The following is a 114,563-nucleotide window of genomic DNA, read 5'->3' as shown; positions in this document are numbered from 1 at the left end:
CATGGGCGGCGTCGGGATTGGCCACGTCGTACTGCTTGAGCGCTTCCAGGTATTTGCCCTGCAGCTCGGTGTGGGTGCGGATCGCCTCGTCGACCAGCGGCGTGCGCAATTGCAGCCGGTCCATGATGGTCTTCAGCTTGCCCAGTTCGGCGCGGGTCGCCTCGCTGCTCTTGACGAAGGCCTTGGAATACTTGTCGAAGGCGGCCGGATCGTTGCCGCGCAACAGGGTGTCCTTCCACTCCTGCACCTGGATCTTGAACTGCACCTGCGCGCTGCGGGCCGTGTCGACCGCCTCGCCCAACATGTCCGAGCGGGCCATGGCCTCGGCGCTGCGGGCATTGCTGCTGTTCAAGGCGCGCCAGCCGCCGCCGGCCACCACCAGCAGCGCGACGAAAAAGAACGCGCCCAACAAGCCCAGCCGCAGTCCGATTTTCAAGTTAGCGAGTTGCATGTCGCTCCCCTCATCAAGATGAATCATGGGCGAAATTCGGACCGGCGACGGTTGGCGCGGTCCAGCGAAAATTGCATGTGCAATAGTTACATCATGCGCTTCCGCACGGAAAAATCAAGCTGGGCCGTTGCCGCCGAAGTCCAGACGATACAGATTGGAGGGGACGCCCGGGGTCAGCTCGGTGCAGCGCACGAATTGCAGGCCCAGCTTGCGCAGCAGCGCGTTCGAGGCGATGTTGTCGGGCCCGGTGATGGCCAGCAGCGCGGGCAGGCGCAGCGTGTCGCGCGCGTGGGCCAGCACGGCGCTGGCGGCCTCGAACGCGTAGCCCTGGCCCCAGCAGGCGGGCCGCAGCGCGTAGCCGATGTCGACGCCGGGCAGGCTGTCGCGCTTGATCAGGCCGCACAGGCCCAGCGGCGCGCCGTCGTCCTTGCGCTCGACGAGATAGAGGGAGTGGCCGAGGCGGCGCTGCATGTCGCGCGGCCCCTGCTCGATCGCGGCGCGGGCCGCCTCGATGGTGTGGATGTGCTTGTCGCCGATGTGGCGCAGCCACGATGGCTCGTTGACCAGCGCCAGGTAGAACGGCGCGTCGTCCGCGTCCAGCGTGCGCAGGCGCAGCCGTGGCGTGTCGAGCACGATCATGCGTTCATTCGGGCCAGTGGGCGCGGTCATTGAGCAACTGGTACATCACGTAGGCGTCCACATAGCCCAGTTGCGGATGGCGGTAGGCGCCGGCCAGCGTGCCGGCCACCTGGAAGCCGAGCCGCTTCCACAGCAGCACGGCCGCCACGCTGGCGCTGATCACGAAGTCGAGCTGCACGGCCAGGTAGCCGGCCTGGCGCGCCGCGCGCAGGCAGTCGGCGCCCAGCAGCTTGCCCACGCCGATGCCCTGCGCGGCCGGGCTGACGACGAAGAAGGCGTTGGCCACATGGGCGCCCCGTCCCGGCTGGGCCGGCTGCAGCCGGTACATGCCCAGCAAGCGCTCACCATTCAGGATGGCCACGTGGCTGGCCGCGCCGGGGCCGAACCAGAAGGCCAGGCAGGCCTCGCGCGTGGTGTCTTCGGGGAAATACAAGGTGTCGCCACTGGCGATCAATTCTTCCTGCACCGCCCACATGGCGTCAAAATCAGCCGGCGTGGCGGGACGTATCGCGATTTCTTTCAAGACAGCTCCAACGGGTAGCCCAGCAATTTTTTTGATAGCCGATTGTCATGTATTTTCAGCGTCAAGTCCAGCGCGCGCATGCAAGCGGAAATCGGTGTGCGCGGGCCGGCCCGGCAAGTCCAGCGTGGCCACGGCGCGCGGCGTGCTGCTGATCACCTTGCCGCGCCGCATCACCATGCGCCGCGCCGCGCGCAGGCGGATCGCCTCCACCGGGCTGGCCGCGTCCAGCAGCACCAGGTCGGCATGGCAGCCGGGTTCCAGGCCGTAGCCATGCAAGCCGAGGATGCGGGCCGGCGCGGCCGTGACGGCCTCGAAGCAGGCGCGCATCGCTTGCTGGCCCGTCATCTGGGCCACGTGCAAGCCCATGTGGGCCACCTCCAGCATGTCGCCCGAGCCGAGGCTGTACCACGGGTCCATCACGCAATCGTGGCCGAACGCCACCTCGATCCCGGCCGCCAGCAGTTCCGGCACGCGCGTCATGCCGCGCCGCTTGGGGTAGCTGTCGTGGCGGCCCTGCAGGGTGATGTTGATGAGCGGATTGGCCACGGCCGCCACGCCGGCCTCGCGGATCAGCGGCAACAGCTTGCTCACGTAGTAGTTGTCCATCGAATGCATGGAGGTCAGGTGCGAACCCGCGACCCTCCCCTGCAGGCCCAGCCGGTTGGTCTCGTAGGCCAGCGTCTCGATGTGGCGCGAATGGGGGTCGTCCGACTCGTCGCAATGCATGTCCACCCGCAAGCCCTTGCCGGCCGCGAATTCGCACAGGATGCGCACCGATTCGGCGCCCTCGGCCATCGTGCGCTCGAAATGGGGGATGCCGCCCACCACGTCCACGCCCATGGCGATGGCGCGCTTGAGGTTGGCCAGCGCGGTCGGGCTGCGCAGCAAGCCATCCTGGGGAAACGCCACCAGCTGCAGATCGAGGTAGGGCGCCACCTGGCGCCTCACGTCGAGCAGGGCTTCCACGGCCAGCAGGCGGTCGTCGCAGATGTCGACGTGGCTGCGGATGGCCAGCAAGCCCTTGGCCACGGCCCAGTCGCAATACTGCAACGCGCGCGCCACCAGCGCGTCCTGGGTCAGCTGCGGTTTCAGCTCGCCCCACAGCGCGATACCCTCCAGCAGCGTGCCCGATGCGTTCACGCGCGGCAAACCGTAGCTGAGCGTGGCGTCCATGTGGAAATGGGCGTCCACGAACGGCGGCGTGAGCAGGTCGCCGCCGGCGTCGATCTCGTGCCGTCCGCGCGGCGCCAGGGCCGGGCCGACGGCGGCGATGCGGCCGTCGGCGATGGCCACGTCGATGCCGCGCCGGCCATCGGGCAGACTGGCGTTGCGGATCACGACATCCAAAGGCGCATCCTTAGACGCGGGCAAAGGCAAAGGCATAGGCGGCTCCCGGCCAGCTTACTTCTTCCAGTAGGAAAACTCGGTCTCGTAACAGACCGTCTCGATATCGGCGATGCGCTCCTGCATCGCGCTTTGCGCATCCAGGATGGCCTGATTGTAGACAGAGGGGCCGATTTCACGCAAACAATAATCGAGCAGCAAGCGGGCCTTGAGCTCGCCGACCTCCTCGTCCATGTTCTCGGCGCAATAGCGCTGGATGGAGGCCAGCAGGCGTTGCTCCACATCCTTGTTCAGTTTGATCGTCATGTTGTTTCACCCGGAAAAGATTATTGTTGCAGCGCATTAATTTACCTGCGCATCGTGCCCTGTTGTATCGCATGGTTGGCGGAAAAAATAACTTTCCAAGCCCTGCAATCGCCGCTAGAATGCATTTATTGCAGCGCATCATAAATTCAGCGCCCAGGCCGTCCGGTGCGCCAGGCCAGCATTTTAATCGTCCCAGGAGAAGCCATGTTTTCGATCCCAGAACAGTTTTCCGCAGCTACGAAATCCCAGATTGAAGCGCAGTTGAACATCATCAACAACCTGGCTGCCAAGGCCGTGGAAAGCGCCGAGAAGGTCATCGCCCTCAATATCAGCACCACCAAGGCCTCGGTGGAGAAATCGTCGTCGGCCGCCCGGCAGTTGCTGGAAGCGAAGGATCCGCGCGAATTCTTCAGCCTGGGCACGGGCCAGGCCAACTACCTGGACAACCTGCTGGCCTACAGCCGCCAGTTGTTCAACATCGCCACGGCCGCCCAGGCCGAGCTGATCCAAAGCGCCAAGGAACAGATCAAGGACGTGCAGCCCACGCTGACGCTGGCCGCGCCCGCCAAGCCCGCCGCCCCGAAAGCGGCGGTCAAGGTGGAACCGGAAGCCAAGGTGGAAGTGGCGCACGAAGCCGTGGTGGAAGCGCCGGCCAAACCGGCCGTCGTGGCCGAAGCCCCTGCGCCCGCCAAGGTGGAGGCGGCCGCCGAGCCAGCGCCCGTGGTGACGGAAGCGGCGCCCGCCGTCAAGGCCGTCGCCTCGCCGACCCCGCCAGCGGCCAAGGTCAACGCCAAGTCCAAGAAATAAGGCGCAGCCAACCGGAAGCAAAACCGGGGTCAGGTCATGCCATCGCGCAAAATGCGCAATGGCATGACCTGACCCCGGTTTTTTTGCGCTTGTTGTATCCTAGCGCACACCACGCCAGCGCCCGCCCGCCAGCTTGCACCTGCAAGGACTACAACAGTATGAATTTATTCGGCTTGATCGGCCACTTCGTGCGCCAGCATTACCGCGCCTATGCGGCCGCCGGCGTCATGCTGGCCGGCGTGGCCGCGCTCGGCGTGTGGGTGCCGCGCAAGGTCGGCGCGATGATCGACGGCCTGGCTGCGCACCGGCTGGGCGGCAACGCGCTGCTGCTGGAGATCGCTTCCCTGCTGCTGATCGGCGTGGCCATCTACTTCCTGCGCGTGGGCTGGCGCCAGACCCTGTTCGCGGCCGCCTACCAGCTCGGCGTGTCGCTGCGCACGCGGCTCTACGAGCGGCTGGCGCGCCAGGGACCGGCGTTCTATCAGCAACAGCGCACGGGCGACCTGATGGCGCTGGCCACCAACGATATCGACGCCATCGAACTGGCGGCCGGCGAAGCCATGCTGGCCGGCTTCGACGGCTCGCTGACGCTGGTGATGGTGCTGGGCGTGATGCTGCTGGGCGTGGACTGGCGCCTGGCCGCCGTGGCCCTGCTGCCGTTCCCCTTGATGGGACTGGCGTTCTGGCGCATCTCCAGCCACATCCACAAGGCGTCCACGGACGCGCTGCGCTGCTTTTCCGCCCTCAACGACCACGTGCAGGAAACCCTGGCCGGTGTGCGCACGCTGCGCGCGCTCGGTCTGGAGCAGCGCAGCGCCGGCCAGTTCGCGGCGTTGACCGAGCACGCGGCCAGCGCCAGCCTGCGCGCGCAAGTGTGGGAGGCGGCCTACGAGCCGGCCGTGGGCCTGACGCTGACGGCGGCCAGCGCCCTCACCCTGGGTCTGGGCGGCTACCTCGTGTGGCACGACCAGCTCACCATCGGCGCGCTGACCAGCTTCACCATGTACCTGGGCCAGCTGATCTGGCCCATGTTCGCGGCCGGCTGGGTGCTGTCGCTGATCGAACGGGGCCGCGCCGCGTGGGCCAGGCTGCAGCCGATGCTCGACGCGCCGCTGGCGATCGACGACGAGGGCACGCTGGCGGCGGTGGCGCCCGGCGCGCTGGCATTGCGCGACGTGGGCTACGCCTATCCGGGCCAGACGGCACCGGCCCTGGCCCACCTGACGCTGACGCTGGCGCCGGGCCAGACCCTGGGCCTGGTGGGGCCGACGGGCAGCGGCAAGTCCACGCTGCTGCGCGTGCTGCTGCGCCAGCTCACCCCGCAGTCGGGCAGCGTGCAGTGGTCGGGCCAGCCGATCGCCGCCTACCGCCTGCACGCGCTGCGCGATGCCATCAGCTGGGTGCCGCAGGAGTCGTTCCTGTTCTCGGCCACCATCGCCGACAACATCGCGCTGGCCCGTCCCGACGCCAGCCGCGCCGACGTGGAGCGGGCCGCCACGCTGGCCGCCATCCACGACGACATCCTGCTGTTCCCGGACGGTTACGAGACGCAGGTGGGCGAGCGCGGCATCACGCTGTCGGGCGGCCAGCGCCAGCGCGTGGCCATCGCCCGCGCGCTGCTGGCCGATAACGACCTGCTGCTGCTGGACGACGCGCTGTCGGCCGTGGACACGGGCACCGAGGCGCGCATCCTGCAGCACCTGGAACAGCTGCGCCAGGCGCGCCCCGGACGCAGCGCCATCATCGCCAGCCACCGCCTGAGCGCCGTCGTCAGCGCCGATCTGATCGTGGTGCTGCGCGACGGCCATGTGACCGAATCGGGCAACCACGAACAACTACTCGCGCAGGACGGCTGGTACGCCAGCCAGTGGCGCTATCAACAACTGGAGGCCAGTCTCGATGCAAGCTGACCACGACCTGCAACCGCACGACGCGCGCCGCCAGACCTTGCAAGCGGTGGCGCTGCTGCGGCGTGCCGCGCAGCCGGACCGTCGCCATCTGGGCTGGGCCGTGCTGTGGCTGGTGCTGGCCGCGCTGCTGGAGGTGCTCGGCCCCATCATGGGCAAGGCGCTGATCGACCAGTACCTGCTGCCGCACCGCCTCGACTGGCCGCGCATGGCGGCCCTGCTGGCCGGCGTGCTGCTGACGGGCTGGGTGGCCAGCGGCCTGCGCTACCTGCAACTGGTGCGTCTGTCCGGCCTGGCCATGCGCTCGGTGCGGCGCCTGCGCGAAGAAGTGTACGGCCACGTGCTGCGCCTGCCGATGGCCTTCTTCGACCGCGCCATCACGGGCCAGCTGGTGTCGCGCGTGACCAACGACACCGAGGCCGTCAAGACGCTGTACGTGCAGGTGCTGTTCGTGATGCTCGACAGCTCCATCGTGCTGATCGGCACCGTGTGCGCGATGGCCTGGCTTGACTGGCACCTGATGAGCATCGTGCTGGCGCTGCTGCCGGCCGTGCTGGCCATCATCTGGCTGTACCAGCGCTGGAGCGCGCCGGCCGTCACGCGGGCGCGCGCGCTGCGCAGCGACATCAACGGCCAGATGGCCGAGTCGATCGGCGGCATGAGCGTGCTCCAGGCCAGCAACGCCGAGGCCCGCTTCGCAGCGCGCTTCCGCGCCACCAACGAGCGCCACTACGAGGCCCGCATGGCCGAACTGCGCGCCAACGCCTGGCTGCTGCGGCCCGCGCTCGACCTGCTCAACATCGTGCTGCTGGCCTCCGTCATCTTCGCCTTCGGCCAGCGCGAAATGACGGCCACGGAGGTGGGCGTGCTGTACGCCTTCATCAGCTACATCGCGCGCGTGATCGAACCGCTGATCCAGATCACCATGCAGTTCAGCCAGTTGCAGCAATCGGTGGTGGCCAGCGCCCGCGTGGCGGCCCTGCTCGACGAGGCGGGCGCGCCCGAACACGCCGCGCAGGAACAGGCGGCGCACGAAAACACGGCGCACGGGCGCGCCACAGCGCAGCGCCCCGCGCCGCGCCTGCACGACGCCAACGCGCCGGCCGTGGCGCTACGCCACATCAACTTCGCCTACGTGCCGGGCCAGCCCGTGCTGCACGACCTGTCGCTCGACATCGCCCAGGGCGACTTCGTCGGCATCGTCGGCCACACCGGCAGCGGCAAGTCCACGCTGCTGTCGCTGCTGCTGCGCTACTACCCGGTGCAGCAGGGCGCGATCACCATCCTCGGCGCGCCGCTCGAATCGATCGCCAACGCCCAGTTCCGGGCCGAGGTGGGGCTGGTGCCGCAGGAGCCGTTCCTGCTGGCCGCGTCCGCGCGCGAGAACATCGCCATGGGGCGCGACTTGAGCCAGGCGCAGATCGAGGCGGCCGCCCGCGCGGCCCACGCGCACGACTTCATCATGGCGCTCGAACACGGCTACGACACGGCGCTGGGCGAAGGCGGCTCGCGCCTGTCGGTGGGCCAGAAGCAGCTGATCGCCATCGCCCGCGCGCTGGCCGGCCAGCCGCGCATCCTGCTGCTGGACGAGGCCACGTCCCACATCGACAGCCAGACCGAGCAGATCGTGCAGACGGCGCTCGACGAATTGCGCGGGCGCGTCACCATCATCGCCATCGCGCACCGGCTGTCGACCATCCGCGAGGCCGACCGCATCGTCGTGCTCAACCATGGCCGCATCGCCGAATCGGGGCCGCACGCGCAATTGATGCAGGTCGACGGCGGCCTGTACCAGCGCCTGTACCTGCTCCAGCAACTGGCGGCCTGACCACGGCCGTTTGATATGGATCAAACAATTTATCTTCGCTTAATATTGTCTCAAATACCATTAAAACTGTAGTAAATCACCAACTCCGTTGATAGAACGGCCAGCGATTTGTGCGGATTCGGCCTAATATCAGGCGTGCGCTGGACTTTCTGGACTGCAACACGAATATAATTGTCTAGACACTTTGCGCACCACGGGCGCAGTGCAGGTGGAGGTGACGCGTTGGCAGGATGGATGGCATTTTCGTTACCCGGCGCGCGGCGCCTGATGATCGCGACGGCCTTGCTGGCGCCGGTGGTGACTTGCGCCCAGACGCCGCTCGACCAGCGCATCGCCGAGGTGCGCGAACAAAGCCGCTTCGTGCCCGACAAGGCGCTGGCCCAGCTGCTCAAGCTGCAGACGGAGGCCGACGGCGCGCCGGCGGCCACCCGCGCCGAGATCATGTCCCAGATCAGCCTGGCCCATATGCGGCTGGGCGAGAACGACGCCGCGCTGGCCCAGGCCGAGGCCGTCATCGCCTACGGCAAGGCCCAGCGTAACGACGCCATCGTGGCCAACGGCCTGCTGTCGAAGGCCTATGTGAAGTTCGCCCAGGCCAACGTCAAGCAGGCGCACCAGCTGGCGTTCGAGGCCGAGGCGACGGCCGCCCGCACCGGCGACCTGCCGCTGCGGGTGCAGGCCACCATCACGGCCGGCCAGGCCCACGCGGAACGGGGCGACTTCCCGACGGCGCTGGTCAAGCTGCAGGCGGCCGTGGACCTGGCGCGCCAGATCACGGACCAGCTGCCGCTGGCCACGGCGCTCAACGCCCTGACCCAGTTGTACAACCAGATGCACGAATACGACAAGGGCTTCGCCGTGCTCGACGAACTGCTGCGCGTGACGCGGGCGCTGCATTCGGCCGGCCGCATGGCCGTGGCCAAGGACACGGAATACGGCCTGGCGATCGAAGCCAACCAGCCGGCGCGCGCGCTGCGCGCCTTGCAGGAGGCGCTGGCCCTGGAGCGCCAGCTGGGCGCGCAGCGCATGATCGCCAACACGCTGGTGAACCTGTCGGACAACTTCCTGAAGGCGCGCGATTACGCGCGCGCGCTGCGCTACGGGAACGAGTCGCTGCAGGCCGCGCGCGAGGCCGGCTCGGCCCCGATCGAGGCCACCGCCCTGGTCAACATCGGCGAGGCGTACATGGGCATGGGCCGCATCGCCGACGGCAAGAAGAGCTTCGAGGCCGGCCTGGCGTTCTACGAGAAGGCCAACAGCAAGCCCGATCTGCAAGCCGTGCTGCTCGAATACGGGCAGGCGCTGGAGAAGGCCGGCGATCTGCGCGGCGCCGTGGCGGCCTACCACCGCGAGCGCGCCCTGTCCAACGAACTGTTCGAGAAGCAGCGCCAGCAAGCGGTGCTGGAACTGCAGGAGAAATACGAGGCCGACAAGCGGCAGCGCCAGATCGAGCTGCTCAGCCGCGAGAACCAGGTCAAGGGCGCGGAACTCGACAACCGCCGCCTGCAGCAGCGCGTGTGGTGGCTGCTGGCCCTGGTGTTCGCGCTGGCGGCGGCCGTGGTCGGCCTGCTGTACCGGCGCGTGCGCCACGCCAACGCCCAGCTGGAAGTGAAGAACCTGGAGCTGAAGGCGCAAAGCGCGCTCGACCCCCTCACCTCGCTCTACAACCGGCGCCACTTCCAGGACTACATGCGCGGCCACGCGCCGCCCGAACGGCGCGAGCCGCCGCCCCGCTCCAGCGGCGGCGACGACATCGTGGGCGCCCTGTTCCTGCTGGACGTGGACCACTTCAAGCACGTCAACGACAGCTACGGCCACGCGGCCGGCGACGCCGTGCTGAAGATGATCGCCGAGCACCTGCGCATCGCCCTGCGCGAGACGGACATGATCGTGCGCTGGGGCGGCGAGGAATTCCTCGCCTTCCTGCCCGCCATCCCGCGCCACGGCGTGGACGAGGTGGCGCGCCGCATCCTGGAGACCATCTCGGCCCAGACCGTCGAGTACCAGGACCACCGCATCCAGGTCAACGTGTCGGTCGGTTTCGCGCCGTTCCCGCTGTTCCCGGACGAGCGCGCGCTGTCGTGGGAGCGGGCCGTCAACCTGGTCGACATGGCGCTCTACCTGGCCAAGGCCCACGGCCGCAACCGCGCCTACGGCGTGCGCGGCTTCGCCAATTTCGCCGACACCTCGATGGAGGCGATCGAGCAGGATCTGGAGCGCGCCTGGCGCTCCGGCTTCGTGGACCTGAGCGTGGTGCTGGGGCCGGCCGTGGACGGCCCGCCGCCGGCCGGTTCGGAACCGAGCAATGTGGTGCCGCTCAAGCAGGCGGCCAAGAACGGGCACTAGGAAGGGCGGCCGCACACCTGCCGCGTTGATGCGATAACACGAAGGGGGATGCACCATGAATCTTCGACTGAGCACCATGCTGCTGGCCGCGCTGCTGTGCGCGCACGCGCACGCGGCACCGCCCGCGCCCGCGCCCGCGCCCGCACCTGCGCCCGCCGGCGACGTGATCGGCACCATCCAGAGCCTGCAAGGCACGGTCACCATCGCCCGCGCCGGCGCCACGTTGCCGGCCACGGTCGGCACCACGCTGTACCGGGGCGACCAGGTCCGCACCGGCAAGCCCGGCGCCGTCGGCATCGTGCTGGGCGACGACACCACCATCTCGGCCGGCTCGTCGAGCGAACTGGCGCTGAACGACTACCTGTTCGATCCCAACAACGGCAAGTTCGCGCTGGTGGTGCGCATGCTCAAGGGGACCTTCTCCTACATCACGGGCCAGATCGGCAAGCTGGCGCCGGACACGGTCAAGGTGCGCACGCCCGACGCCACCATCGCCACCCGCGGCACCAAGGTGCTGATCGAAGTGAAGGAATGACCATGCGAGGACCAACCATGCGCTTCCAAACCATGCTCGTCCAACGCATGAAGCTGGCCGCCGCGCCGGCCCTGGCCGTGGCGCTGCTGGCCGGCTGCGCGGGCGGCGCCAGCGTGATCCTGGTGCCTGACCAGCAGGGCAAGGTCGGCAAGGCGGAAGTGAGCACGGAGGGCGGCAAGCAGCTGCTGACCGAGGCCGGCGCCATGACGCGCACGGCCGGCCCGCGCCAGGCGCCGGCCGCCGTCACCAGCGCCGATCCGGCCTACATCGCCAGCACCTTCGCCGAGGCGCTGGCGGTGGAGCCACCGGCCGGCGAGACGTTCACGCTGTACTTCAAGTCCGGTTCCTCCACCCTGGCGGCCGAGGACCAGAAGATCATCGACGACATCGCCGCCGCCGTGAAGCGGCGCGCCGCCATCAGCGTGCGCATCAGCGGCCACACGGACAGCACCGGCTCGGCCGCGCTGGACACGGCGCTGTCGCTGGAACGGGTCAAACAGGTGCAGGCCCTGTTGCTGGAGCGCGGCGTGCCGCCGGCGCGCATCAGCACCTCCTACCACGGCAAGGGCAACCCGGCCGTGCCCACGCCAGACGGCGTGGCCGAGCCGCGCAACCGGCGCGTCTTGGTGATCGTCCACTAAGGCCAGCGGCCCGCCGCCCATGCCAACCGCCGCGCGCCCGCCACTCCTGCGCCGCCTGCTGCCGCTGCGCGAAGGCCAGGCGCCGCTCTACGCGCTGGGCCTGTGCCTGACGCTGGCCGTGGCCCTGCTGTCGATCTTCCAGCCGCCGCCGTTGCAGCAGCTCGACCTGCTGATGTACGACATGATGGTGGCCGGGCGCGCGGTGCCGCCGCCGCCATCGGCGCCGGTGGTGGTCGGCATCGACGAGGACAGCCTGGCCGCCTATGGCCAGTGGCCGTGGCCGCGCTACCGGCTGGCGCAGCTGGTGCGGCAACTGCGCCAGCTGGGCGCCACCGTGGTGGTGCTGGACTTGCTCATGCCCGAGGCGGACCGCACCTCGCCCGAAGTGATCGAACACGAACGGCGGCGCGACCTGGACGCCACGCCAGCGCCGCCGCCGGCGGCCGACAGCAATTCGCAGCGCCTGGCCGACGCGCTGGCCGAGGGCCCCAGCGTGCTGGCCTACTACCTCGACTTCAGCCAGCCGGGCGCGCCCGCCACGAAGATGGCTACGCCAGGCGCCACGGCCACGACTACGCCGACTGTCGCGACTGCCGCGACTGCCGCGACTACCACAACTGTCGCGACGACCACGACTGTCGCGGCGACCACGACCACAGCGACGACTAAGGCGACGGCCACCGCCCCGGCCGCGCCGGACGGCACCGTCGTGCTGCGGGCCGATGGCGGCCATGGCTGGCACATGCCGCAGGCCGGCGCCGTGCTGCGCAGCGTGCCGTCGCTGACGGCCGCCGCCGGCGCCGAGGGCTACACCAACGCGCTGGAAGACCTCGATGGCACGCTGCGCCGCGTGCCACTGCTGCTGCCCGTGGCGGGCAAGGAGCGGCCGTCGCTGGCGCTGTCGGCATTGCTGCTGACGACGCACGAACGGCTGCTGCGGCTGGGCAAGGACGGCGGCGACTTCACGCTGTACTGGGACCGCCACGCCATCCCGCTGGATGCGGCCGGCAACCTGCTGCTCGACTACCGCAACGCCAGCCATGCCTACCTGTCCGCGCGCGCCGTATTGGACGGCAAGGTCGCGCCGGACAGCCTGCGCGGCAAGATCGCCCTGATCGGCACCTGGGCCCGGGGCCTTGGCGACTGGCACCGCACGCCGTCGGGCAAATGGCTCAATGGCCTCGACATCCACGCCACCATCATCGACAACGTGCTCAGCGACACCTTCATCGCCCGCCCCGACTGGGCCAGGGGCGTGGAACTGACGGCCGTGCTGCTGGCCGGCGTGGCCGGCACGCTGATGCTGAGCCAACCCGGTTATGTGCTGTCGCTGCTGGCCGTGCTGGCCGGCACCGGCGGCTTCTACTGGACCGCGCGCCAGCTGCTGCTGGAGGCCGGCGTGCATCTGTCGCCGCTATTCCCCATCATGGCGCTGGTGCTGATCACCACCTGTCTGAGCCTGCTGAAGTACGGCATCGAGGCGCGCAAGCTGCACGCCCGCACCCAGGACTTGTACGAGGCGCAGGACGAGATCATCTTCAGCCTGTCCGTGCTGGCCGAGTCGCGCGACAAGGACACCGGCCAGCACATCCTGCGCACCCAGCGCTACGTGGAAATCCTCGCGCGCGAGCTGGCCAGCACGCCCGCCTACGCCCACCTGACGCCGTCGGACATCGAGCTGTACGCCAAGTCGGCGCCGCTGCACGACATCGGCAAGGTCGGCATCCCCGACAGCATCCTGCAAAAGCCGGGCAAGCTGACGGCGGGCGAATACACGATCATGAAGACCCACCCGCTGATCGGCGCGGCCACGCTGGCGCGCATCATCGTCGGCCACGGCCACCCGGAGAAGCGCCACTTCCTCAACTACGCGCGCGAGATGATCGAGGCCCACCATGAGCGGTGGGACGGCGGCGGCTACCCGCACGGTCTGCGCGGCGCGGCCATCCCGCTGGCGGGCCGGCTGATGGCGCTGGCCGACGTGTACGACGCGCTGATCAGCAAGCGCGTCTACAAGCGCGGCTACACGCACGCCGAAGTGTGCGCCTACATCGCCGAACAATCAGGCACCCAGTTCGATCCCGACCTGGTGGCCGCGTTCCAGCGCCGGCACGAGGAATTCTTCCGCGTGGCGCAGGAATACGCGGACGTTCACGCGGACGACGGCGACGTGACCGCCCCCTGAGCCACGCCCGCCCGCTATCGAAGCGCGCGGCGCGGCCGGATGTGGCCGCCTGATGTGGCCACCTGATGTGGCCGCCTTATGTTGCGGCCTGGTTTTTTTGCGGCCTTATTTGGCGGCCTTCTCGTCCTCTTTCTTCTCGCGCTCCTCGCGGGCCTTCTCCTGGATCTTCTCGCCCGCCTCCTCGATCTTCTTGCCGGCCACCTCGGTCGCCTTGTTGAGCTGCTGGCCGGCCTCGCTGGCGGCCTTTTGCAGCTTCTCGCCGGTGTCCTTGGCCGCCTCCTGCGCCTGCTGCGTGGCCTGGTCCAGCTTGCGGCCCATCTGTTCGGCCGGCCCCGGTTCCTCCTTCTTCTGGCAGCCCGCCAGCACGGCGCCCAGCGCCATCACGGCCAATACGGATTTCGTCGATATCGTCATGGTTTTCTCCTGTCAAAAAATACACAATAATGGACCACAGCATACACCAGCCCGGATTGCGCACGGTGTCACGCGGCGATTGACAGAGGCCCCCTGAATCCCGACAATAGCACGACCGTTCACTTCCCTTGAAAGGCAAGGCCATGACCGAACCGCATGCCGTCGCCCACCGCATCTGCCCCCTGTGCGAGGCCAGTTGCGGCCTTGTGATCGAACGCGAAGGCCAGCAGGTCACGCGCATCCGCGGCGACGAGGACGACGTGTTCAGCGCCGGCTTCCTGTGCCCGAAAGCCGTCAGCCTCAAGGATCTGCACGAAGACGGCGACCGCCTGCGCACCCCGCTCATCAAGCGCGACGGCCGTTTCGTGACCGCCAGCTGGGACGAGGCGTACGCGGAAATCGAACGGCGGCTACCGCCCATCATCGCGGCCCACGGCGCCGACGCCGTGGCCACCGTGCTTGGCAATCCGGTGGCGCACAAAATGAGCCTGATGCTGTACTTTCCGCGCCTGGCGCGCGCGCTGGGCACGCGCAATATGTACTCGGCCTCCAGCGTGGACCAGGTGCCCAAGATGCTGTCGGTGGGCCTCATGTTCGGCAACTGGATGACCGTGCCGGTGCCCGACATCGACCGGTGCGACTACCTGCTGGTGCTGGGCGCCAACCCCATGGTCTCGAACGGCAGCATGTGGACCGTGCCCGACTACCGGGGCAAGGCCAAGGCGCTGCGCGCGCGCGGCGGCAGGATCGTCGTGATCGACCCGCGCCGCACGGAGACGGCGCAGGCGGCCGACGCCCACCACTTCATCCGCCCCGGCGGCGACGTGTTCTTCCTGCTGGGCCTGGCCCACACGCTGTTCGACGAAGACCTGGTGCGCCTGGGCCGGCTGGCGCCGCACGTGGCGGGACTGGACGCGCTGCGCGAAGCCGTGCTGCCCTACCCGCCCGAGCGCATGGCGGCCCGCTGCGGCGTGCCGGCCGACGTGACGCGCGCGCTGGCGCGCGAACTGGCTGCGGCGCGGCGCGGCGCCATCTACGGCCGCATCGGCACCTGCACCCAGCAGTACGGCACGCTGGCCTCGTGGCTGATCGACGCCATCAACGTGCTGACCGGCCACCTGGACACCGAAGGCGGCGCCATGTTCCCCAAAGCCGCCGCCTTCGCCGCCAACACGCGCGGCAAGCCGGGCACCGGGCGCGGCGTGGTCATGGGCCGCTACCGCAGCCGCGTGGCCGGCGCGCCGGAAGTGATGGGCGAGCTGCCCGTCACCTGCCTGGCCGAGGAGATCGACACGCCCGGCCCCGGCCAGGTGCGCGCCTTGATCGCCATCGCCGGCAATCCCGTGCTGTCCGCACCCAACGGCGCGCGGCTGGCCAAGGCGCTCGACCAGCTCGACTTCATGGTCAGCCTCGACATCTACCTCAACGAGACGTCGCGCCATGCGGACGTGATCCTGCCCGGCGTCTCGCCGCTGGAGGACGCGCACTACGACGTCAGCTTCGGACAACTGTCGCACCGCAACCACGCGCGCTACAGCGCCCCCGTGCTGGCGCGCGCCGACGGTCAGCCGGACGAATGGGAAAGCCTGCTGCGGTTGGCCGCCATCGTCAAGGGCATGGGCCGCGACGCCGATCTCGACGCGTTCGACACGGCGCTGCTGGAGGAGGAGGTGCAGAAGTCGGCCGGCCCGGCCACGCCGCACATCATGGCCGCGCTGGCGGGCCGGCGCGGTGTGGAGCGGATGCTGGAACTGGCCCTGCGCAGCGGCCCGTACGGCGACCAGTTCGGCGCGCGGCCCGACGGCCTGACGCTGGCCAAGGTGCAGGCCGCGCCGTCCGGCATCGACCTCGGCCCCATGCAGCCGCGCATTCCCGAAGTGCTGCGCACGCCGTCGGGCAAGATCGAGCTGGCGCCCTCGCCCCTGCTGGCCGACCTGACCCGGGTGGCCGACGCGCTGACCGAGCCGGACCACGTGTCGGAACTGGTCATCATCGGCCGCCGCCAGCTGCGCTCGAACAACAGCTGGATGCACAACCTGCCCGTGCTGGCCAAGGGCCCGTTCCGCTGCACGGCCCTGGTGCACCCGGCCGACGCGGCCCGGCTGGGATTGACGGACGGCGGCCGCGCCCAGCTGCGCAACGGCGCGCGCATGGTGGAAGCGCAGGTGGAACTGAGCGAGGAGATGATGCCGGGCGTGGTCAGCCTGCCGCACGGCTGGGGCCATGACTTGCCGGGCACGCAACTTGGCGTGGCGGCCGAGCGGCCCGGCGCCAACCTCAACGCGCTGCTGGACGAGCAGTTGCGCGACCCGCTGTCGGGCAATGCCGTACTATCGGGTATCGCGATCGAGATGCGGCCCTGCTAATCTTAACGGCCAGAACCCGTCATACCCGCGCAGGCGGGTATGACGGGGTCTTATGCTAAGCGGCGTGTCACGAAAACGGCCATTTTTCGATATACCATACAAGCACGCGATGAAAATGCACTGCGCGGGCAGAATGTTGTCGAACAGACCAGCCACGAGGTACTGCCATGAAACCCAACACCGTCACCCCCGAACTGACGAACAATCGCGAGGACACCGCCCGGCGGAATCGCGAACTGCGCCAATTGTGCGCGGCGATACTGCCTGCCGCGCGCCAGCTGGTTCGGCACGGCGTATCCCAGCGCACCGCGCAGGAGGCCAGCGCCGCGCAGACTGAGGAAGCCGAAACCCTGCTCAAGTCGGTGTTGGCCGAGTTCGAAAAGTACATCGCGGCGCAGCCGGCTGACTCGCGTGAGCAGCTGAACCGCGCGCTTGCAGACGACCTGACCGCCGAGGAGACGGCGGAGGATGAGCGGCAATGGATAGACCAGATGGCCGGCGACTTGGCGATGGCCGTCTCGGCTTTCTGGCTGGAGATGGGCGAGTTAAACAGGCAAGAGGCACTGCTGACCAGCCTGACGACTGGGCAGGAGAGCGAGATGCTGGCCGCCTTTGACCTGATTACCAGCCGGTTTCATGTCGGGCGGGAAGGCCACGCCTTGTTGACCAGGCTGGATCTGCTCACCCGTCCAGTCTATACCACGACGCAAGTGCCCATTGAGATCAGTGCGGCGCTATACGTGTCCGAACTAGCGGGCAGTTACGTGCAAAAATGACCCGAGCGCCGCGTTCCTCCCCCTTCAATATTCCCAGATGACCGACTCAACGCGCTTGGGCAGGCTGCGCGGCAACAGAAATTGAAACTGGCCGCGACTGCGGCGCCCAACGACGCGACGCTCCATCAGCAACTGCCCCCGCTTCGCGCAGCTGGGCGACGAAAAGAACGTGAGAATCTGAAACTGTTGCGGAATAAACTCGTCGTCGGCTAGCTCCCTGCTCTCGGTGTGCGTAGACGACTGCGACAACGACCCGGCGATCAATTGCAGCTGGCCTTCGTATAGCGGCGCGTACTGCTGCCCCGTCGAGGTGGGCGGCAACGCACCAAGGCGCGGATAAGTTTCGTGGGTATGGCCGCTCAACAGCAAGTGGGCAAGCTTGCCCCGTTGATGAATGCTGAAACCGGCCAGCGCTTCAGCAACGGCGCTATCGTTGCGCAAACTCATTTGGAGCGTCGGGCGCGGCGGCGGATAGTGGACCGGATGATGCAGGGCCAGGATGCGGAAATCACGCGTCACGCCGTCCGGGTGGAATGTCTGTTGGGTCTGTTTGGCCAGTTGCTGTAGCTGGTCGTCGCCAAAGGTGTTCCATGGCGGGTCCATGCCCACCTCCCCCAGCGCCAGCGTATTGGTCCAGCGCTCACCCACGGCGCTGTTGACCGCGCTCAAACGCAATTTGGCGTTGGAGTGGGGGATGCCCGTCTGAATCGCTGTTTGCGGCCATGCCTTGCCCAACAAATTGCGCACCGCTTCCTGCTGCGCATCGATTTCCAAAGCGCTGGCGGCCAGAGGAAACTTACCCGGCCACGCATCGTGATTGCCATGCAGGATCAGCGTCTGCGTCGCGTCAAGAATGATGCGGTAATCGTCCACCCACTCCAGCGCGGTCTTCAGCGAGCCCATGTCGCCGAGCGCGCTCAAGTCGCCCGTATCGACCAGCCAGGTTTCCACACCCGCATAATCCTCGTGCTTGACGAAGTCACACAGGAAAGCGCACATGCGCTCATGGGCCGTTGGATCGTGGCCGGCCAGGCCGGCTTGCCAGCGCTGTTCCAGCCGCTCCGCCGACTGCCCCCAGCCAAGCCCTCGCAGCGTGTTGACGATGCGGCGCACCTTCCGCTCCGTCCCGGTGTCAACCACGGCGCCCTGCCCCTTGCAGTGCATATCCGACACATGCACGATATGCAGAAACGCTTCCAGCTCAGGATCCGAATGGATAGCCATGTTCATCGCTCCTCAGGATAAGTCACGCAGCAGCTTGTAAGCATCCTCGCCCAGTTCGCGCTGGATCGCCGCGGCCAGCCGTTTGCGCACGCGATGCAGCCGCTGGCGCTCGGCCGCCGTGAGCGCGTCGCCCTGGCTGGACGCCAGCCCCGTGGCGATCGCCACGGCCATCTGGTCTTGCTCGGAAATAGTGGACAGCTCGGCAACGCACACGCGCAGCATGCTGCGGTACAGCGCCGTGGTGGTCAGGTCGCCGGCGCGCTCGTCGGCCTGCTCTTGCTCCGGCGCGGACGCCGGGGCCGCGCCGGCCGCCAACGCCGGACGGGTTTTTCGGTACAGGTCCGCCGCGCGGCGGTTGAAGATCGCATGGGCGATACGTTGGATCGCATCGGCCTCCAGCGCGGGACCGGTCTCGCGCTGCTGCAGGTATTGCCACAGGTCGGCCACGGTCTGGGCCGCCAGGTCGTCGATGTCCGCGCGCAGCAGCGGAAAGCGCGCATGACCGGCGCGGCGCAAGCTCGCGCGCAGCGTGGTCAACTGCACATCGGACAGGAATTCCGGCATGACGACACCCACGATCTTGCGGAACTGGCATTGTACGCCGCTTGCGCTGCAGCGCGCGCCGGCTAGGCCGGCGGCAATTCGAAGCGGTAGCCCACGCCATACACGGACTGCAGGCAATCCGTGTCCGGCGCGCGCGCGGCCAGCTTGCGGCGGATGTTCTTGATGTGGGAATCGACCGTGCGGTCGTTGATGTCGCGCTGGTCCTCGTGCGCGCAGTCGAGCAGTTGCTGGCGCGAGTAGACCCGGCCCGGATTGGCGATCAGCTCGGCCAGCAGCCGGAATTCCACCGGCGTGAGCGCCAGCGCAGCGCCGCCATGGGTGATGCACATGCGTTCGCGGTCCACCTGGAACAGCGGCGCCGCCGTCACCGCAGCGGGCGCGCCGGCCGCCGGCTGCGCCATGCCGGCCGCGCGCCGCAAGTGGGCGCGCACGCGGGCCACCACTTCGCGCGGGCTGAACGGCTTGCACACGTAATCGTCGGCGCCCGACTCCAGCCCCAGCAGGCGGTCGATCTCGTCCACCCGCGCCGTCAGCATGATGATGGGCAGCGACGAAAACGCGCGCACGGCGCGGCACACGCCGATGCCGTCCAGACTGGGCAGCATCAGGTCCAGCACCATCAGGTCGGGCGCGTGCGCGCGCACCGCTTCCACGGCGGCCACGCCGTCGGCCACGCGCGTCACGCGCAGGCCGGCGGCCACGAAATAGTCGGCCAGCAGCGCGGCGATCTTCACGTCGTCTTCCACGATCAGGATGTGGGCGTTGTTATCCATGGGCTTTACCTTGGGTGGGCGCTTGTATCGGCAGCCTGACCAGCATTTTCACGCCGCCCAGCGGCGAAGGCAAGGCCACGATGCTGCCGCCGTGCGCTTCCACCATGGCCTTGCAGATGGCCAGTCCCAAGCCGCTGCCGCCGCGCCCGCGCGCGCTGTCGCCACGGTACAGGCGGTCGAACAGGCGCGCCAGCAAGCCGGCCGGCACGCCGGGTGCGCTGTCGTCCACCGTCAGTTGGGCCCAGGCGCCGTCAGCGGCCAGCGCGACGGCGATCCTGCCGCCGCTGTCCGTGTAGCGCACGCTGTTCTCCAGCAGGTTCACGCACACTTGGGTCAGGCGGCCGCTGTCGCCCGTCAGCGTCAGCGGTGCGTCGGGCAGCGACGCCGTCAGCGTCAGGCCGGCCTGCTGCGCGCGCAGCCGGTATCGTTCCAGCAGCGGACGCAATAAGGCGGCCAGGTCCAGCTGCTGCCAGTTGTACTGCAGATCGCCGGCGTCGGCCAGCGCCAGCTGGTGCAGGTCGTCCACCAGTTGGTTCAGGTGCAGCACTTCCGCGTGCAGCGAATCGAGCGCGCTGGCGTCGGCCCGGCGGATGCCGTCGAGCAGGGCTTCGATCTCGCCCCGGATCACCGTCAGCGGCGTGCGCAGCTCGTGCGAGATGTCGGCCAGCATGCGGCGCCGCTGCTGCTCGTTTTCCTCCAGCGCCTGCGCCATCGCGTTCACGTGCAGCGCCAGTTCGGCCAGCTCGTCGCGCGACAGCACGGGCGCGCGCGCCGCGAACTCGCCGCGCGCCAGCTTTTCCGTCACGCCGCGCAGCGCTGCCACCGGCCGCAGCAGGTGGCGCGCCAGCCAGATGGCAGCCAGGATGGCCATGCCGATCAGCGCGCACGAGAGCAGCACGATGGTTTGCAGCTGGCCGCGCAGGAAGGTGCTGGCGCTGGCGTCGCCGCCGGCCTGGCGCAGCGGCATCAAGCGCATGCGGCCCACCACCTGGCCATCGACCTTGATGTCGCGCTCTATACCGGGCGGGAAGTCGGGCGGGCCGATCAGCGACCGGCCCTGCGCATCGACGATGGAGATGCGCGAGGCGAAACCGGCGGGGTCGGCGCGGCCGGGACGGCGCGGTGGCGGCAGGCCGGCGCGTGGCGGCGGCAAGTCCGCGCGCGGCGGTGGCAGGTCGGCGCCCGGCGGCGACAAGTCCGCGCCTTGCTGGCCCTGGTCGGCGCGGAGCGGGGGCAGATCGGCAGGCGGTGGGCGCTGCCCGGCGCCGAATGGTAGCCCGACGCGCGGCCGGCCATAGCCGGGCGGGTCATCCTGTCGCGGCGGCGCGTCGCCCCGTTCCGGCGGCGCCCGTTCTTCATCAGGCGGCGCAGTATCGGGCGGCGCGGCACCGGGACCGCGCCGGCGCATGCCGCCCTCGTCCGCCTCGGCCAGCAAGCGCGGTTGCATCTGGTCGAGCAGGGAACGCAGCGCGCGCGGCTGGTGGCGCAGCCATTCGAAATCGCCCTCGGTGCGGTAGCGCGCCTCCAGCAGTTCGCGCAGCTGATCGAGATCCTGCGTCTGCATCTCATTGAGGTAGGTCACGAAGCCGCGCTGCAAACTGATGCTCGTCACCCACGCCATGGTGCCGATGCACAGGATGACGACGGCGATGACGGCCAGCGCGATCTTGCGCGCGATCGTCAGGCGCATGGCGGGTTCCTGTGCTGCTGCATCGTGCTCCTCTCATGCCTCCGGGTCCAGCGCCATCATACCCGCCAATTGTGCAGACAATGTGAACGGCCTGCGCCTGCGGCGGGCGCGCCACATTGCGCCGCCGTCTCCATTTTTCCTGCACATTTGGCCGTCATATTGGTTTCCGCAGATCAATAACGAAGTCCCACCACCCCATCGACGGAGACCATCATGCACCCACGCGCCATTCGCCTGCCCTTGCTGCTGCTGCCCGCCGCCGTGCTGGCCGCTTGCGGCGGCGGCGCCACCGACACCGCCGCCACCGTCGACGCCACCCCGGCCATCACCGCCGCCGTCCTCGTGCAGTCGCCGCCGCCCGTGGTGCTGGCGCCCGTGCCCAACGCCGATGGCGCCTCGCTCACCTTCAGCAGCGCCGGCACGGTCGACACAACCAGTCCCTTCTTCCAGCCGTTCGGCAATGGCCGCAGCTGCGCCAGTTGCCACCAGCCCGACAACGGCTGGAGCGTCACCCCGGCCGGCCTGACTGCGCGCTTCAACAGCAGCGCCGGCCTCGACCCCGTGTTCCGTCCCGTCGATGGCGCCGTCGCGCCCACCGCGCCCGTGGCCACGCTGGACCAGAAACGCCTGGCCTACAGCATGCTGCTCACAAAGGGCCTGATCCGGATCGGCCTGCCCATGCCGGCCAACGCCGAGTTCTCGCTGGTGAAGGTGGACGACCCCTACCACTACGCCAGCGCCACCGAACTGTCGCTGTTCCGCCGTCCCCTGCCCAGCACCAACCTGCCGTTCAACGCCACCGTGATGTGGGACGGACGCGAAACGCTGGCCGATGCCGCATCAAGCATCTGCATCAAGGATGTGCGCCCCGCGCGCTGCTTCGCGCCACTCGACACCGACCTGCGCCACCAGGCCAACAGCGCCGTGCGCGGCCACGCCGAAGCGGCGCAAGACCTGACGGCCGACCAGCAGCGTCAGATCGCCGCCTTCGAACAAACGCTGTTCACGGCCCAATCGAGCACCACGGCGGCCGGCAGCCTGACCGATGCCGGCGCGCTGGGCGGCCCGCAGCCATTGTCGCAACAAGGCTTCTACTTCGGCATCAACGATCCGCAATCGGGCGACTACCGCACCGGCGCGCCGTTCAACCGCAGCGTGATGAACCTGTACGCGGCCTGGCGCAACCTGGCGCAGGCAGCACCACCGGCACCGCCGCCGCCCGCACGCGGCCAGCCGGCGCCCGTGCCGCCGGCCGCCCCCACGCAGAACCAGGCGCGCGCCGCCATCGCGCGCGGTGAGCAGATCTTCAACAACAAGCCGTTCAACGTGGTCGGCGTGGCTGGCTTCAACAACGAACTGCGGCTGCCGTTGCAGCGCGCCAGCTGCGCCACCTGCCACAACGCGCCCAACGTGGGCAGCCACTCCGTGGCCCGCCTGTTCAACACCGGCACCGCCGCCGCCAATCTGCGCACGCCGGACCTGCCGCTCTACACGCTGCGCAACAACGCCACCGGCGAAGTGATCGAGACGAGCGATCCGGGCGGCGCCATGGAGAGCGGCAAATGGGGCGACATCGGCCGCTTCAAGACGCCGGGCCTGCGCGGCCTGGCCGCGCGCGCGCCGTACTTCCACAACGGTTCGCAGCGCCGCATCGAGGACGTGGTGCGCTTCTACGACACGCGCTTCCGCATCGGCTTCACGCCGCAGGAGGCGGCCGACCTGAGCGCGTTCCTCAAGGCGCTGTGACGCGGCGAGCCAGTCCGCATGGCCCGGCGAGCCAAAAGTTAAAGCAGATGAACGGCGCCGCCTGTTTCGGCGCCATTGTTGCGAAATCGTTGCAAAATCATCGCAAAAGATGGGAGAAAACGGCCACTAATTTCTTGTGTACATGACAAAACTGTAGGCATAATCGTTGACACATCAACGATCGCGCCGGAGTCCGCATGCACCGCACAGACCTGCCCGCCCACGCCCTCATCGCCGCCAGCCTTGCCAGCGCGTTCGCCGCGCCGGCCGCGTGGGGGGCGGACGAGATCCAGTCCATCGTCGTCACGGCGCAGGCGCGCAAGCAGCTGGTGCAGGACGTGCCGATCGCCATGCAGGTGATCTCGGCCAAGGACATCAGCAACATCGGCGCCAAGGACCTGGCCGATCTGAACGGCTACATCCCCGGCCTGGTGGTCGACAGCACGGAGCCGACCCAGCCCAGCTTCGGCATCCGCGGCGTGCAGCCGGGCGACTTCGGCATCGCCACCGATGCGCCGGTCGGCGTCTACGTGGACGGCGTCTACACCGGCAAGACCGGCGGCGCGCTGATGAACTTCATCGACGTGCAGCGCATCGAAGTGATCAAGGGCCCGCAGGGCACGCTGTTCGGCCGCAACAGCGCGGCCGGCGCCATCGCCATCAGCACCAACGAGCCGGGCCAGACGAACGACGCGGAAGCCCACCTCAAGCTGGGCAGCTACGGCCGCGCCAACGCCGACGTCATGCTCAACCTGCCCATCTCCGCCACCACGGCCGCGCGCCTGGTGGCCGTGCGGGCCGGCAGCGCGGGCTGGGTCACCAACCAGACCACGGGCCGCAAGATGGGCGGCGACAAGGACTGGGCCACCCGGCTGTCGCTGCGCCAGGACGTGGGCGCGGCCAAGGTGATCGTCGGCTGGGAGCACGAGAACATGGAGCAGTACGGCCGGCCCGCGTTCGCCGTGATCCAGAATCCGGCCCTGCCGCTGGGCGGCTACCGGGGCGTGTACGACGCGGCCTACACGGCCAATTTCGTCGATCCGTTCAGCGCCCCGCTGCACAACGACACCCAGGGCGCCGAGGGCCGCAACTTCGACGGCGCCACGCTGCGCATCGACTCGCCGCTGGCCGGCATGGCGTTCGCGTCCACCACCGCGTGGCGCCGCTTCAGCACCCACAACTACACGGACAACGACGGCAACGCGCGCCAGGACTTGTACCTGGCCACGCTGGACGCCAAGCGCGCGCGCAGCTTCCAGCAGGAGTTCAAACTGTCGGGCAAGACGGCGCAGCTGGACTGGATCGCGGGCCTCAGCTACTTCCACAACAACGAGCACCAGGACGCCGGCGCCTACGTGACCACGGGCACGCTCGACACCCTGAGCCAGTTCGCCGGCGGCGCGGCCAATTTCGGCCAGTTGTTCGGCGGGCTGGCGGCGGCCGGCGTGCCCGTGCCCGAGACCAGCTACCCGTGGCAGGAGACCCACTACAGCGACGTGCGCACCCGCTCCGTGGCCGTGTACGGCGACACCATCTGGCACGTGGCGCCATCGACAAACGTGACGGCCGGCCTGCGCTGGACCCAGGACAAGAAGACCATGACGTGGTACGTGCCGGGCCGCGTGTCGCCGGCGCTCGACCAGTTCCTCACGGCCTACGGCCCGCTGGCCGGCGTGGGCCCGTCCACCTTCCCGTCCAACATCATCTTCGCCACGGCCGGACAACTGGCCGGCGCGCCCGTCACGCGCGACAAGGACTGGACCGATTTCAGCCCCCGCCTCGTGCTCGACCACAAGCTCAACGCCGACACGCTGCTGTTCGCCTCCGTCTCGCGCGGCTACCAGGCCGGTGGCTTCAACATCTTCACGCCGCCCAATCCGGCCTCGCCCACGAGCACCGGGCGCGACCCCAGCTTCGCGCCGGAGAAGATGACCAACTTCGAAGCGGGCGTGAAATGGAATGTGCCGGCCCTGCGCGCCAGCGTGAACGCCTCGCTGTTCGGCTACAAGTTCAAGAATCTGCAGGACATTCAGCTCTACAGCGTGGGCGCCATCCCCACCTACAACGTGATCGCCAGCGACCAGAAGGCGCATGGGCTGGACCTGGACGGGCGCGTGCGCGTCAATCCCAATCTCACCGTGTTCGGCGGCCTCGAATACCTGGACCAGACCTACACGCGCTACCAGCGGCTGGACGCGGCCGGCAACGTGAGCCTCGATCTGTCCGGCCAGCCGGTCGGCACGCCGCGCCTGAACGTGATGGGCGGCGCCAGCATGAGCTGGGAGACGGCCGGCGGGCGCGCCAGCGTCAACCTGCAGGGCAGCCACCAGAGCGCCACCCGCTGCAACAGCGACACGGCGGCCCTGAGCTGCCTGCGCACGGCCACGCTCAAGACCGGCACGGCCACCAGCAAGTTCGACCTGCGCCTGGGCTGGGACAGCCCGTCGCAACGCTACGGCGTGGCGCTGATCGTCAACAACCTGTTCGACCAGCGCTACATCACGTCGCTGGGTGGACAAACGCAGCAGTTCGGCTCGCCCTACGCCTACCTGACGCCGCCGCGCACCATCGGCGTGGAGCTGCGCGCCAGTTTGTGATCCCCCGGCCATGGCGGCAGCGCATGCCGCCGCGCCGACAACGGTAATCTCGCCGCGTTCGCGCGGTTTCGGGCGGCGCCCCCCTCCCCTGGGGCGCCGCCCGTTTTTTTGCCGTCGCCGGCACGGGCAAAAAATCCAATGCTGTTGTTTTTATCATAAATGTGCGCCAGTATCCACATTGTCGAGTTATCATCAGCAGCACTCTTCGAGGAGGAACACAATGAACGCCTGGATCACGTCGTTGAAGTTGTTCGCCTATCTTGTTGTGGTTCTCATCGCGCTGGCGATCGCCTATTCGGCGGTGACGGCGCTGCGTTACTGGCCTGCCATTTCCGTCTAGGAGGCCAGCGTGAACAAGCGACAAGCCCGTCTCTTCGCCATTGTTTCCACCGCCATCGCCTCGGTCGCCTTCCTCGGATTGACGCTGGACAGCCACCGCCAGTTCGGCCAGCTGACCCATGCCAGCACCATCACCGACCAGGTCACGCGCGGCAAGGACGTGTGGCACAACAATAACTGCATCAACTGCCACACCCTGTTCGGCGAAGGCGCCTACTACGCGCCGGACCTGACCAAGATCACCCAGCTGCGCGGCGAAGCCTACCTGCGCGCCTACCTGAAGGACCCGGCCAAGTTCTACGACGAGAACAAGCATCGCCGTCTGATGCCGCGCCAGAACCTCAGCGACGCCAACATCGCCGACCTGATCGCCTTCCTCGACTGGGTCTCGAAAGTCGACAACCAGGGCTGGCCGCCACGGCCGCTGCTGGTGACGGGCGCCACCTTCCCCGGCACCGACCGCCCCACCGGCCAGCCGCCCGCAGGCGCAGCCGCCGCCGGCGCGGCCCCGGCCTCGGAAGACCCGGTGGCCCTGGGCGAGGCCGTGTTCCGCAGCGCGGTGCCGGCCTGCACCGCCTGCCACTCGACGGCGCCGGGCGTGAATATGGCCGGGCCGTCGCTGGCCGGGCTGGCCAGCCGCACCCAGACGCTGCTCGCCAGCAGCGACTACCACGGCCACGCCAAGGACCTGGCCGGCTACATACGCGAATCGGTGCTCACCCCCAGCGCCCACATCGTGCCTGGGGCCATGTACTCGGCCGATGGCAAGTCGTTCATGCCGGCCACCTATCCGAGCGCGCTCAAGCCCGAGCAGATCGATCATCTGGTGGCCTACCTGTCGACGTTGAAGTAACCGGAGCAAACGCGATGAAATACAAATCCCAATCAGTCGCCTATTGGTACTTTGCGGTGGCGGTGGCCCTGTTCGGCCTGCAACTGGTGTTCGGCCTGCTGTCGGCCTCGAAGTACCTGGGGCCCGACCCGCTGCTCTACATCCTGCCGTTCGACGTCACCAAGGTCATCCACACCAACCTGCTGATCGTGTGGGTGCTGTGCGGTTTCATGGGCGCCACCTACTGGATGGTGCCCGACGAATCGCGCACCGAACTGCACAGCACGCGGCTGGCCTACGTGCAGCTCGTGCTGTGGGTGCTGATGGGCGTGACGGCCATCATCGGCTACCTGTTCCGCTGGGGCACCGGCAACAAGCTGCTCGAACAACCGCTGCCGCACAAGATCGTCATCGTGATCGTCATGCTCATGTTCCTCTACAACATCGGCATGACCATCAAAAAATCGGGCCGCCTGACCACCAGCGAGGGCGTGCTGATCGCCGGCCTGGGCCTGGCCGCCGTGCTCTATCTGCCGGCGCTGCTCGAATACCAGAACTACACGGTGTCGATCTTCTACCGCTGGTGGACCATCCACCTGTGGGTCGAGGGCGTGTGGGAGATGATCCAGGGCGGCTTCCTCGCCTACCTGCTGATCCGCCTGTCCGGCGCCGACCGCGAGGTGATGGAGAAATGGCTGTACGTGATCGTCGGCCTGGTGTTCATCGCCGGCATCCTCGGCACCGCCCACCACTACTACTGGGTGGGCGTGCCCAGCTACTGGCTGCCCATCGGCGGCTTCTTCAGCGCGCTGGAGCCGCTGGCCCTGATCGGCATGGCCGTCTACGCCTATTCGTCGATCCGCCGCGCCGGCGCCGGCCACCCCAACAAACTGGCGTTGCACTGGACGGTGGGCAGCGCCGTGTTCACCCTGTTCGGCGCCGGCCTGCTCGGCCTCGCCCACACCTTCCCCTCGGTGAACAAATGGACGCACGGCACGCTGATCACGGCCATGCACGGCCACGCCGCGTTCTACGGCGCCTACGCCATGATCGTGCTGGCCATGATCTCGTTCGCGCTGCCCAGCCTCACCCGCCGTCCCGAGGAGGGCACGGCGCTCGGCTACTGGGCGTTCTGGCTGCAGATCGCCGGCATGTTCGGCATGACGATGTCGTTCGCCACGGCCGGCATCGGCCAGGTGTATCTGGAACGGATCATGGGCCTCGGTTTCCTCGATGCGCAGCTGAAGATCCAGGTGCACTTCCTGATGCTGATCGCCACCGCGTCGCTGTTCGCCACCGGGGTGGTGCTGTTCATCGTCGATTTCTTCCGCTACGGGCCGCGCCTCGAATTCAGCGACAACGCGCAGGCGCAGCCTCATGCAGCGGGAGCCTGAGGCGGCGCACGTGGCGCCGGGGGCGGCCCCGGCCCCGCCCTACTATCAGCCGCTGGGCGACGAGGTGGCGCTGTTCGAGCAGTGCCACGAGCGCAAGCTGGCCGTCATGCTGAAGGGGCCCACCGGCTGCGGCAAGACCCGCTTCGTCGAGTTCATGGCGTGGAAGCTGGGCCGGCCCCTGATCACCGTGTCCTGCCACGACGACCTCACCACGGCCGACCTGGTGGGGCGCTTCCTGATCGAGGGCGGCAACACGGTGTGGCAGGATGGCCCGCTCACGCGCGCCGTGCGCAACGGCGCCATCTGCTACCTGGACGAGGTGGTCGAGGCGCGCCAGGACACGGTGGTGGTGCTGCACCCGCTGACCGACCACCGCCGCATCCTGCCGGTCGATAAGACGGGCGAAACCATCGAGGCCGCGCCGGGCTTCCAGCTCGTCATCTCGTACAACCCCGGCTACCAGCGCATGCTGAAGGACCTCAAGCCCAGCACGCGCCAGCGCTTCATCGGCTTCGACTTCGATTTCCCGCCGCCCGAGCGCGAAGTGACCATCGTGGCCCACGAGGGCGGCGTGGCCACCGCGCTGGCCCACGAGCTGGTGACGCTGGCCGGACGCCTGCGCCAGCTGCGCGACCGCGGCCTGGCCGAGGTGCCGAGCACCCGCGTGCTGGTGGCGGCGGCGCGCCTGATCGCCAGCGGCATCCATCCACGCCAGGCCTGCTACGCGGCCATCGTCGCCCCGCTGTCGGACGATGCCGCGCTGACCGGCGCCATGGATGACCTGATCCGCGCCAGCTTCATCTAGCGCGATGCCGGAAGCCGAAGACGTCATCACGGATGTGGCGCGCCACGCATTCGACTACGTGCAGCGGGCGCGCCAGCGCAAACGGCAGCGCGGCGGCGAAGCGGGACTGGCGCTGAAGGCGGTCGCCGGACGCCTGGACCTGCTGTGCAACGCGGCGTTCGGCCGCGCGTTCCGCTTCCACACCGCGCAGGCGCCGCTGCCCCGCACCATGCTCGATCGCCTGTTCCGGCGCGGCCAGGCGCCCGCGCACACCATCGCGCTGCCGGCCACCGATGGGCAGACGATCTGGCTGCCGTCGCCGCTGCACCGCGATCCCGACGCCGCGCTCGAACGCTACCGGGCGCTGGCCCTGCTGCAGGCCACGCGCGCGGTGCGCGGCGCGCCCGCGTTCGGCGCGCGCCAGGACCTGGCGGCGGCCCTGTTCCACGTCTGCGAAGCCTGGGTGTCCGACGCGCTGCTGCAGCGCCGCTTTCCCGGCCTGCGGCCCGCGCTGGCGCAGCTGCGCGCCGAGGCGCTCGCGGCGCGTCCCGATCCGCGCCGGTTGAGCGGCGGCGTGGCCTGGATCGAGCAGGCCGTGCAGCGCGCCTTAAGCGGCCAGCCGCCGCTGGCCGCGCTGCCGGCCGACGCGCTGGCGCTCTCCAGCGCCGCGCTGCACCAGTTGGCCGCGCGGGCCGCGCGCGAAGCGCCGCCGGCGAGCGCCGGGGCGCTGTTGCACAAGGATCTGTGGCTGGGCGAATTCAAACCACCGGATGCCGCCCCGGCGCCGCTGCCGGGCAAGCAAGACGACGCGCCCGCCTTGCGCGCCACCCCGCGCAGCGCCCGGCTGGCGCGGCGCCCGCAGGCCAGGCCGGCGCGCGAGGGCGAGGACGAACCGGCATCGCCGGGCGCGTTCGTGCTCCAGACCGCGCAGCCGCACGAAAAGGCGGAAGACCCGATGGGCATGCAGCGCCCCGCCGACCGCGACGCGGACACGGCGGCGGACGACTTCGGCGACGCCCTGTCCGAGCTGCCCGAGGCGCGGCTGGTCTCCACGCCCGGCACGCCGGCTGAAGTGCTGATGAGCGACGAGCCGGTCACGGGCACCAGCAGCCAGCAGGCGCCGCGCGCGGACGGGCCCCAGGGCACGCGCCACCGCTACCGGGAATGGGACTACCGCCGCCGCGACTACACCGCGTCCGGCAGCGTGGTCTGGTCCACGCCGGCCGTGGCCGGCGACCCGGCCGTGGTCGAACGGGCCCTGCGCCAGCATGCCACGCTGCTGGCATCGGTGCGGCGCGGCTTTCAGTTGCTCAGCGCGCGGCGCGCCCGCCACCGCCATCAGCTGGACGGCGAGGAACTCGACGTGGACGCGTGGGTCGATGCGGAATCGGCGCGCCGCGCCGGTGGCGAACCCGATGGCCGCGTATTCGAGACGCAGCGCCTGGAATGGCGCGACCTGGCCGTGCTGGTGCTGGTGGACGTGAGCGGATCGACCGACGGCTGGATCAGCGACCAGCGCCGCGTGATCGACGTGGAACGGGAAGCGTTGCTGCTGGTGAGCCACGCGCTCGACGCGCTCGGCGAACCGTTCGGCGTGATGGCGTTCAGCGGGGAAGGTCCGGACGGTGTGGTGGTGCGCGAGATCAAACGCTTCGCCGAGCCGTACAGCCAGAGCGTCGCGCTGCGCATCGCCGGCATCGAACCGGAACACTACACGCGCACCGGCAGCGCCGTGCGGCACGCGGCCGCCTGCCTGGCCGCGCAGCCAGCCAGACACCGGCTGCTGCTATTGCTCACGGATGGAAAGCCGAACGATGTCGACGTCTATGAAGGCAAGTACGGCCTGCATGATGTGCGGCAGGCCGTGGTGGAGGCGGGCAACAGCGGCATCGCCACGTTCTGCATGACGATAGACCATCAGGCCGCGCACTACCTGGGGCAGGTGTTTGGCCAGCACCGCTTCGCCATCCTGCCCCGCACCGAGTTGCTGGCCACCGTGCTGCTGGCGTGGTTGCGCAGGCTGGTGGCCTGACGGCGGCGCGCGCGCCGCCGTCCCGAAGGCGCGGGCCTTACTTGTAGATGCCCACCCCGATCACATACTCACCGACTTTTTCCACGTAGGTGTTCTTCTCCTCCATGTTCTTGGAGATCGAATTCGGCCACATGTACTTGACCCAGCCCTTGCCGGCCGGCCCGCTGGTGAGCTTGAGGAATTCCTTGAGCGGATAGACGCCGCCGGCGTTCAGCTCCATCAGGTTCTTGTTGACCATCTTGGGGTTCTGGCCGTGCGCCAGCATCACGCCGCTGGTGTCGATCATGAACACGTACAGGTCGCCGTTGATGAATTCGCCCTTGGGATCGTTGTAGGCGGCGATGGCCTTGTCCTTGCCGTTCTTTTGCAGGTAGGCGCTGGCCTTCTTGACCATGGCCACGGCCTCGTCGGCCGTGCCGCGGTGGGTCGTTTCCTGGGCCTGGACGGCGCCGGCCACGCACAGCGCCAGCAGCGCCGTCATCAGGTATTGGTAAAGTTGTCGCATGATGCAGTCTCTCCTTGTGGTAACAGGGCGACGGCAGGACTGCCGCCGCAGTTACGGCTGTGTCCGCCGCTGAGAGACGACGATAACACATGCTCACAGGAAAGTTTCAGTTCGCCCAAGAAAATCGGGGGCAAAGTTGATCCGGCCGCCTCCATGGCGGACCGGTGATGCTGCGACGCGACAGTTCTTACTCGGCCACGATCTTTTTCGGTGGTGGCGGCGGCGTGAACTGGATCAGTTCGCCGGCCGGCGCGCTGTCGAGCGCCTCGGACTGTTCGAGCCAGCGCATCAGGCTGGCCATGCGGCGGATCGTGATGCCCTTGCCGTTGATGTAGCCGACCTGCTCGAAGTGCTCGGGCTTGGCCGTCATCTTGGACACCGTGGGCAGGTTGTCGACCAGCCGCTCGTAGGCCTTGCGCGCCTTCTGCTCCCACTTGCCCAGCAACGGTTCGTTGAAGCGGTTGCTCTCGTAGTAGATGGTCAGCGTGCGGTCATGGTTGCCGAAGCCGACCACGGCGGCGCCCTTGCGGATGGTCTGCAGCACCTCCTCCTTGATGGCAGCCGTGGGCACGAACAGGGCCGCGCGGCCTTCGGCGTCGGGCCGCTCCAGCGGCAAATCCTGTCCCATCGTTATGCTCATCGGGCGTCCCTCATGACGTGCCGCTAGTTTCCCAGCGGCTATATTTTTCTGAATTCTACAACGCACCCCGGCCATGTACAAGAAGAAAGCAGCCGGGCTTCCCCCGTATAATGCACAACATTCCCTTTCGCACTGATTCGCCACGCCATGACGTCCACCGCCCCCGCCTCCCCGCCCACCGCCCCGCCGTATGGGGTGCTCGCCGCGACGACGGTGGACACGGCCGCGCGCAACGTGCGCGACCTGCTGGCGATGGCCATCGAATACGCGCCCAGCCATGGCGCCCTGATCGTCCACGACACCCGCTGCGACCTGAACCGCGCGTTGACGGAGGCGTACCGGCGCGCCATCCCCGGCGCCACCTTCATCGACTTCGACGCCGTCACGCCCGAGCAGGTGCTGGCCGCCTTCGCCCGCATGGCGCCCGGCGACCTGGTGGTGCTGATCCAGTCCACCAGCTTCCGGCTCGAAGCGTTCCGCATCCGCATCGAACTGTTCAAGCGCGGCCTGAAGGTGATCGAGCACGTGCACCTGTCGCGCATGCCGGGCGAACAGGGCCGCCACTACATCGACGCGCTGGCCTACGACCCGGCCTACTACCGCGGCGTGGGCCACGCGCTCAAGGCCCGCATCGACCGCGCCGCCGGCGGCGTGATCGACAGCGGCGGCGAGCGGCTCGTGTTCGGCTCCGCGTTCGAGCCGGCCAAGCTCAATATCGGCGACTACAGCGCCATGAACAACGTGGGCGGCCAATTCCCGCTGGGCGAAGTGTTCACCGAGGCGCTGGACCTGGAGGCCGTGCATGGACGGGTGCGCATCTTCGTGTTCGGCGACACGCAGTTCCTCGTCAACCGCCCCGAGCACCCGATCACCCTGATCGTCGAGCGGGGCCGGGTGACGGGCGTGGAGCACAGCACGCCCGCGTTCGACAACATGCTGGCCATCATCCGCGCCCACGAGGGCGAAGTGTGGCTGCGCGAACTGGGCTTCGGCATGAACCGCGCGTTCTCGCGCGAGCTGACGGTGAACGACATCGGCACCTACGAGCGCATGTGCGGCATCCACTTGTCGCTGGGCGCCAAGCACGGCGTCTACCCCAAGCCGCAGTTCCGGCGCAAGGACGCGCGCTACCACGTGGACGTGTTCGCGGTGACGGAAGCGGTCTACCTGGACGACGACCAGGTGTACAAGGACGGCGCCTGGCGGGTGTGATCCGCGCCCGCCGCATATCGGTACAATGGCCGTTCCCACAGTTTGCCCCGCACCGGAGCCGCCATGCTGACTGACGACCAGAAACTGCAATACCAACGGGACGGCTACCTCGTCCTGCCCGGCTTCAAGAGCGCCGCCGAGATCGCGGCCCTGCGCGCGCGCGCCGCGCAGATCGTGGACGCCTTCGACCCGTCGGCGGCGGCCGGCATCTTCACCACGCGCGAGCAGGAAAAGCGCGCCGACGACTACTTCCTCGGTTCGGACAACACCATCCGCTGCTTCTTCGAGGAGGAGGCGTTCGGCCCGGACGGCCGGCTCAAACAGGACAAGGCGCTCTCGATCAACAAGATCGGCCACGCCATGCACGACCTGGACCCCGTGTTCCGCGCCTTCTCGGCCGACGCGCGGCTGGCCGCCGTGGCGCGCGACCTGGGGCTGGCGCAGGCCCAAGTCTGGCAGTCGATGTACATCTTCAAGCAGCCCGGCATCGGCGGCGAAGTGCGCTGGCACCAGGACGCCACCTATTTCGACACCGATCCCGTCACCGTCACCACGTTCTGGTTCGCGCTGGAGGACGCCACGCAGGAAAACGGTTGCCTGTGGGCCGAACCGGGCGGCCACCGCGGCCCCATGCGCGAACGCTTCCTGCGCCACGGCGACACGGTGACGATGGAGAAGCTGGACACCACGCCATGGCCCGGCGCAGCCACGGCGGTGCCGCTGGCCTGCCAGGCGGGCAGCCTGGTGTGCTTCCACGGCCTGCTGCCCCACTACAGCGCGCCGAACCGCTCGCCCGTCTCGCGCCACGCCTACACGCTGCACGTGACTGACGGCCGCAGCATCTATTCCCCGAGCAACTGGATCCAGCGCGACGCAGCGTTACCGGTGCGTGGCTTCCTGTAACGGCGCGCCGCGCGCCTCAGGCGGACGGCTCCCACACCGGCGCCTCCAGCGGCAGCGTGAGCGTCACGCAGGTGCCCTGCCCCGGCGCCGACTGCACCTCGATGCGGCCATGCAGCACGTTGGTGACGATGTTGTAGACGATGTGCATGCCCAGCCCCGATCCGCCCTGCCCGAGACGCGTGGTGAAGAACGGGTCGAACACCTGGCGCAGCGTGCGCTCGGCCATGCCCTTGCCGTTGTCGGCGAAGCGCAGCACGGCCTCGTGCTCGCCGTGGCGTTGGGCGCTGATGGTGACGGCGCCCCCTTTGCCCTCGAACCCATGCAGCAGCGCGTTGTTGAGCAGGTTGCTCAGCACCTGCCCCACGCTGCCCGGATAGGACAGCAATTCCAGCCCCGGCGCCACATCCACCTCCACCGTGCAGGCCGCGTGCCGCAACTGCACGGCGAACGTGGCCAGCACGTCGCGCACCACCTCCTCCAGCAGGAAGCGGCGGCGCTGGCCGCTGGACTGGTCCACCGCCACCTGCTTGAACGAGGTGATCAGGTCGGCCGCCCGCGCCAGCGAGGCGGCGATGATGGCGCAGGCCTTGCCCGCGTCGGCCAGGATGGCCTCCAGCGCCGAGCGCTTGACGCCGCCCTCGCCGTGCAACCGGCGCTCGAAATCGGCCACCCGGTCGCCCAGCGCGGTGGCCGTCAGCAGGCTGTTGCCGATCGGCGTGTTCAGCTCATGCGCCACGCCCGCCACCAGCGCCCCCAGCGATGCCATCTTCTCCGACGTGATCAGATTGGCCTGGGCCAGCTTGAGGCTGGCCAGCGCCGCCGACAGGTCGGCATGGGCGGCGTCGGCGTTGTCCTTCTGCCGCGCCAGTTCGGCCAGGCTGCGTTCCAGCCCTTGCTTGGCCATCATCAGCGCGGCCACCAGCGCGCTGATGATCAGGCCCGCCGCCGCCGTCAACAGCACCGGCGTGGGCACGCCGCTGTAGCGCGCCCCGTCGTGGCCCCGCACCCGCAGCAGCCAGCGGCGCTCGCCCACCACCAGACTGGCGCTGGCGTCCAGGCCCGGCAAGGCCGGCAGGCGGGCCGCGCCGATCCGGCCGCCGCTGTCGAACAGCAGGGTGTCGGTGCCGGGCGCGTGGCCGGCGCCATCCTTCAGGTAGCCGGTGTCGTGGATGTCCACGTACAGGTCGGCCAGCAAGCCCGGTTCGATCACTTCGCGCATCAGCGTGTTGACCTTGAAGACGATCGCCACGAAGCCCACCAGCGCGTCGCGCCGCTGGGCCGGCGTGGCCAGCGGCGCGCCGTTGCGGTAGTTCGGCGCGCGCGCCACGAAACCGGGTTCGCCGCTGGCGTCCTGCACCAGCGTGATACGCTCGGTGGCCACGATGGCGCCGTTGTCGCGCCCCAGCTCCAGCGCCTGCAGGTGGGGCGCCAGCGCCGCCAGGTCCAGCCCGAACGCGTTCTCGTTGCCGGCCAGCGGTTCCGTGTATTCGATCACGTAATGGGTGTCGCGCAGCGCGGCCGGATGGACGCGGAACTGCGGATAGCCTTGCGGGTCCAGGCTGGTGTCGCGCCGCACGGTGTCGGCGAAGGCGGCCAGCTGCGCGGCCGGCACGGCGCGCACAAACTGGATGGCCTGGAAGCCGGGGTAGCGCCGCGCCAGGTCGAGCGCGGCGACGAAGCGGTGGAACTCGGCCCGGTCGATGTGGCCGTCGTGCGCGTACATGGCCCGCAGCGCGTACAGCATGTCGAAATAGGTGCGCAGCCGCACTTCCGTGGCGTGGGTGATCTTGTCGGCGTCGCGCCGGAAAACCTCGCGCCGCTGGCGATGCTGTTCGCCGGAGACGAACAGGCACAGCGCGGCCGTCAGGCACAGTCCGACGATGAACGCGATGTATCCGTGCTTGCGCATGGCCTGCCTTGCCTCCACGCTGGCGCGGCCGGCGCCGCGCCGGCCAGCTATCTTATGACGCCGCCGGCGCCGCCCATCCGTTGTCGGCCACGGCCGCGTCGGCGTAACGGGCCGCGATGTCGAGGAACTCCTCCTCCACCATCAGCAGCGCGTCCACCAGGTCGGGGTCGAACTGCTCGCCGCTGCCCTGGCGGATCAATTCCAGCGCCGTCTCGTGGGTGAAGGCCGGCTTGTAGACGCGGCGCGAAATCAGCGCGTCGTACACGGCCGCCACCGCCACCAGCCGCGCCGACAGCGGGATGGCGTCGCCGGCCAGGCCCTGCGGATAACCGGAGCCGTCGTATTTCTCCTGGTGCGAATAGGCGATCTCGCGCGCGTAGCGCAGGAAGGTGGTGCTGCGGCCCAGGTGGCGCTCGACCTCGACGATGGCGTCGCGCCCGTACAGCGTGTGGCGCTGCATGACGGCGAATTCCTCGTCGGTGAGCCGGCCCGGCTTGAGCAGGATGGCGTCCGGGATGCCGACCTTGCCGATGTCGTGCAGCGGCGCGGCCTGGAACAGCAGCGCGATGTTGGTGTCCGACAGCTCGGCCGCGAAGCGCGGCTGCGGCTGCAGCTGGCGCGCCAGCGCGGCCACGTAATGCTGGACCCGGCGGATGTGGTTGACGGTCTTGTGGTCGCGCGACTCGGCCAGCGCGGCCAGCGCCCAGATCACCGCCTCCACCATCTGCTGCTGTTCGGCCGTGCGTTCCTGCACCAGGTGTTCGACCAGGCCGGCCTGGTGGCGCAGCAGTTCGCGCGAGCGGCGCAGCTTGACGTGGGTGGCCACGCGCGCCTGCAAGGCCTCGGCCAGCAAGGGCCGCTGCACCACGTCGGCCGCCCCGCCCTGCCACGCGCGCCGCTCGTCCTGCGGCTGGCCGCCGTCGACCAGCATCAGCACGGGGATGGCGGCCGTGTCGGGGCAGGCGCGCAACTGTTCCAGCACGCCGTGGCCGTCGACGCCATCGCCGGGCAGCGCCGCGTCCAGCAGCAACAGATCCGGGCGCGGCAACTGGCGTGCGGCCGCCAGCGCGGCGGCGCCGTCGCCGGCCTCGCGCAGCGTGTACTGATCATGCAGCAGAGTGCCCAGCAGCGCGCGCTGCCCGGGCGCGCCATCGGCGACGAGTACGATGGCCCTGTGGTGGACTTCCATGCCTGGCAACCCCTTGCAGAATATTTGTTTCCAATCATCATACCCGAGCGCCCGCCCGGCGCCGTATTTTTTGCGCCCGAGCTTGCAAATAAATAGCGCACTATCTATACTGGTCCCATGAACACCCCATCCGCCACCCCGCCCGCCGCCGTCCCCACCACTGTGCCGCCGCAAGCGCCACGGCTGGACGCCCAGTTGTGCTTCGCCCTGTATTCGACCTCGCTTGCCATGAGCAAGCTGTATCGCAAGCTGCTGCGCAAACTTGGGCTCACCTATTCCCAGTACCTGGTCATGATGGTGCTGTGGGAGCGCGACGGGCTGACCGTGACGGAGGTGGGCGAACGGCTGTTCCTCGATTCGGCCACGCTCACGCCGCTGCTCAAGCGCATGGAGCAGGCCGACCTGCTCACGCGCGCGCGCGCCGCCAGCGACGAGCGCCAGGTGATCATCACCCTCACGCCGGCCGGCGACGCGCTGCGCCACGTGGCCGCCACGCTGCCGGCCGACATCCTCGGCGCCACCCGCTGCAGCCTCGATCAGGTGGCCAGCCTGAAGGACGAGTTGACGGCGCTGCGCGCGCAATTGCTGCGCGCCGCGTGACGGCCGGCCGCCGCGCCCGCGCGCACCATCGCGGCGCGCGGCGTACAATGCCTGCATCGTGACTCATCGCAGGCATCCATGACCACTCCCGCCCCCACCTTCACCGCCCCCGAATTCGTCCCGCAGGCGCTGCGCCAGCAAGGTTACGCGCTGCTGCGCCCCGAGGACGTGGCCAGCCTGGCCGGCTGCACGCTGGCCGACCTGGCCGCGCTGGAACCGGGCTGGGACGACCTCGCGCTCGACAACTACCTGAAGGACGGCGGCCGCTACCGCCGCCGGCGCCACTCGTGCTTCGTCCAGGACGGCGACACCCTGCGCCAGACGGCCCACCGCCCGCACTGGCAGCCGCTCGAATACAACGCCCTGCACGGCGGCATGCAGCGCCTGTTCGAGCCGGTGCGGCCGGCCACGGTGGCGCGGCCGGCCTGGCAGGGACTGCTGCGCGGCATCGGCCAGCTGTGCACGGCCGCGCGCGGCGCCCATCCGTGGTACATCGAGGCGCACCAGTTCCGCATCGACACCACGGACGGCATCGGCCGCCCCACGCCCGAAGGCGCGCACCGCGACGGCGTCGACTTCGTGGCCGTGCTGCTGGTGGGCCGGCGCGACATCAAGGGCGGCGAGACGCGCATCTTCGAGGCCGACGGCCCGAACGGCAAGCGCTTCACGCTGACCGAGCCCTGGTCGCTGCTGCTGCTCGACGACGCGGCCGTGATCCATGAATCGACGCCGATCCAGCCGCTGGGCGCCCACGGCCACCGCGACACGCTGGTGCTGACCTACCGGGCCGGCGCGTTCCAGGGCCTGCCCGCGTAGCGCCGCGCGCACGGCGGTGGCAAAATCGCACTGCGGCGCCGCTAATTCCGATATAGTTTCACCTGCCCGTAACACCTGCCCGTCACAGCGCGGCACGGGCGGCAGCGCCGGCCCGTCCACGCCGCGCCAACTGCCCGCCAACCGGCCCGCGTGACGACGCGGCGAACCCGATTCCAGGAGATTGCCTGTGGACGCCAGTTATGAAATCCAGCCCGACGAGACGGAAATCCTGATCGTCGAGGACAGCCCGACCCAGGCCGAGCGGCTGCGCCGCCTGATCCAGGCGATGCGCTACCGCGCGCGGGTGGCCGCCAACGGCCGGCTGGCGCTGGAGGCGATCCGCGCGGCCAAGCCGCAGCTGGTGCTGTCGGACATCGTGATGCCGGAGATGGACGGCTACACGCTGTGCCGCGCCATCAAGACCGACGAGGCGCTGCGCGACATTCCCGTCATCCTCGTCACGTCGCTGACGGACCCCAAGGACATCATCCGCGGCATCGAGTGCGGGGCCGACAATTTCATCCGCAAACCGTACGCGGACGACTACCTGATCAACCGCATCGGCCACATGCTGATGAACCAGAAGCTGCGCCGCAGCCAGAACATGGAAGTCGGCATCGCGCTCTACCTGGGCGACCAGAAGCACTTCATCAACGCCGAGCGCCAGCAGATCCTCGACCTGCTGATCTCCACCTACGAGCAGGCCGTGCAGGTCAACAGCGAGCTGCAGGTGCGCGAGCGCCAGGTGATCGAATTGAACATGCGGCTGGCCCACCACGCGGGCGAACTGGAAACCATCAACCGCGAGATCGCGCTCAAGAACCTGGAGCTGGTCGAGGCGAGCCGCATGAAGTCGGCCTTCATCGCCAACATGTCGCACGAGCTGCGCACCCCGCTCAACGCCATCATCGGCTTCACCGGCGCGCTGCTGATGAAACTGCCCGGCCCCCTGACGACGGAGCAGGACAAGCAGCTCAACACGATCCGGGCCAGCGCGCGCCACCTGCTGTCGCTGATCAACGACATCCTCGACGTGGCCAAGATCGAGGCGGGCAAGGTGTCGCTCACGGTGGAGCCGGTGCAGTGCCAGCAACTGGTGGCCGACGCGATCGACAGCGTGCGCCCGCTGGCGCTGCAAAAGGGACTGGCGCTGGAGGTGGCGCTGGCCGGGGAGCCGGTGACGGTCGACACGGACCGCCGGGCCCTGACCCAGATCCTGCTCAACCTGCTCAACAACGCCATCAAGTTCACGGAACAGGGCACGGTGCGCGTGAGCCTGGCCGTGTGCGACGGCGAGGACGGCCCGCGCGTGGAATTCACCGTGGCCGACAGCGGCGCCGGCATCCGCGAGGAAGACCAGGCCAAGCTGTTCCAGGCCTTCACGCAGCTCGACTCCACCTCGACCCGCCACGCCGAAGGGGCGGGACTGGGCCTGTACCTGTGCCAGAACCTGGCCAACCTGATCGGCGGCTCGCTGTTCTTCACCAGCGACTTCGGCCACGGCAGCACGTTCACGCTGGCGCTCAAATCCCGGCGCTGAGCGGGGTGGCGGCCGCGCGCCGCAGCGGAGGAAGATATGGCGGCAACGATACTGGTCATCGAGGACAACCCGGCCAACATGAACCTGATGGTCTACCTGCTGGAAGCGTGCGGCTACCGCGTGCTGTCGGCCTGGGATGGCGAACAGGGCGTGGCGCTCGCGCGCCGCGAGCGGCCCGACCTCGTGTTGTGCGACCTGCGCCTGCCGCGGCTGGACGGCTATGGCGTGCTGCGCCAGCTCAAGGCCGATCCGGCCACGCGCGCCATTCCCGTGCTGGCGGCCAGCGCCGAACCGGCCGACGACGGCGGCGCGGCCCTGCTGGCGGCCGGCTTCGACGGCTGGCTGGCCAAGGCCTTCGAACCGGAGCAGCTGCTGCCGGCGCTGGCCGCGTGGCTGCCGCCGGCGCTGCGGGCCGGTCAACCGGCGCCGCCCGCATCCGCTATTGACGCTGACGCTGACCATCCGGCCGACGCAATCGCGCCCCCATCGCTAGCACCCGCCCCGGCCCCCACGGCCCGCCTGCGCGTGCTGCTGCTCGACGCGGCGCCCGCCAACCATGGTTTGCTGGCCACCGTGCTCGGTCAGTTGGGCTACGCGCTGACGGTGGCGGCCGACGCCCGCCAGGCCGAAGCCTGCGACCGGCAAGCGTTCGATCTGCTGCTGTGCGACTGCGGCAGCGACGACGAGGCGGCGCTGCAAGCGTTCCCCATCCCGGCGCTGCGGCGTTTCTCAGCGCTGCCGCTGATCATGCTGCGCCCGGCGCTGGACGCCAGCGTGGCATGGATGCCGTGCGGACGACGGTATCCGGCGCGCCTGCTGGCCCACCCGATCGAACCGCAAAAACTGGTGGACGAGATCGCGGCCTGCGTGGCCGCCGCGCAGCCAACCGCATGAGTGGGACCGGCGGAATTAACTTCCAGGCATCATTAGCAAACCAGCCTAGTAGTTCTACGGTATTGCAGTGCACCATTAATCGGCCTATATTGGAACTGTCTCCTCCAACCGTTCGCTGAACATTGGAATTACGCCCGCACCGCAAGGTAGCGGGCGATTTTTTTGGTCCGTGCCGGCCCCGTCTCCTGCTGACAATCGCGCCCGTTTCGACGACAATGCGCCCTGTTGCCGCCAATGCCGATCCAGACCGATGTAGTTGCCGCCTTGCCCCCATGCCCCGCCGAGCCCCGCCGCTCGCCCCTGCAATCCGCCGCCATGCCCGATGCCGCCCTTACGCGGCCATGCGCGTGCGCACCCACACCGGAGATTCATCTTGTCCCAACCCCACCCGGCCCTCGCCCTGAAAACCGACTTCCTGAGCGGCGTGACGGTCGCCCTGGCCCTCGTGCCCGAGGCGATCGCGTTCGCCCTGATCGCCCATGTGAGCCCGCTGACCGGCCTGTACGCCGCCTTCTTCCTTTGCCTGATCACCGCCCTGTTCGGCGGCCGTCCCGGCATGATCTCGGGCGCCACCGGCGCCATGGCCGTGGTGATGGTGAGCCTGGTGGTGCAACACGGCACCGAGTACCTGTTCGCCGCCGTGGTGCTGACGGGCCTGTTCCAGCTGCTGTTCGGCGCCCTGAAACTGGGCAAGTTCATCCGCATGGTGCCCTACCCCGTCATGCTGGGCTTCGTCAACGGCCTGGCCATCGTGATCTTCCTGGCCCAGTTCGGCCATTTCAAATCGGGCGGGGCGTGGATCAGCGGCGGCCAGTGGCTGGTCATGGGCGGCCTGATCGCCCTGACGGTGGCCATCATCAGCCTGCTGCCGCGCCTCACCACGGCCGTGCCCTCGGCGCTGGCGGCCATCCTGCTGGTGGCCGGCGTGGTCGCCGTCACCGGCATCGAAACGCGCACCGTGGGCGACATGGGCTCGATCGCGGGCGGCCTGCCGCGCCCGCACCTGCCGCAAGTGCCGTACACGCTGGCCACGCTGTACATCGTCGCGCCGTACGCGCTGATCCTGGCCGCCATCGGCCTGATCGAATCGCTGCTGACGCTGAACCTGGTCGACGAGATCACCGGCACGCGCGGCCGGCCCAACCGCGAGTCGCTGGCCCAGGGCGCGGCCAACGTGGTGGCCGGCATGTTCGCCACCATGGGCGGCTGCGCCATGATAGGCCAGAGCATGATCAACATTAACAACGGCGCGCGCGGACGGCTGTCCGGCGTGGTGGCGGCCGTGTTCCTGCTCGGCTTCATCCTGTTCCTGTCGCGCTGGATCGAGATGATCCCGCTGGCCGCGCTGATCGGCCTGATGTTCGTGGTGGCCGCCAAGACCTTCGCGTGGAGCAGCCTGCAGGCGCTGCGCAAGATCCCGCGCCAGGACGCCGTGATCGTGGTCGGCGTCACCGTCATCACCGTGCTGACCGACCTGGCGGTGGCCGTGCTGTGCGGCGTGGTGTTCGCCGCGCTGGTGTTCGCCTGGCAGCACGCCAAGCAGATCGCCGTGCGCAGCCGCCTCGACGACGCCGGCCGCAAGGTGTACGAGCTTGAGGGCAGCCTGTTCTTCGCCTCGACGGCGCGCTTCGCGGAGCTGTTCACGCCGGCCGACGACCCGCAGCATGTCGTCATCGAATTCGGCAAGGCCAGGGTGGTCGACCATTCGGCCATCGAGGCGATCGACGCGCTGGCCATGCGCTACCGGCAGGCCGGCAAGACGCTGCACCTGCGCCATCTGAGCCCCGATTGCCTGGAGCTGCTCGACAACGCCAAGGAGCTGGTGGAGGTCAACGCCGGCGACGATCCGCACTACCACATCGCCGACAACCGGCTGGGCTGACGCCGCCCTCAGGCCGGCCGCAGCACGCTGAAGCCGGCGCGCCGGGCCGGCAGGTTGGGGAACACCTGCGCCAGCTGGCGTTCGGTGAGGCCCAGGTGGTGCTGCCCGACCTGCGCCAGCACGGTGCGGAAGTCGGTCGTCACGGGCAGGTCGCGTCCCTCGTTGAGCTGGTCCTCGCCCAGCCCCCGCCATTCGCCATACACGCGGCCACCGGCCACGCCGCCGCCGAGCACCCACATCGCATTGCCATGCCCATGGTCGGTGCCGCCGTTGCCGTTCTCGCGCGCCGTGCGGCCGAATTCGGACATGACAACGATGGTGGTCTGGTCGAACAGGGGCCCGAGCCGGCGCGCCAGCACTTCCAGCCCCTGCCCCAGCGGCGCCAGATGGTTGGCCAGCTGGCCCCGGGCCGCGCCCTGGTTGGCGTGCGTATCCCAGCCGCCCAGCGCCACGAAGGCCAGCTGGATATTGGGGTCGTTGCGCATCAGCGTGGCCAGCCGCGCCGCGTCGTCCGGGAAGCCGTTGGGCAGCGGCGCGCCGCCGTCGGCCATCTGCATCTCCATGTCGGCGGCCGCCATCATCACCTCCTGGTGCGCATCGCGGCCGGCCTGGTAGGCGCGGCCGAAGCGGGGATGGTCGGCGTACAGGCGGTCGAACGCGCGCCCCGGCGCGGGCCGGTCCAGCACATTGGCGCGGGTGCCGGCCGCGCCGCCGGCCAGGTTGACGGCCGGCGCCCGGCCCGACAGGATGCGCGGCATGGTGGGGCCGATCGACAGCGCGCGCGTGGGCGTGGCCGCGCCGGGCAGCGCGCCGGCCACCCGGTTCATCCAGCCGTCGGCCGTGGACTTGGCGCCGGGCGTGCCCGACTCCATGTAATCCTGCGCGTCGAAGTGGGAGCGGCTGGGGTCGGGCGAGCCGCTGGCGTGCACGAAGGCCAGCTTCTTCCGCTCCCACAGCGGCAGCAAGGGCGCCAGCGCCGGGTGCAGGCCGAAGTAGCCGTCCAGATCCAGCGCCCCGCCCTCGGCGCCGGGACGGGCCAGCGCGATGGTGGGCCGCAGCCGCGCGTAGTTGGGATCGCCCACGGGCGCCACCACGCTCAGGCCATCGACGGCGCCGCGCAGCATGATGACGATCAGGCGGCGGCCATTACTACCACCCCCGCCAACCTCTCCACCCTCGCCGCCCCCGGCGGGCGCGGCGGCCCAGGCGTGGCGGCCCAGCGGGATCACCAGCCCGGCGCCGGCGGCCAGCGCTTGCATGAAGTCTCGACGTTGCATGGTTGCTCCTTCGCGCGCTCAGCGCTGCATGAAATCGGGGCCGCCCAGCAGCATGGCGGCGCGCAGTGGTTCGGGGCTGGCGGCCACCGTGTCGCGCGTGCGGGCCGACACGGCGCCGCCCAGCGTGGCCTGCAACGCGCCCGCATCGAGCGTGCGACCCAGCGCGGTGGCGATGGCGATGCGCCGGCTCAGCGCATCGGGATTGAGCCAGGCCGCCTCCGTGTTCTTGTAGCCGTCCGGCGTCTGGCAGCCGTACAGCGGCATGCCGAGCCGGTTCAGCGCGCCCAGCACAGGCTTCACCTCGGCCAGCGGCGCGCCGCCGGCCCGCGCGGCCGAGACGACGAACTGGTACGGCGTCTTGAACTTGGCGCCCTGCGCTTCCGGCGCCATGAATTCGGGGCTGGCGAACAGCGTGGCCAGCACCGTGCGGATATCGCCCTTGCTATCGAGGTAGCTGCGCGCCAGGCGGTCGACCAGGGCCGGCGGCGGCGCGTCCTGCACGAAGTACTGGGCCAGCTCGTAGCTGATGTGGCGCGCCGTGGCCGGATGCATGGCCAGCACGTCGAGCGCGTATTCACCTTCACCCGCACCCCCGTCCATGCCGCCGCCGTGCACGGTGCGGCCCAGCCACTGCTTGTCGCCCCTGTCGTGGCGGCGCGCATCGAACACGAAGCCCTCGTTGCGCAGCGCCAGCGCGCGCGGGTTGAAGGTCCAGCCGGTCAGCATGCGGGCCAGTTCGCGCACGTCGCGCTGGGTGTAGCCGCCGTCCACGCCCAGCGTGTGCAGCTCCATCAGCTCGCGCGCGTAGTTTTCGTTCAGACCGGCCGTCTTGACCTTGGCGTTGGGCCGGCGCGGCACGAAGCCGTCCGCCGTCGACAGCCAGTTGTCGAGGTAGAACAGCATGGCCGGATGGTGGGCCGTGGCGCCAAGCAGGTCGCGGAAGGAGCCGAGCGCGTAGGGCCGGATCGCGTCGCGCTCGTAGCTGGCCACCAGCGCCCGGTCCAGCCCTTTGCCTTCGAAGACGTTGAAGTGGTTGAACCAGAAATCGACCATCACCTCTTCCAGCTGGCGCGGGCTGTCCACGGCGCGCGCCAGCCGCGCCTCGGCCGTCTGCTCGACGATGTTGACCACCACGGCGCGCCGTTTGGCCTTGCCCTCCTCGCCCTCCTCCTTTGCCATCTCGCGCACGGCCAGCAACTGGGCCAGCGTGCGGCCGGCCGGCTGGCGCGCCGTCTCCAGCGCGTCCAGCCGGGCCGTCAGCGCGGGCGGCATGGGGATGGTTTCTGGGTGGAGCTGGCTGTCGATATAGCGCTGCACGCCCATCTGCGTCACGCGCGCGATGTCGCCGGGACGCGGGCCGTAGGCCAGCCGGTTCAGCACGTGCAGCGCGGCCTGTTCGGGCGGCGGCGCGTCGGTGGCGCCGGCGGCGCCATGCGCCAAGGCGATGGCGGTGATGGCGGCGATGGCGATACTGCGCGTGGCGTTCATGGTGACGGTCCCCGTTGGCGGATGCGGTGCGGCCATTCTAGCGCCGGGGCGGGGCGAAAAATGTGAGGACTCAAGTATCGTCGGTAAGCAGTTGTTACAGGCAACTTTCACGCAAAAAGTTAATCAATCGATTTAGTTATATCAATCGTTTGAATTCCATGCTCTAATGCCCTGATGACACAAGCACACCATCCCCCCGGCCGTCCGGCCGACGACATCCGCAAGCCCCGCTCGGACGGCGAACAGTCGCGCGAGCGGCTGCGCCTGGCCGCCATGCGCCTGTTCGCCGAACACGGCTACGCGCGCGCGTCCACGCGCGAGATCGCGCAGGCGGCCGGCGCCAACGTGGCCGCCATCAGCTACTACTTCGGCGACAAGGCCGGCCTGTACCGGGCCGTGTTCGAGGGCATGTGCCCGGCGCCCGAAGCCAACATCGCCCAATACGAGCAAGCGCATTTCACGCTGCGCGAGGCGCTGCTGGGCTTTTACCGTCAGATGCTGGCGCCGCTGCGGCAGGACGACGGCGCCCAGCTGTTCCTGCGCCTGTGGCTGCGCGAGCGGCTGGAACCGACCGGCCTGTGGGCCGCCGAAATCGACAACAGCATCCGTCCCGAGCATATGGCCCTGGTGCGCGTGCTGTGCCGCCATCTGGGGCTGGAACAAGGCGACGATGAGGTGCACCGCCTGGCCTACGCGCTGGCGGCGCTGGCCGTGCAGATCATGGTGGGGCGCGACATCGTCACGGCCATCACGCCGCAGTTGCTGGCCACGCCGGAGGCGATCGAACAATGGCTGCACAAGCTGGCCCGCTATGGCGAGGCGCTGGTGATGGCGGAACAGATCAACCGCAAGGAAGGAACAGCATGACGAGAGCACTACAACGGGCGGCGCGGACGCTGGTCGTGACGGGCGCATTGGGTATGTTAAGCACGTTGACCGCATGCGCCGTGCAAGGACCGGCGCAGCAGGTGGCCGCGCCGCTGCCAGCACAGTGGCAGGCGCCGCTGCCGCACGACGGCAGCGTGACCGAACTGGCGCAGTGGTGGCAGCAGCAAGGCGACGCCCTGCTGGCGCAGCTGGTCACGGCGGCCCAGGAGGCCAGCCCCACCGTGGCCAGCGCCGGCGCCCGCATCGCGCAGGCCCGCGCCGAGCGCGTGGCCAGCGGCGCCGCGCTGGCGCCCTCGCTGGACGCGGCGGCCAGCGTCAGCCGCGCCAGCCAGCAGTCGGCCCTGCCCCTGGGCACGACGGCGCAGGCGGCCCTGCAGGCGTCATGGGAGATCGACCTGTTCGGCGCCGGCCGCGCCGCGCGCGACGCGGCCCAGGCCCGCCTCGACAGCGCGCAGGCGGGCTGGCACGACGCCCGCGTGTCGGTGGCGGCCGAAGTGGCCAACCAATACTACGCGCTGCGCGCCTGCGAACAGCAGCTGGACGTGGCGCGCCAGGACGCCGCCTCGCGCGCCGACACGGCGCGCCTGACGGAACTGGCCGCGCGCGCCGGCTTCCAGCCGCCCGCCACGGCGGCCCTGGCCCGCGCCAGCGCGGCCGACGGCAACAACCGCGCCGTGGCCCAGCGCGCCGTGTGCGACGTGGGCGTGAAGGCGCTGGTGGCGCTGACGGCGCTGCCCGAACCGGCGCTGCGCGCACGCCTCGCAAAAGAAGCGCCGGTGGCGCCGCCCGTCATCGCCATCGAAGCGCTGCCGGCCCAGGTGCTGCGCCAGCGGCCCGACGTGTACAGCGCCGAGCGGGCCGTGGCCGCCGCCAGCGCCGACGTGGGCAACGCGCGCGCCCAGCGCTACCCGCGCCTGACGCTGACCGGCGCCGTGGGCGCGGCCAACTTCAGCACGGGCGGCCACAGCACGCAGCTCGACACCTGGAGCATCGGCCCGCTGGCGCTCACGCTGCCGCTGGTCGACAACGGCCGCCGCGGCGCCAACGTGGACGCGGCCAGCGCCCGCTACGACTCGGCCGTGGTGAGCTACCGCGCCAGCGTGCGCCAGGCCGTGCGCGAAGTGGAGGAAGCGCTGGTCAACCTGCACAGCACCGGCGAGCGCGAAGCCGACGCCAACACCGCGCTGCAAGGCTACCGCGAGTCGTTCACGGCCATGGAGGACCGCTACAAGAACGGCATGGCCAGCCTGCTGGAACTGGAGGATGCGCGCCGCACCCGGCTGGCCGCCGAGAACACGGTCATCAGCTTGCGCCGCGAACGCAGCGCCGCCCTGGTCGCGCTGTACCGCGCCGCCGGCGGCGGCTGGACGCCGCCCAAAACGTCACCGCAATGAATTCCCCCCAATGAGCCGCAATGAGCACTGACATGAAGCGAACCATCATGAACCCGATCAAACTCAAGCCCGTCGCCCTTACCCTGCTGGCCGTGTTCGCAGTATCCGGCCTGGGCATCGCCCTGTACGCGCCCGCCTCGCGCGCGGCCGACGGCAAGAAGGCCGAAGCGGCCAAGCCCGCGCTCACCGTCACCACGGCCCTGCCGGTGGCCTCGCGCCTGCCCATCAAGCTGGCCGCCAACGGCAACGTGGCCGCGTGGCAGGAAGCCAGCGTGGGCAGCGAGGCCAACGGCCTGCGCCTGACGGAGGTGCGCGTCAACGTGGGCGACGCCGTCAAGGCCGGCCAGGTGCTGGCCGTGTTCTCGGCCGACAGCGTGAACGCCGATCTGGCCCAGGCCCGCGCCGCGCTGCAGGAGGCGGAGGCGAACGCCGCCGAGGCGGCCGCCAACGCGGCCCGCGCCCGCACGCTGCAATCGACGGGCGCGCTGAGCGCGCAGCAGATCAGCCAGTACCAGACGGCCGAACAAACGGCCAACGCCCGCATCGCCTCGGCCCTCGCGGCAGTGGCCAGCCAGCAGCTGCGCCTCAAGCACACCCAGGTGCTGGCGCCCGACAGCGGCGTGATCTCGGCGCGCGGCGCCACCGTGGGCGCCGTGGTCGGCGCCGGCACGGAGCTGTTCCGCATGATCCGCCAGGGCCGGCTCGAATGGCGCGCCGAAGTGACGGCGGCCGACCTGCGCCAGCTGCGCATCGGCACCAGCGCCGTCGTCAAGGCCGCCAACGGCACCGAGGCCACCGGCAAGGTACGCATGGTGGCGCCCACCGTCGATCCGCAAACGCGCTACGCGCTGGTGTACGTGGACCTGCCGGCCAGCGCCAGCGGCGCGCCCAACGCGCCGTTCAAGGCCGGCATGTTCGCCAGCGGCCAGTTCGAGCTGGGCGCGTCGGACGCCATCACCGTGCCGCAGCAGGCCATCGTCGTGCGCGACGGCTTCAGCTACGTGTTCCGCCTGAACGCCGACCAGCACGTGAGCCAGCTCAAGGTCAAGCCGGGCCGCCGCCTGGCCGACCGCATCGAAGTGCTGGACGGTATCAGCGCCACCACGCGCGTGGTGGTCAACGGCGCCGGCTTCCTCAACGACGGCGACCTGGTGCACCACGTGGCCGACGCCGCGCCGGCACCCGCGCCCGCGCCGGTGCCCGCGCAGGCGCAGGCGGCCGCACGCGGCGTGCCTGCCGCCCGCTAAGGAGCCACCGTGAATTTCTCCGCCCTCTCGATCAAGAACCCGATCCCGGCCATCATGCTGTTCGCCCTGCTCACGCTGGCCGGGCTGATGGCCTACCGCGCCAACCCGGTGCAGGATTTCCCGGACATCGAACTGCCCATCGTCACCATCACGGCCGCGCTGGACGGCGCCGCGCCGGCCCAGCTGGAAACGGAGGTGGCGCGCAAGATCGAGGATTCCGTCGCCACCCTGCAGGGGGTGAAGAATGTGTACACCAACGTGCTCGATGGCGTGGCCACCATCACCGTCGAATTCATCCTCGAAAAGCAGCTGTCGGACGCCGTCAACGACGTGCGCGACGCCGTGGCCCGCGTCAAGGCCGACCTGCCGGCCGAGATGCGCGACCCCATCGTGACCAAGGCTTCCACGGCCGGCCGCGTGGTGCTCACTTTCACCGCCACCGCCGTCCCCGGCCAGGGCGTGCCGATGGACCAGCAGGAGCTGAGCTGGTTCGTCGACAACACCGTCGCCAAGCGCCTGCTGGCCGTGCCCGGCCTGGGCGCCGTCAAGCGCGTGGGCGGCGCCTACCGCGAGGTGCGGGTTGAACTGGACGACGCGCGCATGGCCGCGCTCAGGGTGTCGGCGCTGGACGTGTCGCGCCAGCTGCGCCAGGTGCAGAAGGAGGCGCCGGGCGGACGCGGCGACATCAGTGGCGCCGAGCAATCGGTGCGCACCATCGGCACCGTCAAGAGCGCCGCCGAACTGGCGGCCATGGACCTGCCGCTGCCCGACGGGCGCCGCATCCGCCTCGACCAGGTGGCCAGCGTGCGCGACACGGTGGCCGAACCGCGCGCCGTGGCCCAGCAGGACGGGCGCGACGTGGTGGCGTTCGAGATCTTCCGCACCAAGGGCGCCAGCGAACTGGCCGTGGCCAAGGGCGCGCGCGCGGCCATCGCGGAGATCCAGCAAGCCCACCCGAACGTGGCGCTGACCCAGTCCATCGACAACGCCAAGCCGGTCGAGGAGAACTTCCACGGCTCGATGGAGCTGCTGTACGAAGGCGCGCTGCTGGCCGTGCTGGTGGTGTGGTGGTTCCTGCGCGACTGGCGCGCCACGCTGGTGGCGGCGGCCGCGCTGCCGCTATCGGTGATGCCGGCCTTCCTCGGCATCTACTGGTTCGGCTACACGCTCAACACGGTCACGCTGCTGTCGCTGGCCCTGGTGGTGGGCGTGCTGGTGGACGACGCCATCGTCGAGATCGAAAACATCTCGCGCCACCTGCGCATGGGCAAAACGCCGATGCAGGCGGCCATGGAGGCGGCCGACGAAATCGGCATGGCGGTGATCGCCACCACCTTCGCGCTGGTGGCCGTGTTCCTGCCCACCGCCTTCATGAGCGGCATCCCCGGCCTGTTCTTCAAGCAGTTCGGCTGGACCGCCGTGCTGGCCGTTCTTGCGTCGCTGGTGGTGGCGCGCCTGCTCACGCCGATGATGGCGGCCTACATCCTCAAACCGGCCAAGCACCACGAGCAGCAGGACGGCTGGCTGATGACGCGCTACCTGCGCGTGATGCGCTGGTGCCTGTCGCACCGGCTGGTGACGGGCATCGCCTCGGGCGCCTTCTTCGTCGGCTCCATCATGCTGGTGCCGCTGCTGCCCACCGGCTTCGTGCCGCCGGCCGACCGCTCGCAGACCCAGATCAACCTGGAACTGCCGCCCGGCTCCACGCTGGCCGAAACCAAGGTGGTGGCCGAGCAGGCGCGCGTGGCGGCCATGCAGGTCAAGGGTATCAAGGGCGTGTACAGCTCGATCGGCGGCGGTTCCAGCGGCGACGCGTTCGCACCCGGCGCGGCGGCCGAGGCGCGCCGCGCCGTGCTCACCCTGACCACCGTGCACCGCAACGAGCGCAAGGAATCGATGGCCGACATCGAAGGCCATCTCCGCCAGAAGCTGGCCGAGATCCCCGGCGCGCGCTTCAACGTCGGCCCGGCCGAAACGGGCGTCAAGATGCAGCTGGTGCTGCGCAGCGAAGACCCGGTGGCCCTGATGACTGCCGCCAAACAGGCCGAACGCGAACTGCGCACGCTCAAGGGCGTGGGCAATGTGCGCTCCAGCGCCTCGCTGGTGCGCCCCGAGATCATCGTGCGGCCCGACTTCGCCAAGGCGGCCGACCTGGGCGTGACGGCGGCCGCCATCGGCCAGACCGTGCGCGTGGCCACGGCCGGCGACTACGACACCGACCTGACCAAGATGAACCTGCCCGAGCGCCAGGTGCCGATCCGCGTCAAGCTGCCCGACGCGGTGCGCGCCGACCTGGACGCCATCGGCCGCCTCACGGTGCCCGGCAAGAACGGTCCGGTGATGCTGGCCAACGTGGCATCCATCACGATGGAGAGCGGCCCGGCCCAGATCAACCGCCTGAACCGCAGCCGCAACGTGACGCTGGAGGTGGAACTGGGCAAGCGCGCGCTGGGTGAAGTGAACGCGGAAGCGCGCGCGCTGCCGGCGCTGAAGAACCTGCCCGCCTCCGTCAAGATCGCTGAACTGGGCGACACCCAGGAGATGGCCGCGCTGTTCGCCAGCTTCGGCCTGGCCATGCTGATCGGCGTGATCTGCATCTACTGCGTGCTGGTGCTGCTGTTCAAGGACTTCATGCAGCCGGTGACGATCCTGGCCGCGCTGCCGCTGTCGATCGGCGGCGCCTTCGTGGCGCTGCTGATCACGGGCCGCGCGCTGTCGATGCCGTCGATGATCGGCCTGATCATGCTGATGGGGATCGTGACCAAGAACTCAATCTTGCTGGTCGATTATGCTATTCTGGCCCGTCAGGCCGGCATGGGCCGTTTCGAGGCGCTGGTGGACGCCTGCCACAAGCGCAGCCGCCCGATCCTGATGACGACCATCGCCATGGGCGCCGGCATGATGCCGCTGGCGCTGGGCTGGGGCGCCGATCCCAGCTTCCGTTCGCCGATGGCGATCACCGTGATCGGCGGCCTGATCACGTCGACGTTACTGAGCCTGCTGGTGGTGCCGGCCGTGTTCACCTACATCGACGACCTGGAACATGTGCTGCGACGGCTGATGCGCAAGCTGCGCCGCCAGCCGCCGGAATCGACCGCCCCGCTGCGCAAGGTGGCCGGCGGCCGCCACTAATCACAAGCTGACTGGAGAAACAGATGGACGTACAAATCAAGGACCTGCCCGCCGTGCGCGTGGCCTACCTGCGCTACAAGGGTCCGTTCGGCCCGGCGCTGGGCGAATTCTGGAAAGAGGTGTTCGCGCCGTGGCAAAAGGCGTTCCGCCTGCAGGGCCGCGTCAGCTACGGCGTGGCGCAGGACGATCCGGCCACCACGCCGGCCAACGAGTGCCGCTACGACGCCTGCGTGGAAGTGGATGCCGACTACAAGATCGCCGAACCGGCCAGGGAAGCCATGCTGGCCGGCGGCCGCTACGCCGTGGCCCAGTTCCACGGCACGCCGGACAAGTTGCCCGCAGCGTGGCATGAGCTCTACGACCAGTGGCTGCCCGCCAGCGGCTTGAAGTCGGACGCCCGCCCCTGCCTGGAACGCTACGCGGCCGATTTCGCTGTGGACCCGGCCACGGGCGCCTTCAGCTGCGAGCTGTGCATGCCCGTCGCGTAAATCGCGTGAGGGTCAGACTCCCCGCCTTGGCGCTAGGATCTGACCCTGATATGGCGGCCCGCCGGCGCTCACGGCGCCCAGCCGCCGCCGAGTGCGCGATACAAATCGACCGACGCCTGCAGCAGCCGCGTCTTGAGCTGCAAGCGCGCCACGTCGGCGCCGTACAGCGTACGCTGGGCGTCCAGTTCCTCCAGATACGACGCGTAGCCATTGCGATAGCGGTTGCGCGCGATGCGCAGCGTTTCGGCCGCCGTGGCGCGGCGCGCGTCGTTCTCCACCGCCTGTTCCCGCAAGCGCCGCAAGGCGTCCAGCCCATTTTCCGTTTCCGCCAGCGCGCCGCGCACGGCGTTCTCGTACGCGTACACAAGCTGGTCGCGCTGGGCCGCCGCCGCCTCCGTCTGCGCCTGCACCCGGCCGCCGTCGAACACGGGCGCGGCGGCCAGCGCCGTCAAGCGCCACAAGGCCGTGGGCGCGTTGGCCAGATCGGCCAGACGGAAATTCTGCACCCCGCCCACGGCCGTCAGTTTGAACGACGGTAGCAACTGGTCGCGCGTGGCGGCCAGGTTCGCGCTGGCCGCCACCAGATTCAATTCGGCCCGCGCGATGTCGGGCCGGCGCCGCAGCAGTTCGGACGGCAGGCCGGCAGGCACCTGCGGCGGCGTCAACCCGGCCAGCGGCGCGCCGCGCGCGATGGGGCCGGGATTGCCGCCGGCGAGGATGGCCAGCGCATTCTCCTGCTCGAAGATGGCGCGCCGCAGCGGCGGAATCTGCTCGGCCGCCGCCTCGTATTCGGCCTGCGCCTGCAACCACTCCAGCCGCGAACTGTAGCCGACCTCGAACTGTCGCTGCGCCAGCGCGCGCGACTGCCCGCGCAATTGCAGCGTCGCCTCCGCCAGTTCAAGCTGGGCGTCCAGCCCGCGCAGATTCAGGTAGCCCGACGCCGCCAGCGCCGCCACCGACAACGCGGCCGCATCGGCGTTGGCGCGCTCGGCCTGATAGCGGGCCTGCGCCGCATCCGTCTGCGCGGCCAGCCGGCCCCACACATCGATCTCATAACCGGCCTGGAATTCGGCCTGGTACACATTGGTCACGTAGGGCACGCCGTTGTAGGCCAGCAGCCGGGTGCGGGTGGGCGACGCATCCACGCTGACGCTGGCCTTCTGCGCTGCGGCGGCCACGCCCAGCCGCGCGCGGTACTCGCTCACGCGCGAGCGCGCGATGCGCAAGTCGCCGTTGTTGGCCAGCGCGGTCGTCACCAGCGCGCTCAATGCGGGATCGCCGAAGCTTTGCCACCACCGCCGTTCCGGCGCCGGGGCGCTGGCGGCCGGCCCAACGGGCGCGCGCCACGCGGCCGGTACTTGCAGCGTCGATGGCGGCGCTGGCGGCGCCGTGGCCGCGCAACCGGCCAGCAGACCGGCCAACATTGCCGCAGACGCGGTGCCGCGCAAGACGGCGGGCAACGCGCGCCACGAAGCGCGCGATGCATCGCGCCACGGAGCATGTGACGGATTGCGCCATGGCGCACCAGGCGCCGCAGCCCTGTGTCCGGCGCGCGCCACGTTCATGGCCGCGCCCCCGGCGCACGCGCGGGCGCGGAGGCCGGCACGCGGGCGCCGTCGTTCAACTCCGCCGACGTATCGATGCTGACGATCACCGACATGCCGGGCCGCAGCCTGCGCGCCAGCGCCTGCCCCGGATCGATGCGGATGCGCACCGGGATGCGCTGCGCGATCTTGACGTAATTGCCGGTCGCGTTATCGGCCGGCAGCACGCTGAACTCCGACCCCGTGGCCGGCGAGATGCGCTCCACCTGGCCCGTCAGCGTGGCGCCGTCCAGCGCATCGACCTTGAACGTGGCGCTCTGCCCCACCTGCACCGCGTTCATCTGGGTTTCCTTCAGGTTGGCGATCACCCACAGCTGGCGCGGCACCAATCCCATCAACTGCGCACCCGCGTTGACGTAGGCGCCCTGCCGCACCGTGACCTGCCCCAGCTGGCCATCGGCCGGCGCCGTGATGCGCGTGTTGTCGAGGTCCACGCGGGCCGCCTTGAGCGCGGCCGCCGCGTTGGCCACGGCCGCCTCCAGCGCCGCCTTGTTGACCTGCACCGACTGCACCTGCTGGCGCGCGATGTCGAGCGAGGCGCGCGCCTGCGCCACCGCCGCCACCGTCTGCGCCCGCGCCGCGCGCGACTGGTCCTGCTCGCGCATGGACAGCGAACCATCGGCCGCCAGTTGTTCCACCCGCGCCAGATCGGCCGTGGCCTTGGCCGCCTGCGCCTGCGCGTTGGCCAGCGCGGCCTGGTTCAGCGCCACGCCGGCCTGCGCGCTGCCGCGCGCCTGCGTCCAGTTGGCCAGCGCCGCCTGCTGCGCCGCCAACTGGGCCTGCGCCTGCTCGTAGCGTTGCTGGAACACGCGGTCGTCCAGCTGCACCAGCAGCTCGCCCTGGCGCACCTGCTGGAAGTCCTGCACCTTCACCTGCGTCACATAGCCCGACAACTGCGTGCCCACCAGCGTGACCTGGCCCCGCACCAGCGCGTTCTCGGTCGACACGATGGCGCTGCTGAACGGCGGCAGCCGCCATGCATACAACACCACCAGCACACCGATCAGCGCCACCCCCGCGAAGCCGATGGCCGACAACCATTGCGCGCGCCGGTCCGGCGGCAGCGGCGGCGGCGACGCGGCGGCCACCGCGGCGGCGGCGGCAGCGGCGGCCACGGTGGCCATGTCGGGCGGCGTGGAGGATGGGGAATGGGCGTCGGGTGCAGTGGTAGTCATCGCGATCCGGAATTGTTAAGTGAAACGTTGGCCATGCCCGTTTGCGCATTGGGGCCGGCGCTGTCCTTGCACACCACGCACTGGTCCCAGAAGTAGCGCGCCGCCATCCACGCCAGCGTGGCCAGCGCCACCGCGCAGATCAGCATGAACACATCGTTGTAGGCGAGGATGTTGGCCTCGCGCGTGGCCGCCGCGCCCAGCGACGCCACGCCCTGCGCGCCGCGCAAGGCGGGATCGGCCAGCGTGCCGCCCAGCGCCGCGCCGCCGGCCTGCACGCGCGCGGCCACCTGCGGGTCGAGCAGCGTCAGGTGTTCGACCAGCTGGCTGGAGTGGTACTTTTCGCGCACCACCTGGAACGTGCCCACCAGCGCGGAGCCGAGCAGGCTGCCCATGTTCTGGGTGATGGTGAACATCAGCGAGAAGCTGATCAGATTGCGCGGCGCGGCGATCACGGCGCCAAAGCCGGAAATGAAGGTGGGGCCGAGGAAGAACGCGCCGCCAAAACCGAGCAGGAACTGGCTCACATACATATTGGCGGGCCGCGTGAGGTTGGTGGCGTGGGCGTCCATCCAGGCGCCGGCCGCCATCAGCACCAGCGACAGCATCAGCGACGGCGCCACGCGCGACGGTGCGATGGTGAGCGCGCTGGCCACCATGCCGGCCACGGTGCCGGCCATCACCACCAGCCACAGTTGCTGCATCTGGTCGTTGTTCAGGCCCAGCGCCTGCAGCAAGCCCACCGTGCCGCTGGCCTCGGACTGCACCACGCGGATCAGCAGCACGGATAAGCCCAGCCGCACCATGTTGCCCGTGCTGAGCCAGCGCGTGTTGAGCAGCGGCGCGCGCCGGTTATGCTCGACCAGCAGCGCGGCCGCGATCAGCACGATGGACGCGGCCAGGCTGTAGCCGAGCCAGCGCGACTCCAGCCACCACACGGTGCGCCCCAGCGCCAGCACGGCCGACAGCAAGGCCACGCCCGGTGCGAACAGGGCGAAGGTGAGGAAGTCCAGCTTCTCGAACGCCTTCACGCGGTCGCCCGGCGGCAGCTTGAGCATCAGCACGCAGCCCAGCGCCAGCAGCGTCATGCCCAGTTCGAACCAGTACAGGCCGCGCCACTCGCCCAGCTCCAGCAGTTCGGACGAGAACAGGCGCGCCAGCGGCAGCGCCAGCTGGGCGAAGCCCACGCCCAGCACCACGCCCTTGAGCCGGTGCCGGGCCGGAAACGCCTGCAGCGTGTAGTACAGCCCCAGCACCGTGAGCGCCGCGCCGGACATGCCGCTGGCGGCCCGCACGGCGATGGCCGACGCCAGCCCGTGCACGAACAGGTGCGCCAGCGTGGCCACGGCGTACAGCACGAGGAACAACTCCGTGAACAGGCGCAGGCCGAACTGCTGGCGGAACTTCACCAGCAGCAGATTCATCGACACGTTGGTCATCACGTACGCGGCCGGCAGCCACTGGATTTCGGACGCGTACACGCCCAGCGCGCCCTGCAGGTACGGCAGGTTGACCGACACCAGCGCGTTGCCGAGGCCCCCCGTCAGCGCCACGATCAGCCCCACCACCAGGTAGGCGGCCCGGCGCGCATCGGAATGCAGCGGCGTGGACGGCGAGCCGGGCAACGTGGGCCGTTCGTGGGGTAGCCAGACTTGCGGGGTGTAGACGTCCATGCGGATCACTCCGTCGGGTTGCACTTACGTTGCACGCTGGAATTCTCTGACGGTGAGCATACCACCGGCGGCGGCGCCGGCGCGCCGCCCTAAACCAAATAAAATTCCGGCAAGCGCCGCATCGCCACCCGAATCCAGCCAAAATGGGGGCGACAGCGCCCCAAGTCACACGATAATATGTGACGAATTTGGCGATAATTCAGCTCACTGCGCGGCCGCCGGCCCGCGCGCCAACCTCGGGAGACTCAATGAATTTCAAGCACATCGCAGGCGCCGTGGCGCTGCTGGGCATGGCCGGCGCGGCCGGCGCGCAGGACATGGTGGTCAAGATCGGCCACAGCGGCCCGCTGTCGGGCGCGCAGGCGTTCTCCGGCAAGGATAATGAAAACGGCGCCCGCCTCGCCATCGAGGAACTGAACGCCAAACCGATCACCGTGGCCGGCAGGAAGATCAAGTTCGAGCTGCTGTCCGAGGACGACCAGGGCGATCCCAAGTCCGGCGTGGCGGTGGCCCAGAAACTGGTCGACGCCGGCGTGCGCTACGTGGTCGGCCCCTACAACTCGGGCGTGGCCATCCCCGCCTCGCGCACCTACCACGACGCCGGCGCGCTGGTGGCCACCGTGGCGTCCAACCCCAAGCTCACCCAGCAAGGCTACCAGGGCCTGTTCCGCGTGAACGCCAGCGACACCCAGCTCGGCTCGAAGATGGCGCTGTACGCGGCCAACGCGCTGCACCTGAAGAACGTGGCCGTGATCGACGACCGCACCGCCTTCGGCCAGGGTCTGGCCGAGGAATTCAAGAAGCAGGCCAAGGCCTCCGGCATGGTGGTGGCCGGCCACGAATTCACCAACGACAAGGCGTTCGATTTCGCCTCCATCCTCACCAAGCTCAAGGCGAAGAAGGTGGAGGCCATCTTCTTCGGCGGCTACGCGCCGCAGGGCGCGCCCATGGTGCGCCAGATGAAGCAACTGGGCATCAACGCCAAGCTGCTGGGCGGCGACACCATCTGCACGGCGGAGATGGGCAAGCTGGCCGGCGACGCGGCCGGCGAGAACGTGCTGTGTTCGCAGGGCGGCGCCATCCTCGACAAGGCCGCCGGCGGTCCCGCGTTCAAGGCCAAATACAAGCAGCGCTTCAAGCAGGACGCCGACGTGTACGCGGCCTCCTACTACGACGCCGTGCATCTGTACGCGCAAGCCATGCAAAAAGTGAATTCGACCGATCCGCTCAAGGTCGGCGTGGCGGTGGCGGCCGGCAGCTACCAGGGCGTGGCCGGCACCTACGTGTTCGACACGCATGGCGACATGAAGCAGTCGCCCGTCACCATCTTCACCTTCAAGCGCGGCCAGCCCGTCCCGCTGACCAGCTACTGACGTTTGTCCCGGCGCGCCACGCCCGTGGCGCGCCGCCGCTCCCCGCCCGCGCGCGGCGCCCGCCGTGCGCGAAAATGACAAGCGATTGGCAAGAAATAACAAGTCCGTTTCCTCCCCCTGCCCGAGAATGCCTCATCGACACCCTTGTTGAGGAGACCTCTATGACAACCCGGACCCGCCCTATGCAGGCGACCATCTTCTGTGCCCTGTTCCTGCTGTCGGCCGCCATCATGGTGGCGCTGGGCGTGGACGCCCACGCCTACTACATCCCCGCCATCAGCCTGCTGCTGCAAGCGGCGCTGGTGTGGAAAGGCGCCAGCCTGCGCTGGTTCAAGCGCGTGCTGGAACTGAACCAGCTGACCGCCATCGTCCTGATCCTGGACCTGTGGCTGGGCGACCTGCTGCACCTGCCCAAGCTGACCATCTCGGCCGCCATGCTGGCCGCCAACCTGCTGCTGGGCGGCCCGCTGATGGGCATCCTGGCCATCGGTGCGCTCGGCTCCATGCACTTCAGCAAAACCCTGCCCGGCTGGTTCCAGTCCGGCCGCGCCTAAGGAGCACCGCACATGAAACTGCAACACACCGCATTGATCGCGGCCCTGGGCTTGGGCATGCTGCACACGGCCGGCGCCGTCAACCTGAGCGGCACCGTCGCGCTGGAGAACGGCAAGCCCGTGCTGGGCGCCATGGTGACCGTGTTCAACGAAGCCAAGGACCGCAAGGAAACCGTGTACACGGCCGCCGACGGCAGCTACGCCATCCGCACCGACTTCGGCGGCAAGCTGGCCGTGCGCGCCCGCCTGGCCAACTTCGAGGACAGCAGCACGGAAACCACGCTGGCCGCCAGCGACAGCGCCACCATCAACTTCACCATCAAGCACTTCGCCTCGGCCCAGGCCGAGTCGGACGCGCTGTCGGCCTCGGCCCACAACGCCCGCCTGCCGTGGGCCAGCGGCGAGGACCGCAAACCGTTCGTCAGCCAGTGCATGTACTGCCACCAGATCGGCAACGCGCTGACCCGGCCGCCGCGTCCGCAAAGCGCGTGGAAGGCCACCATCGCCCGCATGGAAGGCTATTTCGCCTCGCTCAGCGGCAGCGAGATCGAAACCATCAGCGGCGTGCTAACGCGCGGCTTCGACGGCAAGCCCGTCGCCGCCAAGCACGACTATGCGCCCACGCCGGAACTGGCGCGCGCCAAGGTCGAGCAGTGGCTGGTGGGCGATTCCATGTCCTTCATCCACGACACCGACGTCGGCCAGGACGACAAGCTGTACGGCACCGACGAGGGCCACGACATCATCTGGGTGCTGGACCGCAAGACCCACAAGATAGAGAAGTACCCGCTGCCGGCCAGCAACCTGCCGGTGGGCGGCAAGTTCTCCGGCATGCAGCTGCCGATCGGCATCTTCACCGGCAAGCACGGCCCGCACAGCACGGCGCAGGCCAAGGACGGCCGGATCTGGATCACCAACGCCCTGTCGGGCACGCTGATGTCGTTCGACCCGGTCAGCAAGGCCTTCAAGGTCTACCCGATTCCCGGCGACGTGCTGTACCCGCACACCATCCGCGTCGACCAGGAGGGCATCGTCTGGTGGACCAACGTGGCCTCCAACCAGATCGGCCGCTTCGATCCGAAGACCGAGCAGATGAAGGTGCTGCGCCTGCCGGCCAACGGCTTCTTCCGCTGGGTCAGCGACATGCTGCTGCCGTCCATCCTGGAAATGGCCAGCTGGTTCCCAGGCAAGAACATCCACCTGGACCTGTCGCACCAGAAATGGCTGGGACATAACATCCTGGCCTTCCCGTACGGGATCGACATCAATCCCAAGGATGGCAGCGTGTGGTACGCCAAGCTGTACGCCAGCAAGATCGGCCGCATCGATCCCAAGACGATGGAGATCACGGAGTACGACACGCCGATGAAAGGCCCGCGCCGCCCCCGCTTCGACAAGAACGGCGTGCTGTGGATCCCCGCCTTCGACGACAGCGGCCTGATGGCCTTCGACACGGCCACCAAGCAGTTCAGCAGCTACCAGCTGCCGGTGCTGGCCAAGGGCGAACACGAGGTGCCGTACGCGCTCAACATCCATCCGAAGACGGGCGACGTGTGGATCACGGCCAACAACTCGGACCGCGTGCTGCGCTTCATGCCGGCCACCAAGACCTTCCTCAGCTACCCCAGCCCGACCCGGGTGACGGTGCTGCGCGACCTGGTGTTCACCAAGGACAACCGCGTCTGCTCCAGCCTGTCGAACCTGCCCGCCTACGGCACCGAGGATGGCCTCGACTCGTTCATGTGCATCAACCCCGAAGGTGGCGAGCAGGACCGCGCCGCCATGGGCAAGGTGAAATGATGGGCCGCGCCATGGGAGCCAGCGCCCGGCTGGAAGCCCTGCTGGCGGGGCTGGCCGCGCGCCGCCAGGACTGGGCCGCCCTGCCCGTGGGCGAGCGCATCGCGCTGCTGCGCCAGGTGCGCGAACGCATCCCGGCCGCCGCCGAACGGTGGATAGACCTGTCCAACGCGGCCAAGGGTATCGACGCCGACAGCCCGCTGCAGGGCGAGGAATGGACCTCGGGCCCGTGGGCGCTGCTGGCCACCTGCGACCACCTGCTGGCCACGCTCGAACAGATCGCCGTCGACGGCCGGCCCGCCGTCCACGCGCTCAGGCAGCGCATGGTGGCCGGCCGCCAGCTGGCGGTGGAAGTGTTCCCGCAAACGCTGTTCGACCGCCTGCTGCTGTCGGGCGTGCGGGCGGAGGTGTGGATGCAGCCGGACGTCAACGCCGGCAACCTGTCCAGCCACGTGGCCGCCGCCTACCGGGACGTTCGCCACGCGCAGGGCGAACTGGCGCTGATCCTCGGCGCCGGCAACATCGCCAGCATCGCCCCGCTGGACGCGCTGCACAAGCTGTACACGGAGAAGGCGGTCTGCATCGTCAAGCTCAATCCCGTCAACGACTACCTGCTGCCCGTGTTCGAGGAGATCTTCGCGCCGCTGGCCGAACGCGGCTTCCTGCACTTCGTCACCGGCGGCGGCGAGGTGGGCGCCCTGCTGTGCCAGCACCCGCTGGTGGACACCATCCACATCACGGGCAGCCAGGCCACGCACGACGCCATCGTCTACGGCCACGGACCGGAGGGCGAAGCGAACCGGCGCGCCAACACGCCGCTCAATCCCAAGCCCATCTCCAGCGAACTGGGCGCCGTGTGCCCCACCATCGTGGTGCCGGGGCCGTGGACGGCGGCCGACATCGCGTTCCAGGCCAGCCACATCGCCACCCAGAAGCTGCACAACTCGGGCTTCAATTGCGTGGCCTCGCAGGTGCTGGTGCTGCCGGCGCAATGGCAGCACACGCCGGCCCTGCGCGCGGCCGTGCGGGAAGCGCTGGCCAGCGCGCCGGACCGCAAGCCCTACTATCCGGGCGCGGCCAGCCGCCAGGCCCAGTTCGCGGCCTGCCAGCCCGGCGCCAAGCGCGTCAATCCGGTCGGCGCGGCGGCCAACCGCGAAGTGGTGGAACTGCCGCCGGCCGGCGACGAACAGGTGTTCGGACGCTGCACCGAAGTGTTCGCGCCCACCCTGTGCGAACAGGTGCTGGAGGGCGCGGACCCGGAGACCTACCTGCGCCACGCCATCGCCTACGCCAACGACAAGCTGCGCGGCACGCTGGGCGCCAACATCCTGATCCACCCGGCCACCATCAAGGCGCTGGGACCGCGCTTCGACGAACTGCTGCTCGAACTGCGCTACGGCACCATCGCCATCAACGCGTGGACGGGACTCGGCTATCTGCTCACACAAACGCCGTGGGGCGCCTTCCCCGGCCACGTGCTGAACGACGTGCAGAGCGGCATCGGCAGCGTGCACAACACGCACATGTTCGACAAGCCGCAGCGCACCGTGGTGCGGGCGCCGTTCCGGCCGTTCCCGCGCAGCGTGCTGGGCGGAGAGATGACGCTGCTGCCCAATCCGCCGTGGTTCGTCAACAACCGCCAGGCCCACAACGTGGCGCGCAAGCTGTTCGCGTTCCAGGCGCGGCCGTCGTGGTTCAAGCTGCCGGGGATCTTCCTCGACGCGCTGCGCGGCTGACGCGCACGCGCACGATCAGGCGGCGCCGTCCGCCGGCGGGCCGCCCCGGTCGATCGCGTACTGCTGGGTGGATGGTTTGAGTATCGCGTCGAAGCGCACCAGTTCGGCGCCGGGATCGGCCTTCAGGCGGGCGCTGATCACGATGTCGAGCCGGTTCACCAGCGTACCGGACACGCGCAGCGCGGCGCTCACCTCGTACAGGCGCGGCTCGTGCCGTTCGATGGCCTGCCGCACGGCGCCGCAGATCTTCTGGCGGTCCTCGTCGCTGGTCAGGCACATGCCGGCGAAATCGATCAGGCCGTAGTTGAGGATGGAATTGCGCACTTCGGGATACGGCTCCAGCGCCGCCCCGGCCAGCGCGGCGCGGGTGTTGAACAGCGCCTCCAGGTCGCTGGCGACGGCGTCCTTGAGCTGTTCCAGCGGCCAGCCACGGGGACGCGGCTGGCCATCCATCAGACGGTCGAACAGGCCGGGGGCGTAGCGCTGCTGCATGGCGGCTCTCCTGGAGTATGCGGGGAGGGAACCGCCAGCCACATCACCGCCGCCCGGGGCCGCCCGCGACACAGCGCCGGGCCGGGCGCCAGCAAGGCACGCGGCCTCCGTGCGGCGCTGACGTGACTGACGAGCTTGCCATTATCAGCCAGCGCGCAGCGCGCCCTTTGCGCCCGCGCAAAGTCTTTACATCGGGGTCAGTGACCCTGCTTCTGTTACTTCAAGTCGATGCGGCCGTACTGGCCGTGGGCCTCGTCCCTGGGTCCGGCCGCGAAGAACAGCGTGTTGGTGGGCTGGCTGTTGATGCCGTTGCCGAACGCGATGCCCCACAGGCCGTCGATCACCAGCGGCATGCCGTCCGCGCCGCTCAAGGTGCCCATGGCGGTGCCGTTGGCCGGATCGTAGACATTGATCTTGCCGTCGCCAAAGTTCCCCACCAACAGCATGTTGCTGTTGCTGCCGAAATCGGCGGGCGCCATCGCGATGCCCCACGGTGCGTTGAGCGCGCCGCCGTTCACCAGCTGGCGGATCAGGGCGCCGCCCGTGGTGTACACGTCCAGCACACCGAAGCCTGCGCCGGCCTGCTCATCGTCGCCGGTGGCGGCCCGCTTGGCGTAGGCCACATAGACCCGGTCGCCGATCACCTGGATGCCGAATGGCGCATAGCCGGCCGGCAGGCCCGGATCCGTGAAGCCGCCCGGCAAGCTGACCCTGGCGAAGTTGGTGTCGAACACATCGACGCGCATGTTGTGGAAATCGGCCGCGTACAGGTAGTTGACGCCGCCGAAGCTGCCGATCGCCAGTCCCTTGTAGACGGCGCCGGCGCCGCTGCCATCGAACGTGGTCAGGGCCGTGGTCGCGTTCACGGACGGCGCCCAGGCCGCGATCATACCGCTCTCGGTGGCGAACAGGAACGGGCTGGTGCCGGTGCCACTGGGCTGGGTCAGCTTGAAGTCGGTGGTGCCGTTGTAGACGATGCCGGTGGGCGCATCGGGCGTGCTGACCACCAGCGACTGCGGCACGCCATTGCCGTCGTACAGCGTGGATTTGGAAGTGCCATTATCTGCCACCCAGACATAGCCTTTCGGATTGAAGGCCACGCCCCAGCCGTTGACGAGATTGACGTCCGTGTGGGCCGCCGCGATCACGGCGTCCGACACCAGGCTGGTGACGGCGTAGCTGCTGGCGACGGCCGGCGGCGGCGCGCTGGGCGGCATATAGCTGCCGCCCCCGCCATAACCGCCGCCGCAGGCGGTAAGAATCACGGCCAGTCCGGCGCTGGCGAAATTGCGCAGGCAATGCGAGGTATTCATGATGCGTCCTTTCAGCGAGATGGCGATGTGCCCGTTCATACCCGCCCGCAGCCGCAAGGTTCCCGCCAATGCAAAAAAAACCGGGGTCAGGTCATGAAATTGCGCAAGATGCGCAATTTCATGACCTGACCCCGGTTTCCGGTTTCTGGCGGGCCGCTAGAAGGCGTAGGCTACGCTGAGCACGAGCGCTTGCTTTGACGGCGCCGTGTAGTAGGGCGAGGCGCCCTCACCGGGGCCGCGCGAGGAGGCAAGCGTCCACGCCAGCTGCACGTTCCAGTCGCCCAGCGCCGTCGCCAGCCCGAGGCGGGCATCGTAACGGGCAGGCTGATCGACGCCGCCGCGCGGCAGATAGCGCAGCGCGCCCGCGTGGGCGACTAGTTTGAGCTGGTCGTGCAGCGGATAGAAACCGTTCGCTTCCACGTACGCGGTACGCATGTCGCGGCCGAAATAGTGCGGCGAGAAGTAGACCCGCAATCCCACCCGCTCCGACGCCAGGCCCGCATACCATTCGCCATAGTCGCTGTCGCGCGCGCGGCTGAAACGGGACAGGCTGGCGCCCGCTTCCCAGCTCCAGCCGGAAGCGAGCCGGCGCGCCAGGCCGCCGTAGGCCGTCAGCTGCGCCATGTCGCGCTCGCGCAGGTTGGCGCTGGCAGCCTGCGCTCCCGCGTACCAGCCTTGCGGACTGTCGTAATTCAGCCCCAGCTGGGCCGAGGGGTTGCCGTCGCTGAGCGACAGGCCACGGAAACGGTAGTCCGACAGCAGCGTCACGCTGCCGCTGGTCTGGGCCGCCGCGCCGCCCATGCACAGCAGCAGCGCCAGCGCCGCGCCCGCGCTCAAGGCTGGCGGCTGGTGCGCAGGGTGACGGCGGCGCATGAACAGGTGCAGGCGCCCGTGGTGTTGGCGATGGTGGCACATGCGTCGATGGTAGCAGCATTCTGCCCGCGCCCCGGCACCAGCAGGTGTTCCAGTTGCGCGCCGTTGGCGCCGGGCCGCAGTTCGGCCAGCAGCGCCAGCATCCCCGTCACATGGGCCGCCGCGTAGGAATTGCCGGACACGAAGCGCCAGCCACCTCCGACGAGGCTGGCCGGCACATCCTGCCCCGGCGCCAGCACGGCTCCGTCCTGCGCCGGCGGCTGCGGCAGCGCCTGTGCCTGTGCCTGTGCCTGTGCCTGTGCCTGTGCCTGTACCTGTGCATGTACCTGTGCCTGTGCATGTACCTGCGCCTGGGCCAGTGCCTGCACCGGGACCGAATCTGAGGCCGGGGCCGGCGCCGTCGCCAAGGCGCCGGCCCGCCCCTGCTGGGCCACGGCGACCACGCCGGGATGGGACACGGGAAACGCGCGCGCCGGCCCTTGCGGGTCGATGGCGCCCACCACGCTGATGCCGCGCGCCAGCGCCGCGTCGAGCAGGCGGTCCAGCAGCCGATCCGGCGGCCCGGACAGGCTCAGGTTGATGATGCGCGCCTCGTGCAGGATCGCGTAATTGAGCGCCTTGCCCAGCGTGAAGCTGCTGCAGCGCGCGCCCTGCCCGGCCTGCTGCCAGCAGGCGCGCAGACCCATCAGCCGCGCGCCCGGCGCCACGCCCAGGATGCCGTGCCGGCCACCGCGCGCGGCGATGATGCCGGCCACCGCCGTGCCGTGCGCTTCCGGCAGGTAGCTGCTGCCATCGACAAAATTCTCGGTGCTGGCCAGTTGGCCGGCCAGGTCGGGATGATGGCCGTCGATGCCGCTGTCGACCACGGCCACCGACACGTCGCGTCCCGTGGCGGCCCGGTGCAGCTCGGCCACGTGCCAGTAGCGCGCGCTCGGCTGCACCGGATACAGGGCCGGCGTCGCGCCATCCATGCCCGAGTAGAGCGACACCGGCTGCGCCCATTCCACGCGCGGATCGTGCGACAGCAACTCGGCGACGCGGGCCGGTTCGCCGCCGGCCGGCGTCTCCAGCACATAGCAATCGACGCCGAGCGTGGGCATGGGCCAGTCGCTGACCAGCTTCAACCCGTGCAGGCGGGCCAGCTCCTCGGCGATGCGGTGGCGCGCCCCGCGCCCGCCGTCGTCCAAGTAACGGCCGCCGTAGCCGGCGTCGGGCCGGTAATGGGGCGGCGGCAGGCGCAGCATGACCAGCAACTGCCGTTCGGGCGCGGCCGCGTCGCCAGACGGGATCGCGCCATGCTCGTTTGCCTGTGATGCGGCGACGGCGCCGGACGAGGCCGCGCCGTGCCCGTTTGCCTGCGATGCGGCGGCGGCGCCGGACGAGGCCGCGCCGTGCCCGTTTGCCTGCGATGCGGCGGCGGCGCCGGACGGGGCCTCGCCATGCTCGTTCGCCTGCGATGCGGCGGCGGCGCCGGGCGAGGCAGCGCCATGCTCGTTCGCCTGCGACGCTGCTGCGACGACGACGGGGCCGGCTGGCGCGCCCGCGTCAGCCTGCGCGCGGGCCGGCGCTCCGGCCAGCGACAACGCACCCGCCAGCAACGCCGCCAGTAGCGCTGGCAACGTGGTTCGCGCCGGCGATCGCACCGGCGGCGCATGCGGCAGCATGTTCACGGCAGCGTCCCCCCATCCAATGTCTCGGCCAGCACCACGGCCGGTTCCGCGCGCAGGCGCGCGCGGGCCGCGCGCGGGTCCGGCACGCTGAGCAGGTAGGCGTCCGTCACAGTGGGGCCGTCCACCACGTGCGCGCCGTTGGCCTGCAGGATGCGGCGCAAATCGCGTTCGGCCGTCTCGGGCTTGAACTTCACCACCAGGTTGCCGGAGGCGGCGCTGGCGCCCAGCACGTGATAGGCGCCGACGTCGGCCACGGGCCGCGCCAGCAACAGCGCCAGCCCCGCGATGACGATGAACTGCGCCGCCAACGCCCAGCGCAGCCAGGACGCGTCGTTGGCGGCGGCGCGGCGCCACCATGACCGTGCCGGCGCCGGTGCCGGCACTGGCACGGGCGGGTCGAGGCGCGGCAGCAACGCGGCCAACGCCCGCTCCACGTTCAAGCCGAGGGCGGCGGCGATCGGGTCAGTGCCGACGGTTGTGCCAGTGGCGGCGGTTGAGCCTGCGCCGACGGTTGGGCCAGTGGCGAAGGTTGAGCCGGTGGCGGAGGTTGAGCCTGCGGCGGAGGTTGAGCCAGCGGCGGAGGTTAAGCCGGCGGCGGAGGTTGAGCCAGCGGCGCCGGTCTGGTCAACGCAGGCACGTCCCGCCGGCAACGCGGCGGCCGCCTGCACGCGGCGTTCTAAGTCCAGCTCGGCGCGGCACGCGGCGCAATCGGCCAGATGCCGCCGCACGGCCGCGCTGTCGGCGGCATCGAGCCGGTCGGCCGCGTACCAGGGCAACAGCGCCTGCGCGGCCTCGTGTGCTGGATCGTCCAGCTTGACGGTGTGGCCGTTCATGGTAAATCCTCCATCTGGCTCGCCAGCATGTCCTTCAATTTGTGGCGTGCGTGAAACATGCGGGTCTTGACCGTGTTGACGGGACAACCGACCACGTCCGCGATCTCCGCGTAGCCCATCTCGTGCTCATACGTGAGCACCATCACCACCTGCTGCGCCAGCGGCAACTGGGCCAGCGCCCGCTCCAGCACCTGCCGCAACTGCCGCCCCTCCAGCACGTGGTCCGGCTCCAGCGCGGGGCCGGCCTCGTAAGAATCGGCGTCCGATTCGAGCGGCTCGTCGCTGCCGCGCAAGCCCTTCAGCGCCTTGCGGTAGGCGATCGCGAAGATCCACGTCGACACCTTGCAACTGCCGTCATAGCTGGCCGCCTTTTGCCACACCACCAGCATGGTGTCGTTGATGACTTCCTCGATCAGCGGCACGCTGCGCACCATGCGCCCGAGGAAACGCCCGAGACGGGGGAAATAGGCACGGTACAGCTGCTCGAACGCCAGCCGGTCGCCGGCCACGATACGGCCCAGCAGGCGCGCCTCGTCGCCGCCGGCCCCGGCCATTTGCCCGTCCAGATTCCGCCCCTCCCGCATCGTCGCCCTCCTTGGTCGCTCGTTCATGCCTCAAGGCAGCAAAAAGGTTCAATCCCTGCGCCACGACGGCGACCGGACCATGCTAGCACCGGCCGCTGTCATGTTCCGCGTATTTTCTGTCGCGAAATAGCAGTGACATATCGTCACTAATCTCGTACAGTGAACACCAGACATCAGGCTTATCAAGAAAATCACAACGAGAAACCCGCCATGAGCGATCAGCACACCGCGTTCGGTCCCAGCAAGCCCCTGTTTCAATACTATGCCGCCATGACCTGGCTGCTGGCTTTTCTTGCCTGTATCTACATCGGCAGCAGCACATTCCGGGTCTACCAGCATAAACGCCAGCTTGAACAACAGGTTGCCCAGCAATTGCAGAACGTTGCGCTCGCGTCGCGCCGTTCGCTGGAACTGAATTTGCAGCAGCTGGTGACGACCGAAGACATGGTGGCCAACGCGCTGCTCGATGAATTGCCGGCCGACCTGGCCAGTGCCAATGCCCAGCAAGTGGCCAGGCTGCAGGCGCTGCTGACGCGGGGCGCGGCCGGCAACGACGATATCGAACTGCTGGGCGTGGCCGCGCCCGACGGCCGCGTGCTGTTCATGTCGAACAACGTGACCACCGTGCACGAGGGCGACCGGATCGACGTGTCGGCCCTGCGCGAGCACCCGGCGCAGGCCAGCATGATCGACATCTACCAGGGCGGCCCCCGCTCGGCCTGGCCCAGCGGCTTTGTCATGGTGCGGCCGGTGCGGGCGGCCGATGGCCCGCCGCGCGCGTTCGTGTTCGCGCTGCAAAGCCACGATGCGTTCCAGCGCCGTCTGAAGGAACAGGAGCAGGCCGGCTTTTCGCTAGGACGCCACAGCGTGGTGGCCGTCGTCCAGACGGCCGGCAACCGGCTGGCGTTCCGCTACCCGATGGCCGACGCCGTCATCGGCGCGGCGGTCCCGGCCGTCGAGCGCCGGCCGTTCCGCGACCACCCGCAGCTCAGCTACTGGGTGTCGCCGTACGACCACATCAAGCACCTGGTGTACGAACTGCCGTTCGCCAAGGGCGCGTTCCTGCTGCGGGTGGAGGCGGCGGAACTGGACTTCCTGGCGCCGTGGTACGCCGATCTGATCTTCTCCGTCGCCAGCGCCGTGCTGCTGCTGACGGCCGTGGCGCTGCTGCTGCGGCTGGTGCGCCAGGGCGCGCACCAGGCGGCCCAGCTGCAATTCGACAAGGAGCAGCTCGACATCGGCGCGCGCGCCATGGGGCGCCTGATCGCCACCGCGCCCGTGGCGCTGGCCCAGGTGCGGCTCGACGATGGCCTGCTGTTGCGCGCCAATCCGGCCTTCGGCCACCTGTTCGGCGCCATGCCGGGCGAGCAGCTGCGGGTGGCCGAGGCGCTGTTCGCCGACACCGCCGCCTGGCACGAACTGTGCGCCGGCGCGCGGCTGGCCGGCGCGGTCGAGGGCCGCAGCTTGGAGGTGACGCTCAGCGTGGGCGACGGCACGCGCCACGCGCTGGTGTCCGTGGCGCCGCTGCCATCGAAACGCGACGAACCGCGCGAACTGCTGCTGAGCTTCACGGACACCGAAGCCCAGCATGCGCGCGAGCAGGCGCTGGCCTCGATCGCCTACGCCGACCCGCTGACCCGGCTGGCCAACCGGCGCGCCTTCTTCCAGCAGGCCGACGCCGCGTTCGCCATCGCCAGCCGCTACCAGCGCCCGCTGGCGCTGCTGATGCTCGACCTCGACCACTTCAAGCGCGTCAACGACGCCCATGGCCACGCGGCCGGCGACGCCGTGCTGGTGCATATCGCCAACTGCCTGCGCCACAGCGTGCGCCACGCCGACCTGCCGGCGCGCCTGGGCGGCGAGGAGTTCGTCGTGATGCTGCCCGAAACCACGCTGGCCGAGGCGCTGGAGACGGCCGAGCGCATCCGCAAGCGCATCGAGCAAGGACCGCCGGCCGAGTTTGAAGGCCGCACCATCCCCATCACCGCCAGCCTGGGCGTGGCCATGATGCGCAGCGACAGCAAGGGCATCGAGGCCATCCTGCACGAGGCCGACATGGCCCTGTACGAGGCCAAGGAAACGGGCCGCAACAAGGTGGCCACGGTCGCGCCGGCGCCACCATCGCAAGCGTCGCCGGCGGACGCGACCGCCTAGCCCGGCTGCGGCCTGGCGGCGCGTGACACGGCATGACCAACGATCGTGCGTCGATATGTCAGAATGGCGGCGACGAACCCGGCACCGGCCGGCGCTCGCCCTCAAGGAAACACATGCAAAGATTAGATTCAGAACTGACCAGGCTTTATCTTCAACCGCAGGCGATACAGGCCGGCACCCCCGCGCTGGCGGCAGCCGAAGGCGGCACGCGCGCCATCGCCGTCCCGTTCAATCCGGTGGCGAACGAAGCAGAGGGACAACACTGGACGCGCCTGTGCGCGGTGGCCAACGCCATGCAGGCGGAACTGGGCTTGCCGGCGCCGGCGGTCAGCATATCCGGCACCGGCTACTACCTGTGGCTGTCGCTCGAATCGCCGGTGCCAGCGGCCACGGTCGCGCGCTTCCTGACGCTGCTGCACGCCGCGTACATGCCGGAACTGAGTGACCAGGCAAGCACCGGCGCACCGCCACAACTGCCACCTTATCCGCTGGAGGGCGGCGAACAATGGGCCGCGTTCATCCACCCCGAGCTGGGCGCATCGTTTGCCAGCGAGCCGGCCCTGGACATCGCACCGCCGCCGGCCGGCCAGGCGGCCCTGCTGGAAGGCTTGCACAGCATCGGCGCGCAACAGTTCGAACACGCCATGCGCGAACTCGATGCGCGACGCGCGCAGACGCAAGACACTGGCACGCAGAACACGCACGCGCACACCATGCACGCACAGGACATGCACGCGCCTGGCGCCGCATCCGCCCATGGCGCGACGCCGCCTGATCTGCTGCTGAAGGACGCGACGCTGGAAGACATCGTGCGCTTCCTCCATGCGCGCAATATCGAACCGACGTTCCGGCATCTGCTGCCGAAATAAGCGGCCATGCACGCGCGCTGGCGGCGCCGGCCACAGTGCCGGCAGGCCATCGCGCCGACACGCCGCTAAGACGTCATCCGTTCCCAGCCGGCCCGCACCGCATCCTTGAATTTTTCCCAGCGCGATTCCGGATAATTGCGCTGCCACTCCTCGCGCAACGCCGGCTCCACCTCTTCCCAGGCACTGCCCTGGTAGGTGGTGCTATTGGCCATCGACGCGCCATAACGGTAAGCCGGGTCATATTCCTGGTAGGTCCCGCCTGTGTAGGAAAACGTGTCGAGCCAGTGGGCGCGGAAATACGTGTCCTCGCTCACGCCCTGCGAGTCGCCACGCTGGATATTCAGGCTGTCCTGATTGGGATGCGGATAGATGCGCGTGCCGCCCGTCGCCTCCCCGCCGTCTTCGGGCACGGGCACATCGGGCGAGGCGCGCTGCATCGAACCGGCCATGGCGCCGCCTTGTTGCGACGCATGCCCGGCAGACGCCCCGCCGGTAGAGGCCGGCGCCCCCGTCCACGCCGCCCCGCCCGAAGCGGACGCCGCCGTGTCGCGTTGCGGCTGCCCGCCTTGCGGCGCGCCCGTGCCGGACTGATGCCAATCCGGACTGGCGCCGCCGCGCTGGTCGACCTCCCCGCGCGTGCGCGGACGCTCCATGTCCTCCGGACTGAAAGCCTGGACGATGCCCGCCGCGCGCTCGGCCTGCTCGCGGCTCGCGGCATGGACGGTCAACACCACATGGCCGCGCCGGATCGCCTCGGCATACATGCGCTGATCATCGTGCTCGGTGCCGAACAGGCGACCGAAGAAATGGCGCACGCTGTCGAAAAATGTATCGTCCGTGGCGCCCGGGCTGGCGGTGGTATCGAATTGCTGCCCGGCGCCGCTGGCGCTGGCGGCATCGCTCAACTGGATGGTGTGACTGTCGAAGCCGGCGCTGATCAGCGCATCGCGCGCGTAGTTGGCGTCGGTACGGTGCTCGAAAACTGCGGCCAAGGTGTGTGTCATAGTGAACTCCCCCGAAAAATGGCGGCGCCGGTACGAGACGCGCCGACCGTCTTCACATGCCGGGCCAGTGTACGCCGGCCCACGCGGCAGCAGCGCGTGATTGGTATTCGGGCAATGTTAAGTTCCGTGGGGGTGGCGTTGTGGTCGATGCGAATGGCGATAGCAACAAAAAACCCGCGCCTCTTGCGAGTACGCGGGTTTTTTGCTGAATCTCTGGTGCCGCTTGCCGGAATCGAACTGGCGACCTTTTCATTACGAATGAACTGCTCTACCAACTGAGCTAAAGCGGCGAAGGCCCACATTCTAACAAACTATTCTGACTATCCGCTAGTCCCCGATGCAAAATAATTTGAGACCTTGAAAGAATGTCATTGCATCGGGCGCGGAATGGACTAGATGGCCAAGCTGACGATCAACCCTGATGGTAGCCCGTCACCACCGCCACCTCGTCGCGCGAGCCCAGGAACACGGGCACGCGCTGGTGCAGCTTGTGCGGTGCGATGTCGAGGATGCGCTGCTTGCCGTCCGTGGCCGCGCCGCCGGCCTGCTCGACGATGAAGGCCATCGGGTTCGCTTCGTACATCAGGCGCAGCTTGCCCGGCATCGAGGTGTCGCGCAGGTCGGCCGGGTACATGAAGATGCCGCCGCGGTTCAGGATGCGGTGCACGTCGGCCACCATGGAGGCGATCCAGCGCATGTTGAAGTTGGTGCCGCGCGGGCCCGTGTCGCCGGCCAGCAGCTCGTCCACGTAGCGCTTGACGGGCGGATGCCAGTGCCGCATGTTGGACATGTTGATCGCGAATTCCTTGGTCTTGGCCGGGATCTGCATGTCGCGCTGGGTCAGCACCCACGAACCCATCTCGCGGTCCAGCGTGAAGCAGTTCACGCCATGGCCGGTGGTCAGCACCAGCATGGTCTGCGGGCCGTACACTGCGTAACCGGCGGCCACCTGCTTGCTGCCGGCCTGCATGAAGTCGGCCTCGGTCGGTTCGCCCATGCCTTCCGGCGCCTTGAGCACGGAGAAGATGGTGCCGATCGAGACGTTGACGTCGATGTTCGAGGAGCCGTCCAGCGGATCGAACAGCAGCATGTATTCGCCCTTCGGATAGCGGTTCGGGATCGGGTGGATCGATTCCATCTCTTCCGACGCCATGGCCGCCAGGTGGCCGCCCCATTCGTTCGCTTCCAGCAGGATCTCGTTGGAGATGATGTCGAGCTTCTTCTGCACTTCACCCTGGACGTTCTCCGTCTCGGCCGTGCCGAGCACTTCGCCCAGCGCGCCCTTGCCCACCGAGTGGCTGATGGTCTTGCAGGCGCGCGCGACCACTTCGATCAGCAGCCGCAGTTCGGCCGGGATCGTGTTGTGCAGTCGCTGTTCTTCGACCAGGTATTGCGTGAGGCTGATGCGTTTCATGGATTCCCTTGTGTTGTAGTCGTCGTCAAAATAATTAGTTGGACAGCGCTTTGCTGATCACTTCCAGCACGTCGTTCGACAGCTTGGCGCGCGCGGCCACGCGTTCGAGCGCGTGACGCATGTGCACCTGCAGCGCCGGCGCGTAACGGCGCCAGCGGTCCATGCTGCGCGCCAGGCGGGCCGCCACCTGCGGGTTGATCTTGTCGAGCGCGATCACCTGCTCGGCCCAGAAGTCGTAGCCGCTGCCGTCGGCCGCGTGGAACTGGGGCGGGTTGGCGTTGGTGAAGTTGAACAGCAGGCTGCGCGCGCGGTTCGGGTTCTTCAGCGTGAAGGCCGGATGTTGCATCAGCTGGCGCACGGCCGCCACGTTGGTGCCGGGGGCGGCGGCCTGCATGGCGAACCATTTGTCGACCACCAGCGCCTCGTGTTCGAAGTCGGCGTAGAAGCGCTGCAGGCTGGCGCTGGCGTCGGCGCCGCTGTGGATCAGGGCCGACAGCGCGGCGGCGCGGTCGGTCATGTTGCCGGCCTGGTCGAACTGCTGGCGCGCCAGCGCCAGGTCGTCGTCCTGCGGCGCCACCAGCAGGTAGGCCAGGGCCAGGTTCTTCAACGCGCGCTTGCCGGCCGAGACGGCGTCCGGGCTGTAGGCGCCGGGCGTCTGGTTGGCGTGGTACTGGGCCAGCAGTTCCGGACGCAGCGCGGCGCCGAGCGTGCGGCGCATGAACTGGCGCGCGCCGTGGATGGCGTGCGGGTCGACCACCGGCACCTGCTCGGCGATGATGGTTTCGGACGGCAGGATCAGGGCCAGCTCGCGGAACGCGGGGTCCAGCGTGTCGTCCGTCAGCACGTTGCGGAAGGCGGCGATGAAGGTGTCGTCCAGCGCCAGCGCGTCGCCGGCCGCCACGGCGCTGGTCAGCACCAGCAGGCGTTCCATGGCCAGCCGCTGGCCCGCTTCCCAGCGGTTGACGGCGTCGCTGTCGTGGCTGAACAGGTGCAGCAGTTCGGCGTCCGTGTAATCGTATTCGAGCACCACGGGCGCGGAGAAACCGCGCAGCAGCGATGGCGTGGGCTTTTCGTCCACGCCGTCGAAGCGGAAGGTCTGCGTGGCGGCCGTCAGCTCCAGCACCACGGTGGTGGGGGCGGTGACGGCCGATGGCGCGCCATCGAGCCGCAACGGCAGGTCCTTGCCGTCCGCGCCCAGCAGGCCCACGGCCACGGGGATGTGGAACGGCAGCTTGTCCGGCTGGCCGGCCGAGGCCGGGCAGTGCTGGCTGAGCGTGATCTCGTAGCTGCGCGCTTGCGCGTCGTAGCGCGTGCTGGCCGTCACCACCGGAGTGCCAGCCTGGCTGTACCAGCGCTCGAACTGGGTCAGGTCGCGGCCGTTGGCGTCGGCCATGGCGGCGCGGAAGTCGTCGCATTCCACGGCCTGGCCGTCGTGCCGTTCAAAGTACAGGTCCATGCCCTTGCGGAAGCCGTCTCGGCCCAGCAGGGTCTGGTACATGCGCACCACTTCGGCGCCCTTCTCGTACACGGTCACGGTGTAGAAGTTGTTGATCTCGACGAAGGAGTCGGGCCGCACCGGGTGCGCCATGGGGCCGGCGTCCTCGGGGAACTGGGCCTGGCGCAGCGTGCGCACCTGGTCGATGCGGGTCACGGCGCGGCCGGTGTCGGTGCCGATCATGTCGGCCGAGAACTCCTGGTCGCGGAACACGGTCAAGCCTTCCTTGAGCGACAGCTGGAACCAGTCGCGGCACGTGACGCGGTTGCCGGTCCAGTTGTGGAAGTACTCGTGGCCCACCACGGCCTCGATGCCGGCGTAGTCGACGTCGGTGGCCACGCGCGGGTTGGCCAGCACGTACTTGGTGTTGAAGATGTTCAGGCCCTTGTTCTCCATGGCGCCCATGTTGAAGTCGCCCACGGCCACGATCATGAAGCGGTCCAGGTCCAGCTCCAGGCCGAAGCGCTCCTCGTCCCAGCGGATCGAGTTCTTCAGCGACTGCATGGCGTAGTCGGTCTTGTCGAGGTTGCCCTCCTCCACCCACACCTGCAGCAGCACTTCGCGGCCGGACTTGAGCGTGTAGCGCTCCTCCTGGCACACCAGGCGGGCCGCCACCAGCGCGAACAGGTAGGACGGCTTCTTGAACGGGTCTTCCCACTTGGCGTAATGGCGGCCGTCATCGAGTTCGCCCTGTTCGATCAGGTTGCCGTTCGACAGCAGCACCGGATAGCGGGCCTTGTCGGCGCGCAGCATCACCGTGTATTTCGCCATCACGTCCGGACGGTCGGGGAAATAGGTGATGCGGCGGAAGCCCTCGGCCTCGCACTGGGTGAAGAAGTTGCCGTTCGAGACGTACAGGCCCGACAGCGTGGTGTTCTTCACCGGCGCGCACAGGGTTTCGATCTCCAGCACCACGGCGGCCGGCGCCTTGGGGATGGTCAGCGAGGTGGGCGTGAGGCGGTACTGGCCGGCGGCCAGCGGCTTGCCGTTCAGGCGCAACTGCACCAGCTCGATCTCCTCGCCGTGCAGCACGATGTCGCGGCCCTTGCTGGCCGGATTGCGGTGCATGGTGATGCGGTTGGCGACGATGGTGCGGTCAGGATCGAGGTCGAAGCCCAGTTCGACGGTGTCGACCAGGTAGGCCGGGACGGTGTAATCCTTGCGGAAGATGGTCTGGGGGCTGCTGTCTGTGCGCATGGGAGCTCGGGTGGGATGCTGGATCAAGGGGCCTATTTTACCAATACCGGACCCGGCGCGAGGCGTTTTGGCCTTGGGGAGCGCGGATAAGTTGCAGGTTTCCCCTTGGCCGTAACATTCTGTAATAATCATGCGCTAACGATAACTTCGTCATAGACTAAAACATGGAACATTCATTGTGGAAGGGCAATGCCATGAAATCATTCGCCATCATGGCGGCCGGCGCCACCCTGCTGCTGAGCGGCTGCGCGACGACGCTTCGTAGCGACGTGACCGCCTTCAACGACTGGCCGGCGGACCTGAGCAACAAAGCCTACGTGTTCACCGCGCCGCCGCCCAACGAGGACACGCTGGAATACCGCAGCTATCAGGTGCTGGTGAGCAACGAGCTGGGCAAACTGGGCTTCAACCAGGCGGCAGACGGCACCCACGCCGGGCTGCTGGTGGGGATGCGCTTCAAGACCGTGGACCAGCCGATCCGCGTGCTGACGGCCAGCGACCCGTTCTGGCCGGGGCCGTACTGGGGGCCGGGCTGGGGGCGCTACCCGTACCGCTATGGCTACCGTCCGTTCTTCTACGACCCCATGTTCTACGGTCCGATGGAGATGGAGGAGTCGGTGCGGCACCAGTACGAGCGCCAGCTCAACATCACCATCAACTCGGATACCGGCCGCAAGCTGTATGACGTCACCGTGCACAACGTGAGCCGCGTGCAGGCCACGCCGCACGTGATGCCGGCGCTGGTGCACAGCGCGTTCGCCGGTTTCCCCGGCCAGAGCGGCGTACCGCATCAGGTGGATGTAAAGATCGAGGCCGGCGCGATGGACGATGAAGCGCCGGCCGCGCCAGCGCCGGCGACGAAGGAAGCGGCGCCGGCCAGCAAGTAGGCATGCGAAAAGGGCCGACCTTGGCGTGCGCGAGGATCAGCCCCTGAAGATGCGGTCGCCCCCGCGGTCAGGAGTAGTACGCCTCGGCCCCCAGCGTGATCGCCCCGATCAGCATCACGGCCAGCACCAGCACGATCAGCAGGCGGCCGAACTTGGGCGAGCCGTCGCCGCCGGACGGGGGCTGCCCTTCCCGTTCAGGCACGGCGTTCATGGCAGCAGGATGGACGAACCCATCGTCTTGCGCGACTCCAGGTCGATATGGGCTTGCCCCACGTCGGCCAGGTTGTAGCGCTGGTGCACGGGCACCTTCACCTCGCCGCTGCCCACCACCCCGAACAGCGAGGCGGCCGACGCCTCCAGGTCTTCCCGTTTGGCCGTGTAGTTCATCAGCGAAGGCCGCGTGATGAACAGCGACCCGCGCGACGCCAGTTCATTGAGGCTGAACGGCGGCACCGGGCCGGACGCGTTGCCGAAGCTGACCATCATGCCCAGCGGCGCCAGGCAGTCCAGCGATCCCGTGAAGGTATCCTTGCCGATCGAGTCGTACACGACGGACACGCCCTTGCCGCCCGTGATCTCGCGCACGCGCTCGACGAAATTCTCCGTGTTGTAGTTGATCACGTGGGCCGCGCCGTTGGCGCGCGCCAGCGCCGCCTTCTGGTCCGAGCCCACGGTGCCGATCAGGTTCACGCCCAGCACGCGCGCCCACTGGCACGCGATCAGGCCCACCCCACCGGCGGCCGCGTGGAACAGGATGGTGTCGCCGGCCTTGAGCGCCACGGTGCGGTGGAACAGGTACTGCACCGTCAGCCCCTGCAGCATCATGGCGGCCGCCGTCTCGAACGGGATCTGCTCGGGCAGCACCAGCAGCGCGGCGGCCGGCATGTTGCGCGCCTGCGCATAGGCGCCGTTGGGCCGGCCCGCGTAGGCCACGCGGTCGCCCACCTTGACCTCGGTGACGCCGGGGCCGACCGCCTCCACCACGCCCGCCCCCTCCATGCCCAGCCCGGCCGGCAGCGGCTGCGGGTACAGGCCGGAGCGGAAATACACATCGATGAAATTGACGCCGATCGCCTCGTGGCGCACCTGCGCCTCGCCGGGGCCGGGCGGCGCCAGCGTCACGTCGATCAATTCCATCACGTCCGGCCCGCCGGTGCGGGTCATCTGTATCACTTTCGTCATGCCGGCCTCCGTTTGTTGGTCAGGGTCAGGGCTGCGCGCGCAGCTGCAGTTGGGACAGTACCAGATGCGCCGACGCCATGTTGGTGGCGCACGGCGTATTGTGCACGTCGCAGGCGCGCACCAGGGCGTTGATGTCCGGCTCGTGCGGCTGCGGCGTCATCGGGTCGCGCAGGAAGATCACGCAATCGATCATGCCCTCCACCAGCAGCGAACCGATCTGCAGGTCGCCGCCGAACGGGCCCGAATGCTTGCGCTCCACCTGCAAGCCCACCTCGTTGACCAGGCGGCCGCCCGTGGTGCCCGTGGCCACCAGCGTGCAGGTGGCGAGGAAGGCGCGGTATTCCGTGGCCAGCGCGATCATGTCGTCTTTTTTCTTGTCGTGGGCAATCAGGGCGATGCGGGTTTTCATAGCGTGATCCGTAGTTGAGGTGGAAGACAAGGTGTTGCGGCTACTTCTTCGACAGCAGGTAAATCCCCGCCAGCACCAGCGTGGTGCCGGCCAGCTGCCAGGGGGTGATCGGCTCGCCGAGGATCAGCGCGCCGAGGAACAGGGTGGAGACGGGGCCTATCATACCCGCCTGCGACGCCGTGCCGGCGCCGATGCGGGCCACGGCGATCATGGTCATGAACACCGGCATGACGGTGCACAGCATGCCGTTCACCAGCGACAGCCAGTACACGGGCGCCGGCTGCACCAGCAGCGCGGCCGGGCGCAGCAGGAAGAACTGGCCGATGCAGGCCACGCTCGACACGCACATGGCGTACGACACCAGCCGCAGCGAGCCGATGCGCTTGACCATCTCGCCGGACAACAGCAGGTAGACCGCGTAGGCGACGGCCGAGCCCATCACCAGCGCCGCGCCCAGCGCCACGTTGCCGCCGCCGCGCAGGTCGTGCAGGAACACCAGCACGATGCCGGCGTACGACGTGCCCAGCGCCAGCCACTGGGCGCGCCGGATGTGCTGGCGCAGGAAGATGGTGGTCATCAACAGCACGAAGGTCGGCGTGAGGAACAGGATCAGCCGTTCCAGGCCGACGGAGATGTATTGCAGGCCGAGGAAATCGAGGAAGCTCGACAGGTAATAGCCGAGCAGGCCCAGCGCCACCAGGCGCCAGCGGTCGGCGTTGCTGAGCGGCGGCCCGCTGCGCATCTGCCACACGGCGATGGCGGCGAACACGGGCAGCGAGAACAGCATGCGGAACGCGATCAGGGTCACGGCGTCGAGGTGGTGGCGGTACAGCAGCTTGGCCACCACGGCCTTGGTGGAGAACAGCACGGCCCCGCCGATGGCCAGTCCCAGCCCGCCGAGGAAGGCGGCGCGCACGTGCGGCGCGGGGTGGGAGTCCGTCGGCTTGTTATCCATCCGGGAATTGTAAGGGCAAACCGGCAACACTGCTCGGCGCCAGCGAAAACGGCGCGGCGTCCCCCAATGAAAAACGGGCCCGGCTGCATCGCAACCGGGCCCGTCTGGCGTCCGCTGACGCGATCGCTTAGCTGATCGCGACGGCGGCGCTACCGGCCGTGACGGTGGCCGTGGTCACGCGCGCGACCACATTGGCCGGGGCGTTGCCGGCCACCAGCTTGTTGGCTTGCTTGAACTGGGCCGTCATCTTGCCCGGCGTCAGCGTGACCACGGTGTAGCCCTGCGCATCCGTGTTCACGTGCTTGAGCCATGGGTTGTTGCCCAGGGCGGCCAGTTGCTGGGCCAGCGCCAGCAGGCTGACGCTGAAGTCGCTGCTGGCCTTCAGGCCGGCCATCACGGCCGCCACGGTCGGATCCAGCTGCGCTTCGGGCAAGCCCTTGGCGCCCAGCGCGCCGCGCAGTTGCACGCGCAGCTGTTCCAGCAGGCCGTCCACGGTCGGCGCGGCCTTGCCCAACGTGTAGTCGAGCAGGTCGAAGCTCAGGTTCAGCGTGCCCACGCCCGGCACCGGCACGTTCACCGGGTAGGTCACCAGCGTGCTGATGTCGCCCAGCGCGGCGGCGGCCTCCTTCAGGTAGGTGAAGAACGAGTCGGAGCTGATGCCGGCCGTGACCAGGTCCACCATCACCGGCGTGCCGCCGTTGGCCGCGTCGTAGTCGTCGCTGACGGCGCCGGCGAAGAAGGCGTGGATGTCGCCCGTGATCGCCACCACGTTGCTGACGTTGTTGGTCTTCAGGTGGCTCATCAGCGCCTTGCGTTCGCTGTTGTAGCCGTCCCACTGGTCGCAGTTGATCAGGAAACGGGTGAAGAACGGCGCCAGCGCGGCCTTCTTGGCATCCGGCAGGTAGATGGAGTTGGCCTTGTTGGCCTGGATGTCGGGTTTGATCCAGCCGAACGCGATGGTCTGCGCGGCGGACGCCGCCTGGGCGGCGGCGCCGGCCGGCGCGGCGGCCACGGCGGCGCCGTAGGCGGCCACGGTGATGCCGGCCTGGGCCGTCGTCAAGCCCGCGCCCACGGCGGCGGCGCCTTGCGCGGCGCTGCTGCTGCCGGCGCCGGCGATGGCCATCGCGGCGGCCTGGGCCGTCGCGGCCGTGGCGCCGGCCGTGGAGGCGGCCACGATGGCGGCGGCCACCGGCAGGTTGCCGCCGACGGCGGCGGCCGTGGTGCCGATGGTGGTGGCCAGTTGCTGCACCGCGCCCAGCGCCACCAGCGTGGCGATCGCGTCCACACCGTTCAGGCCCATGCGCAGCAGCGACACTTCATTGCCCCACAGCTTCCAGGTCGAGGTGGACGATTTCATCTTGTCCATCCACCACTGGCGCTGGGTGGTGCCCAGCATGCCGACGATGCTCAGCGGATCGGCGCCGATCTGGGTGCCGCCGGCCATCTTCTGCGCTTCCACGCTGTTGAACACATCCTGCGGCACCAGATAGCGCGCGCCGATGCTGCCCACGGCCGCGCCGGTGGCCGGGTTGATGGCCGCTTCCGGAATCACGTGGTCGGCGCGGTACAGGCGTTCGTCCGTCATCACCAGTTGCATCAGCTTGCCGAACTGGAAGTCGCGGTAGATCTTGATGTTCTGGAAGCTGGTCGAGGCCGTGTCCAGGCTGACGTCGGCCGGCATGTATTCGAACCACGCCTGGTTGGCGTTGCGGCGGCGGCTAGGCTGGTGCAGGTCGCTGCCGTCGGCGTTGAACGTGCCCTCGTAGGTTTCGGCGTCCTGCCAGCAGTCGTCCGAGAACTCGTGGTCGTCCCAGATGGCGATGAAGGCGAAGCGCTCGTGCAGCGCCTGCAGGCGGCTGTCGGTGCGGTACTTCTTGTACAGGTAGCGGTAGTCGGCCAGCGTGGTGGCGTACTTGGCGCCCGAGGTGCCGCTCTTGAACGCGCCGTCGGGCAGCACCAGCTGGTCGTGGCGGGCTTCCACGGCGCCGACCTGGAACGCTTCACCCACGGTCTCGTAGATGTAGTCGCCCAGGTGGACGATGAAGTCGAGGTTCTCGGTGGCCAGGTTGCTCATGGCGCCCCAGTGGTTGATGCTCCAGTCCTGGCAGGTCATGTAGGCGAACTGCAGCTGGCTGACGTCGGCGTCGGCCGTCGGCGCCGTCTTGAAGCGGCCCACGTTCGAGCGCACGTCGCCGGCCACGAACTGGTAGAAATAGGTGGTGCCGGCCGTCAGGCCCGTGACCTTGTGGCGCACCGTGTTGTCGAACTGGGCTTGCAGCGGCAGTTGGGTGTCGACCACCATGGTGCCGGCCAGCGCGGCGTTGCTGCCCAGCAGGGAACTGTTGTCGGTGGCGGTGACGACCAGGCGGATGCTCACGTCGTTGCCGGACGGGGCGGCGGCCACGCTGTCGGCGCCGGCAGGCAGGGCGCGCGTCCACAGCATGACGCTGTCGGGGCGGGGATCGCCGGAGGCTACGCTTTGCGGGAACTTCCAGCTGGCGCCCGTGGCGGCCGGCAGGTTGGCCGCGGCCGGGGAGCTGCTGCCGCCGCAACCGACCAGGCCGGTGCTGGCCACGGAAACGGTGATGAAGCCGCTGAATTTGAGAAACTGCCTTCTGTCCATATGTCCCCTCTTGTTCAAAAAGTACTGGAAATTAAAATCGTAGCATGGGCATGTGACTTGATGCCTACAAGAAACCGAGCAGCCACTCTATTTTAGCAACATTACAATCCGTACACGCCGCAGCGTCCGCCCGGGGGCGGTCTGGCGGGGCGCCGGTATGCTAAAATGTCGCCCTCACGGACTCACCGCCTAAGGAAGACTGAACATGGCTGGACATAGCAAATGGGCCAATATCAAACACAAAAAAGCCGCGACGGACGCTAAGCGCGGCAAAATCTGGACCCGACTGATCAAGGAAATCACGGTCGCCGCGCGCATGGGCGGCGGTGACGTCAACGCCAACCCGCGCCTGCGCCTGGCCATCGACAAGGCGGCCGACGCCAACATGCCCAAGGATAACGTGGCGCGCGCGATCAGCCGCGGCACCGGCGGCGACGACGGCGCCAACTACGAGGAAGTGCGCTACGAGGGCTACGGCATCGGCGGCGCCGCCATCATCGTCGACTGCATGACCGACAACCGCGTGCGCACGGTGGCCGAAGTGCGCCACGCCTTCAGCAAGTTCGGCGGCAACATGGGCACCGAGAACTCCGTGTCCTTCATGTTCAAGCACTGCGGCCAGTTCCTGTTCGCGCCCGGCACCAACGAGGACGCGCTGATGGAAGTGGCGCTGGAAGCGGGCGCCGAGGACGTGGTGGCCGACGAGGAAGGCGGCTTCGAGGTGCTGTGCGGACCGCACGACTTCGCCGCCGTCAAGGACGCGCTGGAAGCGGCCGGCTTCAAGGCCGATGTGGCCGAGATCATCATGAAGCCCGCCACCGAGACCGTGTTCACCGGCGACGACGCGGTCAAGATGCAAAAACTGCTGGACGCCCTGGAGAACCTGGACGACGTGCAGGAAGTCTATTCCAACGCCCTGATCGAAGACTGAGCCTTCGTCCCGGCAGCAATCCCCCCACGGCGGCCACCTGGCCGCCGTTTTCCGCTCTTACATGGATAGAACGATGAAAATTTTGGTAGTCGGCTCCGGCGGCCGCGAACACGCGCTGGCATGGAAATTGGCGCAATCGGAACGGATCCAGATGGTGTACGTGGCCCCCGGCAACGGCGGCACCGCGCGCGATCCGCGCCTGGTCAACGTCAACATCACCGACCTGCATGAACTGGCCAATTTCGTCGAGCAGGAACACATCGGCCTGACCGTGGTGGGACCGGAAACCCCGCTGGCCGGCGGCATCGTCAACCTGTTCCGCGCGCGCGGCCTGAAGGTGTTCGGCCCCACGAAAGAAGCGGCGCAGCTGGAATCGTCGAAGGACTTCGCCAAGGCCTTCATGCACCGCCACGGCATCCCCACGGCGCGCTACCAGACCTTCTCGGAAGTGGCCCCGGCCCACGCCTACATCGACGCCATGGGCGCGCCCATCGTCATCAAGGCCGACGGCCTGGCCGCCGGCAAGGGCGTGGTGGTCGCCATGACGCTGGAAGAGGCGCACCGCGCGGTGGACGACATGCTGGCCGACAACCGCTTCGGCGACGCCGGCGCGCGCATCGTGATCGAGGAATTCCTGGCCGGCGAGGAGGCGAGCTTCATCGTCATGTGCGACGGCAAGAACGTGCTGCCGCTGGCCACCAGCCAGGACCACAAGCGCCTGAAGGACAACGACGAAGGCCCGAACACGGGCGGCATGGGCGCCTACTCGCCGGCCCCGATCGTGACCCCGGCGCTGCACGCGCGCGTGATGCGCGAGATCATCAACCCCACCATCGCCGGCATGGCCAAGGATGGCATCCAGTTCACCGGCTTCCTGTACGCCGGCCTGATGATCGACGCGGCCGGCAATCCGCGCACGCTGGAATTCAACTGCCGCATGGGCGACCCGGAGACGCAACCGATCATGGCGCGCCTGAAGACCGACCTGCTGAGCGTGATGGAACACGCCGTCAACGGCACGCTGGACGCGGTGGAACTGGAATGGGACCGCCGCACGGCCGTGGGCGTGGTGCTGGCCGCCGCCGGCTACCCGGACGATCCGGTCAAGGGCGCCGTGATCGACGGCATCCCGGCCGAGACCCCGGAATCGGTCACCTTCCACGCCGGCACGACCGCCGTGGACGGCCAGTTGCTGGTCACGGGCGGGCGCGTGCTGTGCGTGGTGGGCCTGGGCGACAGCATCAAGATGGCGCAGAAGCAGGCCTACGACACGGTCGACCACATCCACTTCGACGGCATGCAGTGCCGCCGCGACATCGGCTGGCGCGGCCTGAAGCACTGATCCTCCGCGCCGCCCCCAAAACCGGGGTCAGGTCTTGAAATTGCGCAATTTGCGCGATTTCAAGACCTGACCCCGGTTCTTTTTGCTACAATCTCCCCTTGATTTTTTTCCCCGCACCGCGCCATGTCGCTTTCCCCCAACCCTGAGGCCGTCAAGGCTTACCTGCTCGCGCTGCAAAATAGCATCGTGCAGGCGCTCGAAACGCTGGACGGCTCGCCGTTCCGGCGCGACGCATGGGACCGCCCCGAGGGCGGCAGCGGCGTCACGCGCGTGATCGAGGAAGGCCATGTGTTCGAACGGGGCGGCTGCAACTTCTCGCACGTCAAGGGCGCGAAACTGCCGCCGTCGGCCTCGGCCCACCGGCCCGACCTGGGCGGCCAGCCGTGGGAGGCGATGGGCGTGTCGCTGGTGCTGCACCCGCGCAATCCCTACGCGCCCACCGTGCACATGAACGTGCGCTTCTTCGCCACCAGCGCGGCCGACGGCACGCCCGTGTGGTGGTTCGGCGGCGGCATGGACCTGACGCCCTACTACGGCGTCCAGGAGGACGCGCGCCACTTCCACCAGACCTGCTTCGATGCGCTGGCGCCGTTCGGTGACGACCTGCATCCGCGCTTCAAGCAGTGGTGCGACGAGTATTTCTACCTCAAGCACCGGCGCGAGGCGCGCGGCGTGGGCGGCATCTTCTTCGACGACGTCAACGCCGGCGGCTTCGAGCACTGCTTCGCCATGACGCGCAGCGTGGGCGACGCCTTCCTGAAGGCCTACCTGCCGGTGCTGGAGCGGCGCAAGGACCAGCCCTACGGCGAACGCGAACGCGATTTCCAGGCTTACCGGCGCGGGCGCTACGTGGAATTCAACCTGGTGTTCGACCGTGGCACGCTGTTCGGCCTGCAGTCGGGCGCCGGCCGCACGGAATCGATGATGATGTCGATGCCGCCGCTGGCCAAGTGGCGCTACGACTGGCAGCCGGAAGCGGGCACGCCGGAAGCGGCGCTGTACACGGACTTCCTGCCGCCACGGGACTGGCTGACGACGTGACGCGCCGTATCGCACTGCTGGGAGGCAGTTTCGATCCGGTCCATGTCGGTCATGTCGCGCTCGGCGCCCATTTCGCCCACCTGCTGCAATCGGACCAGCTGCGCGTGATCCCGGCCGGCAACCCGTGGCAGAAATCCACGCTGCAGGCCACGCCGCGCCAGCGGGCCGAGATGGTCAAGCTGGCCTTCGCCGACCAGCCGTTCCCGCTGCTGGTGGACCTGCAGGAAATCGAACGCGGCGAACAGGGGCAGCCGACCTACACCATCGACACGCTGCGCAGCCTGCGCCGGGAACTGGGCCCGCAGGCGTCGATCGCGTTCCTGATGGGCGCCGACCAGTTGCAGAACCTCGGCACCTGGCGCGACTGGCGGCAATTGTTCGACCATGCCCACTTCTGCGTGGCGGCCCGCCCCGGCTTCGCGCTCGACAGCCTGGCGCCGGAGGTGGCGGCGGAATTCACGCGCCGGCTGGGCAGCCCGGAACAAATACGCAACACCCCGCACGGTCTGACTTATCTGGCACAGGACTTTGCGGTCGACATCTCCGCCACCCAGATACGTGCGGCATTACAACGGGGGGAGCAGGCGAATTCGCTTATCTCCCCGCGAGTGCTAGACTATATTGAACAACATAATTTATACAAAAGCTAAATGGACATCAAAAAACTGCAATCCCTCGTCGTTGACGCCCTCGAAGACGTCAAGGCCCAAGACATCGTCCTGTTCGACACCACCCACCTGACCAGCCTGTTCGACCGCATCGCCATCGCCTCCGGCACCTCCAACCGGCAGACCAAGGCGCTGGCCGCGTCCGTGCGCGACAAGGTCAAGGAAGCCGGCGGCAACGTCTACGGCATGGAAGGCGAGGACACCGGCGAATGGGTGCTGGTCGACCTGGGCGACATGATCGTCCACATCATGCAGGCCCCGATCCGCGCCTACTACCGCCTGGAAGAAATCTGGGGCGACAAGCCGGTCAAGCTGGGCGCCGCCAAGCGCGCCAAGAAGACCGACGCCGAAGCGGCGCCGAAGAAGACCAGCGGCCACCTGGCCGCCTCCAAGGCCGCCGTCGAAGCGACGCCGGTGGTGGAGAAGAAGGCCGCTGTCAAGAAGGCCGCCGCCAAGCCGGCCGCCGAGAAGAAGCCGGCCGCCAAGAAGGTCGCCGCCCCGGCCGGCAAAGTGGTGAAAGTGGCCAAGTCCAAGACCGCCACCGCCGCCGCCGCCGAGCTGAAAAAGCTGCCACCGAAGCCGAAGGCCCCGAAAGCGGCCGCCGACAAGGAAGCGCCGGCCAAGACCGTGATCAAGCGCATCAAGAAAGTGGCCGAGTAAGGGTCGATGCAACTGATCATCGCGGCCGTCGGCCACAAGATGCCGGCCTGGATCGAGGCCGGCTACGCTGAATACGCCAAGCGCATGCCGCCCGAGCTGCGCATCGTGCTCAAGGAAGTCAAGCCGGTCGAGCGTTCCGGCAGCAAGACGGCCGCCACCGCCATGGCGCTCGAACGCGAGCGCATCGAGGCGGTGCTGCCCAAGTCGGTGCGCATCATCGCGCTCGACGAGCGCGGCAAGGACCTGACCTCGGTCGGCCTGGCCAAGCAGCTGGAGACCTGGCAGCAGGACGGACGCGACACGGCCTTCCTGATCGGCGGCGCGGACGGCCTCGATCCCGAGCTCAAGGCGCGCGCCGAAGGCCTGATCCGCATCTCCAGCATGACCCTGCCGCACGGCATGGTGCGCGTGATGCTGGCCGAGCAGCTGTACCGGGCCTGGTCCATCACGCAGAACCACCCTTACCATCGGGTCTGACGTCACTATAATTAAAAAATGAAACCGGTCGACAAGAAGATCTACCTCGCCTCCAAAAGCCCGCGCCGGCGCGAACTGCTGCGCCAGATCGGCATCGACTTCGAACTGCTGCTGCTGCGCAGCGACGGCCCGCGCGGCGCCGACGTGACCGAGGACGTGCTGCCGGGCGAGGCGCCGGCCGTCTACGTGGCCCGCGTGGCGCGCGAGAAGGCGGCCTTCGCCTACAACCTCCAATTGCGGCGCCACCTGACGCCGCGCGCCGTGCTCAGCGCCGACACCACCGTCACCATCGACGGCGACATCCTCGGCAAGCCGGCCAATCCGAACGAGGCGAAAGCCATGCTGCGCCGGCTGTCCGGGCGCACCCACCAGGTGCTGACCTCCGTGGCCGTGCACCACGCCGACTTCACCGGCCAGGTGACGCAGGTGTCGGACGTGCGCTTCTGCCCCCTGAGCGAGGCGGCCATCGACGCCTATTGCGCCACCCAGGAACCATACGACAAGGCCGGCGGCTACGGCATCCAGGGCCTGGCGGCGCAGTTCATCGAGCACATCGAAGGCAGCCACTCCGGCATCATGGGCCTGCCCCTGTTCGAGACGGCCCAGTTGCTGCGCCAGGCCGGCCTGCCGCTGCCCTGAGGGATGGGAAGGGAGAGGGTCTACCCCTTGGGTCCGACCCTGGTTTTGCCGGCGTGAAGGGCCTGCCCCCGTCCTCGCGCTTGGCCCAGCCGCTGGTTTTGCTGTCGCATCACCGCCATGTTGCAATGATGGCTAACCGTGTATGATCGCCATGCGCGCCCATCAACCACCAACAAGCAAGTGACCGACGCATGAACGAAGACATCCTGATCAACATCACCCCGCAGGAGACGCGGGTCGCCCTCATCGTCCAGGGCGCCGTGCAGGAACTGCACATCGAGCGCACGCTCACGCGCGGCCTGGCCGGCAACGTCTATTCGGGCAAGGTGGTGCGGGTGCTGCCGGGCATGCAGTCGGCCTTCATCGACATCGGCCTGGAGCGGGCCGCCTTCCTGCACGTGGCCGACATCTGGGAAGCCCGCCCGCACGACGGCCAGAACGCCGCCCCCACCCCGATCGAGAAGATCCTGTTCGACGGCCAGGTGCTGACGGTGCAGGTGATCAAGGACCCGATCGGCACCAAGGGCGCCCGCCTGTCGACCCAGATCTCGATCGCCGGGCGCATGCTGGTCTACCTGCCGCAGGACTCGCACATCGGCATCTCGCAGAAGATCGAGAAGGAAGCCGACCGCGAAGCGTTGCGCGCGCGCCTGCAAGGCCTGCTGCCGGCCGACGAGAAAGGCGGCTACATCGTGCGCACCCAGGCCGAGGAGGCGACCGACGCCGACATCGCGGCCGACGTCGAATACCTGCGCAAGACCTGGGCCGCCATCACCAACGGCGCCCGCACCAAGCCCGCCACCACGCTGCTGCACCAGGACCTGAGCCTGGCCCAGCGCGTGCTGCGCGACTTCGTGCACGAGGAGACGGCCACCATCCAGGTCGACTCGCGCGAGAACCACATCGCCCTGTCGGCGTTCGCCCAGACCTACACCCCCAGCGTGCTGCCACGGCTGCAGCACTACACGGGCGAGCGCCCGCTGTTCGACCTGTACGGCGTGGAGGAGGAGATCCTGCGCGCGCTGGGACGGCGCGTGGACCTCAAGTCGGGCGGCTACCTGATCGTCGACCAGACCGAGGCCATGACCACCATCGACGTCAACACCGGCGGCTTCGTGGGCGGGCGCAACTTCGCCGACACCATCTTCAAGACCAACCTGGAGGCGGCGCACGCGATCGCGCGCCAGCTGCGGCTGCGCAACCTGGGCGGCATCATCATCCTCGACTTCATCGACATGGAGAACAACGAGCACCGCAACGCCGTGCTGGCCGAGTTGAAAAAGACGTTGTCGCGCGACCGCACCAAGGTCTCCGTGTCCGGCTTCTCGGCGCTGGGGCTGGTGGAGATGACGCGCAAGCGCACGCGCGAATCGCTGGCCCACATCCTGTGCGAACCGTGCCCCGCCTGCGCGGGAAAAGGTCAAGTAAAAACGTCGCGCACCATCTGCTACGAGATCCTGCGCGAACTGCTGCGCGAAGCCAAGCAGTTCAACCCGCGCGAATTCCGCATCCTGGCCTCGCAGGAGGTGGTGGACCTGTTCCTGGAGGAGGAATCGCAGCACCTGGCCATGCTGGGCGACTTCATCGGCAAGAAGATCTCGCTGCAGGTGGAGACGGCCTACCATCAGGAGCAGTACGACGTGATCCTGATGTGATTTGGTTGTTATTACAAACCTCAGTCTGCTCGTACCCCGTTGGAATCGCACTCATTGCTCGGCCGCGCGCAAACTTATTTCTAACTCCCGGCGCAACGCATCGCGATCCGGCAGGTAGAGCTGGTATTTCTGCACGAAAAGCTGGCTGCTCATCTGGTAGGTCGCGTATTCGACCAGCAGTTCATCTTTGTTACGGCTGAGGATGATGCCGATGGGAGGGTTATCGCCCTCGACGTTCTCCTCTTTGGCGAAATAGCCCAGATACATATTCATCTGGCCGATGTCTTGGTGCTGAACGTCGTTGATCTTGAGATCGACCAACACAAAGCAGCGCAGGATGCGGTGATAAAAAACCAGATCGACCTTGTAGTGGAGGTTGTTGATGGTTACCCGATATTGCCGGCCGACGAACGTGAAGCCCTTCCCCAGTTCAAGCAAGAAGAGCTGAAGGTGGTCACACAACACCGTTTCGAGCTGGGCTTCCGAGACCTGATATGGCTCGGGAATCTTCAGGAACTCAAACACATAAGGTTCGCGCAGCAAGTCGGCAGGTTGTTCGACGATTTGTCCCTGTGCGGCAAGCTGCAGGACGCCAGCCTTGTCTTTGCTGGCGGCCAGTCGCAGGAACAAGCCGCTTTCCTTCTGCCGTTTCAATTCCCGCACCGACCAGCATTCGCGGCCGGTCTGGCGCTCGTAAAACCCGCGCTCCAACGGATCGTCGATTTTCAGCAGTTCGACAATATGCGACCAGCTCAAATGGTGCGACAGCGTCGCACCATTTGGATAGGCTTGGTAAAACTGGCGAATTCGTATCAAGTTGCTGCGGCTAAAACCTTTGCCGTGGCGTAGGCTCAAATCCTTCGTCAGGCTGGCAAGCAAGGCCGTGCCGTAGTCGGCGCGGATTCTTCCGCCCTGCTCAAATTCGACAATGTGCCGTCCGACCTGCCAATATGTCTCGATGAGCTGGTCATTGACGGCCTGCATTGCGCGGACGCGGCCCTGGTTGTAGGTGCCGGATATCTGCTCCAGCAAAGCCCGATAGGCAGACGAGGCGGTCAGTTTCTGAATTTCATTGCTCATAGCCGAAACCCCATTTTCTCCAGCGTTGCAACTGAGAGGCCCGCAAACCTTCGCTCGAATTTATTTTACCCGCCACTGCCACTCATTGATACGTTTGACAATCCCATCCTTGGCGCCGGGCCGCCGCCGCCCCGGCGCGTCCGTTGGCAGGTAGAATCCAGTGTGCCCGTGCGTGACCATGCCGCCGGGCCTGCCGATCAACGATTGCCCCACTTGCCACCCCATGAGCGCTAACGACGTCAGCCACACCAAACTCCTGCCCTGGAACCAGTACCGGGACCAGCAACCCGCCGACGCGCTCAAGACCATCTACGACCACGCCAACGGCACCGGCGCCGCCATCCGCGGCTGGTACTGGTCCAGCATCGCCGTCAAGCGCCGCATCTCGTGGTGGGTGCGCGGCGCCACCTTCCTGTTGCTGATCACCGGCTCGCTGCTGCCGGTGGCGGCCGGCTTCAGCGATGACAGCGCGCAGCGCCTGCTGTGCACCCAGAGCGGCGTGGTGGCGCTGGCCCTGGCCGGGCTGCTGCAGGGGGCCGACCGCATCTTCGGCTGGTCCAGCGGCTGGCTGCGCTACATCACCACCGTCACCGCCATCGAGAACCGCAGCCGCCGCTTCGAGCTGGAATGGGCCGGCCACCTGCTGACCCGGCACGGCGCGCTGGACGACGCCGACGTGCGCGCCCTGTTCGAACTGGCGCGCCAGTACGAGGACGACACGGTGCGCCTGCAGGCGGAGGAAACGAGCCAGTGGGCGGCCGAATTCAGCACCAGCATGACGGCGCTGGGCGAGGCCATCCGGGCCCAGCGCGACGCCGGCGACAAGGCGCTGGACGCGGTGCGGGTGTCGGTCACGGCCGCCCGCGCCAGCGGCGCCATCGAGCTGGCGCTCAGCCACAAGGATGGCCAGGTGCAGACGGTCGACATCGGCCTCGACGACGAGGCGCCGCAGCCGTTCACGGGCACCGTCTGGTCGTGCGTGAACGTGGCGCCGGGCCAGCACCGGCTGCGCCTGTCCACGCGCGGCACGCCCCCGCTGTCGCTCGACAAGGCCGTCAGCGTGCGGCCGGACGCCATCACCACCGTCGAAATGACGCTGGCCTGACAATAAAAAAACCGGGGTCAGGTCATGCTCTCGCGCATTTTGCGCGACAGCATGACCTGACCCCGGTTTGTGGCGCGGGCGGTGCTTACTTGGCCGCTTTGCGGCGCGCCACGAAGGCCACCAGGCCCAGGCCGGCCAGCAGCATGCCGTAGGTTTCCGGTTCCGGCACGGCCGAGGTCAGCGACACGCTGTCGATCGAGGTGCCCAGGCTGTCGCTGGTGCCGACGGCCAGGAAGCTGAGCTTGGTGCCGCCCTTGTTGCCCACCACGTCGAAGGACTTGAGGGTCCATTCCTTGGCGTTGTTGAACACGCCCAGGTTCTGGCTGCCCCAGAACACTTGCACGCCCTGCGACGACGACGCCACGCCGGCGCGGTCTTCGAACGCGAAGCTCAGCGTGTAGTGCTGGCCGGCCACGTCGTTCACTTCCTGCCACATCGAGCTGTTGGCGGTGGTGTCGAGTTCCACGAAGTTCTTGCCGTCGAAGGCGGTGCCGGACACGTTGTCGCGCAGCTCGATGCCGGTCTTGTTGGCGCCATGCCAGCCGATCAGGTTGTTGTAGATGCTCCAGGTGCCGGAGGCTTGCAGGTTCTGCTCGAAACTGCCGTTGGAGATCAGCTCGGTGGCGGCGTGGCTGCTGCCCGCGACGAGGACGGCGGCGGCGGCGAAGGATTTGAGGACGGCGGCAAATTTCATGTGGGATTCCCTGTCTGTTTGCTATTGTTAATTATTGTTTCCTAAAAGACAGTGCAATTATATCGATTGCAATTATTTTTGCCACTTGAATCAGCAAAACCGAAGAAATCCTCTAATTTCGCGGATGCGCCGCGCTGGCGGCAAACGGAGTAAGCTGCCGGTATTGTCCACCCCGCGCACAGGCCGCCATGGCACCATTTTCCGCCGTCCCGGACGGCGCCTACAGCGAAGGACGGCTGTACGCGCGGCCCCACCCGCCCTCGGCCACGCCCACCATCGCGCCCGGCCTGCACACGCTGGTCTTTCCGGACGGGCGCGAGACCCTGTTCTACGCGCCGGCCCATGCCGACCCGCAGGGGGCGCCGCTGCTGCTGCTGCTGCACGGCGCGGGCCGGCGCGACGGCGGGTCCGAGGCCACGGCGCTGGGCCACGCCATGCTGCGCGGCGCCTTCCTGCTGGCGCCGCGCGCGCTCGGCACGTCGTGGGATCTGCTGCGCGGCGGCTATGGCCCCGACCTGTCGTTCATCGACCTGCTGCTGAGCTGGACCATGCAGCACTACGCCATCGCGCCGCACGCGCTGGCCATCGCCGGCTTTTCCGACGGCGCCTCCTATGCGCTGTCGGTCGGGCTGGCCAACGGCGACCTGTTCGGCGACATCCTCGCCTTCTCGCCCGGCTTTTCGCGGCCGCTGCGCGTCGCGGGCCTGCCGCGCGTGTTCATCGCCCATGGCGCGGCCGACGCCGTGCTGCTGCCGCAACGGGGCCAGGCGATCGCGCGCGAGCTGTCGGCGGCCGGCTACACGGTGGAATTCCAGCAGTTCGAGGGCGCCCACCTGGTGCCGCCCGAGGTGGCCATGGGCGCGCTGGCGCGGCTGGCCGGCGCTAGGGCATCAGGGTCTTGAAGTCGTTCCCCAGCCGGCCCGCGTAGACGGTGGCGTCGTGGTACAGCACCAGCATGTCGTCGCCGGCCCGGTGCTCGAACAGGAAGCTGCGCAACAGCTGCTGGTCGGCCGCGTCGAGCGTGCCCAGGAAGTTGGTGTTAAACAGCAGCACCTCCTTGTAGTAGCGGGCGAACCAGCCCACCGCCGGCGGCCCGTAGGAATCGGAGATGATGACCAGGCGCTGGCGCTGGCCGCGCGGGTTGGTGACGCGGATCGCTTCGCGCAGCTTCTCGACCACCGGCCGCAGCGGCCCGTCGAAGCAGGTGGCGCCATAGCACAGCTCCAGTCCGGACTTTTGCCAGTCCAGCGTCTCCACGTCGCTTTCGAGTTTGAGGCCGTGGAACAGGTGCGAGATGTCCGATGGCTGGCGTTCCACCTTGCTCACGTAAGGCGTGGCCTGCTGCGGCGTGGCGCCCCAGAATTGCTGGACGGTCCATGCCGACACCAGCCGCGGCCCGGCGCCGGCCCAGTGGAAATAGGTGCTGGGGAACAGCGGTTCGCGCGCGTTGGCCTCGCGCATGGCCGCCAGCGGATAGGACAGCTGGCGCCGCACCTCGGGCGCCAGCGGCCCGGCCAGCACCTGCGACATCGGCGTGACCGAGTCGCGGCACAGGCCGTACAGCCAGCGCGGCAACTGCTCCATGTTCACCACGGGCGAGGTGGGCACCACCAGCAGCTTGGCGTCCAGCCCGCGCGCCCGGGTCTGGGCCACGAAACGGTCGATCTGCTGCGCCAGCATGGGCGCCTGGGTGGCCTGGTAGCCGCACACGGACAGGATGCCGCTGTAGGGCGGCGCCTCGGCCTGGAACGCGGCCGTGAAGATGCGGCCGTGGCGTCCGGCGATCACCTGGTGGGTGGGGAACTGGCGCCACAAGGCGTAATCGAGCTTGGTGTGCAGCGCCACCAGCCGCGCGCGCAGGCCGAAATGGTCGTTGGCCCAGGCGTCGAACGCGCCCGTGTAGCGCAGCGCGGCGGCCGGGCTGTCGGGCGCCGACGGGAAGGGCGCCAGGTGGCGGTTCTCGCCCTCGTCATGCTTCGAGGGCAGCACCAGCAGCGCCGGCGCGGCCAGCAACGCCACGAGCAGGATCTTGGCCAGGCGCGCCCTGGCGCGCGGTTCGCGTAGTGACATCATCAGAAACGGAAATAGATAAAGGGATTGTAGGTGCCGGCCGCCAGGCTGGCGCTGCACAGGACGAACGCGCCCAGCACCAGCGCCAGCCGGGCCGATTGCTGCCAGCGCGGCAGGCGCGCCGGCGCGGCGCCGGCGGCGGTAGCGGCGGTAGCGGCGGCCGGCCGGCGCCACAGCGCCAGCGCGGCGCCGATGGCCAGCGCCGTCCACTGCGGCGCGGCGATCGACAGGTGCCAGTCATGGGGCAAGGCGCCGCCGTCGCCGGGCACGAACATGACGCGCAGCAGGTGCAGCGCCGTGGGCACGTCGGCGGCGCGGAAGAACACCCAGCCCAGCATCACCACCAGCAGCGTGTAGGCCTGGGCCAGCACGCGCGGCAGGCGCCGCAGGACCGCGTCCAGGCCGGCGCGCTCCACCATCAGCAGGCCGCCATGCCAGGCGCCCCACACGATGAAGGTCCAGGCCGCGCCATGCCACAGGCCGCACAGCAGGAACACCAGCCCCAGGTTGAGGTAGGTGCGCAGCGGGCCGGCCCGGTTGCCGCCCAGCGGGATGTACAGGTAGTCGCGGAACCAGCTCGACAGGCTGATGTGCCAGCGGCGCCAGAACTCCGTCAGCGACAGCGCGCTGTAGGGCCGGTCGAAATTGGGCGGGTAGCTGAAGCCGATCATGTGGCCGATGCCGATCGCCATGTTGGAATAGCCGGCGAAGTCGTACAGGATCTGGATGCTGTAGCAGGCCACGGCGATCCACGCGCCGGCGCTGCTCAGGTGCTCGGGGCCGGCGCCGAACAGGCTGTCGGCCGGCAGCGCCACGGCGTTGGCGATCAACACCTTCTGCGCCAGGCCCGTCATGAACTGCTGCAGGCCGCGCCAGATGCGCGCCGCGTCCACCTCGCGGTGCTCGACCTCGCCGGCGATCTGCTGGTAGCGCACGATGGGGCCGGCGATCAGCTGCGGGAACATGGCCTTGTACATGGCGAAGTTCCAGAAGCTCTTTTGCGCGTCGACCTGCCCGCGGTACACGTCCACCAGGTAGGACACGCCCTGGAACACGAAGAACGAGATCCCCAGCGGCAGCGCGATGCCGGGCGGGGCCAGCGGATGGCTCAGCACCAGGTTCAGGATCTCGGTCAGGAAGTTGGCGTACTTGCAGTAGGCCAGCACCGCCAGGTTCAGGCCCACGCCCACCGCCAGCACGGCCATGGCGCGCCGGCCCGCGCGCGCGATGGCCAGGCCGAACACGTAGTTGAGCAGGGCCGAGGCCATCAGCAGCGGCACGAAGCGCGGCTCGCCCCAGGCGTAGAACAGCAGGCTGGCGGCCAGCAGCACGCCGTTTTTCCAGGGCAGCAGGTAGTACAGGCACAGGAAGGCGGGCAGAAAGTAGAACAAGAAGGAAACGGAACTGAACACCATGGCGGAGGACTCTACCTGACTAAAAGAGACGATATTCTAACGGCGGCTCAGCGCGCCGGGGCCAGCATCGGTTGTAGTTTTTGCCACGCCATGGCCGGCGCCAGCTTGCGCATGCAATCCTGGTGGCCGAGCGGGCATTCGCGCTGGCGGCACGGCGCGCAATCGAGCCGCAGCGACAGCGACGCGGCCAGGTCGGAGAACGGCGGCGCGTGGTCGGGATCGGTGGGCCCGTACAGGGCCAGCACCGGCCGGTTCAGGGCCGAGGCGATATGCAGCAGGCCCGAGTCGTTGGCCACCACGGCCGCCGCGTGCGCGATCAGGGCCACGGCTTCGGCCAGGCTGGTGGCGCCGGCCAGGTTGACGATGGCGTCGTTGCCGCCGGCCGCCGCGCGCACGGCGTCGCACACCTCGCGGTCCTTGGGGGAGCCGAGCAGCGCGATGCGCGCCTGCGGGTGGGCCGCCAGCACGGCCTGGGCCAGGCTGGCGAAATGTTCGGCCGGCCAGCGCTTGGCGCCGCCGAATTCGGCGCCCGGCGCGAACGCCAGCAGCGGCCGCGCCGGGTCCAGCCCCGCGCGCGCGCAGGCGGCCGCGATCTGTTCCGCGCTGACGCGCAGCGCCGGCCGTGGCAGGGCCGCGCGCCAGGCCGGCCCCTGCACCGTCCGCGGCGCCTCGGCCAGCGCCGCGTAGAACGCCACCATGGGACGCGGCGGCAGCTCGTCGTGGTGCATCACGTTGATCAGGCCATAGCGGCTCTCGCCCTTGTAGCCGACCCGGCGCGCGATGCCGGCCAGCCACGGCAGCAGCGCGTACTTGAGGGTGTTGGGCAGCACGTAGGCGTCCACGTAGCCGCGCCGGCGCAGCGCGCGCGCGTATTTCCACCGTTCGCGCAGCTGCAGCGCGCCGTGCCGGAACGGCGTCTCCAGCACCTCGGCCACCTCGGCCATCTGGCGCCACACGGGCGAGACGGACGGCGGCGCCAGCACGTCGATGGGGCGCTCGGGGTGGGCCGCGCGCAGCCGCTGCAGCAGCGGCTGGGCCATGACGGCGTCGCCGATCCAGTTGGGCGAAATGACGAGAGTGCGCGACGGCGCGGCTGTGCTCATGCGGCTTCCTTCAGTAAAAAAACAGGGCGTCAGGCGGCGCGCGCGGGCCGCAGGGCTTGGCCGTACACGGCCAGGGTCTGGCTGGCGCAACGCTGCCAGCTGTAGCGGGCCGCCACCGCGCGCCCGGCCGCCACCAGCGCGGCGGCGCGTTGCGGGTCCTGCACCACGTCCAGGATGGCCTGCGCCATCGCGCCCGTGTCGCGCGGCGGGAAATAATGGGCGCCGTCGCCGTAGATCTCGGGCAGGCAGCTGGCGTCGCTGGCCACCACGGGCGCCCCGTGCACCATCGCCTCCAGGCCCGGCAGGCCGAAGCCCTCGCTCAGGCTGGGGAACACGTAGGCCGCCGTGTGCTCGTACAGCCAGCGCAACTGGCCCTCGCTGACGTAGCCGGTGAACACCACGCCCTCGCCCAGGCCGCGCGCGCGCGCGTAGGCCTGCAGGGCGTCCATCAGCACGTCGGCGCCGCCGGCGATCGCCAGCTTGAGCGCCGGCAGCCGCGCGCGCGCCAGCGCGTAGGCGTCGATCAGCGCGTGCAGGTTCTTGTGCGGCTGCGGCCGGCCCACGTACATGATGAAGGGCGCGCCGGCCAGCGCGGCCACCGGCTCGGGCGCGGCGGCGATGGCGTCGGCCGCCAGGTGGGTGGTGGTGACCTTGTCCAGGCCCATGTGGGCGAACGCCTGCAGGTCGTGCTTGACGTAGTCCGACAGCGTGATCAGGCGCCGCGAACGGGCCGCCACGCGCCGCACCAGGCCCCGGTAGATGGCTTGCTTGACGCCGAACACGAGCCGGTTCTTGGCCGGGTTGACGAAGCGCGCCGTGGTCAGGTCCATGATGGAGGTGACCACGGCGCCCCGGTACAGCAACGGTTGCTGGGCCATGGGAAAGTGCACCAGGTCCGGCCGCAGCCGGGTCAGCTGGCGCGCCAGCCCCAGTTGCTCGCCGAAGCTGAATTCGCGGTACGGGCAAGCGACGGTGGTGAACCGCGGGTGGCTGGGACGCCAGTCCGCCATGTCCTTGGGCTTGAGCAGCACCACGTAGCGGTACGGCGCGTCCTCGCGCTGCAGGTAGTGCAGCAGCCGTTCCACGTAGCGCCCGGTGGTGGTGCGCAGCTCGCGCGCGTCGATCGCGATCAGCGGCAGTGCCGGCGCGTTCACGCGGCGCCCTCCGCGCACCAGGCCAGCAGTTCGCGCTCGACCTGGGCCGGCGTGATGGCGGCCATGCAGCGGCAGCTGGCCGGGTCGGCGCAGGCGGCGCAGGCCGTGTCCACGCTCAGCGAGCGGGCCCGCGCGCCCAGCGCGCCCCAGCGCGTGGCGTCGATCGGTTTCAACGGCGGGAACAGGCCCAGCGTGGGCCGGCCCAGCGCGGCGGCCATGTGCAGCGGCCCGGTGCCGCTGGCCAGCAGTCCCGTGCTCACGCCGATCAGCGCGCACAGGCCGGCCAGGTCGAAGCGCCCGCACAGGTCGCGCACGTTGGGCAGGGCCAGCAGCTCGGGCGCCTGCAGCGCCAGCTGCGCCCCCTCGGCCGCGCTGCCCGTCACCCACAGCGCGATGTCGGGCCGCGCCTGCAGCCGGCGCGCCAGTTCCGTGTAGTGCGACAGCGGCCATTCGCGCCCGTTGCCGTTGGACTTGGGGTGCAGGATGATGCAATGGGGCGCCTCGGCGCGCAGCGCGTCGCAGTCGGGCTGGCGCGGCGCCGTCAGGCCGTACAGGGGCGGCAGTTCGGCCAGCGGCGGGCGCGGGTCCAGGCCGAGCGGGCGCAGCAGCGAAAAGTTCAGCTGCGCCTCGTGCAGCGCCGAACGGGCACGGCTGAAATGGGCCAGCCGGTTGCAGCTGAACCAGTGATACCAGCGGTGGCTGGTGCCGACCCGGTTGCGCACCCCGGCCCGCTTGGCCGCGCGCGCCAGGCGGCGGTCGGGGAAGGCGAAGATCACCGTGTCGATGCCGGCGCCGGCGAAGAACTGCTGGCGGTCGCCCAGCGTATCGAGCTCGATCACCCGGTCCACGTGGCTGCAGTGGCGCACCAGCGGCGCGGCGTAGGCGCGGCACAGGAAGTCGATGCGCACGGAGGGGAAACGCTGCTTGAGGTAACCGGCCAGCGGCAGCGTCAGGGCGACGTCGCCGATATTATCAGTGCGGCAAATCAGGATATGGTCGAAGGGCGGACGCATGCAAACCTAAGTAAGAGTGAAGGCCCGTCACGGGCGCGCGGGGATGGCGCGGCCGCCGTCATCGAGGCAGAACGCGGCCAGCATGCACACCATCACACCGTAGAAAACCTTGGGCATCATCAGCCAGAACATCACGTCCGTCAAACCGAAGCCGATGAAGCACACCACCAGCGTCACGCCGGCCAGCGCGGCGGCGCGCCGTTCGGCGCCGGCGTCGGCCGCGCGCAGCACGCCGAGGAACAGGCGCAGGGGCGCGCCGTACATCAGCAGCAGGAAGCTGAAATCGAGCACGCCGCCGGTGGCCAGCATGTGGATCGCGTCGTTATGGCTGCTGCTGTAGATCAGCGCCGGCGACTGCTGCAGCCGGCCTTGCGCATGCAGCGCGTTCAGGGCCTGGTGGAACGATTCGCGCCCCACGCCCAGCCAAGGATGCTCGGAAATCATCATCCACGACGCCTTCCACAGCTCCAGCCGGATCCCGACCGAGGTGGTGGCGTCGCCATGGAGCTGGTACAGCCGCACCTCGTCGACGGCCTGCGCCACGCGGGCGGCGATGCCGGTGGCCGGCACCATCCAGGCCAGCGCGCACAGGGCCAGCGCCAGCAGCACGCCGTAGACGAGGCGGCGGCCATGGACGGCGCTGCCGTATTTAAGCAGCGGCACGATCGCCAGCAGCAGGGCCAGCCAGCCGCCGCGCGAGCCCGACAACACCGACGCCGTCAGGCCGCTCACGCAGGCCAGCACGGGCAGCCACGCCAGGCGCGTCTGGCGCAGCGACGACAGCGCGCACAGCGACAGCATGCCCATGGCCACGGCCAGGTCGCCGAAGGTGATGGCGTGGTGGGTGAAGCCCTCCACCCGGTCCGTCCCCCAGGCCAGCCACTGGGCCACGGCCACCACCCCGGCCGCCACGCTGCCCAGGCACAGGCCCAGCCAGAACCAGCGGATAGTCGGCCGGTAGCCGGCCACGAACAGGAAACAGGTCAGGCTCAACAGCAAGCGGAACGGGCCGTCCAGCGTGTGCAGGCGCTGCCCGTAGATCAGCAGCCGGGCCAGCGACAGCAGGAAATAGCCGCCGAAGGCCAGCACCACGGGGCCGAAGGCGCGGCCATGCGCGGCCCACAGCGCGGCCAGGCGCGCGCGCCCCATCCAGCCCAGGCCCAGCAGCATGAGCAGCTGGCTCAGCCCCATGCCGTCGCGCGTGCTCAGCACCAGCGCCGGCAGCATGAACACCAGCAAGCTGGCGTACATGGCGGCGGGGTCGTTCCTGACACGTTCGGCGATCGTTATACTCATTGGTGTAGCTGCAACAGCGGGCCCGCTGTTGTTGTAAAAAACAGTATTATAAGGGATCGCCGCCCCGCCGGAGCCCCCTCATCCGCTGGCGGACGCCGCCCCGGCCAGGTTGGGCCCCGCCGCCGTTTGGGGTACTATGCGTACTCCGCCGTGCCGGCGATCCGCCCCGGCGGCGTGCCCTCTCCTCTTGAATCGTATGTCCCAGCCCTTTACCATTTCCATCGTCGTCTCCACCTACAACCGGCCCGACGCCCTGGCCGCCGTGCTGCGAGCGTGCTTCGCGCAGGACGACCGCCACTACGAGATCATCGTCGCCGACGACGGCTCCACGGCCAGCACGGCGCAGTGCATCGCCGCGCTGCAACCGTACGCGCCCGTGCCGCTGCGCCACGTGTGGCAGGAGGACCTGGGCTTCCGGCTGGCGCGGGTGCGCAACCTCGGCATCCAGGACGCGCGCGGCGAGTACCTGATCTTCCTCGACGGCGACTGCGTGCCGCAGCCCGACTTCGTCAGCCAGCACCGCAAGCTGGCCCAGCGCGGCCACATGGTGTCGGGCAGCCGCATCCTGCTCAGCGAGCAGCTGACGGCGCGCGTGCTGGCCGGCCAGGTGGACGTCAACCGGCTCACGCTGGCCGACAAGCTGCGGCTGCGGGCCGGCGGCCACCTTAACAAAATCTTACAATTATTGGCGCGCTGGCCCGACGTGGGCCGCGCCCGCCGCCAGTTCAGCTGGCGCCGCATCAAGGGCTGCAACCTGGCCATGTGGCGCAGCGACCTGGACCGCATCAACGGCTTCGACGAAAGCTTCCGCGGCTGGGGCTACGAGGATTCGGACATCGTGGTGCGCCTGTTCAACGCCGGCGTGATGCGCAAGGATGGCGCGTTCGCCACCGAGGTGCTGCACCTGTGGCACCCCGAGAGCAAGCGCGACCAGGCCGGCAGCAACCGCGAGCTGGTGGTGCGCCGCATCGCCGACAAGACCATCCGCGCCGCCCAGGGCCTGCAGGCGTGAGCCCGGCCCGCATCAGCATCGTCATGGCCGCCTACAACGCGGCCCCGTTCATCGCCGACACCCTCGAACGCATCGTCGGCCAGATGACGGCCGCGCACGAACTGATCGTGGTCGACGACGGCTCGCGCGACGACACGGCCGGGCAGGTGCGCGCCATCCAGGCCCGCCACCCGGCGCTGCGCATCGTGCTGCACCAGCAAGCCAACGCCGGCATCGCGGGCGCGCGCAACGCCGGCCTCGCGCTGGCCGGCGGCCAGTACCTGGCCTTCATCGACAGCGACGACTGGCTGCGCCCCGGCGCGCTGGCCGCGCTCGACGACGTGATCGCGCGTGAGCAGCCGGACGTGATCAGCACCGCTTTCCGCTTCTGGCACCCGGACGCGCCGCACAAGGACCGCGACGTGCAGCTCAGCTACCCGGCGGACCGGCGCCTCGAAGGCCAGGACGCGATCCTGGTCCCGTTCTTCAACGACCGCCACACCTACCTGTGGAACAACGTCTGCAAGCGCGACGTGTACGCGCGCCTGCCGCAGCCGCCGTTCCCGGCCGGCCGGCTGTTCGAGGACCTGTCGGTGGTGCCGCTGCTGCTGGCGCACTGCCGCAGCATGGTGTACCTGCCGTTCGTGCTGCTCGACTACCGCCAGCATCCGGCCAGCATCACCAAGGCCGTCAGCGCCGCCTGGTGCGTGGACGTGGTGACGGCGCTGGCCAGCGCCCGCGCGCCGCTGGCGCAAGCCGGCATCGGACCGGCCGCGCGGCAAGGATTCGACGCGGCCGTGTGCGACTTCTACGTGAGCACCGTCAAATGCAGCTACCAGTTGCCCGGACGAGAAGGCAAGGCCGTGCGTGCGCGCCTGCGCGAGATCTTCCTGTCCAGCCTGTACACCCCGCTGGAGCAACTGCGGGCCCGGCTGGCCGCCCCCGGCGCCAGCCAGGCCAACCGGCGCAACGCCCGCCAGCTGGGCCAGATCCTGCGTGGCGACTGGATGTTCCACCTGCGCCAGAGCGCCAGCCGCCAGTTCAAGCTGTGGCGCCGCGCCCGCCGCACCCCGAAACCGGGGTCAGGTCATACCGCCGCGCAAGATGCGTGATGGCATGACCTGACCCCGGTTCGCGGGGGACTCAGCCCTCGCCTTGCGACAGGCTGATCCGCACCAGGTCGGCCACGTTGTCCACCCCCAGCTTGGCCATCAGGCGCGCCTTGTGCACCTCCACCGTGCGCACGCTGATGCCCAGCGCCGGGCCGATGTCGCGGTTGTGCTGCCCCATCACCACCAGCCGCATCACCTCGCGCTCGCGCGGCGTCAGTACGCGCAGCAGGTCGGCGCCGCGCGCGCGCCGCTGCCGGGCGCCGCGCTGGGCCCGCTCGCGCGCGTAGCCGTCCTCGATGGCGGCCACCAGCTTGGCGTCGTCGAACGGTTTTTCCAGGAAGTCGATGGCGTTGGCCTTGAACGCGGCGCGCGCCGAGCCCACGTCGCCATGGCCGGTGGCGATGATGACGGGGATGGCGCAGCCGCGCGCCAGCAATTCCTGCTGCAGCGCCAGCCCGTCCATGCCCGACATGCGGATGTCGATCAGCAGGCAGCCGGCCCAGTCCGGCCGCCACGCGTTCAGGAACGCTTCGCCGCTGGCGAACACGGCGGTGCGGTAGCCGCGCACGCCCAGCAGCAGGCCCAGCGCGTCGCGCACGGCCGGGTCGTCGTCGACGATGAAAACGGTCAGATCATGTGGCAACTGCTTCTCCTCCTGCCGCCATCGGCAGATCGAATCGGAATATGCCGTGCGCACCGACCTCGGCCCACAGGCTGCCGCCGTGGGCCTCGACGATGGCGCGGCTCAGGACCAGGCCCAGCCCCAGGCCGCTGGCCTTGGACGAGGCGAACGGCTCGAACAGGCGCGCCGCCAGCGCCTCCGACACGCCGGCGCCGCTGTCCTCCACGCTCAGGCGCAGCCGCCCGTCCGGCGCCGGCGCGGCCGCCACGCTGACGCGGCGCGATCCGGCCGGCTGGGCCAGCACGGCGTCGCTGGCGTTGTCGAGCAGGTTGCGCAGCACCAGCTCGACCTGCAGCCGGTCGGCGCGCAAGGTCAGGGCCGGGTCCACGTCCACCGTCAGCACGATGCCGTGCTGGCGGAACGGCAGCTGGAACTGGGCCGCGATGCCCTGCACCAGGGCGGCCGCCGACACGGTCTCGAAACGCATGGCGCCGGTGCGGAAGAAATCGCGCAGGCGCCGCACCACGTCGGCCGCCCGCCCCGCCTCGACCAGCATGCGGCCGATGGCGTCGCGCAGCAAGGCCTCGTTCTCGCCCCGCTCCAGCAAATGCTCGCACGCCTTGCCGTAGGCCGACAGGGCCGTGAGCGGCTGGTTCAGCTCATGGGCCAGCGCGGCGGCCATCTCGCCGGCGGCCGCCAGCCGCAGCGACTGGCGCAGGTCGGCCGCCACCTTGCGCAGCTCGTCGACCACGATGCCGATGAAGAAACCGACCAGCGCCAGCATCGCGTCGAGCATCTGCAATTCATACACGGCCAGGTCGCGCGCGCCATGCCACTTGACCAGCGCGATGATGCCCGTCTGCAGCACGAACACGATCAGCGCCGTGCCATACAGGCCCTGGCGCGAGGCGGCCCAGATCACCGGCAGGAACAGGAAATAGAAATGCTTGAATTCGGAACTGGCGATCGAGCCGAACACCGCGTACAGCACCAGCATGGCCAGCGCCAGGTAGGCCAGCGTCTCGCCACGGGACAGGATGCGCCACAGCCGGGCCCGCCCTTGGCCGCTGGCCAGCATCCAGATCAGCGGCATCGACACCAGGATGCCCACCGTGTCGCCGATGCCGAAGCGCATCAGCGCCAGCGGCCATTGGGCCGGCGGCACCAGCCCGGCCGCCGACAGCAGCGAGATATAGCCGATGCCGTTGAACAGCGTGCCCGCCGCCACCACCAGCACCCAGTGGAACAGGCGGCCGCGGTTGTCGAACATGTCGGCGCTGGAGAAGTCGCGCCGCAGGACCGCGCCCATCAGGCCATAGGCGGCCGTCAGCCACAGCGCGCCGGCCAGCGTGGCGAGCGGGCCGGCCGGCATGCCGCGCACCAGCAGCTCGCCCCCGAGCAGGGCCAGGAACAGCGGCAGCGCCGCGCGCCGGCCATAGCGCAGCCAGAACACCAGCCCGAGGGCCGGATCGGGATTCCAGGGCGTGATGTTCAGGCCGTACAACGGATACAGGTAGGTCGCCCAGTCGAACAGCAGGTAGAGCGCGATGAACGCCGGATAGTGCAGGTAGCGGAGCGAAAATTGACGCATGGAATGGGCTTGTAACGGCATGTAGCATTATGCATGGCAATTTATCAAAACACACTAGGGCCAGCCACTACGTGTTTCCCTTACGCGCGCGACGGAATCGACCGTCGTAGCCACGGCGGCCGCAGGCCGGCCGGCCGGGTGCGCTTAAGGGAAAACCGTAAGAGCTTTTGCCAATTTACAATATGTTACACGCGGCATACGATATCCGATTCCGTATTCCGCCCCTCCCCCTCCCATGACGACGCAGGCATCCGCCCCGGTGGCACAGTTAATCACCCTCCGCACGGGGCTGGCCGCCCGCGATGGCGCCTTGTCCTGGCTGCGCGACACGCTCAAGCTGTCGTTGCGGGCCTCGCTGAACCGGCGCACGACGGTGGGCTGGCTGGAACTGCTCAACTCCCATCCGCTGTACCGCGAGCTGGTGCAGATCTACCCGATGATGGTGTACAAGATCTACCGCCCCTACCTCAGCGACGCGCTCAACTGCGCCGGCCGTCTGCAGGTGATCGAGGACCATTACCGCTTCGTGCTGCGCCACGGGTTGGGGCCGCTCACGGTGCGCCTCGCGCGCGCGCCCGTGATCCTGGGCCAGGTGGAAGGCAAGTCGGGCCGCGCCTACCAGCTGGAGATGCACGCCGTGGCGCCGCTCGAGCGCGAGGGCGAACTGATGCTGCGCCTGCTGCAGGATGGCGAGCGCGTGTTCTCCACCTCGTTCGTGTTCTTCCAGGGCGAGCGCGGCATGGCGCTGGGCGTGGGCTGCATGCAGGGTCCGCAGGACGAGGACGGCCAGCAACGCATCAAGGAAGCGACGCGCGACCTGCACGGCCTGCGCCCGAAGAACCTGATGGTCTACCTGCTGCGCCAGCTGGGCCACGCCTACGGCTGCGGCCAGCTGCGGCTGGTGGGCAACGCCAACCGCACGGCCCGCACGGCGCTGCGCAAGGGCAAGGTGCACGCCGACTACGACGCCCTGTGGCAGGAACTGGACGCCCAACGGCGTCCGGACGGCGACTACCAGCTGGCGTGCGCGCCGCTGGCCGGGCCGGACATGAGCACCATCCCCTCGAAGAAGCGCTCCGAATACCGCAAGCGGCATGAAACGCTGGAAGCGCTGGCGGCCATCCTGCGGACCGGCCTGCAGGCGCCGCGGCTGGCGTCGGTGGCCGGCGGCCCGCTGCGCGACTTCAGCGCCGACCAGGCGGACGGCGCCGCGCTCGACGACGACGGCTACCGCTCGGCGCTGGCCTGAGCGGCGCCGCGCCCGTCGCGGGCCGGACCGAAACGTCCGCGCGCACCGATTTCCTGTAACATAGGCGATGGCGGCGGTGCCAATCGGCCCGTTCGCCGCCTTGCCCATCAAGGAGAAGCGACATGCGCGTGGACATCTATCGCAGAGCGGAACACAACGGCAATTTTTCCTACCTGGCCGTGCCCGAAGACAAGGCCATCCCCCAGGAAGCCATCAACACCGACTGGCAACCGGCCGCCCAGCGGGTGGAGGTGGACGAGGATGGCGCCGACACCCTGCCCCAATACCACATCGCCGAGCCCTTGGCGCAGATCCGCGCCAAGGGCTACGCCATCACCGGGCTGAACGGCAAAGGTTGAGCGACAAACCGGGGTCAGGTCATGCCGTCACGCAAGATGCGCGCATCTTGCGTGACGGCATGACCTGACCCCGGTTTGCTTCAGTATTCGACGGCCACCTCGCGCGCGCCCAGCACCTGCTGCAACGCCAGCTGCAAATCGTCCGACGGGGCCACGCGCCACTCGTCGCCGAACTGCAGCACGCACGCCACGCCCTGCGGCGCGATGCGGGCCGCGATCGGCAAGCCCTGCTCGTGGCGGTGCGGCGCCAGCACGTCGGCGATCTTGCGGCTGTCGAGCGTGGCCGGCAGCGACAGGCCCAGCTGGCGGCCGTACTGCACGCGCGCCGTGACGATGTCGAACACCTTCTCGGCCGAGATCCGCAGCCCGCCCGAGAAGCGGTCCTCCGACACCTTGCCCACCACGGCCAGGAACTCGTCCTCCTTGAACATCTTCTTGTTCTCTTCGAACACCTCCGAATACACGGTCACTTCCAGCACGGCGCTCTTGTCGTCCAGCGTGACGATCAGGATCTTGCCGCGCTGGGTCATTTGCGGCCGGATGCCCGTGATCACGCCGCACAGCATGCGCGGCTCGCGCGACGGCTCCAGCTCGGACAATTTGGTGCGCGCGAAGCGGCGCGCCTCGGGCGCGAACGAGTCGAACATGTGGCCCGACAGGTAGAAGCCGAGCGCCGTCTTCTCCTCGGCCAACCGCTGGCGGTCCGTGAACGGCGCGCACTTGACGTATTCGGGCGGCGCCACCAGGTCGCTGTCGTCGCCGCCGAACAGGCTGACCTGGTTGGCCGAACGGGCTTCCTGCTCGGCGCACTCCATGGCGAAGCCGACCGAGGCCAGCAGGACCGCCCGGTCCACGCCCAGGCAATCGAAGGCGCCCGCGCGGATCAGCGATTCGATGGTGCGGCGGTTGATCTGCTTCTTGTCGACCCGCTTGCAGAAATCGAACAGGCTGACGAACGGCCCGCCCGCCTCGCGCGCGGCGACGATGGCCTCGATCGCGTTCTGGCCCGCGCCCTTCACGGCGCCCAGGCCGTAGCGGATCTGCGTCACCTTCTTGCCCGTCACGGACGGCGGCGGGCCGTCCGGCGTGAAGCGGAACTGCGACAGGTTGATGTCCGGCGGCAGGATGGTCAGGCCGCAGATGTCGATCGAATCCTCGACCAGGATCTTGACCTTCTCCGTGTCCTCCATCGCCAGCGACATGTTGGCCGCCATGAACGCGGCCGGATGGTGCGCCTTCAGGTACGCCGTGTGGTACGACAGCAGCGCGTACGCGGCCGCGTGCGACTTGTTGAAACCGTAGCCGGCGAACTTCTCCATCAAGTCGAAGATCTCGTCGGCCTTCTCCTGCGACAGGCCGTCCTTGGCGGCGCCGGCGCGGAAGATGGCGCGGTGCTCGGCCATCTCCTCGGCCTTCTTCTTGCCCATCGCGCGGCGCAGCATGTCGGCGCCGCCCAGCGAGTAGCCGCCGACGATCTGCGCCATCTGCATCACCTGCTCCTGGTACACCATGATGCCGTAGGTCTCGGACAGAATCGATTCCGTGCGCGGATCGGGATAGTCGAACTTCTCGCCGTGCTTGCGCTTGCAGAAGTCGGGGATCAGGTCCATCGGGCCCGGACGGTACAGCGCCACCAGCGCGATGATGTCCTCGAAGCGGTCGGGCCGCGCATCCTTCAGCATGCCCTGCATGCCGCGCGACTCCAGCTGGAACACGGCCACGGTCTTGGCCTTGGTCAGCAGTTCATACGACGGCCGGTCGTTCAGCGGCAGCCGGGCCAGGTCGAAGTCGGCGTCGGCCGGGTCGAGCTGCTTGATGTAGCGCACCGCGCGGTCGAGGATGGTCAGCGTGGTCAAGCCCAGGAAGTCGAACTTCACCAGGCCCACGGCCTCCACGTCGTCCTTGTCGTACTGCGACACCACGCCGGTGTCGCCCGACTGCGTGTACAGCGGGCAGAAGTCGGTCAGCTTGCCCGGCGCGATCAGCACGCCGCCGGCGTGCATGCCGATGTTGCGCGTGATGCCCTCGACCTGCTGCGCGAGGTCCAGCAGCTGGCGCACCTCCTCCTCGTTCTCCTGGCGCTCCTTGAGCATCGGCTCCTCCTCGATCGCGTCGGCGATCGTCACCGGCTTGCCCGGCTTGAACGGAATCAGCTTGGACACGCCGTCGCAGAAGTTATAGCCGAAGTCCATCACCCGGCCCACGTCGCGGATGGCGCCCTTGGCGGCCATGGTGCCGAAGGTGGCGATCTGCGACACGGCGTCGCGGCCGTACAGGTCCTTCACGTGCTGGATCACCAGTTCGCGCTTCTCCTGGCAGAAGTCGATGTCGAAGTCGGGCATCGAGACCCGTTCCGGGTTCAGGAAACGTTCGAACAGCAGGTTGTACTTGAGCGGGTCGAGGTCGGTGATCTTCAGGCAGTACGCCACCAGCGAGCCGGCGCCCGAACCGCGTCCCGGGCCGATCGGCACGCCGTTGTTCTTGCCCCACTGGATAAACTCGGCCACGATCAGGAAGTAGCCGGGGAACTTCATCTTGATGATGGTCTCGTTCTCGAACTGCAGGCGGGCCTCGTAGCGCGGCCGCTCCTTCTCGCGTTTTTCAGGATCGGGGAACAGATGGATCAGGCGTTCCTCCAGGCCCTTCTTGGTTTCCAAGACCAGGAACTCGTCGATCGTCATGCCCGGCGTGGGGAAGTTCGGCAGCTGCGGCTTGCCCAGCGTGAGCGTGAGGTTGCAGCGCTTGGCGATCTCCACCGAATTCTGCAGCGCGGCCGGCAGGTCGGCGAACAATTCGCGCATCTCGGCCTGCGACAGGAAGCGCATCTGCTCGTTGAAGCGGCGCACGCGCTTGGCGTTGGCCAGCATCTCGCCCTCGGCGATACAGATGCGGGCCTCGTGCGCGATGAATTCATCGCCCGACAGGAACTGCACGGGATGGGTGGCCACCACCGGCAAGCCAAGGCGCGCGGCCAGCGCCACCGCGTGGCGCACCTGCTGCTCCTGGTTGGCCTGGCCGGCGCGCTGGATCTCGATGTAGAAATGGCCGGGGAAGATGTCGGCCCACTTGCGCGCGTTGCGCTCGGCCAGCTCCGGATTGCCGTTCTCGATGGCGATGCCGACGTCGCCGAAATGGGCGCCGGACAGCGCGATCAGGCCGTTGGCCGGATCCTCGCCGGGCAGCAGCGGATAGGATTTGGAGGTGAGCTCCATCAGCCACTCGGTGCGGATCTCGGCGCGGCCCTTGTGCTGGTTGGTGAGCCAGGCCAGCGACAGCAGCTCGCACAACTGCAGGTAGCCCATGCGGTTTTTCGCGTACAGCATCAGGCGCGAAGGCTTGTCGCGGTTGTCGTCGTTGGTGATCCACACGTCCACCCCGACCACCGGCTTGATGCCCTTGCCGCGCGCGGCCTTGTAGAACTTGACCATGCCGAACATGTTGGACAGGTCGGTGACGGCCAGCGCCGCCTGCTTGTCCTTGGCGGCGGCCGACACCAGGTCGTCGATGCGCACCAGGCCATCGACGATGGAATACTCGGAGTGCACCCGCAGGTGGACGAAGTCCGGCCCGGCGGGGGCGGCCGCCGGGGTTTCCGCCGCTACTTGTTCGTTTGCTACCATGTTCATACGCCGCTCAATGCTGGTTCAATAACCCGCTATTTTACCGTGCGGCGGCCGGGGCCGAGAATTGATTGCGGGGCGAGATGGAGGCCGCGCAGCCCCTGCCCGTTTATTGGGCAACCTTGATGAAGATCAAGCCATTCCGCGTATAATGTCGCCTGATCCGCTTTTCCTCCTCCTACGCACCATGCAAGCTCACACCACCAGCGCCGCCTCCGGCGCCGCAGCCGCTGCCGCAGCCGCCGCCGTCCACGTCAACATCGCCGCCTACAAGTTCATCACCTTCGACAACACGGAGGAGATGCGGCCCCAATACCAGGCGATCTGCAATGAACTGGGCCTGAAGGGCACCATCCTGCTCACGCCCGAAGGCATCAACATGTTCCTGTCCGGCCCGCGCGGCCAGATCGACCAGTTCCTCGCCTGGGTGCGCAGCGACGCCCGCTTCGCCGACCTGGAAGTGAAGGAAAGCCTGTCGAGCGAACAGTCGCACAAGCGCATGCTGGTGAAGATCAAGAAGGAAATCATCACCATGCGCATGCCGCTGATCAAACCGGAGGAAGGCCGCGCCCCGTTCGTGGAGGCGGCCACGCTCAAGCGCTGGCTCGACAACGGCGTGGACGACAACGGCCAGCCGGTGGTGATGGTCGACACGCGCAACGACTTCGAAGTGGACGTGGGCACCTTCAACAACACGGTCGACTACCGCATCAAGAAGTTCACGGAATTCCCGCAAGTGATCGCCGAGCACAAGGACGACTTCGCCGGCAAGACCGTGGTCACCTTCTGCACCGGCGGCATCCGCTGCGAAAAGGCCGCCATCCACATGCAGAACATCGGCTATGAGAACGTGTACCAGCTCGAAGGCGGCATTTTGAAATACTTCGAGGAAGTGGGCGGCGACCACTACACGGGCGACTGCTTCGTGTTCGACTACCGCACCGCGCTCAATCCCAAGCTGGAGCCGACCGAGACCGTGCAGTGCTTCAACTGCCGGGCCGTCGTCACGCCGCGCCAGCAGCTGTCGCCCGAATACGTGTACGAGAAGTCCTGCCCGCACTGCCACGGCAAATAAACGAAAACCGGGGTCAGGTCATACCTTGGGGCAAGATGCACGCATCTTGCCCCAAGGTATGACCTGACCCCGGTTTTTACCGCGCGCGGCTGCGATGGCGCAAGGGGCGCGCAGGAGGCCTTCGCTACACTGGGCTTTTTGCGCGGTCATCATGCCCAGATCCTTACGCATCGAAGTTGCCGGCGGCCTTTACCACGTCACCTCGCGCGGCGACCGGCACGAGGATATCTACCTCGACGATGGCGACCGCCTGCTCTGGCTCGACATCCTGTCCCACACTTGCGCGCGCTTCAACTGGACCTGCCACGCCTGGTGCCAGATGACCAACCACTACCACCTGGTGGTGGAAACGGCCAAGGCCAATCTGTCGTCGGGCATGCGTCAGCTCAACGGGGTCTACACCCAGGCCAGCAACCGCAAGCATGGCCACTGCGGCCACGTGTTCCAGGGCCGCTACAAGGCCATCCTGGTCGAGCGCGACAGCTATCTGCTGGAGCTGGCCCGCTACGTGGTGCTCAACCCGGTGCGGGCCGGCATCGTGCGCGAGGCCGGGGACTGGCCGTGGACGTCGTACCCGGCCATGATCGGCCGCGTCACGCCGCCGGCCTGGCTGCGCACCGACTGGATCCTCGGCCGGTTCGATACCAGGCACGACATCGCCATCGCCCGCTACATCGATTTCGTGCGCGCGGGAATGGCAAAACCGGGGTCAGGTCATACGATGAGGCAAGATGCGCGCATCTTGCCTCATCGTATGACCTGACCCCGGTTTTTCCGTGCCGCAGGCCTATTCGAAGTAGGCGGCGATCAGGCGCACGTCGTCGGGACTGAGGATGCCGGCGGCCGCGCGCAGCCGCGTCGAGGCCAGCAGGTAGCCGTAGCGCGCTTCCGACCGGTCGCGCTTGGCCATGTACAGCTGGCGCTGCGCCGTCAGCAGGTCGAGGTTGATGCGCACCCCGCCCTTGATGCTCTGCTCGGTCGCCGTCACCAGCAACTGGGCCGATTCCACCGCCCGGTCCAGCGCTTCGATCCGCGCGATGCTGCTGAGCACGAGGTTGTAGTTGCGCCGCAGTTCCACCAGCACCTTGTTGGTCTGCGCGTCCAGGTCGGCCTTGGCCTTCTCGCGCCCGGCCGCCGCCTGCCGCATCGAGGCGCTCACCGCCCCGCCGTTGTAGATCGGCACGTTGAGCTGGAAGCCCACGCTGCGGATCGTATTGAACTGGTTGATCGTGGTCAGCGATTCGGACCCGGTCTTGCCATAGGTGCCGATCAGGTCCAGCCGCGGCGCGTGCCCGGCGCGCTGCTTGTTGTATTCCTGGGTGGCGATCTCGACACCCTTGCTCAGCGTCAGCAGATCGGGGTTGTTCTCCAGCGCCGTCTTCTTCCAGCTGTCGTAGCCCAGCGTGTCGCGCGCGGCCACGTGGAAGCCGGGCCGCAGCGGCGCCGGTTCGACCCCCTCGCCGCCGACGATGCCGCCCAGCGTGTCGCGCGCCACCACCAGACCGTCCTGCGCTTCCAGCAACTGCGCTTCGGCCAGGTCCAGCCGCGACTGGGTTTCCAGCACGTCGGTGCGGGTGCCCTCGCCTTTCTTGAACAGCAGCTCGTTGACCTTCTTCTGCTCCACGTACACGTCGCGCTCGGCCTTCGCCAGCGCCACCTGGTCCTCCTTGAACAGCGCGTCCACGTAGGCGCTCACCAGACGCGTGATCACTTCCTGCTGGCGGCTGGCGAACTGCGCCTCCGCGTACTCGCTCTGCGCCACGCCCTGCTTATAACGGGCCCAGCCATCGAGGTTGAACAGCGACTGGCGCACCTGCACGGTGGCCGACCGCGAGATGTAGTCCTCCGGAATCTTGCGCCCCAGCTGCTCGACCGTCGTGTGGTTGCTGTTGCCGCTGTAGCTGCCCGAGATGCTGGGCAGCAGGTTGGAGCGGCCCAGCACGCGGCTTTCCTTCGCGCCTTCGGCCGCATACACGTCGGCGCGGAACGTGGGGTCGTTCTTCAGCGCCGCCTCGTACGCTTGCAGCAGGCCGATGGCGGCCGCGTTGGCGCCCGTCAACAGGCCGGCCGCCGCCAGCGCCAGCGGCAGCAGCCGCTTCATCAATGGGGTGCGGGCCACGGTCATTCCTCCGTCATCGCCGACTTGGAGCGGTCGAAGATGGGCTTGAGCAGGTAGCTCATCATGGTGCGCTCGCCCGTCTTCACGAACAGTTCCACCGGCATGCCGGCCACGATGTCGAGGTTCTTGGCGGCGATCAGCTTGGCGCCGGCCGCCGTCACGCGGGCCCGCACCTTGTAGTACGGCTGGCCCGTCTTCTCGTCGACGGCGCGGTCGGCCGCCACCGCCACCACGGTGCCGGGGATGTGCGGCGTGCGGTTGCTGTTGAAGGCCGAGAAGATCAGCTCCACCGGCAGGCCCACGTGCACGCGGTCGATCAGGTTGACGGCCAGCTGGCCTTCCACCACCAGCCCGTCCTCCGACGGCACCACCTCCATCATGCGCGCGCCCGGTCCCACCACGCCGCCCTTGGTGAACACATTGCTGCCGACCACGATGCCGTCCACCGGCGCCCTGACGTCGGTGTTGGCCAGTTCGAAGTCCTGCGCCTTGAGCTTGCTCTCCAGCGACTCCGCTTCCTTCTGCACGTCCGACAGCATGCTGCGCACCTCCTTCTGGAATTCCTGGGTGCG

General features: G+C 68.7%; 96 protein-coding genes and 1 tRNA gene (2 of these 97 running past the window's edge). 50 read left to right on the top strand and 47 right to left on the bottom strand.

All coding sequences use genetic code 11. The features are described from left to right. From AC1RQG_RS05085 to AC1RQG_RS05065, 5 genes are all read right to left on the bottom strand, one after another. Positions 1-451, bottom strand: the beginning of a protein-coding gene (locus tag AC1RQG_RS05085) for a methyl-accepting chemotaxis protein (RefSeq protein ID WP_493128947.1). It extends 1,187 nt beyond the left edge of the window; the window shows 451 of its 1,638 coding nt (coding positions 1-451); the start codon lies at positions 449-451; its stop codon lies beyond the left edge, outside the window. A 114-nt stretch (positions 452-565) separates the two neighbouring features. Next, on the bottom strand, positions 566-1,120 hold the full coding sequence (locus tag AC1RQG_RS05080; RefSeq protein WP_493128945.1) for a GNAT family N-acetyltransferase: 555 nt from the start codon (positions 1,118-1,120) through the stop codon (positions 566-568). After that, positions 1,095-1,613, bottom strand: a complete 519-nt coding sequence (locus AC1RQG_RS05075; RefSeq protein ID WP_493128943.1) for a GNAT family N-acetyltransferase — start codon at positions 1,611-1,613, stop codon at positions 1,095-1,097. The genes AC1RQG_RS05080 and AC1RQG_RS05075 overlap by 26 nt, the downstream gene beginning before the upstream one ends. Before the next feature lie 45 nt (positions 1,614-1,658). Beyond that, positions 1,659-2,960: an amidohydrolase family protein gene (locus AC1RQG_RS05070; protein WP_493128941.1), complete on the bottom strand. Its 1,302-nt coding sequence runs from the start codon at positions 2,958-2,960 to the stop codon at positions 1,659-1,661. Between the two features lie 54 nt (positions 2,961-3,014). Then, the gene (locus AC1RQG_RS05065; protein ID WP_182163305.1) at positions 3,015-3,263 is read right to left on the bottom strand and encodes a DUF2164 domain-containing protein; all 249 of its coding nucleotides are present in this window, start codon (positions 3,261-3,263) and stop codon (positions 3,015-3,017) included. Between the two features lie 204 nt (positions 3,264-3,467). Here AC1RQG_RS05065 and AC1RQG_RS05060 point away from each other — a divergent pair, with 204 nt between their 5' ends. From AC1RQG_RS05060 to AC1RQG_RS05030, 7 genes are all read left to right on the top strand, one after another. Next, positions 3,468-4,070, top strand: a complete 603-nt coding sequence (locus tag AC1RQG_RS05060) for a phasin family protein (protein WP_493128939.1) — start codon at positions 3,468-3,470, stop codon at positions 4,068-4,070. Positions 4,071-4,228: 158 nt separating this feature from the next. Further along, complete coding sequence (locus tag AC1RQG_RS05055; RefSeq protein WP_493128937.1) at positions 4,229-5,980, top strand: ABC transporter ATP-binding protein; 1,752 nt, start codon at positions 4,229-4,231, stop codon at positions 5,978-5,980. Next, entirely contained in the window at positions 5,970-7,805 is a 1,836-nt protein-coding gene (locus tag AC1RQG_RS05050) for an ABC transporter ATP-binding protein (RefSeq protein WP_493128935.1), read from the top strand. The genes AC1RQG_RS05055 and AC1RQG_RS05050 overlap by 11 nt, the downstream gene beginning before the upstream one ends. A 234-nt stretch (positions 7,806-8,039) precedes the next feature. Beyond that, the gene (locus tag AC1RQG_RS05045) at positions 8,040-10,151 is read left to right on the top strand and encodes a GGDEF domain-containing protein (protein ID WP_493128933.1); all 2,112 of its coding nucleotides are present in this window, start codon (positions 8,040-8,042) and stop codon (positions 10,149-10,151) included. A gap of 55 nt (positions 10,152-10,206) precedes the next feature. Continuing rightward, the gene (locus AC1RQG_RS05040) at positions 10,207-10,686 is read left to right on the top strand and encodes a FecR family protein (protein ID WP_493128931.1); all 480 of its coding nucleotides are present in this window, start codon (positions 10,207-10,209) and stop codon (positions 10,684-10,686) included. Between the two features lie 17 nt (positions 10,687-10,703). After that, entirely contained in the window at positions 10,704-11,327 is a 624-nt protein-coding gene (locus tag AC1RQG_RS05035) for an OmpA family protein (RefSeq protein WP_493128929.1), read from the top strand. 19 nt (positions 11,328-11,346) lie between these two features. Further along, the gene (locus tag AC1RQG_RS05030; RefSeq protein WP_493128927.1) at positions 11,347-13,512 is read left to right on the top strand and encodes a CHASE2 domain-containing protein; all 2,166 of its coding nucleotides are present in this window, start codon (positions 11,347-11,349) and stop codon (positions 13,510-13,512) included. A gap of 105 nt (positions 13,513-13,617) precedes the next feature. Here AC1RQG_RS05030 and AC1RQG_RS05025 read toward each other — a convergent pair whose 3' ends face one another. Then, positions 13,618-13,926 (bottom strand): apolipophorin, encoded by a 309-nt coding sequence (locus AC1RQG_RS05025; protein WP_493128925.1) that lies wholly within the window; start codon positions 13,924-13,926, stop codon positions 13,618-13,620. Between the two features lie 143 nt (positions 13,927-14,069). On the opposite strand from AC1RQG_RS05025, the gene AC1RQG_RS05020 reads away from it, so the two are divergent. Together AC1RQG_RS05020 and AC1RQG_RS05015 are read left to right on the top strand one after the other, a co-directional pair. Further along, positions 14,070-16,292, top strand: a complete 2,223-nt coding sequence (locus AC1RQG_RS05020) for a molybdopterin-dependent oxidoreductase (RefSeq protein ID WP_493128923.1) — start codon at positions 14,070-14,072, stop codon at positions 16,290-16,292. Positions 16,293-16,459: 167 nt separating this feature from the next. Further along, positions 16,460-17,068 (top strand): hypothetical protein, encoded by a 609-nt coding sequence (locus tag AC1RQG_RS05015; RefSeq protein WP_493128921.1) that lies wholly within the window; start codon positions 16,460-16,462, stop codon positions 17,066-17,068. Positions 17,069-17,092: 24 nt separating this feature from the next. On the opposite strand, the gene AC1RQG_RS05010 is transcribed toward AC1RQG_RS05015, so the two are convergent. From AC1RQG_RS05010 to AC1RQG_RS04995, 4 genes are all read right to left on the bottom strand, one after another. Further along, a complete protein-coding gene (locus AC1RQG_RS05010) occupies positions 17,093-18,292 on the bottom strand; it encodes a metallophosphoesterase family protein (RefSeq protein ID WP_493128919.1) in 1,200 nt (399 codons plus the stop codon). A gap of 12 nt (positions 18,293-18,304) precedes the next feature. Then, positions 18,305-18,856 (bottom strand): hypothetical protein, encoded by a 552-nt coding sequence (locus AC1RQG_RS05005; RefSeq protein WP_493128917.1) that lies wholly within the window; start codon positions 18,854-18,856, stop codon positions 18,305-18,307. A gap of 62 nt (positions 18,857-18,918) precedes the next feature. Further along, positions 18,919-19,629 carry a response regulator gene (locus AC1RQG_RS05000; RefSeq protein ID WP_493128915.1) on the bottom strand — a complete coding sequence of 237 codons (711 nt, stop codon included), beginning with the start codon at positions 19,627-19,629 and terminating at the stop codon, positions 18,919-18,921. Next, positions 19,622-21,319, bottom strand: coding sequence for an ATP-binding protein (locus AC1RQG_RS04995; RefSeq protein ID WP_493128913.1), 1,698 nt, complete (start codon positions 21,317-21,319; stop codon positions 19,622-19,624). Before AC1RQG_RS04995 ends, AC1RQG_RS05000 begins: the two co-directional genes overlap by 8 nt. Before the next feature lie 213 nt (positions 21,320-21,532). Between AC1RQG_RS04995 and AC1RQG_RS04990 the strand changes: the two genes are divergently transcribed. From AC1RQG_RS04990 to AC1RQG_RS04965, 6 genes are all read left to right on the top strand, one after another. Continuing rightward, positions 21,533-23,065, top strand: a complete 1,533-nt coding sequence (locus AC1RQG_RS04990; protein ID WP_493128911.1) for a cytochrome C — start codon at positions 21,533-21,535, stop codon at positions 23,063-23,065. A gap of 197 nt (positions 23,066-23,262) precedes the next feature. Next, positions 23,263-25,662 (top strand): TonB-dependent receptor, encoded by a 2,400-nt coding sequence (locus tag AC1RQG_RS04985; RefSeq protein ID WP_493128909.1) that lies wholly within the window; start codon positions 23,263-23,265, stop codon positions 25,660-25,662. A 349-nt stretch (positions 25,663-26,011) separates the two neighbouring features. After that, the gene (locus tag AC1RQG_RS04980; protein ID WP_493128907.1) at positions 26,012-26,854 is read left to right on the top strand and encodes a c-type cytochrome; all 843 of its coding nucleotides are present in this window, start codon (positions 26,012-26,014) and stop codon (positions 26,852-26,854) included. 14 nt (positions 26,855-26,868) lie between these two features. Beyond that, on the top strand, positions 26,869-28,227 hold the full coding sequence (locus AC1RQG_RS04975) for a cbb3-type cytochrome c oxidase subunit I (RefSeq protein WP_493128905.1): 1,359 nt from the start codon (positions 26,869-26,871) through the stop codon (positions 28,225-28,227). After that, positions 28,211-29,032, top strand: coding sequence for a CbbQ/NirQ/NorQ/GpvN family protein (locus tag AC1RQG_RS04970; RefSeq protein ID WP_493128902.1), 822 nt, complete (start codon positions 28,211-28,213; stop codon positions 29,030-29,032). Before AC1RQG_RS04975 ends, AC1RQG_RS04970 begins: the two co-directional genes overlap by 17 nt. 4 nt (positions 29,033-29,036) lie before the next feature. Continuing rightward, positions 29,037-31,043: a nitric oxide reductase activation protein NorD gene (locus AC1RQG_RS04965; RefSeq protein WP_493128900.1), complete on the top strand. Its 2,007-nt coding sequence runs from the start codon at positions 29,037-29,039 to the stop codon at positions 31,041-31,043. A gap of 37 nt (positions 31,044-31,080) precedes the next feature. Here the strand turns inward: AC1RQG_RS04965 and AC1RQG_RS04960 are convergent, their stop codons facing one another. Both AC1RQG_RS04960 and AC1RQG_RS04955 read right to left on the bottom strand, forming a co-directional pair. After that, positions 31,081-31,548 (bottom strand): cache domain-containing protein, encoded by a 468-nt coding sequence (locus AC1RQG_RS04960; protein ID WP_493128898.1) that lies wholly within the window; start codon positions 31,546-31,548, stop codon positions 31,081-31,083. A 187-nt stretch (positions 31,549-31,735) separates the two neighbouring features. Continuing rightward, on the bottom strand, positions 31,736-32,188 hold the full coding sequence (locus tag AC1RQG_RS04955; RefSeq protein ID WP_493128896.1) for a hypothetical protein: 453 nt from the start codon (positions 32,186-32,188) through the stop codon (positions 31,736-31,738). A gap of 147 nt (positions 32,189-32,335) precedes the next feature. On the opposite strand from AC1RQG_RS04955, the gene AC1RQG_RS04950 reads away from it, so the two are divergent. Together AC1RQG_RS04950 and AC1RQG_RS04945 are read left to right on the top strand one after the other, a co-directional pair. Then, positions 32,336-33,400, top strand: coding sequence for a M29 family metallopeptidase (locus AC1RQG_RS04950; RefSeq protein WP_493128894.1), 1,065 nt, complete (start codon positions 32,336-32,338; stop codon positions 33,398-33,400). A gap of 63 nt (positions 33,401-33,463) precedes the next feature. Beyond that, on the top strand, positions 33,464-34,303 hold the full coding sequence (locus AC1RQG_RS04945) for a phytanoyl-CoA dioxygenase family protein (protein ID WP_493128892.1): 840 nt from the start codon (positions 33,464-33,466) through the stop codon (positions 34,301-34,303). 16 nt (positions 34,304-34,319) lie between these two features. Here AC1RQG_RS04945 and AC1RQG_RS04940 read toward each other — a convergent pair whose 3' ends face one another. Then, a complete protein-coding gene (locus AC1RQG_RS04940) occupies positions 34,320-36,212 on the bottom strand; it encodes a CHASE domain-containing protein (RefSeq protein ID WP_493128890.1) in 1,893 nt (630 codons plus the stop codon). Between the two features lie 52 nt (positions 36,213-36,264). Further along, entirely contained in the window at positions 36,265-37,401 is a 1,137-nt protein-coding gene (locus AC1RQG_RS04935; protein WP_493128888.1) for an HD-GYP domain-containing protein, read from the bottom strand. Between the two features lie 117 nt (positions 37,402-37,518). Here AC1RQG_RS04935 and AC1RQG_RS04930 point away from each other — a divergent pair, with 117 nt between their 5' ends. The 5 genes from AC1RQG_RS04930 (at position 37,519) to AC1RQG_RS04910 (ending at position 43,133) form a co-directional block, all read left to right on the top strand. Then, entirely contained in the window at positions 37,519-38,001 is a 483-nt protein-coding gene (locus AC1RQG_RS04930; protein ID WP_493128886.1) for a MarR family winged helix-turn-helix transcriptional regulator, read from the top strand. A gap of 78 nt (positions 38,002-38,079) precedes the next feature. After that, entirely contained in the window at positions 38,080-38,817 is a 738-nt protein-coding gene (locus AC1RQG_RS04925; protein WP_493128884.1) for a 2OG-Fe dioxygenase family protein, read from the top strand. Positions 38,818-39,004: 187 nt separating this feature from the next. Next, positions 39,005-40,357, top strand: coding sequence for a hybrid sensor histidine kinase/response regulator (locus AC1RQG_RS04920; RefSeq protein WP_493128882.1), 1,353 nt, complete (start codon positions 39,005-39,007; stop codon positions 40,355-40,357). Positions 40,358-40,393: 36 nt separating this feature from the next. After that, a complete protein-coding gene (locus tag AC1RQG_RS04915; RefSeq protein WP_493128880.1) occupies positions 40,394-41,251 on the top strand; it encodes a response regulator in 858 nt (285 codons plus the stop codon). A 322-nt stretch (positions 41,252-41,573) separates the two neighbouring features. After that, a complete protein-coding gene (locus AC1RQG_RS04910; RefSeq protein ID WP_493128878.1) occupies positions 41,574-43,133 on the top strand; it encodes a SulP family inorganic anion transporter in 1,560 nt (519 codons plus the stop codon). An 8-nt stretch (positions 43,134-43,141) separates the two neighbouring features. On the opposite strand, the gene AC1RQG_RS04905 is transcribed toward AC1RQG_RS04910, so the two are convergent. Both AC1RQG_RS04905 and AC1RQG_RS04900 read right to left on the bottom strand, forming a co-directional pair. Further along, complete coding sequence (locus AC1RQG_RS04905; RefSeq protein WP_493128876.1) at positions 43,142-44,410, bottom strand: DUF1501 domain-containing protein; 1,269 nt, start codon at positions 44,408-44,410, stop codon at positions 43,142-43,144. 18 nt (positions 44,411-44,428) lie between these two features. After that, positions 44,429-45,898 carry a DUF1800 domain-containing protein gene (locus AC1RQG_RS04900; protein WP_493128874.1) on the bottom strand — a complete coding sequence of 490 codons (1,470 nt, stop codon included), beginning with the start codon at positions 45,896-45,898 and terminating at the stop codon, positions 44,429-44,431. 174 nt (positions 45,899-46,072) lie between these two features. Here AC1RQG_RS04900 and AC1RQG_RS04895 point away from each other — a divergent pair, with 174 nt between their 5' ends. The 5 genes from AC1RQG_RS04895 to AC1RQG_RS04875 are packed head-to-tail and all read left to right on the top strand — an operon-like array spanning position 46,073 to position 53,047. Then, the gene (locus AC1RQG_RS04895) at positions 46,073-46,765 is read left to right on the top strand and encodes a CerR family C-terminal domain-containing protein (protein WP_493128872.1); all 693 of its coding nucleotides are present in this window, start codon (positions 46,073-46,075) and stop codon (positions 46,763-46,765) included. A 53-nt stretch (positions 46,766-46,818) separates the two neighbouring features. Further along, positions 46,819-48,180 carry an efflux transporter outer membrane subunit gene (locus AC1RQG_RS04890; protein ID WP_493129287.1) on the top strand — a complete coding sequence of 454 codons (1,362 nt, stop codon included), beginning with the start codon at positions 46,819-46,821 and terminating at the stop codon, positions 48,178-48,180. A 32-nt stretch (positions 48,181-48,212) separates the two neighbouring features. Beyond that, positions 48,213-49,427 (top strand): efflux RND transporter periplasmic adaptor subunit, encoded by a 1,215-nt coding sequence (locus AC1RQG_RS04885; protein WP_493128870.1) that lies wholly within the window; start codon positions 48,213-48,215, stop codon positions 49,425-49,427. A 9-nt stretch (positions 49,428-49,436) separates the two neighbouring features. Next, entirely contained in the window at positions 49,437-52,559 is a 3,123-nt protein-coding gene (locus AC1RQG_RS04880) for an efflux RND transporter permease subunit (RefSeq protein WP_493128868.1), read from the top strand. Positions 52,560-52,582: 23 nt separating this feature from the next. Further along, positions 52,583-53,047: an AraC family transcriptional regulator gene (locus tag AC1RQG_RS04875; RefSeq protein WP_493128866.1), complete on the top strand. Its 465-nt coding sequence runs from the start codon at positions 52,583-52,585 to the stop codon at positions 53,045-53,047. 68 nt (positions 53,048-53,115) lie between these two features. Here AC1RQG_RS04875 and AC1RQG_RS04870 read toward each other — a convergent pair whose 3' ends face one another. The 3 genes from AC1RQG_RS04870 to AC1RQG_RS04860 all read right to left on the bottom strand — a co-directional run bounded on the left by AC1RQG_RS04870 (position 53,116) and on the right by AC1RQG_RS04860 (position 57,520). Further along, positions 53,116-54,471 (bottom strand): efflux transporter outer membrane subunit, encoded by a 1,356-nt coding sequence (locus AC1RQG_RS04870; RefSeq protein ID WP_493128863.1) that lies wholly within the window; start codon positions 54,469-54,471, stop codon positions 53,116-53,118. A 137-nt stretch (positions 54,472-54,608) separates the two neighbouring features. Continuing rightward, a complete protein-coding gene (locus tag AC1RQG_RS04865; RefSeq protein WP_493128861.1) occupies positions 54,609-55,826 on the bottom strand; it encodes an HlyD family secretion protein in 1,218 nt (405 codons plus the stop codon). Then, positions 55,823-57,520 carry an MFS transporter gene (locus tag AC1RQG_RS04860; RefSeq protein ID WP_493128859.1) on the bottom strand — a complete coding sequence of 566 codons (1,698 nt, stop codon included), beginning with the start codon at positions 57,518-57,520 and terminating at the stop codon, positions 55,823-55,825. Before AC1RQG_RS04860 ends, AC1RQG_RS04865 begins: the two co-directional genes overlap by 4 nt. A gap of 224 nt (positions 57,521-57,744) precedes the next feature. On the opposite strand from AC1RQG_RS04860, the gene AC1RQG_RS04855 reads away from it, so the two are divergent. The 4 genes from AC1RQG_RS04855 (at position 57,745) to AC1RQG_RS04840 (ending at position 62,956) form a co-directional block, all read left to right on the top strand. Further along, the gene (locus AC1RQG_RS04855; protein ID WP_493128857.1) at positions 57,745-58,869 is read left to right on the top strand and encodes a branched-chain amino acid ABC transporter substrate-binding protein; all 1,125 of its coding nucleotides are present in this window, start codon (positions 57,745-57,747) and stop codon (positions 58,867-58,869) included. A 161-nt stretch (positions 58,870-59,030) separates the two neighbouring features. Next, on the top strand, positions 59,031-59,423 hold the full coding sequence (locus AC1RQG_RS04850; protein WP_493128855.1) for a hypothetical protein: 393 nt from the start codon (positions 59,031-59,033) through the stop codon (positions 59,421-59,423). Positions 59,424-59,435: 12 nt separating this feature from the next. Then, complete coding sequence (locus AC1RQG_RS04845) at positions 59,436-61,223, top strand: carboxypeptidase regulatory-like domain-containing protein (RefSeq protein ID WP_493128853.1); 1,788 nt, start codon at positions 59,436-59,438, stop codon at positions 61,221-61,223. 11 nt (positions 61,224-61,234) lie between these two features. Next, positions 61,235-62,956, top strand: a complete 1,722-nt coding sequence (locus AC1RQG_RS04840; protein ID WP_493128851.1) for an aldehyde dehydrogenase family protein — start codon at positions 61,235-61,237, stop codon at positions 62,954-62,956. A 15-nt stretch (positions 62,957-62,971) separates the two neighbouring features. Here AC1RQG_RS04840 and tssE read toward each other — a convergent pair whose 3' ends face one another. The 6 genes from tssE to AC1RQG_RS04810 form a co-directional block, all read right to left on the bottom strand. Then, positions 62,972-63,448, bottom strand: a complete 477-nt coding sequence (gene tssE, locus AC1RQG_RS04835; RefSeq protein WP_493128849.1) for a type VI secretion system baseplate subunit TssE — start codon at positions 63,446-63,448, stop codon at positions 62,972-62,974. A 215-nt stretch (positions 63,449-63,663) separates the two neighbouring features. Then, complete coding sequence (locus AC1RQG_RS04830; RefSeq protein ID WP_493128846.1) at positions 63,664-64,761, bottom strand: TIGR03118 family protein; 1,098 nt, start codon at positions 64,759-64,761, stop codon at positions 63,664-63,666. A 156-nt stretch (positions 64,762-64,917) separates the two neighbouring features. Next, a complete protein-coding gene (locus AC1RQG_RS04825; protein ID WP_493128844.1) occupies positions 64,918-65,634 on the bottom strand; it encodes a TorF family putative porin in 717 nt (238 codons plus the stop codon). Next, on the bottom strand, positions 65,595-67,253 hold the full coding sequence (locus AC1RQG_RS04820) for a S8 family peptidase (protein ID WP_493128842.1): 1,659 nt from the start codon (positions 67,251-67,253) through the stop codon (positions 65,595-65,597). The genes AC1RQG_RS04825 and AC1RQG_RS04820 overlap by 40 nt, the downstream gene beginning before the upstream one ends. 47 nt (positions 67,254-67,300) lie before the next feature. After that, positions 67,301-68,137: a zf-HC2 domain-containing protein gene (locus tag AC1RQG_RS04815; RefSeq protein ID WP_493128840.1), complete on the bottom strand. Its 837-nt coding sequence runs from the start codon at positions 68,135-68,137 to the stop codon at positions 67,301-67,303. Next, entirely contained in the window at positions 68,134-68,691 is a 558-nt protein-coding gene (locus AC1RQG_RS04810; protein ID WP_493128838.1) for an RNA polymerase sigma factor, read from the bottom strand. Before AC1RQG_RS04810 ends, AC1RQG_RS04815 begins: the two co-directional genes overlap by 4 nt. A 240-nt stretch (positions 68,692-68,931) precedes the next feature. Between AC1RQG_RS04810 and AC1RQG_RS04805 the strand changes: the two genes are divergently transcribed. Next, positions 68,932-70,875 (top strand): diguanylate cyclase, encoded by a 1,944-nt coding sequence (locus tag AC1RQG_RS04805; RefSeq protein ID WP_493128836.1) that lies wholly within the window; start codon positions 68,932-68,934, stop codon positions 70,873-70,875. Positions 70,876-70,907: 32 nt separating this feature from the next. Beyond that, complete coding sequence (locus tag AC1RQG_RS04800; protein WP_493128834.1) at positions 70,908-71,744, top strand: hypothetical protein; 837 nt, start codon at positions 70,908-70,910, stop codon at positions 71,742-71,744. Between the two features lie 65 nt (positions 71,745-71,809). On the opposite strand, the gene AC1RQG_RS04795 is transcribed toward AC1RQG_RS04800, so the two are convergent. The 4 genes from AC1RQG_RS04795 to pepN form a co-directional block, all read right to left on the bottom strand. Further along, positions 71,810-72,748 carry a hypothetical protein gene (locus AC1RQG_RS04795; protein ID WP_493128832.1) on the bottom strand — a complete coding sequence of 313 codons (939 nt, stop codon included), beginning with the start codon at positions 72,746-72,748 and terminating at the stop codon, positions 71,810-71,812. Positions 72,749-72,962: 214 nt separating this feature from the next. Continuing rightward, positions 72,963-73,038, bottom strand: a tRNA-Thr gene (locus AC1RQG_RS04790). A gap of 122 nt (positions 73,039-73,160) precedes the next feature. Continuing rightward, complete coding sequence (locus tag AC1RQG_RS04785) at positions 73,161-74,162, bottom strand: class 1 fructose-bisphosphatase (RefSeq protein WP_493128830.1); 1,002 nt, start codon at positions 74,160-74,162, stop codon at positions 73,161-73,163. Between the two features lie 34 nt (positions 74,163-74,196). Further along, positions 74,197-76,854, bottom strand: a complete 2,658-nt coding sequence (gene pepN / locus AC1RQG_RS04780) for an aminopeptidase N (protein ID WP_493128828.1) — start codon at positions 76,852-76,854, stop codon at positions 74,197-74,199. Positions 76,855-77,048: 194 nt separating this feature from the next. On the opposite strand from pepN, the gene AC1RQG_RS04775 reads away from it, so the two are divergent. After that, positions 77,049-77,741, top strand: coding sequence for a DUF4136 domain-containing protein (locus AC1RQG_RS04775; protein WP_493128826.1), 693 nt, complete (start codon positions 77,049-77,051; stop codon positions 77,739-77,741). Positions 77,742-77,808: 67 nt separating this feature from the next. Here AC1RQG_RS04775 and AC1RQG_RS04770 read toward each other — a convergent pair whose 3' ends face one another. The 5 genes from AC1RQG_RS04770 to AC1RQG_RS04750 all read right to left on the bottom strand — a co-directional run bounded on the left by AC1RQG_RS04770 (position 77,809) and on the right by AC1RQG_RS04750 (position 82,910). Further along, positions 77,809-77,952 carry a hypothetical protein gene (locus AC1RQG_RS04770; protein ID WP_493128824.1) on the bottom strand — a complete coding sequence of 48 codons (144 nt, stop codon included), beginning with the start codon at positions 77,950-77,952 and terminating at the stop codon, positions 77,809-77,811. Beyond that, a complete protein-coding gene (locus AC1RQG_RS04765) occupies positions 77,949-78,923 on the bottom strand; it encodes a quinone oxidoreductase family protein (RefSeq protein ID WP_493128822.1) in 975 nt (324 codons plus the stop codon). The genes AC1RQG_RS04770 and AC1RQG_RS04765 overlap by 4 nt, the downstream gene beginning before the upstream one ends. Before the next feature lie 25 nt (positions 78,924-78,948). Further along, positions 78,949-79,332: a methylglyoxal synthase gene (locus AC1RQG_RS04760; protein WP_493128820.1), complete on the bottom strand. Its 384-nt coding sequence runs from the start codon at positions 79,330-79,332 to the stop codon at positions 78,949-78,951. Between the two features lie 40 nt (positions 79,333-79,372). Then, complete coding sequence (locus tag AC1RQG_RS04755) at positions 79,373-80,287, bottom strand: DMT family transporter (RefSeq protein ID WP_493128818.1); 915 nt, start codon at positions 80,285-80,287, stop codon at positions 79,373-79,375. Between the two features lie 127 nt (positions 80,288-80,414). Then, on the bottom strand, positions 80,415-82,910 hold the full coding sequence (locus AC1RQG_RS04750; RefSeq protein ID WP_493128815.1) for an alkaline phosphatase D family protein: 2,496 nt from the start codon (positions 82,908-82,910) through the stop codon (positions 80,415-80,417). A 205-nt stretch (positions 82,911-83,115) separates the two neighbouring features. Here AC1RQG_RS04750 and AC1RQG_RS04745 point away from each other — a divergent pair, with 205 nt between their 5' ends. The 8 genes from AC1RQG_RS04745 to rng all read left to right on the top strand — a co-directional run bounded on the left by AC1RQG_RS04745 (position 83,116) and on the right by rng (position 90,323). Continuing rightward, the gene (locus AC1RQG_RS04745) at positions 83,116-83,841 is read left to right on the top strand and encodes a YebC/PmpR family DNA-binding transcriptional regulator (protein ID WP_493128813.1); all 726 of its coding nucleotides are present in this window, start codon (positions 83,116-83,118) and stop codon (positions 83,839-83,841) included. Between the two features lie 73 nt (positions 83,842-83,914). Then, positions 83,915-85,183 (top strand): phosphoribosylamine--glycine ligase, encoded by a 1,269-nt coding sequence (gene purD / locus AC1RQG_RS04740; RefSeq protein ID WP_493128811.1) that lies wholly within the window; start codon positions 83,915-83,917, stop codon positions 85,181-85,183. Positions 85,184-85,306: 123 nt separating this feature from the next. Continuing rightward, entirely contained in the window at positions 85,307-86,224 is a 918-nt protein-coding gene (gene hemF, locus AC1RQG_RS04735; protein ID WP_493128809.1) for an oxygen-dependent coproporphyrinogen oxidase, read from the top strand. Then, entirely contained in the window at positions 86,221-86,874 is a 654-nt protein-coding gene (locus tag AC1RQG_RS04730; protein WP_493128807.1) for a nicotinate-nucleotide adenylyltransferase, read from the top strand. The genes hemF and AC1RQG_RS04730 overlap by 4 nt, the downstream gene beginning before the upstream one ends. Then, positions 86,875-87,552: a ribosome silencing factor gene (rsfS, locus tag AC1RQG_RS04725; protein WP_493128805.1), complete on the top strand. Its 678-nt coding sequence runs from the start codon at positions 86,875-86,877 to the stop codon at positions 87,550-87,552. 6 nt (positions 87,553-87,558) lie between these two features. Next, positions 87,559-88,029, top strand: coding sequence for a 23S rRNA (pseudouridine(1915)-N(3))-methyltransferase RlmH (rlmH, locus tag AC1RQG_RS04720; protein WP_493128803.1), 471 nt, complete (start codon positions 87,559-87,561; stop codon positions 88,027-88,029). A gap of 18 nt (positions 88,030-88,047) precedes the next feature. Beyond that, positions 88,048-88,668 (top strand): Maf family protein, encoded by a 621-nt coding sequence (locus tag AC1RQG_RS04715; RefSeq protein WP_493128801.1) that lies wholly within the window; start codon positions 88,048-88,050, stop codon positions 88,666-88,668. Between the two features lie 191 nt (positions 88,669-88,859). Then, entirely contained in the window at positions 88,860-90,323 is a 1,464-nt protein-coding gene (gene rng / locus AC1RQG_RS04710; RefSeq protein ID WP_493128799.1) for a ribonuclease G, read from the top strand. A 51-nt stretch (positions 90,324-90,374) separates the two neighbouring features. On the opposite strand, the gene AC1RQG_RS04705 is transcribed toward rng, so the two are convergent. After that, positions 90,375-91,403: a PDDEXK nuclease domain-containing protein gene (locus AC1RQG_RS04705; RefSeq protein WP_493128797.1), complete on the bottom strand. Its 1,029-nt coding sequence runs from the start codon at positions 91,401-91,403 to the stop codon at positions 90,375-90,377. A 223-nt stretch (positions 91,404-91,626) separates the two neighbouring features. Here AC1RQG_RS04705 and AC1RQG_RS04700 point away from each other — a divergent pair, with 223 nt between their 5' ends. Next, positions 91,627-92,508 (top strand): SLATT domain-containing protein, encoded by an 882-nt coding sequence (locus AC1RQG_RS04700; RefSeq protein WP_493128795.1) that lies wholly within the window; start codon positions 91,627-91,629, stop codon positions 92,506-92,508. 85 nt (positions 92,509-92,593) lie between these two features. Here the strand turns inward: AC1RQG_RS04700 and AC1RQG_RS04695 are convergent, their stop codons facing one another. Then, complete coding sequence (locus AC1RQG_RS04695) at positions 92,594-93,202, bottom strand: PEP-CTERM sorting domain-containing protein (protein ID WP_493128793.1); 609 nt, start codon at positions 93,200-93,202, stop codon at positions 92,594-92,596. A gap of 188 nt (positions 93,203-93,390) precedes the next feature. Here AC1RQG_RS04695 and AC1RQG_RS04690 point away from each other — a divergent pair, with 188 nt between their 5' ends. Further along, a complete protein-coding gene (locus AC1RQG_RS04690; protein WP_493128790.1) occupies positions 93,391-94,104 on the top strand; it encodes an alpha/beta hydrolase in 714 nt (237 codons plus the stop codon). Here AC1RQG_RS04690 and AC1RQG_RS04685 read toward each other — a convergent pair. Genes AC1RQG_RS04685 through AC1RQG_RS04660 form a run of 6 tightly spaced genes read right to left on the bottom strand, consistent with a single transcriptional unit; the run spans position 94,085 to position 101,253 of the window. Then, positions 94,085-95,275 (bottom strand): alginate O-acetyltransferase AlgX-related protein, encoded by a 1,191-nt coding sequence (locus AC1RQG_RS04685; RefSeq protein ID WP_493128788.1) that lies wholly within the window; start codon positions 95,273-95,275, stop codon positions 94,085-94,087. The genes AC1RQG_RS04690 and AC1RQG_RS04685 overlap by 20 nt on opposite strands. Beyond that, positions 95,275-96,687: an MBOAT family O-acyltransferase gene (locus AC1RQG_RS04680; RefSeq protein WP_493128786.1), complete on the bottom strand. Its 1,413-nt coding sequence runs from the start codon at positions 96,685-96,687 to the stop codon at positions 95,275-95,277. The genes AC1RQG_RS04685 and AC1RQG_RS04680 overlap by 1 nt, the downstream gene beginning before the upstream one ends. Positions 96,688-96,734: 47 nt before the next feature. Then, entirely contained in the window at positions 96,735-97,790 is a 1,056-nt protein-coding gene (waaF, locus tag AC1RQG_RS04675) for a lipopolysaccharide heptosyltransferase II (RefSeq protein WP_493128785.1), read from the bottom strand. A 29-nt stretch (positions 97,791-97,819) separates the two neighbouring features. Then, entirely contained in the window at positions 97,820-98,944 is a 1,125-nt protein-coding gene (locus AC1RQG_RS04670; protein WP_493128783.1) for a glycosyltransferase family 4 protein, read from the bottom strand. Beyond that, positions 98,941-99,957: a glycosyltransferase family 9 protein gene (locus tag AC1RQG_RS04665; RefSeq protein WP_493128781.1), complete on the bottom strand. Its 1,017-nt coding sequence runs from the start codon at positions 99,955-99,957 to the stop codon at positions 98,941-98,943. The genes AC1RQG_RS04670 and AC1RQG_RS04665 overlap by 4 nt, the downstream gene beginning before the upstream one ends. Positions 99,958-99,984: 27 nt before the next feature. Then, on the bottom strand, positions 99,985-101,253 hold the full coding sequence (locus AC1RQG_RS04660) for an O-antigen ligase family protein (protein WP_493128779.1): 1,269 nt from the start codon (positions 101,251-101,253) through the stop codon (positions 99,985-99,987). 196 nt (positions 101,254-101,449) lie between these two features. Here AC1RQG_RS04660 and AC1RQG_RS04655 point away from each other — a divergent pair, with 196 nt between their 5' ends. Beyond that, positions 101,450-102,265 carry a glycosyltransferase family 2 protein gene (locus tag AC1RQG_RS04655; RefSeq protein WP_493128777.1) on the top strand — a complete coding sequence of 272 codons (816 nt, stop codon included), beginning with the start codon at positions 101,450-101,452 and terminating at the stop codon, positions 102,263-102,265. Then, the gene (locus AC1RQG_RS04650) at positions 102,262-103,356 is read left to right on the top strand and encodes a glycosyltransferase family 2 protein (protein WP_493128775.1); all 1,095 of its coding nucleotides are present in this window, start codon (positions 102,262-102,264) and stop codon (positions 103,354-103,356) included. Before AC1RQG_RS04655 ends, AC1RQG_RS04650 begins: the two co-directional genes overlap by 4 nt. 31 nt (positions 103,357-103,387) lie before the next feature. Here AC1RQG_RS04650 and AC1RQG_RS04645 read toward each other — a convergent pair whose 3' ends face one another. Beyond that, positions 103,388-103,999 carry a response regulator transcription factor gene (locus tag AC1RQG_RS04645; RefSeq protein ID WP_493128773.1) on the bottom strand — a complete coding sequence of 204 codons (612 nt, stop codon included), beginning with the start codon at positions 103,997-103,999 and terminating at the stop codon, positions 103,388-103,390. Beyond that, positions 103,989-105,569 (bottom strand): sensor histidine kinase, encoded by a 1,581-nt coding sequence (locus tag AC1RQG_RS04640; protein ID WP_493128771.1) that lies wholly within the window; start codon positions 105,567-105,569, stop codon positions 103,989-103,991. The genes AC1RQG_RS04645 and AC1RQG_RS04640 overlap by 11 nt, the downstream gene beginning before the upstream one ends. Positions 105,570-105,828: 259 nt before the next feature. On the opposite strand from AC1RQG_RS04640, the gene AC1RQG_RS04635 reads away from it, so the two are divergent. Both AC1RQG_RS04635 and AC1RQG_RS04630 read left to right on the top strand, forming a co-directional pair. Further along, a complete protein-coding gene (locus tag AC1RQG_RS04635) occupies positions 105,829-106,818 on the top strand; it encodes a VirK/YbjX family protein (protein WP_493128770.1) in 990 nt (329 codons plus the stop codon). 122 nt (positions 106,819-106,940) lie between these two features. Further along, on the top strand, positions 106,941-107,177 hold the full coding sequence (locus tag AC1RQG_RS04630; protein WP_493128769.1) for a DUF6139 family protein: 237 nt from the start codon (positions 106,941-106,943) through the stop codon (positions 107,175-107,177). 80 nt (positions 107,178-107,257) lie between these two features. Here AC1RQG_RS04630 and dnaE read toward each other — a convergent pair whose 3' ends face one another. Next, positions 107,258-110,803 carry a DNA polymerase III subunit alpha gene (gene dnaE, locus AC1RQG_RS04625; RefSeq protein ID WP_493128768.1) on the bottom strand — a complete coding sequence of 1,182 codons (3,546 nt, stop codon included), beginning with the start codon at positions 110,801-110,803 and terminating at the stop codon, positions 107,258-107,260. Between the two features lie 181 nt (positions 110,804-110,984). Here dnaE and AC1RQG_RS04620 point away from each other — a divergent pair, with 181 nt between their 5' ends. Further along, complete coding sequence (locus AC1RQG_RS04620; RefSeq protein ID WP_493128766.1) at positions 110,985-111,872, top strand: sulfurtransferase; 888 nt, start codon at positions 110,985-110,987, stop codon at positions 111,870-111,872. A 151-nt stretch (positions 111,873-112,023) separates the two neighbouring features. Next, positions 112,024-112,635 (top strand): transposase, encoded by a 612-nt coding sequence (locus AC1RQG_RS04615; RefSeq protein WP_493128764.1) that lies wholly within the window; start codon positions 112,024-112,026, stop codon positions 112,633-112,635. 24 nt (positions 112,636-112,659) lie between these two features. Here AC1RQG_RS04615 and AC1RQG_RS04610 read toward each other — a convergent pair whose 3' ends face one another. After that, positions 112,660-113,991 carry a TolC family outer membrane protein gene (locus AC1RQG_RS04610; protein ID WP_493128762.1) on the bottom strand — a complete coding sequence of 444 codons (1,332 nt, stop codon included), beginning with the start codon at positions 113,989-113,991 and terminating at the stop codon, positions 112,660-112,662. 2 nt (positions 113,992-113,993) lie between these two features. Beyond that, positions 113,994-114,563 carry the 3' portion of an HlyD family type I secretion periplasmic adaptor subunit gene (locus tag AC1RQG_RS04605; RefSeq protein ID WP_493128760.1) on the bottom strand. It continues 795 nt past the right edge of the window, so only the last 570 of its 1,365 coding nucleotides appear in the window; its start codon lies off the right edge, out of view; the stop codon is at positions 113,994-113,996.

This window comes from Rugamonas sp. GW822-FHT03B10 (genome assembly GCF_058801745.1).
The sequence above is the reverse complement of the archived record's forward strand: the minus strand, read 5'-3'. Positions and strand labels throughout refer to the sequence as shown.

What these genes read in the sequence shown, in the direction of transcription:
- AC1RQG_RS04630 (WP_493128769.1), top strand. Translation starts at nt 106,941, where the DNA reads ATGCGCGTGGACATCTATCGCAGAGCGGAACACAACGGCAATTTTTCC.
- AC1RQG_RS04785 (WP_493128830.1), bottom strand. Translation starts at nt 74,162, where the DNA reads ATGAAACGCATCAGCCTCACGCAATACCTGGTCGAAGAACAGCGACTG.
- AC1RQG_RS04695 (WP_493128793.1), bottom strand. Translation starts at nt 93,202, where the DNA reads ATGAAATTTGCCGCCGTCCTCAAATCCTTCGCCGCCGCCGCCGTCCTC.
- AC1RQG_RS04870 (WP_493128863.1), bottom strand. Translation starts at nt 54,471, where the DNA reads ATGTTGGCCGGTCTGCTGGCCGGTTGCGCGGCCACGGCGCCGCCAGCG.
- AC1RQG_RS04865 (WP_493128861.1), bottom strand. Translation starts at nt 55,826, where the DNA reads ATGACTACCACTGCACCCGACGCCCATTCCCCATCCTCCACGCCGCCC.
- AC1RQG_RS04955 (WP_493128896.1), bottom strand. Translation starts at nt 32,188, where the DNA reads ATGAGCATAACGATGGGACAGGATTTGCCGCTGGAGCGGCCCGACGCC.
- AC1RQG_RS04990 (WP_493128911.1), top strand. Translation starts at nt 21,533, where the DNA reads ATGCACCCACGCGCCATTCGCCTGCCCTTGCTGCTGCTGCCCGCCGCC.
- AC1RQG_RS05015 (WP_493128921.1), top strand. Translation starts at nt 16,460, where the DNA reads ATGAAACCCAACACCGTCACCCCCGAACTGACGAACAATCGCGAGGAC.
- rng (WP_493128799.1), top strand. Translation starts at nt 88,860, where the DNA reads ATGAACGAAGACATCCTGATCAACATCACCCCGCAGGAGACGCGGGTC.
- AC1RQG_RS04795 (WP_493128832.1), bottom strand. Translation starts at nt 72,748, where the DNA reads ATGACACACACCTTGGCCGCAGTTTTCGAGCACCGTACCGACGCCAAC.
- AC1RQG_RS04665 (WP_493128781.1), bottom strand. Translation starts at nt 99,957, where the DNA reads ATGCGTCCGCCCTTCGACCATATCCTGATTTGCCGCACTGATAATATC.
- AC1RQG_RS04830 (WP_493128846.1), bottom strand. Translation starts at nt 64,761, where the DNA reads ATGAATACCTCGCATTGCCTGCGCAATTTCGCCAGCGCCGGACTGGCC.
- AC1RQG_RS05065 (WP_182163305.1), bottom strand. Translation starts at nt 3,263, where the DNA reads ATGACGATCAAACTGAACAAGGATGTGGAGCAACGCCTGCTGGCCTCC.
- AC1RQG_RS04690 (WP_493128790.1), top strand. Translation starts at nt 93,391, where the DNA reads ATGGCACCATTTTCCGCCGTCCCGGACGGCGCCTACAGCGAAGGACGG.
- AC1RQG_RS05080 (WP_493128945.1), bottom strand. Translation starts at nt 1,120, where the DNA reads ATGACCGCGCCCACTGGCCCGAATGAACGCATGATCGTGCTCGACACG.
- AC1RQG_RS04755 (WP_493128818.1), bottom strand. Translation starts at nt 80,287, where the DNA reads ATGGATAACAAGCCGACGGACTCCCACCCCGCGCCGCACGTGCGCGCC.
- AC1RQG_RS05005 (WP_493128917.1), bottom strand. Translation starts at nt 18,856, where the DNA reads ATGCCGGAATTCCTGTCCGATGTGCAGTTGACCACGCTGCGCGCGAGC.
- AC1RQG_RS05020 (WP_493128923.1), top strand. Translation starts at nt 14,070, where the DNA reads ATGACCGAACCGCATGCCGTCGCCCACCGCATCTGCCCCCTGTGCGAG.
- AC1RQG_RS04705 (WP_493128797.1), bottom strand. Translation starts at nt 91,403, where the DNA reads ATGAGCAATGAAATTCAGAAACTGACCGCCTCGTCTGCCTATCGGGCT.
- AC1RQG_RS04950 (WP_493128894.1), top strand. Translation starts at nt 32,336, where the DNA reads ATGACGTCCACCGCCCCCGCCTCCCCGCCCACCGCCCCGCCGTATGGG.
- AC1RQG_RS04660 (WP_493128779.1), bottom strand. Translation starts at nt 101,253, where the DNA reads ATGAGTATAACGATCGCCGAACGTGTCAGGAACGACCCCGCCGCCATG.
- AC1RQG_RS04985 (WP_493128909.1), top strand. Translation starts at nt 23,263, where the DNA reads ATGCACCGCACAGACCTGCCCGCCCACGCCCTCATCGCCGCCAGCCTT.
- AC1RQG_RS05060 (WP_493128939.1), top strand. Translation starts at nt 3,468, where the DNA reads ATGTTTTCGATCCCAGAACAGTTTTCCGCAGCTACGAAATCCCAGATT.
- AC1RQG_RS04855 (WP_493128857.1), top strand. Translation starts at nt 57,745, where the DNA reads ATGAATTTCAAGCACATCGCAGGCGCCGTGGCGCTGCTGGGCATGGCC.
- AC1RQG_RS04770 (WP_493128824.1), bottom strand. Translation starts at nt 77,952, where the DNA reads ATGAACGCCGTGCCTGAACGGGAAGGGCAGCCCCCGTCCGGCGGCGAC.
- hemF (WP_493128809.1), top strand. Translation starts at nt 85,307, where the DNA reads ATGTCGCTTTCCCCCAACCCTGAGGCCGTCAAGGCTTACCTGCTCGCG.
- AC1RQG_RS04640 (WP_493128771.1), bottom strand. Translation starts at nt 105,569, where the DNA reads ATGCGTCAATTTTCGCTCCGCTACCTGCACTATCCGGCGTTCATCGCG.
- AC1RQG_RS04775 (WP_493128826.1), top strand. Translation starts at nt 77,049, where the DNA reads ATGAAATCATTCGCCATCATGGCGGCCGGCGCCACCCTGCTGCTGAGC.
- AC1RQG_RS04655 (WP_493128777.1), top strand. Translation starts at nt 101,450, where the DNA reads ATGTCCCAGCCCTTTACCATTTCCATCGTCGTCTCCACCTACAACCGG.
- AC1RQG_RS04760 (WP_493128820.1), bottom strand. Translation starts at nt 79,332, where the DNA reads ATGAAAACCCGCATCGCCCTGATTGCCCACGACAAGAAAAAAGACGAC.
- AC1RQG_RS04845 (WP_493128853.1), top strand. Translation starts at nt 59,436, where the DNA reads ATGAAACTGCAACACACCGCATTGATCGCGGCCCTGGGCTTGGGCATG.
- purD (WP_493128811.1), top strand. Translation starts at nt 83,915, where the DNA reads ATGAAAATTTTGGTAGTCGGCTCCGGCGGCCGCGAACACGCGCTGGCA.
- AC1RQG_RS04895 (WP_493128872.1), top strand. Translation starts at nt 46,073, where the DNA reads ATGACACAAGCACACCATCCCCCCGGCCGTCCGGCCGACGACATCCGC.
- AC1RQG_RS05040 (WP_493128931.1), top strand. Translation starts at nt 10,207, where the DNA reads ATGAATCTTCGACTGAGCACCATGCTGCTGGCCGCGCTGCTGTGCGCG.
- AC1RQG_RS04935 (WP_493128888.1), bottom strand. Translation starts at nt 37,401, where the DNA reads ATGGAAGTCCACCACAGGGCCATCGTACTCGTCGCCGATGGCGCGCCC.
- AC1RQG_RS05045 (WP_493128933.1), top strand. Translation starts at nt 8,040, where the DNA reads ATGGCATTTTCGTTACCCGGCGCGCGGCGCCTGATGATCGCGACGGCC.
- AC1RQG_RS04965 (WP_493128900.1), top strand. Translation starts at nt 29,037, where the DNA reads ATGCCGGAAGCCGAAGACGTCATCACGGATGTGGCGCGCCACGCATTC.
- AC1RQG_RS04945 (WP_493128892.1), top strand. Translation starts at nt 33,464, where the DNA reads ATGCTGACTGACGACCAGAAACTGCAATACCAACGGGACGGCTACCTC.
- AC1RQG_RS04925 (WP_493128884.1), top strand. Translation starts at nt 38,080, where the DNA reads ATGACCACTCCCGCCCCCACCTTCACCGCCCCCGAATTCGTCCCGCAG.
- tssE (WP_493128849.1), bottom strand. Translation starts at nt 63,448, where the DNA reads ATGCAGCAGCGCTACGCCCCCGGCCTGTTCGACCGTCTGATGGATGGC.
- AC1RQG_RS04750 (WP_493128815.1), bottom strand. Translation starts at nt 82,910, where the DNA reads ATGGACAGAAGGCAGTTTCTCAAATTCAGCGGCTTCATCACCGTTTCC.
- AC1RQG_RS04890 (WP_493129287.1), top strand. Translation starts at nt 46,819, where the DNA reads ATGTTAAGCACGTTGACCGCATGCGCCGTGCAAGGACCGGCGCAGCAG.
- pepN (WP_493128828.1), bottom strand. Translation starts at nt 76,854, where the DNA reads ATGCGCACAGACAGCAGCCCCCAGACCATCTTCCGCAAGGATTACACC.
- AC1RQG_RS04840 (WP_493128851.1), top strand. Translation starts at nt 61,235, where the DNA reads ATGGGAGCCAGCGCCCGGCTGGAAGCCCTGCTGGCGGGGCTGGCCGCG.
- AC1RQG_RS04615 (WP_493128764.1), top strand. Translation starts at nt 112,024, where the DNA reads ATGCCCAGATCCTTACGCATCGAAGTTGCCGGCGGCCTTTACCACGTC.
- rsfS (WP_493128805.1), top strand. Translation starts at nt 86,875, where the DNA reads ATGGACATCAAAAAACTGCAATCCCTCGTCGTTGACGCCCTCGAAGAC.
- AC1RQG_RS04910 (WP_493128878.1), top strand. Translation starts at nt 41,574, where the DNA reads ATGCCGCCCTTACGCGGCCATGCGCGTGCGCACCCACACCGGAGATTC.
- AC1RQG_RS05030 (WP_493128927.1), top strand. Translation starts at nt 11,347, where the DNA reads ATGCCAACCGCCGCGCGCCCGCCACTCCTGCGCCGCCTGCTGCCGCTG.
- AC1RQG_RS04905 (WP_493128876.1), bottom strand. Translation starts at nt 44,410, where the DNA reads ATGCAACGTCGAGACTTCATGCAAGCGCTGGCCGCCGGCGCCGGGCTG.
- waaF (WP_493128785.1), bottom strand. Translation starts at nt 97,790, where the DNA reads ATGAGCACAGCCGCGCCGTCGCGCACTCTCGTCATTTCGCCCAACTGG.
- AC1RQG_RS05000 (WP_493128915.1), bottom strand. Translation starts at nt 19,629, where the DNA reads ATGGATAACAACGCCCACATCCTGATCGTGGAAGACGACGTGAAGATC.
- AC1RQG_RS04915 (WP_493128880.1), top strand. Translation starts at nt 40,394, where the DNA reads ATGGCGGCAACGATACTGGTCATCGAGGACAACCCGGCCAACATGAAC.
- AC1RQG_RS04940 (WP_493128890.1), bottom strand. Translation starts at nt 36,212, where the DNA reads ATGCGCAAGCACGGATACATCGCGTTCATCGTCGGACTGTGCCTGACG.
- AC1RQG_RS04825 (WP_493128844.1), bottom strand. Translation starts at nt 65,634, where the DNA reads ATGCGCCGCCGTCACCCTGCGCACCAGCCGCCAGCCTTGAGCGCGGGC.
- dnaE (WP_493128768.1), bottom strand. Translation starts at nt 110,803, where the DNA reads ATGAACATGGTAGCAAACGAACAAGTAGCGGCGGAAACCCCGGCGGCC.
- AC1RQG_RS04850 (WP_493128855.1), top strand. Translation starts at nt 59,031, where the DNA reads ATGACAACCCGGACCCGCCCTATGCAGGCGACCATCTTCTGTGCCCTG.
- AC1RQG_RS04805 (WP_493128836.1), top strand. Translation starts at nt 68,932, where the DNA reads ATGAGCGATCAGCACACCGCGTTCGGTCCCAGCAAGCCCCTGTTTCAA.
- AC1RQG_RS04930 (WP_493128886.1), top strand. Translation starts at nt 37,519, where the DNA reads ATGAACACCCCATCCGCCACCCCGCCCGCCGCCGTCCCCACCACTGTG.
- AC1RQG_RS04685 (WP_493128788.1), bottom strand. Translation starts at nt 95,275, where the DNA reads ATGATGTCACTACGCGAACCGCGCGCCAGGGCGCGCCTGGCCAAGATC.
- AC1RQG_RS04620 (WP_493128766.1), top strand. Translation starts at nt 110,985, where the DNA reads ATGCAAGCTCACACCACCAGCGCCGCCTCCGGCGCCGCAGCCGCTGCC.
- AC1RQG_RS04970 (WP_493128902.1), top strand. Translation starts at nt 28,211, where the DNA reads ATGCAGCGGGAGCCTGAGGCGGCGCACGTGGCGCCGGGGGCGGCCCCG.
- AC1RQG_RS04875 (WP_493128866.1), top strand. Translation starts at nt 52,583, where the DNA reads ATGGACGTACAAATCAAGGACCTGCCCGCCGTGCGCGTGGCCTACCTG.
- AC1RQG_RS04715 (WP_493128801.1), top strand. Translation starts at nt 88,048, where the DNA reads ATGAAACCGGTCGACAAGAAGATCTACCTCGCCTCCAAAAGCCCGCGC.
- AC1RQG_RS05010 (WP_493128919.1), bottom strand. Translation starts at nt 18,292, where the DNA reads ATGGCTATCCATTCGGATCCTGAGCTGGAAGCGTTTCTGCATATCGTG.
- AC1RQG_RS05055 (WP_493128937.1), top strand. Translation starts at nt 4,229, where the DNA reads ATGAATTTATTCGGCTTGATCGGCCACTTCGTGCGCCAGCATTACCGC.
- AC1RQG_RS04815 (WP_493128840.1), bottom strand. Translation starts at nt 68,137, where the DNA reads ATGAACGGCCACACCGTCAAGCTGGACGATCCAGCACACGAGGCCGCG.
- AC1RQG_RS04900 (WP_493128874.1), bottom strand. Translation starts at nt 45,898, where the DNA reads ATGAACGCCACGCGCAGTATCGCCATCGCCGCCATCACCGCCATCGCC.
- AC1RQG_RS05025 (WP_493128925.1), bottom strand. Translation starts at nt 13,926, where the DNA reads ATGACGATATCGACGAAATCCGTATTGGCCGTGATGGCGCTGGGCGCC.
- AC1RQG_RS05050 (WP_493128935.1), top strand. Translation starts at nt 5,970, where the DNA reads ATGCAAGCTGACCACGACCTGCAACCGCACGACGCGCGCCGCCAGACC.
- AC1RQG_RS04765 (WP_493128822.1), bottom strand. Translation starts at nt 78,923, where the DNA reads ATGACGAAAGTGATACAGATGACCCGCACCGGCGGGCCGGACGTGATG.
- AC1RQG_RS04995 (WP_493128913.1), bottom strand. Translation starts at nt 21,319, where the DNA reads ATGCGCCTGACGATCGCGCGCAAGATCGCGCTGGCCGTCATCGCCGTC.
- AC1RQG_RS04745 (WP_493128813.1), top strand. Translation starts at nt 83,116, where the DNA reads ATGGCTGGACATAGCAAATGGGCCAATATCAAACACAAAAAAGCCGCG.
- rlmH (WP_493128803.1), top strand. Translation starts at nt 87,559, where the DNA reads ATGCAACTGATCATCGCGGCCGTCGGCCACAAGATGCCGGCCTGGATC.
- AC1RQG_RS04700 (WP_493128795.1), top strand. Translation starts at nt 91,627, where the DNA reads ATGAGCGCTAACGACGTCAGCCACACCAAACTCCTGCCCTGGAACCAG.
- AC1RQG_RS04885 (WP_493128870.1), top strand. Translation starts at nt 48,213, where the DNA reads ATGAAGCGAACCATCATGAACCCGATCAAACTCAAGCCCGTCGCCCTT.
- AC1RQG_RS05035 (WP_493128929.1), top strand. Translation starts at nt 10,704, where the DNA reads ATGCGCTTCCAAACCATGCTCGTCCAACGCATGAAGCTGGCCGCCGCG.
- AC1RQG_RS04810 (WP_493128838.1), bottom strand. Translation starts at nt 68,691, where the DNA reads ATGGCCGGGGCCGGCGGCGACGAGGCGCGCCTGCTGGGCCGTATCGTG.
- AC1RQG_RS04680 (WP_493128786.1), bottom strand. Translation starts at nt 96,687, where the DNA reads ATGGTGTTCAGTTCCGTTTCCTTCTTGTTCTACTTTCTGCCCGCCTTC.
- AC1RQG_RS04960 (WP_493128898.1), bottom strand. Translation starts at nt 31,548, where the DNA reads ATGCGACAACTTTACCAATACCTGATGACGGCGCTGCTGGCGCTGTGC.
- AC1RQG_RS04800 (WP_493128834.1), top strand. Translation starts at nt 70,908, where the DNA reads ATGACCAACGATCGTGCGTCGATATGTCAGAATGGCGGCGACGAACCC.
- AC1RQG_RS04975 (WP_493128905.1), top strand. Translation starts at nt 26,869, where the DNA reads ATGAAATACAAATCCCAATCAGTCGCCTATTGGTACTTTGCGGTGGCG.